Annotated in this window: 105 protein-coding genes and 4 tRNA genes (2 of these 109 cut by a window edge); 57 read left to right on the forward strand and 52 right to left on the reverse strand. The window is 34.4% G+C overall.

The window, feature by feature from the left end; genetic code table 11:
- The 4 genes from porK to MTP08_RS12320 form a co-directional block, all read right to left on the reverse strand.
- Positions 1-578 carry the 5' portion of a T9SS ring complex lipoprotein PorK/GldK gene (porK, locus tag MTP08_RS12305; protein WP_209388830.1) on the reverse strand. It extends 841 nt beyond the left edge of the window, so the window shows 578 of its 1,419 coding nt (coding positions 1-578); the start codon lies at positions 576-578; the stop codon falls past the left edge of the window.
- A 109-nt stretch (positions 579-687) separates the two neighbouring features.
- Positions 688-2,541, reverse strand: a complete 1,854-nt coding sequence (glmS, locus tag MTP08_RS12310; RefSeq protein ID WP_243576194.1) for a glutamine--fructose-6-phosphate transaminase (isomerizing) — start codon at positions 2,539-2,541, stop codon at positions 688-690.
- Positions 2,542-2,560: 19 nt separating this feature from the next.
- Positions 2,561-4,135, reverse strand: coding sequence for a DUF4270 family protein (locus MTP08_RS12315; protein ID WP_243576195.1), 1,575 nt, complete (start codon positions 4,133-4,135; stop codon positions 2,561-2,563).
- A gap of 23 nt (positions 4,136-4,158) precedes the next feature.
- On the reverse strand, positions 4,159-4,929 hold the full coding sequence (locus MTP08_RS12320; protein WP_209388827.1) for a glycogen/starch synthase: 771 nt from the start codon (positions 4,927-4,929) through the stop codon (positions 4,159-4,161).
- A gap of 167 nt (positions 4,930-5,096) precedes the next feature.
- Between MTP08_RS12320 and panC the strand changes: the two genes are divergently transcribed.
- Positions 5,097-5,945, forward strand: coding sequence for a pantoate--beta-alanine ligase (gene panC, locus MTP08_RS12325; protein WP_243576196.1), 849 nt, complete (start codon positions 5,097-5,099; stop codon positions 5,943-5,945).
- Positions 5,946-6,030: 85 nt separating this feature from the next.
- Here the strand turns inward: panC and MTP08_RS12330 are convergent.
- From MTP08_RS12330 to MTP08_RS12340, 3 genes are all read right to left on the reverse strand, one after another.
- A tRNA-Lys gene (locus MTP08_RS12330) sits at positions 6,031-6,103 on the reverse strand.
- 76 nt (positions 6,104-6,179) lie between these two features.
- Positions 6,180-6,262 (reverse strand) — tRNA-Leu (locus tag MTP08_RS12335).
- Positions 6,263-6,294: 32 nt separating this feature from the next.
- Positions 6,295-6,367 (reverse strand) — tRNA-Lys (locus MTP08_RS12340).
- A gap of 117 nt (positions 6,368-6,484) precedes the next feature.
- Between MTP08_RS12340 and MTP08_RS12345 the strand changes: the two genes are divergently transcribed.
- Entirely contained in the window at positions 6,485-7,000 is a 516-nt protein-coding gene (locus tag MTP08_RS12345) for a shikimate kinase (RefSeq protein WP_243576197.1), read from the forward strand.
- A 4-nt stretch (positions 7,001-7,004) separates the two neighbouring features.
- Here the strand turns inward: MTP08_RS12345 and MTP08_RS12350 are convergent, their stop codons facing one another.
- Complete coding sequence (locus MTP08_RS12350; protein ID WP_243576198.1) at positions 7,005-7,439, reverse strand: RNA-binding S4 domain-containing protein; 435 nt, start codon at positions 7,437-7,439, stop codon at positions 7,005-7,007.
- Positions 7,440-7,493: 54 nt separating this feature from the next.
- Here MTP08_RS12350 and MTP08_RS12355 point away from each other — a divergent pair, with 54 nt between their 5' ends.
- Positions 7,494-8,240 (forward strand): hypothetical protein, encoded by a 747-nt coding sequence (locus tag MTP08_RS12355; RefSeq protein WP_243576199.1) that lies wholly within the window; start codon positions 7,494-7,496, stop codon positions 8,238-8,240.
- 71 nt (positions 8,241-8,311) lie between these two features.
- On the opposite strand, the gene MTP08_RS12360 is transcribed toward MTP08_RS12355, so the two are convergent.
- Positions 8,312-9,814 carry an FMN-binding glutamate synthase family protein gene (locus MTP08_RS12360; RefSeq protein WP_243576200.1) on the reverse strand — a complete coding sequence of 501 codons (1,503 nt, stop codon included), beginning with the start codon at positions 9,812-9,814 and terminating at the stop codon, positions 8,312-8,314.
- 129 nt (positions 9,815-9,943) lie between these two features.
- Between MTP08_RS12360 and MTP08_RS12365 the strand changes: the two genes are divergently transcribed.
- On the forward strand, positions 9,944-11,077 hold the full coding sequence (locus MTP08_RS12365) for a transglutaminase-like domain-containing protein (protein ID WP_243576201.1): 1,134 nt from the start codon (positions 9,944-9,946) through the stop codon (positions 11,075-11,077).
- A gap of 25 nt (positions 11,078-11,102) precedes the next feature.
- Here MTP08_RS12365 and mtaB read toward each other — a convergent pair whose 3' ends face one another.
- Positions 11,103-12,449 carry a tRNA (N(6)-L-threonylcarbamoyladenosine(37)-C(2))-methylthiotransferase MtaB gene (gene mtaB / locus MTP08_RS12370; RefSeq protein ID WP_243576202.1) on the reverse strand — a complete coding sequence of 449 codons (1,347 nt, stop codon included), beginning with the start codon at positions 12,447-12,449 and terminating at the stop codon, positions 11,103-11,105.
- Positions 12,450-12,614: 165 nt separating this feature from the next.
- Complete coding sequence (locus MTP08_RS12375) at positions 12,615-14,744, reverse strand: S9 family peptidase (protein WP_243576203.1); 2,130 nt, start codon at positions 14,742-14,744, stop codon at positions 12,615-12,617.
- A 127-nt stretch (positions 14,745-14,871) separates the two neighbouring features.
- On the opposite strand from MTP08_RS12375, the gene MTP08_RS12380 reads away from it, so the two are divergent.
- Complete coding sequence (locus tag MTP08_RS12380) at positions 14,872-15,345, forward strand: hypothetical protein (RefSeq protein ID WP_243576204.1); 474 nt, start codon at positions 14,872-14,874, stop codon at positions 15,343-15,345.
- A gap of 62 nt (positions 15,346-15,407) precedes the next feature.
- Here the strand turns inward: MTP08_RS12380 and glgP are convergent, their stop codons facing one another.
- A complete protein-coding gene (glgP, locus tag MTP08_RS12385; protein WP_243576205.1) occupies positions 15,408-17,066 on the reverse strand; it encodes an alpha-glucan family phosphorylase in 1,659 nt (552 codons plus the stop codon).
- 197 nt (positions 17,067-17,263) lie between these two features.
- Here glgP and MTP08_RS12390 point away from each other — a divergent pair, with 197 nt between their 5' ends.
- The 3 genes from MTP08_RS12390 to deoD all read left to right on the forward strand — a co-directional run bounded on the left by MTP08_RS12390 (position 17,264) and on the right by deoD (position 21,321).
- Positions 17,264-18,061, forward strand: coding sequence for a hypothetical protein (locus tag MTP08_RS12390; RefSeq protein ID WP_243576206.1), 798 nt, complete (start codon positions 17,264-17,266; stop codon positions 18,059-18,061).
- A gap of 134 nt (positions 18,062-18,195) precedes the next feature.
- Positions 18,196-20,292, forward strand: a complete 2,097-nt coding sequence (locus MTP08_RS12395) for a T9SS type B sorting domain-containing protein (RefSeq protein WP_243576207.1) — start codon at positions 18,196-18,198, stop codon at positions 20,290-20,292.
- Positions 20,293-20,610: 318 nt separating this feature from the next.
- Complete coding sequence (deoD, locus tag MTP08_RS12400) at positions 20,611-21,321, forward strand: purine-nucleoside phosphorylase (RefSeq protein ID WP_243576208.1); 711 nt, start codon at positions 20,611-20,613, stop codon at positions 21,319-21,321.
- An 80-nt stretch (positions 21,322-21,401) separates the two neighbouring features.
- On the opposite strand, the gene MTP08_RS12405 is transcribed toward deoD, so the two are convergent.
- From MTP08_RS12405 to nusB, 5 genes are all read right to left on the reverse strand, one after another.
- A complete protein-coding gene (locus MTP08_RS12405; protein ID WP_243576209.1) occupies positions 21,402-22,904 on the reverse strand; it encodes a carbon-nitrogen hydrolase family protein in 1,503 nt (500 codons plus the stop codon).
- Between the two features lie 112 nt (positions 22,905-23,016).
- Positions 23,017-23,748 carry an SDR family NAD(P)-dependent oxidoreductase gene (locus MTP08_RS12410; protein ID WP_243576210.1) on the reverse strand — a complete coding sequence of 244 codons (732 nt, stop codon included), beginning with the start codon at positions 23,746-23,748 and terminating at the stop codon, positions 23,017-23,019.
- Positions 23,749-23,830: 82 nt separating this feature from the next.
- On the reverse strand, positions 23,831-24,208 hold the full coding sequence (gene yajC / locus MTP08_RS12415; RefSeq protein WP_209388810.1) for a preprotein translocase subunit YajC: 378 nt from the start codon (positions 24,206-24,208) through the stop codon (positions 23,831-23,833).
- Position 24,209: 1 nt separating this feature from the next.
- Positions 24,210-24,752, reverse strand: coding sequence for a DUF1573 domain-containing protein (locus tag MTP08_RS12420; RefSeq protein ID WP_243576211.1), 543 nt, complete (start codon positions 24,750-24,752; stop codon positions 24,210-24,212).
- 12 nt (positions 24,753-24,764) lie between these two features.
- On the reverse strand, positions 24,765-25,670 hold the full coding sequence (gene nusB / locus MTP08_RS12425) for a transcription antitermination factor NusB (RefSeq protein WP_209388808.1): 906 nt from the start codon (positions 25,668-25,670) through the stop codon (positions 24,765-24,767).
- Between the two features lie 91 nt (positions 25,671-25,761).
- Between nusB and MTP08_RS12430 the strand changes: the two genes are divergently transcribed.
- Positions 25,762-27,423, forward strand: coding sequence for an ABC transporter ATP-binding protein (locus MTP08_RS12430; protein WP_243576212.1), 1,662 nt, complete (start codon positions 25,762-25,764; stop codon positions 27,421-27,423).
- Between the two features lie 99 nt (positions 27,424-27,522).
- The gene (locus MTP08_RS12435) at positions 27,523-27,858 is read left to right on the forward strand and encodes a DUF3276 family protein (RefSeq protein ID WP_209388806.1); all 336 of its coding nucleotides are present in this window, start codon (positions 27,523-27,525) and stop codon (positions 27,856-27,858) included.
- A 64-nt stretch (positions 27,859-27,922) separates the two neighbouring features.
- Here MTP08_RS12435 and MTP08_RS12440 read toward each other — a convergent pair whose 3' ends face one another.
- The 3 genes from MTP08_RS12440 to folE all read right to left on the reverse strand — a co-directional run bounded on the left by MTP08_RS12440 (position 27,923) and on the right by folE (position 30,640).
- Positions 27,923-28,300, reverse strand: a complete 378-nt coding sequence (locus MTP08_RS12440; RefSeq protein ID WP_243576213.1) for a YchJ family protein — start codon at positions 28,298-28,300, stop codon at positions 27,923-27,925.
- A gap of 88 nt (positions 28,301-28,388) precedes the next feature.
- Positions 28,389-29,855, reverse strand: a complete 1,467-nt coding sequence (gene cysS, locus MTP08_RS12445) for a cysteine--tRNA ligase (RefSeq protein WP_243576214.1) — start codon at positions 29,853-29,855, stop codon at positions 28,389-28,391.
- A 116-nt stretch (positions 29,856-29,971) separates the two neighbouring features.
- Positions 29,972-30,640 carry a GTP cyclohydrolase I FolE gene (gene folE, locus MTP08_RS12450; RefSeq protein ID WP_243576215.1) on the reverse strand — a complete coding sequence of 223 codons (669 nt, stop codon included), beginning with the start codon at positions 30,638-30,640 and terminating at the stop codon, positions 29,972-29,974.
- Positions 30,641-30,738: 98 nt separating this feature from the next.
- On the opposite strand from folE, the gene MTP08_RS12455 reads away from it, so the two are divergent.
- Together MTP08_RS12455 and MTP08_RS12460 are read left to right on the forward strand one after the other, a co-directional pair.
- Positions 30,739-31,893 (forward strand): hypothetical protein, encoded by a 1,155-nt coding sequence (locus MTP08_RS12455; protein ID WP_243576216.1) that lies wholly within the window; start codon positions 30,739-30,741, stop codon positions 31,891-31,893.
- A 72-nt stretch (positions 31,894-31,965) separates the two neighbouring features.
- Positions 31,966-32,454 carry a hypothetical protein gene (locus MTP08_RS12460; RefSeq protein WP_243576217.1) on the forward strand — a complete coding sequence of 163 codons (489 nt, stop codon included), beginning with the start codon at positions 31,966-31,968 and terminating at the stop codon, positions 32,452-32,454.
- 92 nt (positions 32,455-32,546) lie between these two features.
- On the opposite strand, the gene MTP08_RS12465 is transcribed toward MTP08_RS12460, so the two are convergent.
- Complete coding sequence (locus tag MTP08_RS12465) at positions 32,547-35,690, reverse strand: UvrD-helicase domain-containing protein (RefSeq protein ID WP_243576218.1); 3,144 nt, start codon at positions 35,688-35,690, stop codon at positions 32,547-32,549.
- Positions 35,691-35,872: 182 nt separating this feature from the next.
- Between MTP08_RS12465 and MTP08_RS12470 the strand changes: the two genes are divergently transcribed.
- Complete coding sequence (locus MTP08_RS12470) at positions 35,873-36,619, forward strand: hypothetical protein (protein WP_243576219.1); 747 nt, start codon at positions 35,873-35,875, stop codon at positions 36,617-36,619.
- 3 nt (positions 36,620-36,622) lie between these two features.
- A complete protein-coding gene (locus MTP08_RS12475; protein WP_243576220.1) occupies positions 36,623-37,414 on the forward strand; it encodes a carboxypeptidase regulatory-like domain-containing protein in 792 nt (263 codons plus the stop codon).
- Here MTP08_RS12475 and MTP08_RS12480 read toward each other — a convergent pair whose 3' ends face one another.
- From MTP08_RS12480 to MTP08_RS12540, 13 genes are all read right to left on the reverse strand, one after another.
- Positions 37,415-37,927, reverse strand: coding sequence for a GNAT family N-acetyltransferase (locus MTP08_RS12480; RefSeq protein WP_243576221.1), 513 nt, complete (start codon positions 37,925-37,927; stop codon positions 37,415-37,417).
- Positions 37,928-37,930: 3 nt separating this feature from the next.
- Positions 37,931-38,152, reverse strand: a complete 222-nt coding sequence (locus tag MTP08_RS12485; protein WP_209388796.1) for a PspC family transcriptional regulator — start codon at positions 38,150-38,152, stop codon at positions 37,931-37,933.
- Positions 38,145-39,419 carry a DUF2851 family protein gene (locus tag MTP08_RS12490; protein ID WP_243576222.1) on the reverse strand — a complete coding sequence of 425 codons (1,275 nt, stop codon included), beginning with the start codon at positions 39,417-39,419 and terminating at the stop codon, positions 38,145-38,147. Before MTP08_RS12490 ends, MTP08_RS12485 begins: the two co-directional genes overlap by 8 nt.
- A gap of 163 nt (positions 39,420-39,582) precedes the next feature.
- Positions 39,583-39,658 (reverse strand) — tRNA-His (locus MTP08_RS12495).
- A 35-nt stretch (positions 39,659-39,693) separates the two neighbouring features.
- Positions 39,694-40,419: a bacillithiol biosynthesis deacetylase BshB1 gene (gene bshB1 / locus MTP08_RS12500; RefSeq protein WP_243576223.1), complete on the reverse strand. Its 726-nt coding sequence runs from the start codon at positions 40,417-40,419 to the stop codon at positions 39,694-39,696.
- Positions 40,420-40,487: 68 nt separating this feature from the next.
- Complete coding sequence (locus MTP08_RS12505) at positions 40,488-42,134, reverse strand: tetratricopeptide repeat protein (protein ID WP_243576224.1); 1,647 nt, start codon at positions 42,132-42,134, stop codon at positions 40,488-40,490.
- Positions 42,135-42,234: 100 nt separating this feature from the next.
- On the reverse strand, positions 42,235-43,101 hold the full coding sequence (locus tag MTP08_RS12510) for a PstS family phosphate ABC transporter substrate-binding protein (protein ID WP_243577758.1): 867 nt from the start codon (positions 43,099-43,101) through the stop codon (positions 42,235-42,237).
- Between the two features lie 260 nt (positions 43,102-43,361).
- Positions 43,362-44,204 carry an energy transducer TonB gene (locus MTP08_RS12515; RefSeq protein ID WP_243576225.1) on the reverse strand — a complete coding sequence of 281 codons (843 nt, stop codon included), beginning with the start codon at positions 44,202-44,204 and terminating at the stop codon, positions 43,362-43,364.
- A gap of 24 nt (positions 44,205-44,228) precedes the next feature.
- Positions 44,229-44,798 carry an ExbD/TolR family protein gene (locus MTP08_RS12520; RefSeq protein ID WP_209388790.1) on the reverse strand — a complete coding sequence of 190 codons (570 nt, stop codon included), beginning with the start codon at positions 44,796-44,798 and terminating at the stop codon, positions 44,229-44,231.
- Positions 44,799-44,808: 10 nt separating this feature from the next.
- The gene (locus MTP08_RS12525; protein WP_243576226.1) at positions 44,809-45,414 is read right to left on the reverse strand and encodes an ExbD/TolR family protein; all 606 of its coding nucleotides are present in this window, start codon (positions 45,412-45,414) and stop codon (positions 44,809-44,811) included.
- A 59-nt stretch (positions 45,415-45,473) separates the two neighbouring features.
- Positions 45,474-46,337 (reverse strand): MotA/TolQ/ExbB proton channel family protein, encoded by an 864-nt coding sequence (locus tag MTP08_RS12530; protein ID WP_209388788.1) that lies wholly within the window; start codon positions 46,335-46,337, stop codon positions 45,474-45,476.
- Between the two features lie 238 nt (positions 46,338-46,575).
- Positions 46,576-49,389, reverse strand: a complete 2,814-nt coding sequence (gene leuS, locus MTP08_RS12535) for a leucine--tRNA ligase (RefSeq protein WP_243576227.1) — start codon at positions 49,387-49,389, stop codon at positions 46,576-46,578.
- Between the two features lie 173 nt (positions 49,390-49,562).
- The gene (locus tag MTP08_RS12540; protein ID WP_243576228.1) at positions 49,563-50,033 is read right to left on the reverse strand and encodes a lipocalin-like domain-containing protein; all 471 of its coding nucleotides are present in this window, start codon (positions 50,031-50,033) and stop codon (positions 49,563-49,565) included.
- Positions 50,034-50,178: 145 nt separating this feature from the next.
- Between MTP08_RS12540 and MTP08_RS12545 the strand changes: the two genes are divergently transcribed.
- Positions 50,179-50,931: a glycosyltransferase family 2 protein gene (locus tag MTP08_RS12545; protein WP_243576229.1), complete on the forward strand. Its 753-nt coding sequence runs from the start codon at positions 50,179-50,181 to the stop codon at positions 50,929-50,931.
- On the forward strand, positions 50,931-51,557 hold the full coding sequence (locus MTP08_RS12550; RefSeq protein WP_243576230.1) for a deoxyuridine 5'-triphosphate nucleotidohydrolase: 627 nt from the start codon (positions 50,931-50,933) through the stop codon (positions 51,555-51,557). Before MTP08_RS12545 ends, MTP08_RS12550 begins: the two co-directional genes overlap by 1 nt.
- Here the strand turns inward: MTP08_RS12550 and MTP08_RS12555 are convergent.
- From MTP08_RS12555 to MTP08_RS12575, 5 genes are all read right to left on the reverse strand, one after another.
- A complete protein-coding gene (locus MTP08_RS12555; protein ID WP_243576231.1) occupies positions 51,549-52,787 on the reverse strand; it encodes a 3-deoxy-D-manno-octulosonic acid transferase in 1,239 nt (412 codons plus the stop codon). The two genes, MTP08_RS12550 and MTP08_RS12555, sit on opposite strands and share 9 nt — an antisense overlap.
- Positions 52,788-52,891: 104 nt before the next feature.
- On the reverse strand, positions 52,892-53,359 hold the full coding sequence (locus MTP08_RS12560) for a DUF1648 domain-containing protein (RefSeq protein WP_243576232.1): 468 nt from the start codon (positions 53,357-53,359) through the stop codon (positions 52,892-52,894).
- Positions 53,360-53,366: 7 nt separating this feature from the next.
- A complete protein-coding gene (locus MTP08_RS12565; RefSeq protein ID WP_209388781.1) occupies positions 53,367-54,083 on the reverse strand; it encodes a C40 family peptidase in 717 nt (238 codons plus the stop codon).
- A 72-nt stretch (positions 54,084-54,155) separates the two neighbouring features.
- Positions 54,156-54,803, reverse strand: coding sequence for an O-methyltransferase (locus MTP08_RS12570; RefSeq protein WP_243576233.1), 648 nt, complete (start codon positions 54,801-54,803; stop codon positions 54,156-54,158).
- Positions 54,804-55,109: 306 nt separating this feature from the next.
- Positions 55,110-55,943: an OmpA family protein gene (locus MTP08_RS12575; RefSeq protein ID WP_209388779.1), complete on the reverse strand. Its 834-nt coding sequence runs from the start codon at positions 55,941-55,943 to the stop codon at positions 55,110-55,112.
- Positions 55,944-56,029: 86 nt separating this feature from the next.
- Here MTP08_RS12575 and tilS point away from each other — a divergent pair, with 86 nt between their 5' ends.
- Positions 56,030-57,355 (forward strand): tRNA lysidine(34) synthetase TilS, encoded by a 1,326-nt coding sequence (gene tilS, locus MTP08_RS12580; RefSeq protein WP_243576234.1) that lies wholly within the window; start codon positions 56,030-56,032, stop codon positions 57,353-57,355.
- A gap of 1 nt (position 57,356) precedes the next feature.
- Positions 57,357-59,420, forward strand: coding sequence for a protein-disulfide reductase DsbD family protein (locus MTP08_RS12585; protein WP_243576235.1), 2,064 nt, complete (start codon positions 57,357-57,359; stop codon positions 59,418-59,420).
- Between the two features lie 294 nt (positions 59,421-59,714).
- Here MTP08_RS12585 and MTP08_RS12590 read toward each other — a convergent pair whose 3' ends face one another.
- Complete coding sequence (locus MTP08_RS12590; protein ID WP_243576236.1) at positions 59,715-62,627, reverse strand: M16 family metallopeptidase; 2,913 nt, start codon at positions 62,625-62,627, stop codon at positions 59,715-59,717.
- A gap of 297 nt (positions 62,628-62,924) precedes the next feature.
- Between MTP08_RS12590 and MTP08_RS12595 the strand changes: the two genes are divergently transcribed.
- From MTP08_RS12595 to MTP08_RS12670, 16 genes are all read left to right on the forward strand, one after another.
- A complete protein-coding gene (locus MTP08_RS12595; RefSeq protein ID WP_209389856.1) occupies positions 62,925-63,329 on the forward strand; it encodes a hypothetical protein in 405 nt (134 codons plus the stop codon).
- A gap of 2 nt (positions 63,330-63,331) precedes the next feature.
- Entirely contained in the window at positions 63,332-64,327 is a 996-nt protein-coding gene (locus MTP08_RS12600; RefSeq protein ID WP_243576237.1) for a BtrH N-terminal domain-containing protein, read from the forward strand.
- Positions 64,328-64,329: 2 nt separating this feature from the next.
- Entirely contained in the window at positions 64,330-65,082 is a 753-nt protein-coding gene (locus MTP08_RS12605; protein ID WP_243576238.1) for an ABC transporter ATP-binding protein, read from the forward strand.
- Positions 65,072-66,331: an ABC transporter permease gene (locus MTP08_RS12610; RefSeq protein WP_243576239.1), complete on the forward strand. Its 1,260-nt coding sequence runs from the start codon at positions 65,072-65,074 to the stop codon at positions 66,329-66,331. Before MTP08_RS12605 ends, MTP08_RS12610 begins: the two co-directional genes overlap by 11 nt.
- Before the next feature lie 188 nt (positions 66,332-66,519).
- Positions 66,520-66,900, forward strand: coding sequence for a GxxExxY protein (locus MTP08_RS12615; RefSeq protein WP_243576240.1), 381 nt, complete (start codon positions 66,520-66,522; stop codon positions 66,898-66,900).
- 77 nt (positions 66,901-66,977) lie between these two features.
- The gene (locus MTP08_RS12620; RefSeq protein WP_243576241.1) at positions 66,978-67,397 is read left to right on the forward strand and encodes an acyl-CoA thioesterase; all 420 of its coding nucleotides are present in this window, start codon (positions 66,978-66,980) and stop codon (positions 67,395-67,397) included.
- Entirely contained in the window at positions 67,397-68,530 is a 1,134-nt protein-coding gene (locus MTP08_RS12625; RefSeq protein ID WP_243576242.1) for a beta-ketoacyl synthase N-terminal-like domain-containing protein, read from the forward strand. The genes MTP08_RS12620 and MTP08_RS12625 overlap by 1 nt, the downstream gene beginning before the upstream one ends.
- A gap of 39 nt (positions 68,531-68,569) precedes the next feature.
- Positions 68,570-68,809, forward strand: a complete 240-nt coding sequence (locus tag MTP08_RS12630; RefSeq protein WP_209389864.1) for an addiction module protein — start codon at positions 68,570-68,572, stop codon at positions 68,807-68,809.
- A complete protein-coding gene (locus tag MTP08_RS12635; protein WP_243576243.1) occupies positions 68,806-69,090 on the forward strand; it encodes a type II toxin-antitoxin system RelE/ParE family toxin in 285 nt (94 codons plus the stop codon). The genes MTP08_RS12630 and MTP08_RS12635 overlap by 4 nt, the downstream gene beginning before the upstream one ends.
- A 19-nt stretch (positions 69,091-69,109) precedes the next feature.
- The gene (locus MTP08_RS12640) at positions 69,110-69,649 is read left to right on the forward strand and encodes a 3-oxoacyl-ACP synthase (protein WP_243576244.1); all 540 of its coding nucleotides are present in this window, start codon (positions 69,110-69,112) and stop codon (positions 69,647-69,649) included.
- Positions 69,650-69,759: 110 nt separating this feature from the next.
- Complete coding sequence (locus tag MTP08_RS12645; RefSeq protein ID WP_243576245.1) at positions 69,760-70,017, forward strand: phosphopantetheine-binding protein; 258 nt, start codon at positions 69,760-69,762, stop codon at positions 70,015-70,017.
- Positions 70,018-70,066: 49 nt separating this feature from the next.
- A complete protein-coding gene (locus tag MTP08_RS12650) occupies positions 70,067-71,014 on the forward strand; it encodes a 2-hydroxyacid dehydrogenase (RefSeq protein ID WP_243576246.1) in 948 nt (315 codons plus the stop codon).
- 148 nt (positions 71,015-71,162) lie between these two features.
- A complete protein-coding gene (locus MTP08_RS12655) occupies positions 71,163-72,422 on the forward strand; it encodes a serine hydrolase domain-containing protein (protein WP_243576247.1) in 1,260 nt (419 codons plus the stop codon).
- A gap of 25 nt (positions 72,423-72,447) precedes the next feature.
- Positions 72,448-74,229 carry an Ig-like domain-containing protein gene (locus MTP08_RS12660; RefSeq protein ID WP_243576248.1) on the forward strand — a complete coding sequence of 594 codons (1,782 nt, stop codon included), beginning with the start codon at positions 72,448-72,450 and terminating at the stop codon, positions 74,227-74,229.
- Positions 74,229-74,687, forward strand: coding sequence for a heme-binding domain-containing protein (locus tag MTP08_RS12665; RefSeq protein ID WP_243576249.1), 459 nt, complete (start codon positions 74,229-74,231; stop codon positions 74,685-74,687). The genes MTP08_RS12660 and MTP08_RS12665 overlap by 1 nt, the downstream gene beginning before the upstream one ends.
- 125 nt (positions 74,688-74,812) lie before the next feature.
- Positions 74,813-75,739, forward strand: a complete 927-nt coding sequence (locus MTP08_RS12670) for an IS256 family transposase, variant Zn-binding type (RefSeq protein ID WP_449508588.1) — start codon at positions 74,813-74,815, stop codon at positions 75,737-75,739.
- Positions 75,740-75,969: 230 nt separating this feature from the next.
- Here the strand turns inward: MTP08_RS12670 and MTP08_RS12675 are convergent, their stop codons facing one another.
- The 5 genes from MTP08_RS12675 to MTP08_RS12695 all read right to left on the reverse strand — a co-directional run bounded on the left by MTP08_RS12675 (position 75,970) and on the right by MTP08_RS12695 (position 80,225).
- A complete protein-coding gene (locus MTP08_RS12675) occupies positions 75,970-76,488 on the reverse strand; it encodes an NUDIX hydrolase (RefSeq protein ID WP_243576250.1) in 519 nt (172 codons plus the stop codon).
- Positions 76,485-77,399 (reverse strand): site-specific tyrosine recombinase XerD, encoded by a 915-nt coding sequence (gene xerD, locus MTP08_RS12680; protein ID WP_209389873.1) that lies wholly within the window; start codon positions 77,397-77,399, stop codon positions 76,485-76,487. The genes MTP08_RS12675 and xerD overlap by 4 nt, the downstream gene beginning before the upstream one ends.
- A gap of 20 nt (positions 77,400-77,419) precedes the next feature.
- A complete protein-coding gene (locus MTP08_RS12685; protein WP_243576251.1) occupies positions 77,420-77,845 on the reverse strand; it encodes a deoxycytidylate deaminase in 426 nt (141 codons plus the stop codon).
- 28 nt (positions 77,846-77,873) lie between these two features.
- Entirely contained in the window at positions 77,874-78,641 is a 768-nt protein-coding gene (locus MTP08_RS12690) for an enoyl-CoA hydratase-related protein (protein ID WP_243576252.1), read from the reverse strand.
- Positions 78,642-78,737: 96 nt separating this feature from the next.
- Entirely contained in the window at positions 78,738-80,225 is a 1,488-nt protein-coding gene (locus tag MTP08_RS12695; RefSeq protein WP_243576253.1) for a catalase, read from the reverse strand.
- A gap of 105 nt (positions 80,226-80,330) precedes the next feature.
- Between MTP08_RS12695 and MTP08_RS12700 the strand changes: the two genes are divergently transcribed.
- The 21 genes from MTP08_RS12700 (at position 80,331) to MTP08_RS12795 (ending at position 106,147) form a co-directional block, all read left to right on the forward strand.
- Positions 80,331-81,281, forward strand: coding sequence for a LysR substrate-binding domain-containing protein (locus tag MTP08_RS12700; protein WP_243576254.1), 951 nt, complete (start codon positions 80,331-80,333; stop codon positions 81,279-81,281).
- 224 nt (positions 81,282-81,505) lie between these two features.
- Positions 81,506-82,786, forward strand: a complete 1,281-nt coding sequence (metK, locus tag MTP08_RS12705) for a methionine adenosyltransferase (RefSeq protein WP_209389878.1) — start codon at positions 81,506-81,508, stop codon at positions 82,784-82,786.
- Positions 82,787-82,881: 95 nt separating this feature from the next.
- On the forward strand, positions 82,882-83,364 hold the full coding sequence (locus MTP08_RS12710; RefSeq protein WP_243576255.1) for a hypothetical protein: 483 nt from the start codon (positions 82,882-82,884) through the stop codon (positions 83,362-83,364).
- A gap of 192 nt (positions 83,365-83,556) precedes the next feature.
- The gene (locus tag MTP08_RS12715) at positions 83,557-84,144 is read left to right on the forward strand and encodes an RNA polymerase sigma factor (RefSeq protein ID WP_243576256.1); all 588 of its coding nucleotides are present in this window, start codon (positions 83,557-83,559) and stop codon (positions 84,142-84,144) included.
- 45 nt (positions 84,145-84,189) lie between these two features.
- Complete coding sequence (locus MTP08_RS14730; RefSeq protein WP_262897330.1) at positions 84,190-84,324, forward strand: hypothetical protein; 135 nt, start codon at positions 84,190-84,192, stop codon at positions 84,322-84,324.
- Between the two features lie 21 nt (positions 84,325-84,345).
- Entirely contained in the window at positions 84,346-85,041 is a 696-nt protein-coding gene (locus MTP08_RS12720; protein ID WP_243576257.1) for a YjjG family noncanonical pyrimidine nucleotidase, read from the forward strand.
- 101 nt (positions 85,042-85,142) lie between these two features.
- The gene (locus MTP08_RS12725; protein ID WP_243576258.1) at positions 85,143-86,642 is read left to right on the forward strand and encodes a GH3 auxin-responsive promoter family protein; all 1,500 of its coding nucleotides are present in this window, start codon (positions 85,143-85,145) and stop codon (positions 86,640-86,642) included.
- A gap of 69 nt (positions 86,643-86,711) precedes the next feature.
- Positions 86,712-87,074: a hypothetical protein gene (locus tag MTP08_RS12730; protein ID WP_209389883.1), complete on the forward strand. Its 363-nt coding sequence runs from the start codon at positions 86,712-86,714 to the stop codon at positions 87,072-87,074.
- A gap of 103 nt (positions 87,075-87,177) precedes the next feature.
- The gene (locus MTP08_RS12735; protein ID WP_209389884.1) at positions 87,178-88,413 is read left to right on the forward strand and encodes an MFS transporter; all 1,236 of its coding nucleotides are present in this window, start codon (positions 87,178-87,180) and stop codon (positions 88,411-88,413) included.
- Between the two features lie 90 nt (positions 88,414-88,503).
- A complete protein-coding gene (locus tag MTP08_RS12740; protein ID WP_243576259.1) occupies positions 88,504-90,570 on the forward strand; it encodes a T9SS type B sorting domain-containing protein in 2,067 nt (688 codons plus the stop codon).
- A gap of 114 nt (positions 90,571-90,684) precedes the next feature.
- Positions 90,685-92,745: a T9SS type B sorting domain-containing protein gene (locus tag MTP08_RS12745; RefSeq protein WP_243576260.1), complete on the forward strand. Its 2,061-nt coding sequence runs from the start codon at positions 90,685-90,687 to the stop codon at positions 92,743-92,745.
- Between the two features lie 148 nt (positions 92,746-92,893).
- Positions 92,894-94,492 (forward strand): replicative DNA helicase, encoded by a 1,599-nt coding sequence (dnaB, locus tag MTP08_RS12750; RefSeq protein ID WP_243576261.1) that lies wholly within the window; start codon positions 92,894-92,896, stop codon positions 94,490-94,492.
- 72 nt (positions 94,493-94,564) lie between these two features.
- Positions 94,565-95,041 (forward strand): ribonuclease HI, encoded by a 477-nt coding sequence (gene rnhA, locus MTP08_RS12755; RefSeq protein WP_243576262.1) that lies wholly within the window; start codon positions 94,565-94,567, stop codon positions 95,039-95,041.
- Positions 95,042-95,198: 157 nt separating this feature from the next.
- The gene (locus tag MTP08_RS12760; protein WP_243576263.1) at positions 95,199-97,451 is read left to right on the forward strand and encodes a T9SS type B sorting domain-containing protein; all 2,253 of its coding nucleotides are present in this window, start codon (positions 95,199-95,201) and stop codon (positions 97,449-97,451) included.
- A 126-nt stretch (positions 97,452-97,577) separates the two neighbouring features.
- On the forward strand, positions 97,578-98,207 hold the full coding sequence (locus MTP08_RS12765; RefSeq protein ID WP_243576264.1) for an NAD(P)H-dependent oxidoreductase: 630 nt from the start codon (positions 97,578-97,580) through the stop codon (positions 98,205-98,207).
- A 30-nt stretch (positions 98,208-98,237) separates the two neighbouring features.
- On the forward strand, positions 98,238-99,809 hold the full coding sequence (gene nadB, locus MTP08_RS12770) for an L-aspartate oxidase (RefSeq protein ID WP_243576265.1): 1,572 nt from the start codon (positions 98,238-98,240) through the stop codon (positions 99,807-99,809).
- A 24-nt stretch (positions 99,810-99,833) separates the two neighbouring features.
- Positions 99,834-100,694, forward strand: coding sequence for a carboxylating nicotinate-nucleotide diphosphorylase (gene nadC, locus MTP08_RS12775; RefSeq protein WP_243576266.1), 861 nt, complete (start codon positions 99,834-99,836; stop codon positions 100,692-100,694).
- A gap of 212 nt (positions 100,695-100,906) precedes the next feature.
- Entirely contained in the window at positions 100,907-103,471 is a 2,565-nt protein-coding gene (locus MTP08_RS12780; RefSeq protein ID WP_243576267.1) for a TonB-dependent receptor, read from the forward strand.
- Positions 103,472-103,558: 87 nt separating this feature from the next.
- Complete coding sequence (locus MTP08_RS12785; RefSeq protein WP_243576268.1) at positions 103,559-103,993, forward strand: hypothetical protein; 435 nt, start codon at positions 103,559-103,561, stop codon at positions 103,991-103,993.
- A 68-nt stretch (positions 103,994-104,061) separates the two neighbouring features.
- The gene (locus MTP08_RS12790; RefSeq protein ID WP_243576269.1) at positions 104,062-105,054 is read left to right on the forward strand and encodes an aspartate-semialdehyde dehydrogenase; all 993 of its coding nucleotides are present in this window, start codon (positions 104,062-104,064) and stop codon (positions 105,052-105,054) included.
- A gap of 97 nt (positions 105,055-105,151) precedes the next feature.
- Positions 105,152-106,147 (forward strand): cation diffusion facilitator family transporter, encoded by a 996-nt coding sequence (locus tag MTP08_RS12795; RefSeq protein WP_243576270.1) that lies wholly within the window; start codon positions 105,152-105,154, stop codon positions 106,145-106,147.
- 158 nt (positions 106,148-106,305) lie between these two features.
- Here MTP08_RS12795 and MTP08_RS12800 read toward each other — a convergent pair whose 3' ends face one another.
- From MTP08_RS12800 to ileS, 6 genes are all read right to left on the reverse strand, one after another.
- A complete protein-coding gene (locus tag MTP08_RS12800) occupies positions 106,306-106,950 on the reverse strand; it encodes a SanA/YdcF family protein (RefSeq protein WP_243576271.1) in 645 nt (214 codons plus the stop codon).
- Positions 106,951-106,966: 16 nt separating this feature from the next.
- Positions 106,967-107,608, reverse strand: a complete 642-nt coding sequence (locus MTP08_RS12805; RefSeq protein WP_209391074.1) for a lipoprotein signal peptidase — start codon at positions 107,606-107,608, stop codon at positions 106,967-106,969.
- Positions 107,608-107,799 (reverse strand): hypothetical protein, encoded by a 192-nt coding sequence (locus tag MTP08_RS12810; protein WP_160812678.1) that lies wholly within the window; start codon positions 107,797-107,799, stop codon positions 107,608-107,610. Before MTP08_RS12810 ends, MTP08_RS12805 begins: the two co-directional genes overlap by 1 nt.
- A gap of 16 nt (positions 107,800-107,815) precedes the next feature.
- Positions 107,816-108,061, reverse strand: a complete 246-nt coding sequence (locus MTP08_RS12815) for a DUF6576 domain-containing protein (protein WP_243576272.1) — start codon at positions 108,059-108,061, stop codon at positions 107,816-107,818.
- An 85-nt stretch (positions 108,062-108,146) separates the two neighbouring features.
- Positions 108,147-108,527 carry a TraR/DksA family transcriptional regulator gene (locus tag MTP08_RS12820; protein WP_243576273.1) on the reverse strand — a complete coding sequence of 127 codons (381 nt, stop codon included), beginning with the start codon at positions 108,525-108,527 and terminating at the stop codon, positions 108,147-108,149.
- 58 nt (positions 108,528-108,585) lie between these two features.
- The gene (ileS, locus tag MTP08_RS12825; protein ID WP_243576274.1) at positions 108,586-111,975 is read right to left on the reverse strand and encodes an isoleucine--tRNA ligase; all 3,390 of its coding nucleotides are present in this window, start codon (positions 111,973-111,975) and stop codon (positions 108,586-108,588) included.
- A gap of 205 nt (positions 111,976-112,180) precedes the next feature.
- Between ileS and MTP08_RS12830 the strand changes: the two genes are divergently transcribed.
- On the forward strand, positions 112,181-113,476 hold the full coding sequence (locus tag MTP08_RS12830; protein WP_243577759.1) for a phenylacetate--CoA ligase family protein: 1,296 nt from the start codon (positions 112,181-112,183) through the stop codon (positions 113,474-113,476).
- 49 nt (positions 113,477-113,525) lie between these two features.
- Here MTP08_RS12830 and MTP08_RS12835 read toward each other — a convergent pair whose 3' ends face one another.
- Positions 113,526-114,770, reverse strand: a complete 1,245-nt coding sequence (locus MTP08_RS12835; protein ID WP_243576275.1) for an NAD(P)/FAD-dependent oxidoreductase — start codon at positions 114,768-114,770, stop codon at positions 113,526-113,528.
- Positions 114,771-114,868: 98 nt separating this feature from the next.
- On the opposite strand from MTP08_RS12835, the gene MTP08_RS12840 reads away from it, so the two are divergent.
- Positions 114,869-115,343, forward strand: partial view of an HAL/PAL/TAL family ammonia-lyase gene (locus tag MTP08_RS12840; RefSeq protein ID WP_243576276.1) — the beginning only. The gene runs 1,043 nt beyond the window's last position; 475 of the gene's 1,518 nt are visible here — the first part of the coding sequence; the start codon lies at positions 114,869-114,871; the stop codon falls past the right edge of the window.

Consider the following 115,343-nt stretch of genomic DNA (forward strand, 5'->3'; position numbering starts at 1 on the left):
ATAGATTCTAGAACTTCTGCGTATTCAACATCAGGATATTTTGATGTATTCCAATGCAAAGGAATTTTCCAGTCTAATCTTTTTGAATCGTCATAGCCATCTTTTCCTCCAGAACCTTCTAAATATTCCTGATAAGGTGTTAAATTATCTTCTTTCTTTGCAAGGTAAGCGTAATCACCAATACTGGCACCTCTCCTACCTCCGCTACCATCACCTCCTTCACCTGCAGCTTCTGCAAGCATAGTACGTGCGATAGAATCTCTTACGTAATTAATAAAAACCCTGTATTCTGCGTTGGTAGTTTCTGCCTCATCCATAAAGAAAGGCGCTACCGTTACAGTTTTCAAAGGTGCTTTTTCACCATTGTTGGTAAAGTCCTGATCGGCCATACCCGCAATAAAAGAACCTCCAGGAATTGCTACCATACCATAAGGTCTTTCCGCAACAAATGATTTCGTTTTTTCTCTAGGTATCAATTCTCCCTTTGTTCCTGGTTTTCCTACCGAAGAAGTTCCACCACCTGAACAAGATACCGATGCTACCGACGCAGACACTAATAAAAGAAATATCCTTTTCATGTTAATTTTTATAATTAAGCCGTAAATATATAATTTTTTTAAGAAACTTTTAAGATTTTTTTCAGAATAACGAAAAAAATCTAAACTTATTTTATTTGCAAGTATTTTTTTATTCTACTGTAACCGATTTTGCAAGATTTCTTGGCTGGTCTACATTAGCACCTCTGTACACTGCTATATAATAAGCCAGTAACTGTAAAGGAACTGAAGCAACGATTGGCGAGAAGCATTCTGATGTCTCTGGAATTTCAATAACATAGTCTGCCATTGCACTTACCTGCTGGTCTCCTTTATTTACTACAGCGATTACTTTACCCTTTCTCGCTTTAATCTCCTGAACATTACTTACTATCTTATCATAATGTCCTTTCTTAGGAGCGATGATTACGATAGGCATATTTTCATCAATTAAAGCAATAGGACCGTGCTTCATTTCTGCCGCAGGATAACCTTCTGCATGAATGTAAGAAATCTCTTTCAGCTTAAGTGCACCCTCTAATGCTGCCGGATAATTGTATCCTCTTCCTAAGTATAAGAAATTGGTTGCATTAATAAAATCTTTTGCAATATCCTGAGTAAGCTCATGAGTTAATTCTAAAACTTCTTCTACTCTTTTAGGAATAGCCTCAAGTTCAGATATTAGACTCATAAATTCTGCATTACCTAGATTTCCGTTATGTTTACCTAGTTTTAAAGCTATTAAAGAAAGTATCGTTAGCTGTGCTGTAAACGCTTTTGTAGAAGCCACACCGATTTCGGGACCTGCGTGAGTATAAGAACCTGCATCTGTAATTCTAGCAATTGAAGAATCTACTACATTACAAATACCATAAATAAATGCACCTTTTTCTTTAGCCAGTTTTAAAGCCGCCATAGTATCTGCGGTTTCTCCTGATTGTGAAATCGCAATAACTACATCTTTATCTGTAATAATTGGATTTCTATATCTGAATTCGGAAGCATACTCTACTTCTACAGGAATTCTTGCATATTCTTCGATAAGATATTCTCCAATAAGACCGGCATGCCAAGAAGTTCCGCAAGCAATAATGATAATTCTGTTGGCATTTTTAAATTTCTCTACATGATCCCAGATTCCTGCCATTTTAATTATACCTTCATTTACAATAAGTCTTCCTCTCATTGTATCTTGAATTGATTTTGGCTGCTCAAAAATTTCTTTCAGCATAAAATGCTCATATCCTCCTTTTTCAATCTGTTCTAAATTCAGCTTCAGCTGCTGAATTTCTGGACTAATTTTAGAATTTCCTGCAATTGTTCTGATATCCACACCATCCTGAAGTGAAATCGTAGCCATGTGCCCTTCTTCTAGATAAATAGCTTCTTTTGTAAATTCAACAAAAGGCGAAGCATCTGAAGCGATGAAAAATTCATTTTCTCCAATTCCTATTGCTAATGGAGAACCTAATCTTGCCACAACCAACAAACCAGGATAATCTTCGTGCATTACTGTGATTGCATATGCTCCATACACTTCATTTAAAGCAGATCTCACCGCAGTAGGAAAATCCATACTTTGGTTTACATCCATAAAATACTGAATTAAGTTAACAAGAACCTCAGTATCTGTTTCAGACTTAAATGAAAATCCTTTATCGATAAGCATCGTTTTAATAGTATCATAATTCTCTATGATTCCGTTATGAACAATTGCGAGTTTACCATTATTTGATATATGAGGATGAGAATTTCTGTCACTAGGAACTCCGTGAGTAGCCCAACGAGTGTGTCCCATTCCTACTTTGGAAGTCCCTTTCAGTTGACTTGAAATGCTAACCAAATCATCAACCTTTCCTTTTGTTTTTTCGACTGCAAAAATGCTTTCTGTATTTTCTAAGACAATCCCTGCACTGTCGTAACCTCTATATTCTAATCTTCTAAGACCGTTGATAACAATATCATAAGCATCCTGAAAACCTGTATATCCAACTATTCCACACATAATTTTAGTATCCGTATTATTATTTTGTTCCGTATGTAACTCTTAACTTAATTTTATTTTTATTTGAAGGATCAGAACCTACAAAAACTGCTCTTGGCATTGAAAAAGCTCTGGAAGTATATTTGTACCCCGCTAAACTTCCCGCACTTGTATTTAAGAATTGAGCCAAATCTATTTTGAAATACTTATTTGAATAATCTTTTCCTGATTCTACAATATCTTTAAGAGATTGAGTCACCGTAAAATCGTAATAAGCAGGATTCTTATCTAAATCATACACTCTAAGAGGAACAAAAGTTGGAGCTCCGCTAAGAATTGTATAATCTGTAGTAAAACCAGTAGTTACTTGTCCGCTTGTATCTTTATCTCTCTGTAAAATCGTTAGGATGGTTGGCTTCTGATATTTATTATTCCAAACAGAATCATCTGTATATATTCTGATTTTTGCAGTAATAATAGCTGCTTTGTTCTTTTGATACATATTCTTAAGCGAATCAATTGTAGCTGTTGGGAATTTAACCCCTATAGAGTTTCCTCCCATACCTTGAGCATACAACTTAAGATCACCAGTTGTAGAATTTCCTAAAGCATAAGTATTAATTGCCGCTCCACTTCTATTATATTGATAATAACCTGTATGAACATTAGCACTTCCTAAAGCAAAATTATATTTCGATTGCGGTGTTGTTGTAACACCGTTATCTACTTTCTCATTTTTATAGTACATGATTAGTTCAATATCGTTTGGAGTAAATTGGAATAAATACCCATCATTTTCAACAACAGAAACTCTCAAACCTCTAAAATGTCTGGTAAAGTTTGCAGCATCTCTCAATTCCATCTGACCTTTTTTATCAATAATTTTCTGCTTAAAAAAATCTGCATCAAGACGAATTCTTATTCCTACAGGAGTTCTGAAAATATCTCCATTGTCTGAATCTTTTGTAATTGCAACAGCACTTACATTTCCTGAAATCTCTTTAGAACCTAAAACATTAGACTCGTCTACTGCAAAATTCTTATTAGAATAAACAATATCATTAAATCCATTCATAAACTCCAAAACTTCGTTTACTTTAAGAGTTAATTTCCCCCCGTTCAGTTTGGATTTTCCAAATTTTATCATAGGATAAGTGCTAACTACTTTTTTTGCAGGAATATTTCCGTCCGGATAAACATAGTCGTCATTGGTTGTTGTAGACACAGAATCTATCGCATATGTTGGCTTCACTACCATTACTACAGAATCTACAGTGGGATTAACTCCAAAATCAGGATCATAAGATGGCAATCTAAGCTGAGTAAAGTAAGTAGCTTTCTGCATCCCAAACTGGCTTTCATTAAACGCTCCTAAAACCGCTGTAGAGGATGTCGCAGCATTGGTACCGAAAAGATTTACAAAAGTATTTGCATCTGCTCTTATGGTATCGTTATTACTAATATTATATCCCACGACATCAAACAAAGCTTCCTTTCCATTTGCAGCTCCATCCAAAAAAAGTTGTTCACCTAAAGAATCTGCTTCTGGCTCACAGTTGTAAAGTAATATACTCCCTAAAACCATCATCGAAAGGATGGCGAAAGTTTTTCTCATATTATAAATCATCAAAATGTATATTAATATAGTTTACTGATAGAATCTACGTCAAGATATTCAGATTTAGATGTTGACGTTTCATTGAACGCTTTATCTAATTCACCATTCAAAAACTCATCACCTTTTACGACTTCATCTACATACTCCATACTTTCGATAACAAAACTTTCAAAGCTTGCATTGTCTAACGCTTTTAAACCAGAAATATTATCAAACTGTAATTTTTCAGCCACATTTGAAGCCAATGGAGCATTGTTTTCATTATATAATGAAAGAATTATTTTTGCATCTTTAAAATAAGAATCAGACTGATAATAAGTTTTAAGATAAATAGGGACAAAAGAAGCCATCCAACCATTCAAATGAATAACATCGGGAACCCAGTTTAGCTTTTTAATTGTTTCTATAACGCCGCGTGCAAAGAAAATAGCTCTCTCGTCGTTATCCTCGAAAGCTGCTCCTTCATCATCAAAATAATATTGCTTTCTTTTAAAATATTCTTCATTATCTATAAAGTAAACCTGAAGTCTCTCACCGGGAAGAGAGGCAACCTTTATAATAAGGGGCTGATCGAGATCATTAATAATAATATTCATCCCAGAAAGACGAATAACTTCGTGTAGCTGAAATTTCCTTTCACTAATCTGTCCAAATCTTGGCATAAAAACTCTTACATCATTGCCTTCTTGGTGCATTTTAAGTGCCATTTTGTTTACCACCGCTGCTAAATTTGTATCTTCCTGATAAGGGTACATCTCTGTGGTAATGTACAGTATTTTCTGATTGGGCATATAATTTTTATATAATTTTAAAATATCGCATTAATTTGCAAAATTACGAAAAAACATTCAACATTAGAGTAATTAACATTTTTTTACGACAGTTGTAAACAATAATGTAACAAAGTAAAAATGAATCTCACAATATTTAGTATTTTTGAAATGTTATTATTACAAATATGGAAATTCTAAAAACTAAAAAAACACTTCAGGATTTTATAGAACGACAAAAAGAGATGGGCAAAAGAATTGGTTTCGCTCCAACAATGGGTGCCCTACACAATGGGCATCTTTCCTTGTATAAAGCCGCGAGAGAAGAAAACGACCTGGTTATTTCATCTATCTTCGTAAATCCTACACAATTCAACAACCTCGAAGATCTTGAAAAATATCCCCGTGATACCCAAAAAGACATTTCTATTCTTGAAAAATCCGGATTGGTAGATGCAGTTTACCTTCCGCAAGTAGAAGATATTTATCCTGAAAAAACAGAAAGCAAAAAGTACGATTACGACGGTCTTGAGAACGAAATGGAAGGAAAATCCAGACCGGGTCATTTCGACGGCGTAGGAACTGTGGTTGAAGAGCTTTTCAGACAAGTACAACCTAACAACGCTTATTTTGGCGAAAAGGATTTTCAGCAACTGGCTATCATAAAAAAAATGACAGAAAAAAAGCATCTTCCTGTTACGATAAAAGGCATACCTATTTATAGGGCTGAAAACGGACTTGCTTTGAGCTCCCGCAACCAACGCCTCACGGAGGAAAGAAGAAATGAATCTAAAATTATTTTCGAAACTCTTGAAAAAACAAAAGAATGGTTTAAAAACCTTTCCGTTTCTGAAATTAAGAAAAAGGTAAAAGATGTTTTCGAACACCAAAACAATATGGAATTAGAATATTTCCTTATTGCAGATGAACATACTTTAAAGGAAATCAGCCAGAAAGAAGAAGGGAAATCTTATCGTGCTTTTATCGTAGTAAATGTTGACGATGTAAGACTTATTGATAATATGCATTTAGAATAAAAAAATCAAAGGCTTCCGATGGAAGCCTTTGAACACCAAATCACAAAATATTAATATGAAAAAAATTTACTTTTCAGTAAACTTGTGACCCGGCTGGGATTCGAACCCAGGACCCATACATTAAAAGTGTATTGCTCTACCAGCTGAGCTACCGAGTCGGCCATCAAATTAATTGAGATAAATATAAAAATTTATTTTAATACCACACTCAACCTCTTCAATATTTTTTTGCAGTGCCTGCGACTGGACTCGAACCAGCACATCCTTAGGAAACCACCCCCTCAAGATGGCGTGTCTACCAATTTCACCACGCAGGCAAAAAATCGCAACATATGCGAAATTTCACTTGTGACCCGGCTGGGATTCGAACCCAGGACCCATACATTAAAAGTGTATTGCTCTACCAGCTGAGCTACCGAGTCGGCCACTTTATTATCAAGTTTTTCGTTATAAATAACGTCCCTTGTTTTTAGTGGTGCAAAGATAGGACTTTTTTCATTATCTCAAAACTTTTTCGCAAATTTGTTTAAAATAAATTCATGATAATTTCACTACTCGGATACATGGGGAGCGGCAAATCTCACATTTCCAAAATATTAAGCGATAAAATAAATTTTCAATTAATTGATCTTGATAAGGAGATTTCTCGTCGCTTAAAGCTTACAATTCCTGAAATTTTTGAAAAAAAGGGCGAAATTTACTTTAGAAAGCAAGAGCGGGAGATTTTGGAAGAAATTTTGGCAACACAAGCAAACACTGTACTGAGTCTGGGTGGAGGTACTCCAGCGTATTATAATAATATGGAAATTATTAATAATAGTTCTAAAAGCATTTTTCTGAGAACTTCAATTCCCGTTTTATCAGAAAGATTATTAAAGCAAAAAGAAAAAAGACCTTTAATTGCCAGAATTGCAGACAGCGAACTTCCGGAATTTATTGCCAAACATCTTTTTGAAAGAAATGCTTTTTACAGTAAAGCACAATTCAGTATCACAACAGATGATAAAACACCGGAAAATATCATTTCAGAAATAACAGAAAAGCTCTATCTCTAGAGCTTTAGTTTTCATTATTATCATTATCTGCCTCACCAAAAAAATCGTCCCAATCTGTAAATTCGGAAGAAAGATCATTTCCAACATAATCGTCCATATCCCTTCTGTCTTTCTTGGTAGGTCTGCCTTCGCCACGGATACGGTAATAATCCTGACTGAGCTTTCTCATTTTTAACAGTTCCAGCTGTTCTCTATCTGTTACATCTTTTATATGAAGGGAAACCAGCTTCGCTCCTATTCTGCTTTTAGGAATCTGAATCACCTTAATTTGATAATCAATCTGATTTTTACGGATTTTAATTACATCTCCTTCTTTAACCTCTTTAGAAGATTTCACAACAGATGTTCCTACAGAAACCCGGTTCTTTTTAATTTCTTCTGCAGCGACTGATCTGGTTTTGTAAAAACGAATGCTCCATAAAAATTTATCTATTCTCATATTTTTTTATACTTTTGTCGTTATATTATTTGTAAAGTAATTAAAGTTTTTGAAATGAAAAAAATATTTTTATATATCCTTGCTGGATCTTTGTGTTTTACAGCTTGTAAAAAGGATGATGAAGTGGAAAGATTTGTAGAACCAGATGATATTGCGGTAAGAAATTCTTATGACGAGCAGGCTATTCAGAAATTTATGGATGCCAATTATCTCGACAGTCAGGGAAATGTAAAAGCATTTAGCGCGAGTGATCCTGCTGATGATAATTTCAAAAAACTGTCGGAGCTGAATCCTGTAAAACTTCCTTCCGGAGTTATCTATATAAAAAAAGTTGACGCCCAGCCAAATCCCGGAGTTGCTATTAACACTGATTCTAATTCAAACACAGCAAGTTTAGTTAAGATGATGATAAGAGCAAATTATTATGTTGCCACAGATTTGGACGGAGACGTATCGCTTACTTCTTACGGAGCGTTGGTGAACACCATAGATTCAAACCCAAGTCCTGTTACAGATCCTAAGTTTTATTATGTAAAAAAATCTGTTTTGGATGCTGCTACTACAGATATTGCAAAACAAAGAAGCTATTATGAAATTGAAGGCTTTCAGGAAGGCTTATCTTACTTCACAGGTTTTCAGGGAATGCCAAATGAAGCCAACTACAATCTTCAGGGTGTAATTATTGTTCCATCTAAAGCAGCATTTGCAAGAAATGAAAATTATTACGGACTTAAAAATACTACTTTTGTATTTAATTTCCAAGTTTACAATACACAGGTAAGACCTGCGGATCAACAATAAACAAGCAGTAAATAAATTAAAAAAGTGCATCAATTAATATTGGTGCACTTTTTTTTAGATTTGAATTAAAGTTATTTCACATTCCCTAAGATATCTGGGAAATATTTATCAGAAAGATGTTCAAACTCATCACCTCTCATAAACATGGACGCATCTATTTCTTCATAGCTGTCTCTTCCTGCAGCAGCAATGAGTTCATTACAAGTATGCAGTGTATTCTTATGGAAATGATAAACCCTTTCGGCTTTATCGGTAACATCAAGTCCTTTTATCAGCATTTTATCTTGTGTTGCCACTCCAGTCGGGCATTTGTTATTATTACACCTCAACGCCTGAATACATCCCAATGCAAACATAAATCCTCTCGCATTATTACACGCATCAGCTCCCATAGCTACCGCTCTTAAAATATCTAAACTTGTAAGCACTTTTCCGCTTGCTATAATTTTTACTCGTTCTCGGATGCTGTAATTTTTCAAAGTTCGGTTTACAAATATTAAAGCAGGTTCTAAAGGCATTCCTACTCCGTCTGAAAATTCTGGTGGTGCAGCTCCTGTTCCGCCTTCGGCTCCGTCTACGGTTATGAAATCAGGATAAATTTTCAAAACATTCATCTGAACACAAATGTCTTCAAATTCTTTGGTATCGCCAATACACAATTTGAAACCTACTGGTTTTCCTTCGGATAATACTCTTAATTCCTGTACAAAATGCAATAAACCTACTGCATTAGAAAAAGCAGAATGAGATGGAGGTGACAAAATAGTTTCTCCCGGTTTTACGTGGCGTATTTTTGCAATTTCCGGGGTATTTTTAACTCCCGGCAAAACCCCTCCATGCCCAGGTTTAGCTCCTTGAGATAATTTAATTTCAATCATCTTAACATTCGGAAGCGATGCATATTTAGCAAATAATTCTGGATTAAATTTCCCTTCTTCATCCCTACATCCAAAATATCCCGTACCAATTTGCCAGCAAAGATCTCCCCCTTCCAAATGATATGGAGAAATACCCCCTTCACCGGTATTATGATAAAAATTACCTTTTTTAGCTCCTCTGTTCAAAGAAATCTGAGCACGATCACTCAATGCACCAAAACTCATTGCAGAAATATTAAACAATGAGGCATGATAAGGCTTACTGCACTGTTCTCCGCCAATCCAAACTCTAGGCAATTCTTCTTTCGGACTTTTAGCATAAATAGAATGTTTTATACCCTCATATTTTCTATGATTAACTTCCAGCTGAGTTCCGAAAGGTACTGTATCGCTAAGATTTTTGGAGCGTCTGTATGCTGCAGATCTTTGATTTCGAGGAAAAGGCTTACCATCTGTTTCTCTTTCGATAAAATACTGCTGCATTTCCGGAGAAATATTTTCGAAAAAATATCTAAAATATCCTAATACTGGAAAATTTCTTAAAATGGCATGTTTACTCTGAGTGATATTATAAACTCCCAGAAAGTAAATCGCTGTAAGAAGTATAGGAATCCAGTAATGGGCTTTTATTAATAAAGCAGTCACCCATGTACACAGGAGCAAAACAACTCCCCACAACAAAAATTTATTTCTCATTCTTTCATTATTTTAACCTCAAATATAAAGAATGAAAACGAGAAGAAAAATTAAATAAAAAAACAAGAAGAAATGAAACATTTTAGCCTACTTTGTTGTCTTAAAAATAAACCCTAAAATAATACTGCTATGAAAAAGAAAATATTTACGTTCTTAGGAATCTGCATTTTGGGACAGGGCATTTTGTTTTCACAGAAAAAACTACCTGTAATTAAAGCAAATTCTATAAGTGTAGACATAAAAGACGGAAACACACTCAAAAAAAATGCATGGAATATTGTTCCGGAAGAAAAGTTGGATGTGTACACAACTTCCTCCAAAAAAGTAACTTTCTACACAGATATAGATTCTATATCCTTTAAAATTGATCCGAAAAAGGAATATAATTTTATTATTTTGCTGAAAGGTAAAGATTCTGCAAGAACACAAATAAAATACGTCCCTTCCCGATTGGAAATTTTAAAAGGTGGCGAGAAATATAATTTTTCAGACCAAAGATTGGTTCCAAAATTCACTTATCAGTCTAAAGAGAATGAAGACTTAAAAAAAATAAGAAAAGAACTACGATTAGATTCTATTGCCGGAAAAGGAAATGAATTGTCTCAAATTTTCAATTTAATGCATTGGGTACACAACTTAGTTCGGCACGATGGAAGCAGCAATAATCCTACATTAAAAAATGCGGTGGATTTAATAAAAGTCTGTAAAGCCGAAAATCGTGGCGTAAACTGTAGAATGCTCGCTACAATTCTAAACGAATGCTATCTTTCTATGGGCATAAAATCCCGCTACATAACCTGTATGCCTAAAGAAACCAATTTTGATGACTGTCACGTTATTAATATGGTGTACAGCAAAGATTTGAAAAAATGGATTTGGATTGACCCTACTTTCGATGCCTATGTTATGAACGAGCACGGAGATCTTTTAAGCATTCAGGAAGTAAGAGAAAGACTTACGAAAGGACTTCCGTTAGTTTTGAATGCGGATGCTAACTGGAACCGAGAATATTTACAAACAAAACAAGACTATCTGGAAAACTATATGGCAAAAAATCTATACAGAATGCAAACTCCATTGGAAAGCGAATACAATACAGAAACCTGGAAAGAAGGAAAAAAAGTAACGTATGTTGAACTGCTTCCGTTAGATGGAATTGAACAAACTCCACAAAAGAAACAAGAAACTAATACCGAAACCGGAGTTAGTTTTACATATTACAAAACCAATAATCCAGATTTATTTTGGACGATTCCCGAATAAATACAAATAAGAAACAGTAATTTCACTAAACTTTCTCCAGGAAGTTTTCATAAGAATTCAGCACAGAAACAGTACCATCGGATTCAATCTTATCAAGTTTTAAGAATTCGATGGTATTAACCGATTTGGCATCAAAATCTTTCTGTACTCTCACATAATTTTCTGTAAAGCCAAACATTTTCCCCTCTTTATTTTCATGTTCCCAAAGGACAGGAAGCGTATTTCCGAGTTGCGTTTGGTAAAACGCCATTTTTTTCTTTTCAGATAAAATTCTCAGCATTTTGTTCCGCTTTTTTCTTTCAGAAATAGGTACAATATCTCCCATATCTGCAGCTTCTGTATTTTCTCTTTCGGAGTAGGTAAAAACATGCAGATAAGTAATTGGCAACTCATTCAGGAAATTATATGTTTCTAAAAATTTCTCTTCTGTTTCTCCCGGAAAACCTACAATTACATCTACCCCAATTGCTGCATGAGGCATTACTTCACGAATTTTTGCCACTCTGTCGCTGTACAGTTTTGTGAGATAACGTCGTTTCATTTTTTTAAGCAAATCATCACTTCCCGACTGCAAAGGAATATGAAAATGCGGAACGAAACTTTTACTTTTAGAAACCAGTTCGATACTTTCGTCTTTCAGAAGATTAGGTTCAATAGAAGAAATACGGATTCTCTCGATTCCTTCCACCTGATCCAGTTCTGAAATTAAATCTAAGAAAGTATGTTCATGTCTTTTATTGCCAAATTCACCTTTTCCGTAATCTCCGATATTTACACCGGTTAAAACAATTTCTTTTATTCCTTTTCCGGCAATTTCTCTGGCATTTTGAAGTACATTTTCAATGGTATCAGAACGAGAAATCCCTCTGGCTAAAGGAATAGTACAATAAGTACATTTGTAATCGCAACCGTCCTGAACTTTAAGAAACGCCCGGGTTCTATCTCCTATAGAATAGCTTCCGATAAAGAAATCTGTTTCTTCAATCTCGCAAGAATGTACAATACCTTCATTTCGAGATTTCTGAAGATCATCAAGATAACTTAAAATATTGAATTTTTCTTTGGCTCCCAAAACCAAATCTACCCCTTCAATTTGCGATATTTCTTCTGGTTTCAGCTGTGCATAGCATCCAACAATCACCACCAAACCTTCAGAATTGGCTTTCATGGCTCTTTTCACATGAAGTTTGCACTCTCGGTCTGCATTTTCTGTAACCGAACAGGTGTTGATTACATACACATCAGCTTTATCATCAAAACTTACCTTACTGTACCCTGCATCTGTTAATTGACGGGCAATCGTAGAGGTTTCTGCAAAATTGAGTTTGCAGCCAAGGGTATGATATGCGGCAGTTTTTTGAATTGTTGACATTTTTTTGAAGCTGAATTTTATGGGTGCAAAGATAATCAATTTAAGATGAATATGTACAGACCCCAATTTCAGTATATTGTAAAGGCATTTGAAGATGCTTAAAAAAACAAATAAGCCGCTTCGGAAGAATGAAGCAGCTTATTGCTGATATATTTTAAATTTGTTTTAAAGATTATTCAAGATAAAATCTGTCATTTTCTGGTAAAGTTGCGGTCTGGTCTGTCCTCCGTAAATCCCGTGGTTTTTATCCGGATACGCCATGAAATCGAACTGTTTTTTATTTTGAATTAAAGCTTCCGAAAACTCCATAGAATTTTGAAAATGCACATTATCATCCGCAGTTCCATGAATGAGCAGAAACTTACCTTTCAGTAATTTGGCGTGCGTTGTCGGAGAATTATCATCGTATCCTGCAGGATTTTCTTGCGGAGTGAGCAAAAACCTTTCGGTATATACAGAATCGTAATACCTCCAGTTCGTTACAGGTGCAACTGCTATTCCCATTTTAAACACATCTGCTCCTTTCGTCATTGCAAGACTTGCCATATATCCGCCAAAACTCCATCCGAAAATTCCTATTCTGCTTTTATCAATATAACTTTGATTTCCTAACCATTTAGCTGCTGTTATCTGATCTTCAATCTCATATTTTCCAAGGTTTTTATAGGTAACTTTTTTAAATTTAGCGCCTTTATAGCCAGTTCCTCTTCCATCGACACACGCAATTACATAACCTTTCTGAGCCAACATTTCAAACCAAATTGCGTTGCCGTTATCCCAAGAATTAGCCACTTGCTGCGATCCCGGTCCGGAATATTGATACATGAAGAGCGGATATTTTTTCTTAGGATCAAAATTTTTAGGTTTTATAATCCATGCATTCATCTGATCTCCCGCAGCATTGGGAATTGTGATAAATTCTTTTTCAGAAAAATTATCAGAATGAAGTTTTTTAAGCTGTTCATCATTATTCTGAAGCTCCTTCATTACCTTTCCATTTCCGTCTTTCAATACAAAAGTATAGGGTTTTGAAGCGGTAGAAGAAGTTTCGATAAAGTAATTGTAATTTTTACTGAAATTCGCAGAATTATTTCCTTCCGCATTAGAAACCAACTGAGATTTTCCGTTTTCTATATTGATTTTTGAAACCACTTTATTAATACTCCCTTTTTCTGTCGTCTGAACGTAAATTTCTTTAGATTTTGGATTAAATCCGTAGTAATCGGTAACTTCCCAATTTCCTTTTGTTACCTGTTTTTTCAGTTTCCCGTCTTTATCATACCAATACAGATGGCGGAAACCGTCTCTCTCTGAAGCCCAAAGAAAAGAATTATCCTCCAAAAACTCTAAGGTTACATTATCTGTATCAATCCATTGGTTGTCGGTTTCTGTAAAAAGTTTTGTTACGGCTCCGGTTTTGGTATTTACTTTTAAAACATCCGAAGCATTTTGTGTTCTCTGCGAAGTGATGAGAACCATTTCGTCTGAAGCGGAAGTCTGAATAACATTCGGAATGTAATAATTCTTAAAATTATCAAGATTAATCTTACCTATACTGCCTTTTCCTAAACTGAAAATATATGCAGAAACCAACGAATTTTTTTCACCAGCTTTAGGATATTTATACCTCATCTCGGATGGATAAAGCGACTTTCCGTAGATGGGAATGTAAATTTCGGGTACTTCTTTTTCATTAGATTTCACAAAAACAATAGCATCCGAATTTTTTGTCCATTCGTATAATCTTGCATGCCCAAACTCTTCTTCATACACCCAGTCTGCCAAACCGTTCAGAATTTCATTCTTTTTTCCATCCTTTGTAATTGGAGTGATATTGCCTGATGATAAATCCTGATAAAACAAATTATTGTCTGTAATGAAAGCTACTTTTGTCGCGTCTGGAGAAAATCTAGGTTCCTGAATTGGTTTTCCTTCATTCAGAGTGATGGTTTTTCCTGTTTTAAGGTCTTTCACATCGAATATTCCTAAAAAAGAGTGTCTGTAAATAGGCTGACTGTCTTTTAGTAAAAGAATTTTAGATTCATCATCAGAAAACTCATAACTTTCAAAATTCCCATCAACAAGATTACCTTCCTTTTGAGAAGTTTTATAAGAATACTTGGCAATTCCGCCCTGTTCTATTACCAGATAGCTTTCGCCGTTTTTCATAGAGGTAATTCCGGCAATTCCTTTTCCTCGGTAATATCCCGAATATATTTTATCCAAAGTAATTTCCTGGGCATTAAAATTCTGAAATAAAGCCACAAGACTAAGTGTAAGAATAAGTTTTTTCATTGTAATAAATCCTGAATTTCAAAGATAAACATTTTATTTTCTCAAGGTGAACTAGGAACTTACCGTTTTGGCAAAAAAATTGAATAGTTATTCTATATTAATGCTTACATCCTTAAAACCAATAATTATGGAAACAAAAGACAATGAAAGAAAATTAAACCGCTACGATCTTGAAGACAAAACTGTTTTTACCGGTTTTTCTGATTTTAATGATGCTGAAAATTATGCCCAAACTGAAGGTGGAAAATTAGTAGAAGTAGCCTTTAAAGACGGTAATGATAACCCCGTAATTAGCAATGAAGCCGGACTGATAGAAAAAAGACTACATTATTTTGTAGATGCAGGTCCTGAATACAAATTCATTCACTCGTCTGACGAAGGATTTAGACAATATGCCGATGAATTACAGAAAATAAAGGCAAAACTTGAACAGTCTCCTCCAGATGAAAGATACATCGCAAGTTTTGAAATTGAAAATGCTGAAGATCCTATTATCGTACTGAAAAACGATGCTTTCGAATCGGTAACTTCCCGAGAAAGATCTAAATATCTAAAAAGTGCAAACGTTTATGAAATTGGTGTTACGGTGCCAAAATCTTAATCATAAAAAAATCGGTTTGACATTCCTCAAACCGATTTTTATTAATTAATTCCTGCTTTATTTTAATGATTATAAAGCACAGCATAATATTCTTCTGCCATTCTATCGCTGTTGAAGTATTCTTTTACATCTTTCATAGAATTATGCTGAATTTTTCTCCACTGGTCTGGCTGATCATAGTAAATAGGAAGAATTTCATTTTCCAGAATATCGTATAATGTATTCAGGTCATAATTATCCTGTTCATAAATACTCATATTCAGATAATCTGCTTTAGGAACAACAAAAGCATTTTCGCCATGTTTTGCAAATTCAGGAATCCAGCCATCGTCGGTAGATAAGTTCACCGATCCATTCATTGCAGCCGTCATTCCCGAAGTTCCCGAAGCCTCTCGCGGAACCCTCGGATTATTTAACCAAACATCTGAACCCTGTTTTAAAGATTTGCTTAAAGCAAGTTCGTAGCCGGTAAGAACAGCCATATTTTTATGATTATTACTTTCTTCAACTAAAGTATTAAATGTAGAAATTGAAGAATAATCCATCGGATATGGTTTTCCTGCCCAAATAATCTGCACCGGATATTTAGGGTTATTCAGCAATTTTCTGAATCTTTCTTTATCTTGCAACAGCAAATTTGCTCTTTTATAGCCTGCAAATCTTCTTGCCCAAACTATGGTAAAAATATTAGGGTTGAATAAATTCCCTGTCTGATCTGCCACAATCTTAAACAATCTTTTTTTGAGCAGTTTTTTACGATAATCAAAAATGGTATCGTTATTTTCATCTTTAGCAATGTAAAGCTCTTTATCTGCCCAATATTTAAATTCCTGAGCATTGGTAATAGACTTTATTTCGCAAATACCTTTATACTTGCTCCACATCGCTCTGGATACTTCTCCATGCAACTGAGAAACTCCGTTTGCAATTCTTGCCATTTTTAAAGCACAAAGAGAATGGTTGAACATTTCTCCATCCGATCCTTCAAGATTTTTAACTTCCTCCATACTGAATCCTGAGAAATAAGACATATCGTAACACAGTTTCAGATTATGTTTTTCATTTCCAGCTTCTTCTGGAGTATGTGTGGTAAAAACGAGCTTCTGCTTTACTTTTCTAAGATCACCTTCGTATTTTTTCAGGAGATAAAATGCTGCAGGAAGCCCATGAGCTTCATTAAGATGATAAACATCTCTTTCTATATTCATCTCGTCCAAAAGCTTTGCACCTCCTTTTCCCAGCAAAATATACTGTGCAAGCTTAGTAGATTCATTGGCATCATATAACCTGTGACAGATTGTTTTCGAAACATGGTCATTCTCCGGAACATCTGTAGAAAGAAAGAACATTGGTGCTGTATTGAAAATTTCAGGATCCAGATACCAAACCTTCACCCAAACCGGAGCACTGTGAATTTCTATCTGAAACTTTATCCCCGTATCTTCCAGAAAGCTGTACATTTTTTTTGTCCAGACCGGTTGCAAAGTCTGATCGTGGTTTCTTGCCTGATCGTAATATCCAAACTTCCACAAAATACCGATTCCTATAAGATCTTGGTTAAGATTATAAGCACTTCTCATGTGAGAACCTGCAAGAAAGCCCAATCCGCCAGAATAGATTTTCAGAACCTGCTCCAAAGCAAATTCCATAGAAAAATAAGCAACTTTTGTAGAAAATTTTGGGTTGATATGATAAGGTATTGTATAGTTTTTAAAATCCATAAATCATTTGTTTGTGCTAAAAAGAAACAAAGGTATTGAATAAGAAAATAAACTAAGTATTAATTATTTGATAAATTATTTTTAAAAAAATTAATGAATAATAATTTTTACTACCTTTAAATGTAAATTTTTGATAATCAAAAACTTCAAAACAATTTCAACATCGGGTAAGTATTCATTTCTTTAAATACAATATCATGAAAAGAGCATTTTCGGAGGAAGATTTGGTAAAAAATCTCAGTTTGTATTATCTCAACAGACATTTAAAAAAGAAACCTATAGAAAAATATCACCGTACGATAGACGAATCTCCTCTTCACCAACGCGAAAAGTATAAAAAGAAAACAGAAATTCTTCTGCTTAATTCTTTCATGCATCATTTCCCGGAAATCACTTTTGAAAATCTCACTTGCGAAAGTCCCGATTTTATCGCCAAATGCAATGGTAAAAAGATAGGAATAGAACTTACTGAAGTGATTAATCATCTTGAAATGAAAAAAATGGAAAGTAATCTGAATAAGATTTTCCGCCAGGCGGAAATATTACTGGAACAAGAAAACGCTGCGAAATATCGTGGCGTTTATTTTTTGGAATTTCACGAGCATATTGCTATTGATAATCTAGAAAAACAGCAGGAAATTATTCTTAACATCTATAAAAGCATTAAAAAAGAAAAACCTGTTGGAGTTGTGAAAAATTTGAGAAAATCTTCTCACCGCAGAAATGTTTTTATCACCCACGAATACAATATGAATCTTTTTGATGAGCTATGTTCCGAAAAAATTGTAGAACTTATTAAAAAGAAGAATGAAAAATTTCCTTTTTACGATAATTCTGTGGACGAATGTTGGCTAGTAATTGTTTCGGATATGAACTCTATTGCATCCAGATACACGTTTATCCAAGATCAGCAACATCTTGAATCGGTTAAAAGTCCGTTTCATAAAATTCTTCACCTCGAAAATCTTTATGGAAATATTACAAGTATTAAATAAAATCTAGATTATTATATAGAATAAGCAAATAATAGAATTATTCCTTATCATATTTGGATTATTATTTTAAATATAGTAATTTTTAAATAAATTTATTTAAATTTGATACACTTTAACCTTAATACCAATAAGATATGAGAAAAATTCTATTAGCTACTCTTTTCTGCATTTCATCTTTATTGTACTCTCAGGCAGACTGCTCTACCGCTTTGTCGGTATGTGGTAACTCCACCATTACATATAGCCCCACAGGTATAGGCAATGTGAACGAATCTTTGGGAGGATGTCTTAGCAGCGGAGAACACAATTCTATCTGGTATAAAATTACAATTGCAACCAGTGGAACTTTAACTTTTGATTTGGTACCTACCAACTCTGATGCGGATTATGATTGGGCAATCTACGGACCCAATTCAACATGCGGATCTCTTGGAACTCCCATTCGCTGTAATGCAGCAACTGTTGTGGGCGTGGGTGCTTCAACAGGTCTGAATATGACAAGCACCATAACGAGTGCTGCCGGAGGTTCATTAACTCCGTACTGTCAATACCTGAATGTAACGGCTGGCGAAACTTATTATTTATATATTGATAACTGGGTGGGAGCCGGTAGTTCTACCACAGCACCTTTTTCGCTTACTTGGGGCGGAACAGCTACTTTATCTTCACCATTTACCAATTCTAGCATTCAACCAAATCCTTTTGTTCCTCCAGGATCTCCGGCTGCGAACCCGAATGATCCTAGAGAAATTCTTATCTGTGTGAGCCCGGCAACATTTGATTTCAGCACACTTTCTGCGGGAATTCTGAATTCAAATCCTAATTTCACAGTATCTTATCACAATTCTCAAAATGATGCATTAACAGGATCAAACCCTCTTACAGGAAATCAAACCGTAAATACAACTACTACTTATTATTACAGTATTCATTATCAGGATCCTGCGAACCCAAATAATCCTTTGAATTCATGCCGACAAATTGGAGCTTTCAAGTTTAAGCAAGGAAATATTGTTGCCAATGATGTCACTATGTATGCATGTAACAATAATTACAGCGGACAGGGATTATACAACCTCACCACTGCAGGTGTATTTTCGGGAAGTAATGTGGTGATAAAATATTTTCCTACTATGAATGATCTGAATGCAGGTACTTCTCAGATTAGCAATCCTACACAGTATGTCTCTGGTCCCGGAACTGTGTATGCATTGGTTACCACTTCAGAAGGCTGTTCAGATTCTGCGGCAATAACTTTAAGTTTTTATTCTGGTTTTTCCGTTAAGGACGCTACATTAAAGGTATGTACTTTTAATTCTGTTATAAAAACTGGAGTATTTGATCTTTCTACAGCGAATGTTTCCTCGCAATCAGGATTAACAAAAGAATATTACCCTTCTGTAACCGATGCTATTAACGAAACCAATAAAATTACTGCTTATCAGAATTATGTATCTCCCAACGGATATGTTTTTGTAAAAGTAACAGATGCAAATGCTTGTTATAAAATTGCTAAAATAAATTTGGAAGTAATTCCTCCAGTTTATTCTACTGTCTTGAAAGATAAAACAATTTGTTTTGAAGACAAAACAACTCTGGATGCCGGATCTGGATTCAGCGAGTACGAATGGAGCACCGGAGCCACTACACAAACCATTTCTAATGTAGGAGTAGGTACTTATTGGGTAAAACTTAAAACCGGAGACTGTATTGCTATTCAGAATGTAAGAGTTTATGCAGCCAAAAGCCCTGTAATTACCAGTGTGAACATCTCTAACACAACTGTTACCATCAATGTAAACGGAGGAACTGCACCATACAAATATTCTATGGACAATGTTTCTTGGCAAGATTCTAATGTTTTCTCTAATCTGAAAAGAGGAGATCATAAAATCTTTGTAAAAGACCAATACAATTGTAATCCTATTGAAATTTCGATTGTTGTTCCTAATATCATTAATGTAATTACTCCCAATGGTGACGGATATAATGATGCTATAGATTATTCTGCATTAGCCAATAAACAGAATCTTGTTTTTGATGTGTATGACAGATATGGAAATATGATCTTCCATGCCGACAAGTTCAATAATTACAAATGGGAAGGAACTTCCGGAAACAAAAAAGTTCCTACCGGAAATTACTGGTATTCTATTACTTGGAATGAAAATGACAAAAAAAATACCCAAATGAAATATTCCGGATGGGTAATGGTAAAAAACAGAGAATAATTGGAATATAAGATTATGAAAAACCGCCTGTGGGCGGTTTTTCTGTTTTAGAATGCTTTTTCGAGAAAAAAACACTATCCATTCAGCTCTGTTCCGCAAAACTACTTTACTAATGTCTTTAGCCCTGATTGCAGCGGCATCCTTTTTTGTGGCAGGCGAAGCGAAGTGGAGTCTGCCACAAAAAAGATACAGCGGAAAGCAGGAAACAGCTCCAAATAAAAACCATTAATAGAATATTTTTTCAATCTCTCAGAAAATAGAACAACTTCATCATTCAGTTAATTGTTATCTTTGTCAAAATTTAAAAAAACAAAAAATATGAGCATTCACATTAGTGCCAAAAAGGGTGAAATCTCCAAAGTAGTTTTGCAGCCCGGTGATCCTTTGAGAGCAAAATATATCGCTGAAAATTTTCTTGAAAACGCAAAATTGGTGAGCCAGACAAGAGGTATTTTTTATTACACAGGAACGTATAAAGGAAAAGAAATTACTGTTGGAGCAAGCGGAATGGGTTTCCCAAGCATCGGAATTTATTCGTTTGAACTGTTTACAGAATATGAAGTGGACACCATTATAAGAATCGGAACTTGCGGCGGATATTCTAATGACGTAAAACTTTTTGACCTTCTGAATGTGGAAAATGCGGCAAGTGAAAGCACGTACGCAAAATTTGCATGGGGATTTGAAGATGACATTCTCCCTCACCAAGGAAATATCTACCATGTTATTAACGAAACGGCTGAACAACTGGGTCTGAAAACAAGAGCGACCAACATCCACAGCAGTGATATTTTTTATAGAAAAGATCCTTCAATCCCGGAGATTGCAACAAAATACAGCTGTCCTGCCGTAGAAATGGAAGCGTTTGGATTATTTGCCAATGCAAAACAATTAGGAAAAAACGCGGCAACAATTCTTACCGTTTCCGATATTATTCCTACTCAGGAGCAAATTTCTTCTGATGAAAGAGAAAGAGCTTTAAAACCTATGATTGAACTGGCTTTAGAATCTGCTTTAAAGGTTATTTAATCTAAAAAAAAACATACAAAAAGCTCATTTTCAGTGAAAATGAGCTTTTTTTTAATTTATCGCAGAAATATTTCGGGATTTTATTTCAAATAAGTATCATAAAGATCTTTTCTACGGTCATTTAAAACCTGTACAGAACCGTTGTAATGAAGATCTTTCAGTAAATTTAAATCTACATCTACAATTAAAGTCATTTCTGTATTAGGTGTAGCTTCACCTTTAATCGCATTGGATGGAAAAGCAAAATCTGAAGGGGTAAAAACCGCAGCCTGACCAAACTGAATATCCATATTATTTACACCCGGCAAATTTCCCACACAACCAGCAATCGCTACATAACATTCGTTTTCGATAGCTCTTGCAGCGGCACAATGACGAACTCTGGTATATGCATTCTGCGTATCGGTAAGATAAGGTACAAAAAGTATTTTCATGCCCTGATCTGCAAGAATTCTTGGTAATTCGGGGAATTCAACATCATAGCAAATTACCAGTCCTATTTTTCCGCAATCGGTATCAAAAACTTTAATCTCGCTACCTCCTTTCATTCCGTAATATTTTCTTTCATTCGGGGTAATGTGTACTTTTCTGTATTCATCTATTCTTCCATCGCGATGCAAGAGATAACTGATGTTGTACAGATCATTATTTTCAAAAATCGGCATACTCCCCGAAATGATATTGACATTATAACTGATTGCCAGTTCGGAAATTTTATTTTTAATCTGTTCGGTGAGTTTTGCCAATTCAATCATACTGTCACGTTCCGAAAGCTTATTAAACGGTGCAAGCAAAGGAGTATTGAAAAGTTCAGGAAACAGTACAAAATCTGACTTGTAATCACCCATTACATTCACAAAAAATTCTACCTGCTCGTAAAATGCATTAATGTCTTTAAAATGCCTCATCTGCCATTGAACTAAACCCAGCCTAACCACACTGTCCTGCATTGTATTTGGTTTTTTGCTGTAATAGATATTATTCCATTGAAGCAAAACTGCATTTTCTCGGGAAGCTTCATCTTCAGGAAGATACTTTTTGAGCACTTTTATTGGCAAAAAATTGTTGGATAGCTGAAAAGAAAGTACAGGATCGTACATTTCCTTATCTCTTACTTTTCGGATGTATTCTCTGGGTGAAAGTTCGTGACTGTATTTATGGTAGTGAGGAATTCTGCCGCCAAGAATTATAGATTTAAGATTGAGCTGTTCGCAGAGCTCTTTTCTCGCGTCATACAATCTTCTTCCCAACCTCAACTCACGATATTGCGGATCTACAAATATTTCGATACCATACAGTACATTTCCGGTAGAAATATGGGTGTTGAATGTATAATTCCCAGTTATATCGCTGTAAGTGTGGTCATCCCCAAACTCATCATAATTTACAATAATTGAAAGTGCAACTGCTGCTATTTTATCGTCTACGGTAATACAGATTTGCCCTGCTTCAAAAATCTTATTTAGTTTTGCGATACTTTTTTTAGACCATACATATTCTGACATTTGGGGATAAGCCCTTCTCATTGTTTCTACCAATTCATCATAATCCTCAACCTTTAAGGTACGCGTTTCTATCTGCATATTTTATTTTTTCCTAAAGTTAAATAAAAACTTAGAAAATATCAAGTTTAAGAAGGCTGTAAGAAAGAATAGCAAGCTTGAAAAAATGAAAATTTCAAATATTTTATCTGAATCACGGTAATTTTGCGACCAAACTTTCCGGAAGGATTTTTAGAATAAAATAAATGATTTTCCACTTAAAATTGGGGACGATAGTAAACGTATTTCCGGCATTTACAATAAAATCTGCAACATAATCCGGCTGCATGATGAGGTTTTTATTCAACTCTAAACCAGCATTAATTTTGGTATCAATATATCCGATTACTAAAGCATTAACTTTAATTCTTCTGTGCGACAATTCTTGTCTTAAACCTGCTAAATAGGTTGTAAATGCGGCTTTAGTACTTCCATAGACGAAATTACTTTTTCTTCCACGTACTCCCGAAAGTGAAGACAACCCAATGATTCGTTCTAAATTTTTATTGCTTTCATCAGTGGCAATAATATTCAGAATTGAGACGGCTCCCATGTAATTAACCTGCATCATTTGTTGAGTTCCGCTAAAATCCTTTAAGGCTATTTCATTTTCCACCAAAAATCCTGCTGCATAAACAGCTATATGAGGTTTTACGGAAAGTGCGTCGTAAAATTTCTGGTGAGAACCAAAATCGGATGAGTCAAAATGTAAAATTGCAACTTTTGAATTTAGATTATTGGCATGAACGAATTCTTCTAAAGATTGTAAATTTCTAGATGCCGCAATTACAGAAAATCCTTTGGCAACATATTTTTTGATACATTCTTTTGCCACATCCGAATTAGCTCCTAAAATAAGTACTATTTTGTTTATATTTTGACTCATGAAAGAATATTTTTTATGTAAAAAAGTTTCGGCGGGGCGGCTTCGCCGCCCCGCCGAAACGAAGTATTTTAAAATTCCGAATTTATTTTTTTTCGGTTTCAATCTCTTTTTTATCTGCAGGTTTTTCAGCCGCAGCTTTTGTAGCTTTTTCACCAAAACGGTTTTCGGTGAACTCTCTTGAAATAGCCGCTTTTTCGAATTTCAGTTTACCAGAAAGAGTTTCAATAATTACTCCGTCTTCCAGAACCTGTGCAATTCTCCCATGAAGACCAGAAGTAAGAACTACTCTGCTTCCCACTTTTAGTTCTTCCTGAAATTTTTTCTCCATTTTCTGCTTTTTCATCTGAGGTCTAATCATTAGGAAATAAAACCCAACAAACATTACCCCCATCATAATAAGCATCATAGGAGAATTTCCTCCTGGTGCAGCCTGCAAAAATATTGTTTCTAAATTAATCATATTACTTTTCGATATTAGCTGTAAATGTTAATCTAATCGGCGACTTATCTACGTTAGCAAAAACATCTGCATATTTACTAACAGCACCATCGAAGTTAGTAGAATCGAAGCTTAAAGTAATTTTTCCTTTTTTACCCGGCATAATCGGATCTTTTGTAAAATCTGGAGCAGTACATCCACACCCAGGTTTAACTTCAGAAATAATTAAAGGATTTTTACCTGTATTAGTGATTTCGTACACATGGTCTACTTTTTTACCTTTTTTAATGTTTCCAAAATCAAAACTGTTTTCAGAAAGTGCAACAGTAGTAATAGGTTGGTTAGATTTAGCAGGTGCAGCTGCTTCTCCTGTTACAGCTGTATTAGCAGGAACCGGCACATTTTCTGGCACTACTTGTCCTGCAGAATTGCTATCTTTAGGTGCATTAGTAGAGTCTACATTAGTAATTTCTGTATTGGAAGTTTCTTTTTTCTCCTCTTTTTTACAAGAAACCAATCCGAATCCGATAACGGATAAAGCTATTATTGATAATGTCTTTTTCATTTTTTATTTTGTTTAAATTCTGTTTAAATCTTTACAATATTTGTCTAAAATACCATTGATGAAAATATTCGATCTGTCGGTTGCAAATACTTTAGCAATCTCGATATATTCATTAATAATTACTCTTGAAGGCGTAAAACTAAAATTATCCAACTCTGTAAAAGCAGTCGTTAAGATAACTTTATCCATAAGAGAAACTCTCTCCAAATCCCAGTTTTCCAGACGTTCTGAGAGTTTCTTTTCATTAGCTTCCCAATTATTGAGAGTATCTCTCAAAAGTTTGCTGGCGAAATTCTTATCCTCTTCGTCTTTCATCATTTTAATGAGCGTTCTGCTTTCTTCGTTTTCCTTCATAAAACCGATGGTTTTCTGTATCATCGAATTGGCAATGTGAATATCATCTGCCCAAGTAAGCTCTCTATCGCTGATGTAATCGTGGAAATCGTCGTTTTCTGCAATATACCTCAAGAAAAGCTTCCCGATAAACTTCTGATCTTCTTCAAAAGAATACCCTTCTTCTTTCATAAAATCCTGATACCTTTTTCCGGCAGTTATTCTCTGGAAAGTTTTCACCAGCATATCATCATGAAGATCCCATTTAAGATCTTTGTGCTGTCCGGTAAAAAAAAGTCTTTCAGGGTTTTCTTCAAGCTTTTTTAAAACCTGATTGTTGATGAATTTTTGGTTGGGATTTATATCAGAATCTGTTTTGAAGTATTTGTTTTTACCAATTTCCATCTGATTTTCTGCCAGCTCTTTCAAACCTACCAAAAAATTCAACTGAAAAATATAGAGATTATAGATTTTCTCTATTCCTGTAAACATATTTTTTTCTAATACATCTGTTTTAACAGGGTTTTGGTAGTACGAATAAACAGTTTCTACCACTTTCTCACGGATTTGTCTTCTTCCTAACATTCAAAGAGCTTTTTTATGCGGGCAAAGATATGAAATTTAAAATTTACTCGATTCTCGTTCTGCTCCAATTTTTGTAATTTTGTGAAAGTTTATGAAAGCACTGAAAACACTCAACCCTTATTTCTGGAAGCACAAAATACTATTGTTTTGGGGGTTATTATTCATCATCGCCAGTAATTTTTTCAATATATATAAAGTACAGTTTGTAGGTAAATCGGTAGATGAGCTTGCTAAAAACGGTAATTTGGGATTCAACCGGCAAGTTTTAATTTACGTTGCCATTATTGTAGGATGCTCTCTTCTTACCGGATTTTTCACCTTTATGATGAGGCAAACCATTATTGTTGCTTCAAGAAGAATAGAATACGAGCTGAAAAATAAAATCTACAGACATTATCAGGATTTATCGCTTACGGATTACAAACAAACCACCATCGGAGATTTAATGAACCGCCTGAGTGAAGATGTTGTAGCGGTAAGAATGTATCTCGGCCCTGGTGTAATGTATGTAATAAATTTATTGATTTTATTGCTGATTACCAGCGTTTACATGATTAAAACAGATGTTTCTATGACTTTATGGACATTGCTTCCACTTCCTGTTTTATCGTACATTATTTTCAAAGTAAGTTCCGTTATCAATAAAAAGTCTAAAATAATGCAGAAAAGCCAGTCTGCGATTTCAACATTTGTTCAGGACAGTTTTTCGGGAATACGGGTTGTGAAATATTTCGCCAAAGAAAAATACATCGAAAAAAATTATGGCATTAAAGTAAACGATTATCAAAACAAAGCTTTAGACTTAGCCAAAACAGAAGCATATTTTTTCACCATCATCCTTTTTGTAATCGGATTACTGAATGTAGCTGTAATATTTATTGGAGGTCAGAAATACATTTTAGGAGAATTATCTGTCGGAAAAATTGCAGATTTTTTCATGTATATTAATATTTTAATCTGGCCTTTTTCTATGGTTGGATGGGTAACTTCGATTAATCAAAGAGCAGAAGCTTCTATGCAGAGAATTAATGAATTTATGGATAAGCAATCTGAAATTTACAACAAAAATTTCGATGATTATCAAATAAAAGGTGATATAGAATTCCGCAATGTTTCTTACGTTTATCCCAATACAGGAATTAAAGCGCTTGATAATTTAAATTTCAAAATTGAAGCCGGAAAATCTTTAGCAATTATGGGCAAAACCGGAAGTGGCAAATCTACCATCGCCCTTTTGCTCTGTCGACTTATTGATCCTACAGAAGGTGAAATTTTAATAGACGGCAAAAATTTAAAAGATCACAACTTAACCAATTACCGAAAATTCATAGGATACATTCCACAGGAAAGCTACCTTTTTTCTGATACTATTGAACAGAATATTGGCTTCGCAATAGACAACCCAACCCACGAAAGAGTTATAGAATATGCGAAAATTGCAGATGTACATAAAAATATTATAGATTTTAAGGAACAGTATAAAACAATGGTAGGAGAACGAGGCGTAATGCTTTCCGGCGGACAAAAACAAAGAATCTGTATCGCGAGAGCTTTAATAAAAGACCCCCATATCATTATTTTTGATGATTCTCTATCCGCTTTAGATACTGAAACCGAACAGAATATTTTAGAAAACATCGACACCAAAATAAAATCTGCCACTTCAATAATCATCACACACAGAGAATCGAGCGCACAAAGAGCAGACAAAATACTTAATTTAAGCGATATTGTCGATTCTGCAACTGCTTAGGATTTTTTTTCTGAATTGTTAAATAAATCATAAAAAAAATTTTGTGATTAAAAGAAATATTTTATATTTGTTCTTAACAAGATTAAAAATTATCTAATAATGAGTGATTACAAGGAACGCCATGAAAATGAAATTTTCACGAAGGTGCTAAAAGCGGGAAGAAGAACTTATTTCTTTGATGTGCGCGAGACGAAAGCAGGAGATTATTATCTTACAATTACCGAAAGTAAAAAGAACTTCGGAGACAACGGAGAGGCAACATTCGAAAAGCACAAAATTTATCTTTATAAAGAAGATTTCAAGAGCTTTCAGGAGATGTTTAATGAATCTACAGATTTCATCATCAACGAAAAAGGTGAAGATGTAATATCCGAAAGACACGATAAAGATTTCAAAAGCAGATCTTACACCATAGATTCTGACGACGAAGTTTAAGACATAATATTAAAAAGCATCCAAATGGATGCTTTTTTTGTATTTAATTTTCGTAAATATCTCGTTAATCTAAAAATTTACCGCTTACGTAATACCAACGATTCTGAATCATTTTAAAAGTAGATAATTCGTGATGAATTTGTTCATTTCCCTCTTCATCTATAAAATAAGCCCTGAACTCCACTTTACTCATTGAAGGTTTTTCTAGAATTTCCAGTTTAATCCATTCATTAATTTCTCCCCATTCCTGCAAATCCTCTTTATTATGATATTTCCTTTTCTCGGGAAGTGTAGTATCCATTAAATATTCTCCATTAGGAATTGCAAATGCACAAAACCTAGATCTCATTAAAGCTTCAGCAGTGGGAGCAAATTTTTCCTTTAAATGATAGGGCTTACAGCATTCTCCGTAGCTTTTACCAGAACAGCATGGACAGTTCATATTTGAATTATTAAATTTTAAATGATTTACTTTTCACTTTTTAAATAAAAAAATTCCTCAAAATTATTTGAGGAATATATTTAAAGTTCTAGTTCAAAACGTAGGAAGTTCCATCTCTTCCATCTTTCAGTTCGATGCCTTCTGCAAGAAGTTTATCTCTAATTTGATCCGAAAGTTCAAAGTTTTTAGATTTTCTTGCCTGATTTCTTAATTCAATTAAAACCTTCAAAGTCTGATCCAGCTTTTCATTGTTATTTTCCTCAATAGTCTGAAGCCCCAAAACATCAAATACAAAAGCATTCAAGACCGATTTCAATTCCTCTAAATCTTTAGTTGAAACAGTTTCTTTACCATCTTTTAGAGCAAAAATGTATTTTACAGCTTCAAAAAGATGTGCAATTAAAACCGGAGAGTTAAAATCATCCGTTAAAGCATCGTAAGCTTTATTTTTCCATTCATCAAGACGGAAAGGAGATTGCTTTTCATCATTCGGAGTAATGTCATTCAAAACTTTAATGGCTTCCATTAATCGGATAAAGCCTTTTTCACTCGCAAGCATCGCATCATTGGAAATATCCAATACGCTACGGTAATGTGCCTGCAGAAAGCAAAAACGTACAATAGACGGATGGAAAGGTTTTTCAAAAAAGTCGTTTTCCCCCGTTACCAACTGCATCGGCAGAATATAATTTCCTGTAGATTTACTCATACGCTGAGAATTCATCGTCAACATATTGGCATGCATCCAATAATGTACAGGTTCAGCTCCGTTGCATGCTTTACCTTGTGCAATTTCGCATTCGTGATGAGGAAATTTAAGATCCATTCCTCCTCCGTGAATGTCAAAAGTTTCACCTAAATATTTAGTGCTCATTGCAGTACATTCAAGATGCCATCCTGGGAAACCTTCTCCCCAAGGCGAATTCCAACGCATAATATGTGCCGGAGAAGCTTTTTTCCAAAGTGCAAAATCCTGCGGATTTTTCTTTTCACCCTGTCCGTCTAAATCGCGGGTATTGGCAAAAAGTTCTTCGATGTTTCTTTTAGATAATTCCCCGTAATTAAGACCTCTTTTATTGTACTCCAAAACATCGAAATACACAGAACCATTACTTTCGTAAGCAAATCCTTTTTGAATTAACTTCTGAGTAAGTTCTATCTGCTCCACAATATGACCAGTCGCAGTAGGTTCAATATTAGGCGGTAAAAGATTGAAGAGTTGCAACACTTTATGAAAATCTACCGTATATTTCTGAACAATTTCCATTGGCTCCAGCTTTTCGAGACGGGTTTGCTTTACAAAACGGTCATTATTTACATCGCCATCATCAGTAAGATGCCCTGCATCGGTAATATTTCTTACATACCTTACCTTGTAGCCCAAATGCATTAAACTTCTGTAAATAAAATCGAAAGAAAGGAACGTTCTAACATTTCCCAAATGAACGTTGCTGTAAACGGTTGGTCCACAAACATACATTCCTACATTTCCTTCTAAAATAGGTTTAAAAATTTCTTTTTCGCCCGTAAGCGAGTTGTATATTTTTAGTTGCATTAATTATAATTGATGATTGATAAATGATTTTTTAAATTAAATTCAAAACAAATTAAGCACAACAGATAATTGTTGCAATAAAAATTCGGTTTGAAATTGTTTTAAATTTTATCATTTTAATACTCCAGTTTAGTATGGCTTCCTACATAATGAAGAAACTCTTGTCTTGTAATAGGATTGGTTCTGAAGATGCCACTTAATTCTGCTGTTGTAGTAGAACTTGCTGTATCTTTAATGCCTCTGCAGTTTACACAAAGGTGTTTTGCATCTATTATACAGGCGACATCTTTTGTTCCTAATGCTTCCTTTAAGGCATCTACAATCTGCATTGTTAATCTTTCCTGAACCTGCGGTCTTTTCGCATAATAATCTACAATTCTGTTGATTTTTGAAAGCCCAATTACTTCTCCATTCGAAATATAAGCAACATGTGCTCTTCCGATTATTGGTAAAAAGTGATGTTCGCAGAAAGAATATACGGTAATATCTTTTTCCACCAACATTTGGCGGTACTTATACTTGTTAGAAAATGTAGAAATGCCTGGTTTATTCTGAGGTAAAAGTCCTCCGAAAATTTCATTTACATACATTTTAGCAACTCTTTTGGGAGAATCTTTAAGAGAATCGTCTGTCATGTCGAGCCCCAACGTTTCCATAATTTCCCCAAAAAGTGAGGTAATTTTTTCTATCTTTTCTTCCGGTGATTTTTCAAAAGCATCTTCCCTGATAGGCGTATGTTCTTTTCCTGTGAAAATATCATCGTCGTTATCCGTAAAATCAACCATTTTTATTTAATTTGCAACAAAAATACGGATAAAATCTGTTCATCATATTTAATTTAGCCGAAAAACATTATCTTTAGGCTACACCATCATTTTATACCATGATTATTGCTGAAGAAGTACTGAACTACTCCCAGAAAAAAGAATTTTTAGAGTTTCCTGCAAGACTTTACCAAAGCGACAAAAATTACATAAGACCACGCAATATCGACATTGAGGACATCTTCAATCCGCAAAAAAATAAATTCTTTAAGGAAGGCGAATGTACACGCTTTCTATTCATCAATAAAAATAACGAAACAGTTGGCAAAGTTGCCGTTTTTATTAACAAAACTTATCTACAACAACAACCTACAGGCGGAATCGGATTCTTCGACTGCATCAACGATCAGGAGACAGCCGATTTTATCTTTGATTATTGTAAAAACTGGCTTCAGGAAAGAGGAATGGAAGCGATGGACGGACCTATTAATTTCGGTGAACGTGATAAATTCTGGGGATTGGTAATCGAAGGATTCGTTGAACCTCTTTATGGCATGAACTACAATTTCCCTTATTATAAAGATCTTTTCGAAAATTACGGATTCAAAATTTATTTTGAACAGCTTTGCTTTTCAAGACCTATCTTCGGGGATGTTTCCAGAGTTTTTACGGTAATGCATGCAAAACACAGTAAAAATCCAGATATTTCTGCAAAACCAATGACAAATAATAATCTGGAAAAATTTGCCGCGGATTTTACCGAAATCTACAATAAAGCCTGGGCTGCACACGGAGAAGGAAAACGCATGGAAACATCCAAAGTCCTGAAAATGTTTAAGACGATGAAACCCATCATCAACGAGCATATTTCTTGGTTTGTTTACGAAAATGAAAAACCTGTTGCCATGTGGATGAATCTTCCGGATACCAACCAATGGTTTAAATATCTTAACGGAAAATTTGGGATTTGGGAAAAGCTTAAATTCCTTTGGATAAAAAAATTCAGGAAAAACGAAAAAATGGTTGGTCTTGTTTTTGGTGTAATTCCGGAATGGCAGAAACGTGGTCTTGAGGGATATATGATTTGGGAGGGAACTCAGCATCTTAGAAAACATACCGATTTTAAAGTTACCGAAATGCAGTGGATTGGCGATTTTAATCCCAAAATGATAAAAATTGCTGAAAATCTCGATACGAAAGTAACTCGGAAGCTTGCAACCTATCGATATCTATTCAACAGAACCCAAGCCTTTGAAAGACATCCTGAATTATAATAACATGAGTTTGTGATAAGGATTAATAAAATGGAAAGCTAAACTTAGGTTACAATACTAAAATACAGTTTTATGGATCCAATAATTATTTTCATTATTTTTTTTGTTGTATTGCTGTTTTCTATTCCGGCAATTATTTTCTTAATTGCTTATTTGGCAGCAAAAAGTCGGAGAAAAAAGCAAAATCTCTTACTGAATGAAATTGGAAAGCCTGAGTTTTATGCATTTGTACGCTATAATCTTGGGAATGCTCAAAATGAGTTTTTTAAAATTAAAGCTTTTCAGGGAAGCGGAATGATTTTCATTAAAGACCAAAATATTTATTTCGTTGATACTCTACACCAACATCCTCATACTTTTTTATTGAAAGAAACCATCATAAAGTGGGAGGATATTAATATTGTTAACGGACTTCTGAAATGGTTTTCTATCTCTGATCAGGACAAAAAATATTATTTTAACATCGACAGCGGAATGCTTATTTTTAATTTAAATTCTTCCAAACCGACCACAAGAAGTGTTTTTGAAAGATTACTGAAATACCAAAATGAGATTTTGTAGCCTATAAATTAGATAGAATTTCGGCGGAGCCTTTGGCTCCGCCGAAATTCTTCGTTGACAATTAAAACATTATATTTTTCAAACGAAATTATTTAGGAAATATAAATCAGTTTTGTTTTTAAAACCTTTTTACCCAATTTTTCCAAAACACTTTTGTAGGTTTCAATTTGTTTTTCATTCTTTTCGTTTTCGGAACCTGTCTTAAAATCTAAAATAATATATCCTTCATTGTTTTTTAAAATCCGGTCGGGTCGGTAGATTTTAGCCATGCCATTTTCAGAAATCATAATATCTTTTTCGTTGATAACCTGCCATTTTTCGTCGAAAAACTCTGTATGAGCATCAATAATTTTCATTAAAACAGATTTTATTTCGGTTTTTTCTTCGAGAGTAATCTGCCCATCCAAAACATACGTTTCTAAAACTCTGTCGACATCTTTTGGTGTATTTATTCTTGAAAGCAGTTCGTGTACAAAAAGACCAACTCTTACTTTCTCGTTTCTTACCTGATAATTCTTAGAAGGAGTAGCAATTTGTATAGAACTTTTAGAATCGCTCTTATTTTTTAAATGTTCAATATTCTGGGTTTTGAATTCAGAATTTTGATGCAAAATCTGCTTTTTGAGCATTTCAGGATTGGTTTCATACAAATCAAACTCGTCAAGATTTTGAAGATTTTTAGATTCAACAAATTCGAGAATTTCCAGATTATTAGAAGTTTTATTTGCCTTTTGAAGATAAAAAAACAGCTGTTCTACCGGTCTTGTAGTTGCAACATATTGCAGACAAAGCCGATCTACAAGATTTTTATAAGAATTTTCCTGATTAAATTTTTCTATACCTTCATCATACGCTTCAAGATTTTTACTGAATTGATTGATATTGACCGATTTTAAAACATCTTCAGCCTCCGTTTCGAACCAATTACTGAATTCTGAATCTCTGTTTTTATTCATCATCGGAATAAAAACTACAGGAAATTCTAATCCTTTTGCCTTATGAATCGTCATAATCTGAATGGCATCAATATTCTCCGAAGCCTGAATGGTGTGTTTAGACGCTTCTTCGTCCCAATATTTCAGGAATTCTTTGGTACTTGCCCCTGCATTTTGAGTAAAATTAAACAGCATTTCGAGGAAATTCAACAGAAAATCTATTTCTTTATTTCCGGAAGAAAATTCGTTAATATAATATTCAATATAATTATACAGATTAAATTTCGGAAACTGATTTTGCTTGAGTTTTAAAGAATATTTTTCTTCTAAAAAACCGATAATATTTTCATACTCCTGTAGTTCGAGAATTTCCTTCATCTGTAAAGTGAAATCCTGCATTTCAATTTTCCCGAGACGGTTGAGATAAAACATCATCATGATAAGATGAGGTTTGTTTTTCGGATTGGTTTCCCATTTCAGAAACTCCACCACAGCTTTTATGGTATCGGATAATTCCAGCGTTAACCCTTTATCTGAAATGGTTCTAATATTGGTTTCCAAGCCTTTATAATTTACCTTTAGACTTCCTAGCTTTTGAGAATAAGAGAAAATATCGAAATTTCCACGACACAGAATAGTAATATCCGAAAATTTAAACCCATTATCGAGGCATTCCTGAATATCTTTCTGCATTTTTACCGATACATCGTCATAAAATTCTTCATTGGTGAGATTTTCGATAAGATTCACTTTCACACGACCTTCTATGGAAGATTTTGGATTTTGTTCGCCATCTGAACCAAAAATCTGGCGGTGCTCCTCTTGCAATTGATGAGAATGAAACTGATAAAGCTCATTATTAAACTGAACAATATTTTTTGCACTTCTCCAGTTATCTTTCAAAACCAACAAACTTGCCTGTTTGGGAGAAATTTCTTTATTGTTGATGATGTCGAGCATAAGTTTGCTTTCGCCTCCACGGAATCTGTAAATACTCTGTTTTGGATCTCCCACAAGCGTAAATGAAGTATTCTCTGTGGAAATACTGTGATCTCTCAACGGAACAAAATTCTGCCACTGCAAAGAGGAAGTATCCTGAAATTCGTCGAAGAAATAATGCTGGAACTGCGACCCAACTTTTTCGTAGATAAAAGCGGAAGGCTCATTTTTCAGGTTTTCGTTAATGAGAATATTAAATTTAGAAAGCAGAACCAAATCATTTTCTTCCTCAATTTTTTTCAGTTCATCCTGGATATCTTTATTTACTTTTAACGGCAGCAACGCAGAAAGAATTTTCTCTTTTTTCTGAGTTTCTATGTACAGCAAAATGAGTTTCATTCTGTTTTCTAAAAGAATTTCCAGAATATCAAAAACATCGGTTTCTTTATGTTTAGCTTTTGCAGAAGTACCTTTTCGGTATTTATCTACAACAGATTCTTCAGACGAACTCGGGAAAGGAAATCCAGGTCTTTTTTTCTCGTAAAATTCTATAACTTTTGGAAAAAACCCTCCAAGACCATTTTTTCCCTGAGCAAAATCTTCAATCTCAATATTTCTGGATTTAAATAATTCGATTGACTGTAAAGCTAATTCTAATGACTGCTTTTTGTTCGCTGTAATATCTTTTCTTAACGTATTTTTGATGTTGTCATAATTCTCATCATTAAATTCTTTATTAACTTTAAGATGTTCATAATGAATGTCTTTTACAAATTCTTTGGCAGAATCGTATAGATTTTTATTGAGATTAATTCTTTCATTATTATCAAGACTATAATCTACATAATCCATAAAAGAGTTGGAAATGTTATCGTTTTCCCCGATTTGATCCAACATTTTATCTACCGCTTCAATAAGAAAAGGCTCTGCATCTATTTCGAGATTAAAATTCTTCGCAAGACCAAGCTCATAAGAAAAACTACGTACCAAACGAGAATTGAAGCGATCTATGGTTCCAATATTTAAGGTAGAATAATTGTGAAGAATATAATCTAGCAGTTTTTTTGATCGGATATGAAGTTCATCAAGAGTTATTTTAAGTCCTTCCTCTTCAAAAGCTTTCTGAATATTCTTAAGATCATTATTATCTGCATAATTATCTTCTTTAAATTTCCCAAGCCATGAAAGAATTCTTTCCTTCATTTCATTAGCTGCTTTATTGGTAAATGTTAGGGCGAGAATATTCCGTATTACCTGTTGTTGATTAGGATAACGCAAACAGATCATTAAAAGCTTCTGCACCAAAGCATAAGTCTTTCCAGATCCCGCAGATGCATTGATGACAGTATAAGAATTTGACATTTTTTGATAAAAGATTTGATGCAATTTAATCAAAAAAAATCTGAAATTTTAACAATTCTAAACCAATACTTTAACAGTTTTACCCTCTGAAATCAAAAAATATCCTAAAAGCCGTTAAGTCTGGTTAAACTTCATTTCGGAACAGAAAATAATTTTAGTTTTGCTTAATAAAACAATATTCTGTGAAAATTAAACTACTTATTCTTTTTTCATTCATTGCGTTCATCAACATCCATGCTCAGGAATATATTTTCGGTAAGATTACTGATGAAGAAAAACATGAATTGGCAGACGTGAATGTTATTAACATCCGTACAGACGAAAGAGTTCTCAGCAACAGAGACGGGCATTTTATGATTTCCGGACGGGCTGGAGATATACTCCGGTTTGTAAAAACAGGTTTCGACAGATTTCAATGGAAAGTTGCTCCCGAAGACACTAAATCTTCTCTTAACATCAACATGGTACAATCTGCTATTCTGATAGAAGAAGTTGAAATTAAAAAAGGATTGACAGGAGATTTAAAACTCGATTCTAAAGCATTGGCACAATCGAAAAAAGTGGAGAAACTTAAGAGTGATCTTTCTCGTTACATCTCGCAAAAGTCTGATCCTAGAATTTTAGCTGCAAAACCCGGAGAATTTGTTCAGCCAAAAGGACAAGGCTTTTCTATCGGAAAAGTAAAAAACAAATGGGACGATTTGGATCTCGCCAATTATATTGTTTCAGCATTGGGAACTCAGTATTTCACAGATCTTCAGATTGAGCAGCCATTCATCAATCATTTTGTAAATTATATTCTGCAGACAGGTTTTGAGCGAAAAAACATCCTGAAATATGGTTATATGAGCGATGCTGATTTAATGAGATTTCAAAGAACTGTTTTAAATAGAATTACTACCTATAAAGCTCCACCAAAGCAAAAATAAAAGATGGTGAAGACAAAAGGATTTTCGCTTTTAATATGTTTTATCGCAAGCTGTTTATACGGACAAAAAATTTTGTCTGGCAGAACAATGAGCGAGAATAACAGGATTGTAACTTCTGTTCTGGTTATCAACATCAATAATAATGAGAAAACATCCAGTAATTCTAGCGGTGAATTTTCCATAAAAGCTTCATTGCAGGACGAAATCAGGTTTATAAAAAAAGGCTACGAAAGAACGATTAAAAAAATTGACAATCTAGACAACATTCCCGATATCATCATGACCCAGCTTCCTGTGGAAATAGAAGAAGTTAAAATAATTCCGCTTTCCGGAAATCTAGCCAAAGATTCTAAAATGCTTACAAAAGTAGATAAAAAAGAAGAACTTCGCAAAGCAATTGGTCTTCCGCGAGGTCCTGAAAAGCCCAGAGAAGTTCCTGCGGACACAAGAAATCTTCTAATGGCAATTCCATTAGGACTTTTGGATGTACAGGGTTTATACGATATTGTTAGCGGAAAAGCAAGAAGACAGAGAAGATGGTATCAGTACGAGGATATGCAGGACGACATTGCATGGGTAAAAACCCGTACAGGTGAAGAATATTTTGTAAAAGAAAGCATTCCCGCGGAGAGAATTCCGGAATTTTTGGAATTCAGCTTTATCTTAAAACCTGATATTCGGAGATATATTAAAGCCAAAAACATCTACAAAGTAATGTTTGAACTGGAAGAAACTCTTCCTGTTTATGTAGAAAGAATTAAAGAATCACAAAAAAAAGAAAAAGAGAAACGGTAGTTAATGATAAACAATATCGTAAATTTCATCTTTAACCTGAATTAAATTTTCTGGTGTATAATTTGCCAAAAGCCAAAGATTAAGACTGTTTTTTCCTTCTCCGTAGCTTGGCTGAACATAGAGTTCATCAATAAGACTGAAACCATTTCTTTGGTAAAACAAAAATCTGCGTTTAGCGTATTCGTTTAAAGTTTCAGGCTCTATTTCCAGAATAATTCTTGGGAAATTTTTAAACAGCCAATCGGTTATTTTAGAACCAAGATTTTGATTTCTGTATTCTGCAAAAACCTCAAAATGCTCTACAAAAAGAAAACTCGATAATTCCCATACAATAAGATACCCTACATTTTCAGACTGATTCAAAACCGAAATAACCTTTACATTAGGATGTTCAAATAATTTAACAAACTGAAACCACTCTCTTCTTTCATCCTCAGGAAAAGAAGAACAGTAAGATTTGAAAATTTTTTCCGTGCGGTAATCTTCTGCCGAAATAATTTGTAAAAACTCCATAATTTAAAGATCAAAGACACTAGGTCTTCTAGTAATAAAAATATCTTTTATCCAAAGTGTAAACGCAAGACCAAGATAAATTAAAAAGAAAAAACCTGCGGTAGCAAAAGTGGAATAAATAAAGAAAATTCTTAGTTTAGAAACAGGAATTCCCAGTTTGGCACCCATTCTGGTGAGTACACCAAACCATTCACATTCCATTTTATGACGGAGATTATCAAACATGACGAGGTTCTTTTAAAATTTTGAATCCGATACCGCAATTTAAGCATTTTTTTGTTTCGCAAAAATTTTTGTAATGGTAAATTAGGCTTTGGCTTTCTAAAGAATTTTCGCTTTTTACTCCAAGATTTTTCCAGCCATCAACCACTGTATTTTTCTCTGCGGCTAAAATCCTGTAATATTCCAGAATTTCATCTGTGATATATTCATTAGTATGTTTTTCGTATGCAAATTTAATGGGAAGCACTGCATTGAGGAGGATAATTTCAATAAAATTACTGCTAAGAGTTTTCTGAGTGTTAACAGACGAAATTTTACCAAAATTATAATGATCATTCCAATATTCAGAAGCTTTAATACTGGCAAAAACAGTCTTTAAAACCTCAGAATTCTTTGCCGAAATAACTTCTGAAAACAAGTGAGAATGCTGAAAATACAAATCTGCTAGTTGCGAAAGTCGTATCGTTGGAAAATTAGCTGGTCGAAGCCTCAGAAATTTTGGAGAAATAACAACATTGGGAAGCTGGTATTTAGCTTTTAAAAATTCAAATTTTCTTTTCCAGATTTTAGATTGATGATCTTCTGTATTTTCGAGCCATCCGGCAAGCCCAAAAAACAAAGCTTCCAACTGGGTTTTATCTTGTCTAATTTTGTTAATTACTGAAAAATCTACAGTTTCTGCCAACTGTTTAAAAACTGCCGCATTTATTTTTAATCCAAAAGCATAAGCAAGATAATGAAAGAGTATCGCTTCAAAATTATTTTTCTGAATTTTTAAATCTTTTTCTATTACCAAAGATTTTTCCTCCAGTTTTTTGATGAGATTTTCTTCATGAAAGCCTATTGGTATTTTATCTGGGCTAAAAACTTTTTCGCAGGGAATAAATCTGCTTTCATTCACAAAATGATGGTAATTACTGTAAATTTTCTCATCAATATAAATTCTAAGTTCCAGTGTAGGAATATTTTTATTTTTGAACTCCAAAATATCTGCATCATTTTGAAAAACCACATGTAAAATTACATTTTGATAATCTGAATTTTGTGAATGCTGGTGAAAAATCCAGTCCGAAGCTTTCACATGAATTTCTATATTTCCTGCTAAAATGAGATTACTAATTTTAATTTTTGCAAATAAAAAATCAGGACCAGAATCTGAGTTCCATTTTCCAAAATCTAAAATTTCAATTGAATTTCCTTCAGAATCTTTAAAATCAAAATGGGTAAACAATTTATAATTCCAGATATATTGCAATAATTTCTCGTTCATTTCAGTGTTTTTAATACTTAAAATTAGCAAAAAAATAATTACAACTTACAGAAACATCCTTTGCATAAAAAAAAGACACAGTAAACAAATAGAGATGTGAAGTTATGAAATCTGAATAGACAGTATAAAAATAAAAAAAGTACACTTTATAGTGTACTTTTTTGGGTGAATGATGGGTCTCGAACCCACGACCTTCGGAACCACAATCCGACGCTCTAACCAACTGAGCTACAATCACCGTTTTGTGAGTGCAAATATAGGCATATTTTTTAATCTACAAAACAATTCCGTCAAAATTTTTCATTGCTACTAATTTTTCTGAAGTAAAACCTTCTGCATAAGCCACTCCCGACAATCTTCCTAGATCCTGAGCACGATACGTTAAACTCTCAAAAAAATCTTTCGTTGCAATTGGAGTAACCGGTTCTTTTGAATCTGGATCGTAAAACTGGGTTTTATACGCCGCACACGCTTTAAGTTTTACATCCAAATATTCAGAAATATCTATCACAAATTCTGGAACTATATTTTTCCACTGAATGTAATGAAAAATCTGTTTAGGTCTCCAAACTTCCTGATTGATTCCGTCCATACTCGTTTCAATCTTTCTTAACCCTGCTAAAAAACAAGAATCTGACACCAGTTTTGCTGCTTTGGCGTGATCCGGGTGCCGATCATCAATTGCATTGGCCAAAACAATCTCTGGTCGGTATTTACGGATCATTCTCACAATTTCTAACTGATATTCTTCTGAGTTAACCAAAAAACCATCCTTAAGACCTAAATTCTCTCTTTCGGCTATACCTAAGATTTTGGCAGCATCTGTTGCCTCTTCCTTTCTAGTTTGATCTGTCCCACGAGTCCCCAATTCTCCTCTAGTAAGGTCTAGAATAGCACATGTTTTTCCTTCAGAAATTAATTTGGCTAAAGTTCCTCCACAACCTAGCTCTACATCATCCGGATGAGCTCCTATGGCAAGTATATCAAATTTCTTATTCATCTATCAAATTTAAAAAAACTTCCCATACAAAAATGAATGGGAAGTTAGTATATAATTATTATTTAAAATTATTTATTAAGCTCTGCGTTAAGATTAATAGCATCCTGATAACTAGGATCTAATTTAAGAGATTTTGCTACATAATCTTTTGCTTTTGCAACATCTTTGTCTTTTTCCAGAAAAGCAATTGCGAAGTAGGAATATGCTAAAGCTTGTTTGTTAGCCTCAATATCAGCTGGTTTTACAGTTGCAATAAATTTCTCATAAGAAATCATAGCAGCTTCATTATTTCCAGCTTGTTGATAAGAATATCCCTGACTGTAGTAAGCTGGTGCCCAATCTGGAAGTAAATTACTCATTTTCTGCCATGTTAAAACTGCCCCATTCCAGTTTTTAGCATCCTGATAAGCATTTGCCAATTTATAGATCGCATCAGAGTCTTTTGGATTTGCGGCAACTAATTTTTTAGCTGCTTCAATTTCTGGAGTAGAAGGACCTGCGTCCGCTGAAGCCTGAGATGCTCCGCCTCCATTAATTTTAGCTAATTCCATATCCCATTTTAAGGTTTCATCTTTAGCTACTTTTGCCAAAGCAATTTTTTGCTGAGCTTCAGCTTTCAAAGCAGTTTTCTTAGCTTCGTCTGTTTCAGTTTTTGCTAAACCGGCAGCAATTAATCCCATTAAACCTTGGTCTGCAGGTTGAACTCTCGATTTCTCTGCTTTAGAAACGAAATTATCAATATTTTGTTTCGCTTCAGCGTATTGTCCGTCTGCATAATTTACATACGCTCTTAATTTAAATTTGATAGGATCATCAATCTTATCAAAGATTTTATCTAAGACAACTTTAGAATTAGCATAATCTTCATTAGTAAAATAAAGTTTTGCAATTTCTAATTGTGTATATGGATCCTCATCCGCATACTTTGTATAGTTAAGAAGATCCTGTGTAGCTTTAGCATTTTCCTGATATTTTATATCATAAGCAGCTAAAGCTTTGTACGCAGGTGCATACGTTTGATCTGTAGCAATAGCTTTATCAATATTTTGTTTTGCCTGTTGCCATTGTTGAGCAGCCATCCATAAAGTACCCATTCTTGTATACACAGATGCTTTATTTTTAGCTAAAGGAAGTGCTTTATCATAAGCAGTCATTGCCTCACCAGGAATTCTTTTGAGTCTATACGCATCACCTAACGTATAATAGTAATACGCAGGAATGTCTTTTTTGGTTTTTTCAATAGCCTTATTTAAGTATTGAATTGCCAAATCTGGTGAATTATTTTTTTCGAATATCGTTAAAGCTTCTGCTGCTCTGAATAGTACTTCAGGATCTTTTTCTCTAGAATCTGTTACTATTTTCTGAATTTCTGCAATTGCAGATTTATCACCTTTTCCTAGTTTAACAGAAGCTAAACCTATTTTATTAAGATAGCTTTTAGAATCTGCCGTTAATCCTTTATTGAAATTTTCAGATGCTTTTGCATAATCGGGTTCACCTTGTTTCAGAAATGTATTTCCTAAGTAAAAATAATTTTCTGCTGAAGGCTCTTTAGCAATCATTTGCGTAAAATTATTTTTAGCAGCAGCATACTTATCACTGTCTAAACTGTTGATACCGTCCTGCAATGTCTGTGCAAAAGCAAAGTTGGTAAAAAATACTACTGATGCCCCAAAAGCAACCTTTCTTACATTCATAATCATTATATCTTTCATTTATATTTTAAACACTAATTTTAATTGGATGAAATAAATCACACAATTTTCAGACCAAAATAAGGGTTTTATTTTGGTTATAAAATAATATTAAGAATTTTTAACGCATCTGCACTTCACGTCTGTAAATATTATACGGCTGAAGCCCTTCTTTTTCCACTACCATTTGCCCAAGTTGTGTGCAGGAATATCTTATAAATCCGTTAGCAATATTAAAATTACCTTCATTTGTTAAGAAATATAGAACTCGGGTAAAAGGATATCTCATCTGTCTTAAGCCATCAACATCTGGCAAAAATGATTTATTATCTTTAACAATAGGCAGAATTTTCATCATTCCTCTTAGCTTCTCAGCTTCTTTATCATAAGGTCTACTTATGGTATTGAGACCGACAACACCAATTTTATCTGGGTATTTATTAAGTTCTTCAATTAAATTCACATTTCCGGAAATAATAGAAAATTTAAGGTCTCTAGGTTTTTTACCCACTTTTTGAGCCACAAAATTCAAATTACTAGAATTGGTTCCGTCAAAAATAAAATTTTTATCATCAGATTGAAGTCCTTTTTCAATTTCCTCAAATGTCAGACTATTTCTTTTTGAATTTTTAGGAACAAAGAAAACAACTGCATCTGCGGCAAACCTCGCAGGTGTAAATTTTAAATCTACTTGATTTTCATAAAGTTTAATTTCCTTTGGCGTTAAATCTCTAGACATTACCGCTATTCTAGCTTTATCATTGAGCATATCAACAAACCCTAAATCTTCTTTTTTTGCAATAACCTTAATTTTTGTATCTGGATAACTAATCATGTATCCTTCTGCCAATGCTTCTACAACACTTTTAAAAGATTCGTCTGTAAGAATGGTCATATCTCCTTTATGATAAGAAGGTGATGATTTTTCTTTTTTTGAGCAATTTAGAAAAGAAATACATATTAAAATATATATAAAAAATTTATTCATCATTTTTATTTTTTAATCTCATCACTGCTCTGGCGATTCTAAAAATACCGTAAATAATTAATACCGCTCCAAGTGGATAAGCCACTGTAGGTTCTAATGTAACCAAAAAAAATTTGAAAATTATAACTACAATTCCCAAAATTATATAGAAAAATCCCGTAACTAGAGACAACCAATTGAACATCATATAACAAAAATACAAAAAAAATAAAAAGAGAAGCATTTGCCTCTCTTTTTATTATAATTATTAAAAATTAATATTATTCGAAATTCATAGAAACAGGGAATCTGAATCTTGAACGTACTGGTTCACCATTTACTTTCCCTGGAGACCATTTAATTTTAATACTTTTTACTGCTCTTTCAGCTTCTCTGTTAAAATCAGCGTTAGAACCAGTAGCTTTTACCTGCGATAAAGTTCCGTCTCTCTCTACAACAAATGTAATCTGAGTTTTAAGAGAACCTTCACCTTCTACAGAAGTAGGATCGAAACTATTTTCAAATTTCTTTCTGAATCCTGCTAGACCTCCTCCTGTAAAGTCTGCAGACTGGTCTACAGATTCGTAAACATCATTAGTAACCTGTGGCTTCACTTCAGCAGTAGAAGCTTTTGTGCCTGTTGATGGAGGCGTTGGTGGTGGAGCATAAGCTGTCGGAACTTTTACACCTGCTTGATTCTCCAAGCCTGTTGTTGTTTCTAACTGTTTAGAAATTGGTGGCGGTGGTGTTTCAATTTTTGGTGCTTTTACCGGTTCAGGAACAACATTCTGAATAATCTCGATTTTCTCTTCCTCTTTAGGAGGTGGAGGTGGTGGAGGTGGTTCTTCTTCTTTAGGTTGTTCAATAATAGGATCGTCTTGCAATACATCTTTCAAATCTAGCTGAACCTCCTGCTTTTCTTCAGCATTCATTTTCTTAATAGTTAGATATATGAAAGGTGTAAGAGCTGCAATTAAGAATAAAGATGTTCCGATGATAAAAGATTTTGTCAATAATCTAGGATATTGATGTCTTATATCATATGCTCCGTATTCTTTATTTCTATTTTCAAATACAATCTCATCTAAAGTAGCATTTTGACTGTAAATATTTTCATCTGCCATTTTCTTTCGAATTTAATGGTTAAACTACTTTGTTGCAGAAGCGGCTCCTGCCGGATTTCCTACTCTCTTGTCGTAAATAGCTTTTTCCCAAGGCTTAAGGTCTGTAACCCCATATTGCTCACTTTTGGTAATAGCCATTTCATCAAGAATATCTACAAAGTTTTTATATACTGCATCGTCTGTCGGTTTGATAATTACTGTAAATTTAGTTTTATCTGCCGCTCTTGCTTTTGCTTGCTCAATTACTTTTCTAATTCCCTCTCTATCGTAGTTGGTTTCGTTCAGGTTTTGGTCATTAAGCGAACCACTGTCTTGCTGATGCCAAAAAATACGATTGTCTTTTCCTAACAATAAAGATATAGAGTTTGAAAGTTTAATTTCTGTTGGAGGTGGTTTTTTTGTTTCATCTTTCGGTTTTGCCGGAAGACCCAAATCCATAACATTCGGTTTAGAGAATGTAGTCGTGAACATAAAGAAGGTAATCAATAGAAAACCCAAGTCCACCATTGGAGTCATATCGACTCTGGTATTCTGTTTCTTGGAACGTACTTTGCCGCCTTTGCCGCCTTTTTCCTGTACTTGTACTTCTGCCATTTCTAAATGATTAAGGTTTACCTTCTTGAGATGTTATCAACCAAAATTTAAGAAAATCTATATCTCTTAAACCCTCAAATAAACTTTTAACTTTAGGATACTGCGTTGTAACATCACCCTTAATTGCTAATTTGTAATTAGGATTAACACTTAAGCTCTGTTCTACCCAATCTACCAATTGTTTATTTGTACTATCCATAGGAATTCCTGTTGGACTCTTATAATTCTTCTGCTCATCTTCAGGTAAGTCTAAATAACTCTTCAGCTGTGTCATTGGGACACCAATCGCCTGCACTCTTTGGAATGAAGCAATCTCTTTTGTTGAGAAATCTGGAAGATTATATTTCTTACCCATTTTTTTAAGAAGTTCTACTCTTTCTGAAGCATTATCTACAGGCTGGAAATAAAATTTTCCGTCTGCTGTAGCATTAATGGTCATTAAACTTGCATCAGGGAGTAATGTTTCTGATATTGAAGATGGCGGTTTAATCTGCTCCACATCAGGTTTCTTAAACTGAGTGGTCAAGATAAAGAACGTAAGTAATAGGAACGCAACGTCGCACATTGCCGTCATGTCCGTAATTACTCCGTGTCTTTTTGGTTTGACTCTCGCCATTATTATTGTATTTTATTAATTAAACTTCTCTCTAAATTATGCAAATATTTTGCTAATTCTTAGTTGAATTCTGCAAAAGACTGCTGGATGCTCATTGCGATTTCATCAATCTTATAAGTTAACCCATCAATTTTAGATGTAAAGAAGTTATAAAGGATAATTGCAATTGCAGATGTACCAATACCTAAAGCTGTATTAATTAGTGCTTCAGAAATACCTGTAGAAAGTGCAGCAGCATCTGGAGTACCACCACCAGAACCTAGTGCGAAGAATGCTTTAATCATCCCGATTACTGTTCCTAATAATGCAATTAAAGTTGCAACTGTTCCCAAAGTAGATAAAATCATCATGTTTTTCTCTAACATTGGCATTTCTAAAGTTGTAGCCTCTTCAATCGCTTTGTTTAGAGCAACCATTTTTTGTTCTTTGTTCAAAGTTGTATCATGAGATAAAGCTTTGTAAGTCGTAAGACCTTCTTTAACAACGTTACCTACAGAACCTTCTTGTCTGTCACACTCTTCTAATGCTTCGTCGATTTTGTTTTGGTTAAGTAAACCTCTTACTTTTACCACGAAGTTATCTAAGTTACCTTTACCTGCTGCTTTGCTCAAGATAAAATATCTTTCAAAAGAGAAAACGATAACAGTAATCATAAAAGTAATTAGAATAGGTACAATAACACCTCCTTTGTAGATAATTCCTAAAAACGATTCTGGATGAATGTCTTTACCTTCCACACTAGAAAAAGCTACCGAACCAGAACCCAATTTTTCAGCATCTTTAAAGTTACCTGGGTTACCTAATACGAATAAATAAATACAAATCCCTATAACTAATAGAATAGGAATAATTACAGCTGGATTAAGACCTCCTGCTTTTTTAGCAACTACTTGCTCATCATTTTTTGAAACATTCATTTCCATATTTAACTAAATTATATTGTTTTAAATTTTTAAGGTTGTAAAATAAAGGCAAAATTAATTAAAATCCAATACCATGGAATAAGATTTTCCCATTTTTCAATAAGAATAATTTACTCCGATTTCGATATTGTAATTATATTTAAAAATATTATTAATAATTTTCATTTTCAAAAATTACATTAGAAACTCAAAAAAAAATAGTATCTATTTTTTTCAAATTTGCAATGTTAATTTTTTTTTAAATTACGATATTAACAATTTTTTTAGGGACAATAATGACTTTCTTAGGTAAATTTCCTGCTAAAACTTCTATTGTTTTCTCATTAACCATCACCAAATCTTCAATTTCTTGAGCCGACAATGTTGCAGGAAGTGCTAATTTGAACTTCATTTTACCATTAAAACTTACCGGATATTCAATCTCATCTTCTACCAAGTATTCCTCGTTCAAGACAGGGAACTTTTCAAACTCGATGGAAGACTGATATCCCAACAAATTCCATACCTCTTCACATATATGCGGAGCATACGGAGAAATTACAACGGCTAAAGGCTCTAAAATATTACGTTTATTACATTTAATTTTTTGCAATTCGTTTACGGCTATCATAAAAGAAGAAACCGATGTATTGAAAGAGAAGTTTTCGATATCGTAAACTACTTTCTTTATTAAAGTATGCAAAACTTTATATTCAGCTTTTGTAGGTTCTTCATCGGAAACAGAGAATGTATCGCCATCGAAATAAAGATTCCAAAACTTTTTAAGGAAACCATAAACTCCGCTTAGACCTTGCGTGTTCCAAGGTTTGGATTGTTCTAACGGCCCAAGGAACATTTCATATAATCTCAAACCATCTGCTCCATATTCTTCACAAATATCATCCGGGTTTACCACATTGTATTTGGATTTGGACATTTTTTCTACTTCACGACCTGTGATGTATTTTTCGTCTTCCAAAATAAATTCAGCATCGGCATAGTCTGGTCTCCATTTTTTGAAAGCTTCGGTATCTAATTCGTCCGATGCACCTTTTAATAAAGATACATCAACATGTATTGCTTGAGTATTATAATCTTTAGCTAAATTTTTAGATACATACTGGTTCGTTCCATCTATTCTATAAACAAACGCACTCATCCCCAAAATCATCCCTTGGTTAATCAACTTTTGAAAAGGTTCATTTTGTTCAATATAACCTCTGTCTTTCAGGAACATATTCCAAAAACGGGAATATAATAAGTGGCCTGTCGCGTGCTCGCTTCCACCGATATACAAATCTACTTGTCCCCAATAATCTGAAAGGTTCTTTTTACAGAAAACCTCATCATCATGCGGATCCATATATCTTAAGAAATACCACGAACTTCCTGCCCAACCTGGCATTGTAGATAATTCTAACGGGAAAACAGTTTTGTCATCAATTAAATCTGTATCAACCACTTTTTGATTTGCTTCATCCCAAGCGAATGTTTTTGCATTCCCAAGTGGCGGATCTCCGTCTTCGGTTGGCAAATACTTTTCAACTTCGGGAAGCTCCAAAGGCAATGCAGAAACTGGCAAAGTATATGGCATTCCATCCTTATAGTATACGGGAACCGGTTCTCCCCAATACCTCTGTCTTGAGAAAATTGCATCGCGCTGTCTGTAATTGGTAGTTCCGTGACCGATTCCTTTATTTTCTATTTCGTAAATAATTTTGATTTTGGCTTCGTTATAATTCAAACCATTTAAAAAATCAGAATTTACACAAACAGAATCTTTAGAATCATAAGATGCTTCCTGAATATCTTCGTCCGTTTCTACAACTTTTTTAATTTCAAGATTAAATTTCTTTGCAAACCTATGGTCTCGTTCATCATGTGCAGGAACTGCCATTACCGCTCCCGTTCCGTATCCCATCAAAACATAATCTGAAATATAGATAGGCATTTTTTCTCCGCTAAAAGGATTTACAGCATAACTACCCGTAAAAGCCCCGGAAACATTTTTCACGTCTGCCATTCTGTCCCTTTCGGTCTTCTTCGAAGTTTCTTCAATATAAGAATCTACTTCAGATTTCTGTTCGGGCGTTGTAATATTTTCCACCAAAGGATTCTCTGGTGCTAAAACCATAAAAGTTGCCCCAAAAATGGTATCTGGTCTGGTAGTAAATACGGTAACCGCTTCATCATAACCTTCAACAGCAAATTCTACCTGTGCACCCTGAGATTTTCCGATCCAGTATTCCTGAGAATCTTTCAGCGGCTGTGGCCAGTCTAAAGTTTTCAAACCCTGCAATAATCTTTCAGAGTATGCAGAAATTCTCATGCTCCACTGCATCATTTTCTTTTGATAAACCGGAAAACCACCTCTTTCGGATTTCCCGTCTTTTACCTCATCATTGGCTAAAACGGTTCCTAAAGCCGGACACCAGTTTACAGTTGTTTCTGCTCTGAAAGCAAGTCGGTAATTAAGCAAAATATCTTCTTTATCTATCTCAGAAGCTTCTTTCCATTCTTCCGCAGTAAAATTTAGCTCATCATTTTGATTGGCATGAAGTCCTTCTGTACCTTTTTCTTCAAAATGCTGAATTAAAGTTTTAATGGATTCTGCTTTATCTGAGTCTTTATTATACCATGAATGAAATAACTCAATAAATATCCATTGCGTCCACTTATAATAAGAAGGATCGGAAGTTCTTACTTCTCTGCTCCAGTCGAAAGAAAAACCAATTTTCCGTAATTGCTCTTCATATCTTGTGATATTCTGTTCTGTAGTAATTGCAGGGTGAGTTCCTGTCTGAATTGCGTATTGTTCCGCAGGAAGACCAAAACTATCGTAGCCCACCGGGTGAAGAACATTAAATCCTTGATGCCTTTTGTATCTTGCATAAATATCCGAAGCAATATATCCTAGCGGATGTCCCACATGCAACCCCGCTCCAGACGGGTACGGAAACATATCGAGAACATAAAATTTAGGTTTATCTGTATTATCGGAAGTTTTATAGGTTTGATTGTCTTCCCAGTACTTCTGCCACTTTTTTTCTATCTGCTGATGATCGTAAAACACGCTTCGTAATTATTTTAAGTTAAATGATGGACGCAAAACAGATCTTTTTTACATCCTGAAACACAAAAATAATGAATTTAAAAGAAATTGATATGAATTTCAAATGAAATTAGCACAAAAAAATCCCGCCACACAAATGACAGGATTATTATAAAGGTAATTCAATACAGTACTTATTGAGTAACTCTTTTGAATGTATATGTTGTAGATTTATATACTGTTGGATCTGTTGTATCTTCAAATTTAAGATTCATCGTTTTATCATCCAGCAAAATGACTTTGCCTTTTTCTACCACTACTGTTCCCTGATATTTTATTTCTAAATTTTTCTCAGACGGGTTATAAACATAAGAAAAATTACGTTGAGAAATTGTGCTGCATGTAGGAGTAGAACCTGCTAAATCTCGGTTGGTTCTTTGCCCTGTAGAGTTTTCATTAAAAACCCATCTGGATTCTTTCTGGCAATCTGTGTATACTATTTCATCCGAAAACCCTGCACCGGTAGCAGAAACCTGAGTTTTCACTTCTTTAGTAGGGGACCATTTTCCTACGAGGGGAAATACCTGCTCCGGAGTTTCGTCATCTTTACAACCTGTAAACGCTAATAATGATAATCCTGCAAATATTAAGGCTAATTTCTTCATAGATCTAATTTTTCAAGGCTTAAAATTATGACTTTTTTTAAAAATCACACTATTTTTTTTAAATTTTGGAAGTATAATTTGCAATATCTGCAAATTTGTTATCTGAGAGTGCCGTTTCAAAGCCTTATATTTGTAAAAAAAACACATGCCGGAAGTTTCTATTATTACCCCGTGCTACAATTCGTCACCTTTTTTGGAAGAAACCATACAGTCTGTTATGAACCAAACATTCACCGATTGGGAATGGCTCATTACCGACGATCAGTCTACTGACAATTCTGTAAAAATCATCCAAAAAGTATCTGATGCGAGAATTGTTCTCACTATTTCTAAAAAAAACGGAGGCGCCGGACATGCAAGAAACATTTCACTGCAGAAAGCGAAAGGAAGATACATCACATTTTTAGATGCAGATGATTTTTGGGAACCTCGTTTTCTTGAAGAAATGGTATCTTTTATGAAAAAAGAAAAAGCAGAAATCGCTTATTCTAATTATGCAAGATGCGATGAAAATTTAGTTCCTAAAATTGAAGATTTTAAGGCCGATACAGAAGTTACTTTTAATAATTTACTGAAAACCTGCCGACTTTCTCTTTTATCTTCTATGTACGATTCTAAAAGGGTAGGAAAAGAATTTTTTCCTGAAGGCAGCAAACGCGAAGATCATGTTATGTGGCTGAATCTTCTCAAAAAAATCCCAAAAGGAAAACCATTGCCTAAAACCATGGCAAAATACAGAATGCACCCTACAAGTATATCGAGAAAAAAACAGAACATTGTAAAAGACCAATATTTGGTGTATAAAGATTTTATGAAATTTTCCACTTTAAAATCCCTGTACTACACAGCGAATTGGGCAATGAACGGTTTTCTGAAATATTCAAAAATATTTAACTGATGGAATATTCTAAAGAATTTAAAAACGCATTAAGCGAGCTTTCTTCTATAGAAAAAGACAGGCTCATTTTCAGATTGCTTAAAAAGGATAAAATTTTATCTAAAAAACTTTATTTCGAACTGATTGAGGAAGAAACCACAGACCAGAAACGAAATGAAATAGAAGAAATTATCCGTAAAAAAGTAGATGATGCAGCAAAATACATCAGTAACCAAAAATATTTTGTTGTGCTGATAAGAAGCATCAGCGCGGAAATTACAGAGCATGTAAAGGTTACATCGGATAAATTCGGAGAGGTATCTCTCAATCTTATTTTAGTTACCCAAATCTTAGAATATAATGATAAATTGAGTCGGTTAAGATTTAATGATGTTTACAAACTCTATCTTTACCTCATCAATAAAGTCGTGAAAGCCTTAATCTCGACTAAAAAACTAGACGAAGATTATTGGTTTGAAATTAATGAATATTTGGATGAAGTTTACCAAAAAGTAACTTCAAACATTTATTTGGAAAAGCTTTTCATTAATAACGGAATAGAATTCGGATGGCTAAATGCGGAAAAAATACCGGATCATTTCGAACTCATTATAAAAGACATCAAAAACCAAGGGTTTTTAAAGTGAAAGAATTTTTTTGATAATTAATGCCGTAGAATTGGGTTGTTGTATTACAAAGTTCTCTGCATTCAAAGACATTTCAGCCAAAAGCTTTTCATCTTTTAACAGTTTTAAAACAAAATTTGCAGCAGATTTTTCTTCATCAAAAGATTTTGCCCCTTTTGCAGCAATTAAACCATCTGCTTCTGGATTTTTCTTATACTGATTTCCGAAAATTACAGGAACTCCGAATGTTGCCGCTTCTAAAATATTATGAAGTCCTGCATCATGAAAACCTCCGCCAACAACCGCAACATCAGCATAAGAATAAAGTTTTGAAAGAAGCCCAATGCAGTCGATGACAAGAATTTCAGCTTCATACAGATTGACATTCTCCGAGTTCTTTAATTCACTATACAATAGAGCTTCAGGAAAAATATTTTTAAGAAATTCGACTCTTTTTAAATCGTGTGGAGCAATAATTATTTTGGTTTTTGAATTATTTTCATGCACCATTTTAGCGATTTTCTCTTCCGCACTCCAAGAACTTCCAAAAACGACTGTTTTTTTGTCTCCAATAAATTCTTCAATATATTCTACATAATTATCTCTTTCTCTTAATTGTTTCACTCTATCGAAGCGAGTATCACCGCTCACCGAAGAATTTAGTAAACCGATGCTTTTCGCTAAAACATACGATGTATGGGTTTGATGAAAAAACCATGTAATATTTTTTTTCAACTGATTTACAAACCATTTGCCATACGTTTTAAAAAAAGCCTGATTTTCATAAAACAGTGCAGAAATCACAAAAACATTTACATTATTCGATCTAAGCTCAGCTAAAAGATGATACCAATAATCGTATTTTACAGTAAAAAAAATCTGACAGTTAAATTGGGAAGCAAACTCTTTTACTGTTTTTTTTCGATCGAATGGAAGATAACATATTGCATCTGCTGCATGTTTTTTCTTAATTACATTTTCGTATCCTGATGGAGAAAAAAAAGTAACCAAAACTTTATGTGACGGAAAATTTTCTTTTAATTTCTCTAAAACAGGAAGCCCCTGTTCGTATTCTCCCAAACTCGCTGCATGCATCCACAAAACTTTATCCGAAGGAGAAAATGCAGACTTTACAATATCTAAAGACTGTTTTCGCCCTTCAACTCCTTTTTTAGTTTTATCATGAAATAACGATAAAACCTTCATTCCGAAAGTGAGCAAATAGACAAATATGGTATATAAAAAAGACATTATAAATTCGTTAAAGCTTTAAAAAATGGATTGTATCTAGATTTTCAAACAAAATATTGCTGTTTTACTATTAGATTAATGCTCATTTCCAACAATTAAATAAATTATTTGTAAATATAAGAAAAGATGATTGCAGACATTATACTTACAAATATAAACGGTAAAAATAACAGAATATGAACTTTTGCTTTTGCTTGAGAATTTAAACTATATCTCAGCATATAATCCTGAATATTCAAAAACATCAATACAACCAAAAACAAAAGCCATTTCAACATAAGAATCATAATGAAAAACTGAATTTCATGATTCGCTTCCGTTAATTGAATCGGGAAATTACCATTCTCAGGATTTTGAGTAATGACAATAAAGGTAATGTAAAAAACTACTGATAAAACCGGCAAAAAGAACGCAAATCCTTTTTTACCAAAATGATCGGGCTTTCCTTCAAAATCGAAATGAGTAGGGATTTTCTCAGGAAGTTTTTTATACATTCTGATGGTGTAAACCCACAAAAGCAATACTATAAGCAGATTCAAAAAATCAAAAAGATAAAAAAAAATGACTCCCATAAAAGTTTTAAAGAACGTTTTTAATAACCCGAAGCTTGTGTGTATGTTTGTTCATTTCCTGATTAAAAATACCGCTGGAATCAAGCGTATCAATCCTTACTTTTCCGGATGCGTGAATAATTTTTTGATTTTCCAGCATAATTCCGACATGAATAATTTTCCCATCTGAATTTTCGAAAAATGCTAAATCTCCCGGCTGACTTTCTTCCACAAAACTCAACACCTCCCCTACTTCAGCCTGTTGATACGTATCTCTTGGCAATTTAATGTTATGAATTTTATACACCAACTGAACAAAACCAGAGCAGTCCACCGCAAAAAAACTTTTGCCTCCCCATAAATAAGGAATATTAAGAAATTCTTTGGCTGTTAAACTTATGCTTTGTCTCAAATCATGGCTTCTGCGAGAAGCTACGGCAGGATATTCTACTTCCGAACCCATGGAGAGAAGTGTTTTCCCGTCGTTCGTCATAATAGACGCAAAATCTTCTGTAATAATGGTAGTTTTTCTATTGATGAGATATTCATCAGAAACTGGTTTAATCTGTTTGGTATCCATCCAACCTTCATAACCGTCGTAATGCATTTTTATTTTAGTCCAGTTTTTATTCACTTCTAAAATATCTGCACTTTCACCATACAAAATTTCGGTAACAATTTCTGCTTTGTCCGAATTTTCTGCACGCACAGGTGCAACGGTAACAATACAAACTCCTTTATTCATTAGTATTTTATTAAAAGATTGAATGGTTTTGAAGATTAAAAAACTAGAAATACGTTAATTTTTTCATTGTTTTTACTTTCTTCTGAGGAAATTTACTCCATCTCGCAAAGGTAAAATAAGATTTTCAAAATCGTCGTCTTTTGCAATTAAATCATTAAGCTCTTTAATTACCTGAGTCGATTTTTGTTTAGGGTTTTCTTCCAGCACTTTTCCGTACCACAGAACATTATCAAAAAGTATGACTGAACCCGACTGCGTTTTAGGTTTTATCAATCTAAAATACTCTGCATAATTCTCTTTATCGGCGTCAATAAAAACAAGATCAAAAATCTCATCTGTATTTCTTAGAAATTCTTTCGCATCCTGAATTTTGAAATCTATCTGAGCAGAAAATTTACTTTCTCCGAAATATTTTCTTGGAAGATAGGCGAGATCTTCATTAACATCTAAAGTGGTAATTTTACCGTTATCCTTTAAACCTTCAGCAAGACACAGCGTTGCATATCCTGTAAAAGTGCCTATTTCCAACACATTTTTAGGATTCAGCATCTTAGAAATAATGGTTAATAGTCTTCCCTGTTGATACCCGGAAATCATGTGTGGCTGTGTAGTTTTCTGAAAAGTTTCTCTTCTCAGTTTTTTTAGAATTTCCGGTTCGGAAGAAGCGTGGTTCTCCAGATAGCGATCCATTTCTGGATTTTTTTCTTCAAAAAAGCTCATTATTTTATTTTCTTTTTCAAATTTACATTAATTATGAATATTTCTACTACGTAAAAATGCAATTAAATTCCGTAAAAATACGGATTGCCCCGATATATAAAAACCATCTACATTTGTTACGCTGCATTCATGGAAAATTGAAACACACCTGCGATGATGAAAAGAAATTTTTATCAAATCTAAAGCCCTCAATACATTCATACACAAATATCCAGAAAAGCAGTTACCTCTTTTTAATTTATTTTAATTGAGAAAAGAGAAAATCCCGGAAAAAATTCCGGGATTTTTATTGATATGTAAATGAAATTATTTCTTAGGAGTAATATCCATAAGTTTCATAAACTCATCTAATTTAGGCATGATAATAATTTCTGTTCTTCTGTTTTCCGCTCTTCCTGTAACGCTCATGTTCGTTGCTTTAGGATTGTATTCTGAACGACCACCAGCAGTAATTCTTGCCGGATCTACTCCAAACTGAGTCTGAAGCACTTTTGCAACAGCGGTACCTCTCAAAGCAGAAAGATCCCAATTATCTCTAGGAAGATTTGCAGAACTTAATGGCGAATTATCTGTATTTCCTTCAATTAATACCGAGTATTTATCGTAATCATTAATTACTTTTGCCACTTTACCCAAAACTTCCTGAGCTGCAGGCAAAACGTTGTAATCTCCTACTTTGTAAAGCATTTTGTCTGATAATGAAATCATCACCACTCCTTTAAGAACTTTTACCTGAACATCCTGATCTGTAACATTATCCAAAGATCTTTTCAGTTTGTTAGAAAGCGCCAGATTCAAGCTGTCATTCTTAGCATTTGCAGAGATAAGCTGCTTAATATATGAGTTTGAAGCATTAATTTCTCCAACCAACTTATCAATATTAGCCGAACTTTTCCCTGTATTAGAAAGACAAGCATCCAAAGATGATTTTAATGCATCATGCTGACTTTTCAATAGATTATTTTCACTTGCCAAAGCCGAATTCTGAGATTTCAAATCCTGAATTTCTCTTTGCCTTTCGCCGATATTTTCAATACACTGTTTGTAATTTCCGCTAAGTGCGTCATACTGTTTTTTACTTACACAAGATGTCATTCCCAACACCACTGCCGAAGCCGCTAAAATTTTAAAAATCTTCATAAATAAACTTTTTTAAACGATTCAAAGGTAACAAAATTCATTTTAATAATAAGGATTATCTTTGCTTAAAAGAAATCTTAAGCACTATGCTTACACAATTATCATTCCGAAATCATCTAAAAAATTCTTTAAAATCATCTGAAAAGAAAAAATATCTTTTGGCTGTAAGCGGAGGTGCAGATTCTATGGTTTTAGCATATCTTTTTGAGGGTATAAAAGATTTAGGATACCTCTTTCAGATTGCACATATTAATTATAAACTGAGAGGAGAAGATTCTGAGGCAGACCAAAAAGTAGTGGAAGATTTCTGTAAAATTCATAGTATTAAATTTCATTCATACAGTGTTTCCGAAAAAGATGAAAAACCGGAAGGTTCTATTCAACTTTGGGCGAGAATGCTTCGTTATCGCTTTTTTGATGAAATCTGCCAAAAAGAAAATTTAGATTATCTTGTTACAGCCCATCATCTCAACGATCAGTTGGAGACTTTCATCATTAATCTTTCCCGCGGTTCAGGAATTTCGGGATTAACAGGAATTCCTTCCAACGAAAACAATATTCTGAGACCGTTACTCAATTTTTCTAAAGAAGAAATTTATGAATTTGCCCGAGAAAACAGTATTGAATTTCGGGAAGATCTTTCCAACAAAAAAAATGATTACCTGAGAAATAAAATCCGCAACACTATTGTCCCCAATTTATGTACAATAGATGCCGATTTTCTCAATAGTTTTAAAAAATCGCTTACTTATCTTAACCAAACCAAAGAATTTGTACAGCAACAGATTAAAGAAATCGAAGAAAAGATAACCATTTCAGACAAGGAAAATATCATTTTAAATAAAGAAAAACTTAATCTTGAAAATGATTTTGTACAGTTTGAAATTTTAAAAAAATACGGTTTTACGAAAGTTGAAGAAATTAAAAAAATATTTACCGCCGAAACAGGAAGTACATTTTTCTCGAAAAACTATCAGCTCAACATTAACAGAAACGAAATTGTCCTGATTAAAATAGAAGAAAAGCAGAAAAACATCTCTGAAATCATTTTAACAATTCCCGAAAATGAAGATCAAAACAATCTAACAGTTAATATTTCAGATCAAATTTCTATTATTGACACATTCAATAAAGATTTTTATTGGGAGTTTAATGCCGATAAATTAACGTATCCGCTTAAACTGAGAAATAAAAAAGAGGGGGATTTTTTCTATCCTGTGCATTTTTCAGGGAAAAAGAAAGTTTCTAAGTTTTTTAAAGATGAAAAAATACCTAATTTAGCCAAGCAAAAAATTTGGCTTCTTACGGACGGAAATGATGAAATTCTTGGAGTAATACCGTTCAGACAAGATAGAAAATACGCAAAAGATGAGAAAACTAATACAATTCTCACCATTTTATATGAAAAGTAATATGAAATTCAAAAATTGGTTTTTATTAATCGTTCTGTTTTTTACAACAGCAATTAATGCCCAAATCAAGAACCCCGTAAAATTTAAATTTACCGTTAACGAACTTGGCAACAACGAGTACGAAGCTGTTCTGAATGCAACTTTAGAAAGTGGGTGGCATATTTATTCCAGAGATATTCCTGAAGATACAGGTATTCCTACAGAATATAAAGTATCCGGAAAAAACATCGAACTGATTGGCAAATTTCAAGAAGTAGGAAAAAAACACGAAGAATTTTCGGAAGCTTTCAATGGGAAAATCATTTATTATTCTAATTCGGCAGCTTTCAAGCAGAAATTCAAATTGAAAGATGTTTCAAAACCTGGAAATGTAGTTGCGGAAATTACATATCAAACCTGCGATGATCGAGTTTGTTTGGCACCGAATACTTTAGAATTCAACCAAAAAATTATTTCAAAAGAATCCAAAGAAGATGCTGCTCTACCCAATGAAGAAGCTAAAGATTCTGTAACCACTACTGAAACTGTTGCCGAGAACCCTTCGAAAGGTGAAATTACCGTTACCGAAACATCAAAACTAGACCCTAAACAGTTAAAAATAGCTTCTATAGATATTGCAAAGCCTTTAACGGATTGCGGAACCGGCTCATCCAAAATTACAGAAAATTACTGGACTTATCTCTTACTAGGTTTCATCGGTGGACTAATTGCACTGCTTACTCCATGCGTATTCCCAATGATTCCGCTTACGGTTTCTTTTTTTACGAAAGGAAATAAAAATCCGGCGAAAGGAAAAAGAGACGCTTTAATCTACGGGTTCTTTATTCTTTTAATTTTTGTTTTACTGAGTTTACCTTTCCATTTAATTGACGGAATTGCAGGAAATGTTTTCAATGAAATTTCTACCAATGTATGGCTGAATATTGCATTCTTCATCATCTTTATATTTTTTGCTGGAAGCTTTTTCGGATATTATGATATTACTCTTCCAAGTTCTATCGCCAACAAATCTTCTAAAGCTGAAGAAGCGGGCGGAATGATCGGGATTTTCTTCATGGCATTAACTTTAGTTATTGTATCCTTCTCTTGTACAGGACCAATCCTTGGAAGTTTATTAGGAAGTGCCATTACAGGTTCTGCAAATGTACCGATGCTGCTTACTTTTGCTTTGGCCGGTTTCGGACTGGCATGGGCAATTGTTTTCGGATTGTTGGCTTTATTTCCGCAAGCTTTGCAGAGTCTTCCAAAATCTGGAGGCTGGATGAATACTGTAAAAGTTGTTTTAGGTTTTGTTGAATTGGCTTTAGCTTTAAAATTCTTATCCAAAGCCGATCTTGTTTCTAAAACATTTCTCATTAAACGCGAACTGTTTATTGCAATCTGGATTATTGTTGCGATTGGTTTGGTTGTTTATCTTTTCGGACTTATCAGATTTCCTCACGATGATAAGAAGCCAAAAATATCTGTAACAAGAAAAATTATAGGGGTTTTAGGACTAGGCTTTATTGTTTATTTAGTTCAGGGACTTATCCCTTCCGAAAGACCTAAATTACAATTACTGAGCGGTATTTTACCTCCAATTAATGTTAGTTATTTTCATGATGAAAAAGACGGAATTCTTGGCATGAAACCTGAACATGATTTCTTTAATGCTATTGAACTGGCAAAAAAAGAAAACAAACCTGTTCTTATTGATTTCACAGGTTATGGTTGTGAAAACTGCCGTAAAATGGAAGAATTCGTATGGTCCGAACCTGACATCCTTCCCATTCTTCAAAACGATGTTGTTTTAGCTTCATTGTATGTGGATGACAAGGAAGAACTTCCGGAAGATCAGAAAACTAAAATTGATTTGGGTGATGGACAGGTAAAAAAAGTAAAAACAATTGGCGACCGATGGAGTTTGTTTCAAACGGCAAATTTCAATAATAATTCTCAGCCACACTACGTTCTGATTACTCCGGATGGAAAAGTAATTAATGATCCTGTTTCCGGTTATATGGAAAAGGAAAAATTTAAGAAATTTTTGGAATGTGGAGTTAATTACTTCAAGAAGAATAAATAGTTTCAGTATAAGAATATATTCTAATATTTTATTATTTTACAGAAGAAAGAATTTATATAAACGTATTTAAGTGATATGGCATGAAGCTTCTCAAAGCAATACAAAGTTTTGTATTGCTTTGAGAAGCTTCATGTTTTAGTTTATTTTAAATTAATTTATAAATCTTTTGTTTAGCTTTTTTAAATAAAATAGACTTATTTAACACAGTTTGTTACTTCATAGAATATGTAACTCACAACAATAAAAAAAGTGGGACATTACTGCCCCACTTCAAACAATTTATATCAATGAAAATTAATATCCGAAGATCTCTTCAAGAGTCACTTCTTTAAATTCTCCCATTTTATTAATTGATTCCATATTCAGGTTTTCTTTTTTCCCGATAATGGCTGTATTATATTTTAACGGTTTAATATCAGAATTGTAAAAATTAGTCAACTGAGGCAACGTTAAAGTTTGAATTTCCGCATAAACATCTTTTCGGATATCGTAATCTACACCCAGTTTTTTAAGTGCTAATTGATTGAAGAAAATATTGGTTCTGTTGATTCTGTTAGAAGCAATTTGCTTTAAGGCTGAGCCTTTAGAATTTTCGAACTGAGCAGGAATCTGTGGAAAATCTGCCATCAAATCATTCATCGCATTTACTGCTAAAGGTAATTTATTTGCCTGTGTTCCGATGTAATTGGTAACATAGTTGGGATGACCTTTTTCTGACGCATTTGCAAAAGAAACATACGCTGAATAAGCTAAAGATTTACTTTCTCTAATTTCCTGAAACACAATAGACGAAAGTCCTCTTCCAAAATACTCATTGAAAACATTTGCCTTACCAAAATCTGCAAGGTTAACATCTCCACCTCTAGCTACTTTAGACATTTCCATTTGTACCATATCGTAGTTGGTAAAATAAACTTTTCCTTGTGTTGCCGGCTCCGGATATACTTTGGCTACTGCAGGTTTTAATGATGCATTGCTGATAAAAGGCTTAACCGATTTTTCTAAATCTGACTGACTGTCTCCATATAAAAATACTTCATAAGGATAGTTATTCAGCGTTTTAATTTTAGACATTAAATCGTTTACATTAATGCTTTGTAAACGTTGTTTAGAAATAATATCTGTCATTCTAGACTCTTTTCCATATTTAGCATAATTGGAAAGAGCAGCCATAATTCTGTTTTTATCCTTTTTCGCAGCTTCTCTGGACTCCAGAATCGTTTTAACGGTTTGATCGTAGATGGCTTTATCTGCTTTCACATTCGTCATCCAATGATTTAAAAGCTGAACTCCTTTTTTCATATTGGCTTCAAGACCTGTTAAAGTAATAAAAGTTTGGTCATTTGAAGTTCTGAAACTATTTGAAATTCCAAGCTTGTAAAATTCTTCTTTCAATTGTTCCGGAGTATATTTATCTGTCCCAAGATACTGAAGAACACTTACGCCTAACGACAATTCTTTATCATTATCTGTTCCGAAAGGGAAAATATAAGTTACCTGAGCAACTTTATTATATTTATTTTTTACAAAACTTACTTTTTTATCTTTAATTTGACTTGTAGCGATAGCGGTTTTGTAATCTATAAACTGAGGCTTAATTTCTGCAGGTTTATTGGATAAAATATCTTTCAGGAAAGGCGACTGAGCATCTCTGTTAATTTTAATGGGTGTAATTCCAGGGTTTTCTACTCTAACCAATTTATCATTCACTCCTTTCTCCTTATAAACAACAACATAATTATCTTTAAAGAAATCGTTGGCAAACTTTACTATATCCGCTTTAGTAATTTTCTCGTATTGGTTAATTTCATCCAGTTCTTGTTCCCAGGTTCTTTCCCCAATGTAATTTCCGTACAGTTCTGTTGCTAATCCATCGGCAGTTTCCCAAGATTTCATACGCTGAACTTTCATATCATTTACAATCGCTTTCAAAATCCAGTCTGGGAATTCTCCTTTTTTCACAAGATTTATCTGTTCCAAAAGAAGTTTTTTAGCTTCATCAAAGCTTTGTCCGTCTTTAGGAGTTACCGATAAATTAATAGATCCATAGGTTTTCAGAGGATTTGCATACGCTCCTGCTCCAAGTGTTTTTTGTTTTTGGTTTACATTCAAATCAATTAAACCAGCATCTCCATTATTACTAAGAATTTCTGCAACCATATTGGCAAGTCTTGCCTGTTGAGTTCCGTAAGAATCTGTTCTCCACGCCATTGTCATTCTTGGTGTAGAAGGACTTTTTACTGTTCTCTCCACAACTTTAGTCATAGGTTCTTCAGAAACCATTTTCTTCATCGGCAATTCTTTGTACTTGAACGAGCCAAAATACTCATCCACCAGTTTTATGGTTTTGTCGAAGTCTAAATCTCCTACCAAAACTACCGCCATATTATTAGGCACATAATACGTATCAAAATACTTATGAATAGCCTTCATAGAAGGGCTTTTCAAATGTTCGGATGTTCCGATTGTTGTTTGCTGACCGTTGGGATGTTTTGGGAAAAGCGCATCCATCAAAGCATAATTAACCAATCTTCCGTCGTTATCCTGTGCTCTGTTATATTCTTCATAAACGGCTTCCAATTCTGTATGGAAAAGTCTTAGAACCAATTCAGAAAAACGTTCTTTTTCAACTTTAAGCCATTTTTCAAGCTCATTAGAAGGAATATTATTCTTGTAAACTGTTTCGTCTAACCAAGTATGAGCATTGGTTCCGGTTGCTCCCAAAGACGAAATAGCCTTATCGTATTCGTTGGCAATAGCATATTTTGAAGCTTCCTGAGATACTTCATCTATTTTTTTGTATAACGCTTTCTTTTTTTCAGGATCTTTTTCTGCCTTATGTTGCTCATAAAGATCTGAAATCTGTGCCAAAAGAGCATTTTCTTTTACCCAGTCTGAAGTACCAAGATGAGAAGTTCCCTTGAAAACCATGTGCTCCAAATAATGGGCAAGACCGGTATTATCACTCGGATCGTTATTAGAACCTGTTCTAACCGGAATATACGTCTGAATTCTTGGCGCATCGTCATTTTTTGCAAGATAGACTTTCAGACCGTTTTTCAAAGTGTAGATTCTTACTCCAGCCAAATCGTTTTTTACAGTTTCGTAAGAGTAGCCTTGTGCATCGGTCTGTTTTTGGGTTTCAAACTTTTGAGCCATTGCCATAATGGTGCAGAAAAGAGAAACGGATATAAAAAATTTCTTCATATAAAATAAGAATTAAAAAATATTGGTAGTAAAAATAAGCATAAAGTTACATTTAGAATAATTATTTCTCAAACCTATTTTTTTTGAAACATGCCTCTCCTCGTAATTAAATGATTATAAAAACCTTCCTGAAATTGATAAAATTAAACACTTTGTTAACATAATAAATGATTTACGATTCACAATAAACGAGCATTCCGGAAAACCCATTTAGAAGATGCTTAGAAAAAACCATGAATTTATGTCCTGCAATTTTACTACTTTAGCCATTTAATTGACCTTATTATCGAAATAGTTGTGAAAAAACAAGACATCCCACAGGACAAGGGCAGTTTAACCTCTGCTAATATGACGGAGGTTCTGTACGTTACAGACGAAAACAATAATTACGGCACCGCCAAAAGCAGTGGTTGGGATATCAAGAATGCGGTTTTGGACGAATCTATGGAGCTCATCTCAGAACGTGTGGATGAAGCCAAACGCAACGTTGCCAATAATATCGTTAGTCCGATTATCTATTTTATGGAACTCAACAAAATGGATTTCCAGGTTCTTGCAGCCTATGTTGATAAATGGCAATGGACCGTTAAAAGACACGCAAAACCATCAGTATTCAAAAAACTTAGCGATTCTACCCTGAAAAAATATGCCGACGCATTCGGAATTTCGGTGGATGAATTAAAAAACTTCGACGGTAAATAACAATGAAAATCAACTTTGAACACCATCAGACCGCTCACTGCGAAAACGGTGTTGCCTCCAACCTGTTACTCAACAAAGGCTTAAAACTCAGCGAACCAATGATTTTCGGAATCGGTTCCGGATTATTTTTTGTGTATTTACCTTTTTTAAAAGTAAATTTTGCACCTGGATTCAGTTATCGGCCAATGCCCGGCTCAATTTTCAGCAAAGCGGCAAAAAGACTGGGAATTAAAATCAAAAGACAAAAATTTTCCAATCCAAAAGAGGCACAAGCTGCCTTAGAAAAAAATTTAGAACAAAATATTCCGACCGGACTTCAGGTTGGGGTTTTCAACCTCACTTATTTCCCGGAAGAATATAAATTCCATTTCAATGCACATAATTTGGTGGTTTATGGCAAAGAAAACGGAAGATTTCTCATTAGCGACCCGGTTATGGATTTCGCAACATCTCTATCCGAAGCGGAGTTAGAAAAAGTACGTTACGCCAAAGGTGCACTTCCGCCAAAAGGCCACATGTATTTCCCAACCTATATTCCCGAAACCGTAAATCTTGAAGAAGCCATCAAAAAAGGAATTAAAGATACCTGCAAAAACATGTTGGCTCCCGTTCCTTTGATTGGCGTAAAAGCAATGCGTTGGGTGGCGAAAAGCATCCCCAAATGGGCAGAGAAAAAAGGAACGAAAGTGACCAATCATTATCTCGGGCAACTCATCAGAATGCAGGAAGAAATCGGAACCGGTGGCGGCGGATTTCGGTTTATTTATGGTGCGTTTTTACAGGAAGCCGCTGTGATTCTTAAAAATGACGAGCTAAAAGAATTATCCAAAGAAATTACGGCCATTGGAGACCTTTGGAGAGATTTTGCCGTGGATATTGCAAGAGTTTACAAAAACAGAAATTCGAAAAGTGATATTTACAATCAGCTTTCAAAATCGATGTTACATATCGCTGATTTGGAGGAAGCTTTTTATAAGAAACTGAGAAAAGCTATTTAGTTTTGGAACATACCATCGAAATAAAAAATCTTTACAAGAAATATAAAAATGCAGAAGACTTTTCTGTAAATGATATTTCTTTGAACATCAATAAAGACGAAATTTACGGCATTCTCGGCCCCAACGGAGCGGGAAAAACCACTTTGATTTCTATGCTTTCCGGCTTAATCAAACCGACCTCGGGAAGTTTTACCATCAACGGACTTTCGCCTCAGAAAAACAGCACGAAACTCAAACAGATTATTGGCGTTGTCCCCCAGGAATATGCACTTTATCCGACTTTAACTGCCAAAGAAAACCTGATGTTTTTCGGAAGTCTGTATGGTTTAAGCCACAAAAAGCTGAGAAATACCATTGATGAAGCATTGGAATTGATGGGTTTAACGAAATTTGCAGATAAAAAAGTAGAACAGTTTTCCGGAGGAATGAAACGCCGTTGCAACTTGATTGCGGGAACGCTTCACAACCCGAAAGTATTGTTTCTGGACGAACCGACTGTCGGAGTGGATGTTCAGTCTAAAAAAGCGATTATTGATTATCTTTTAGATTTGAATAAAAAAGGAACGTGCATTATTTACACTTCGCATCACCTTTCTGAAGCGGAAGAATTCTGTACAAAAATTGCCATTATCGACCACGGAAAAATCCACGCTACAGGAACGCCTCAAGAACTGGTGCAAAGAGTTACCAACGCAGAAAACCTGGAAGACGTTTTCATATCATTAACCGGAAAAGAACTGAGAGATGTTGTATAAACTGTGGAGAAGTTTTTTTAAGGAAATCCTTTTACTGAAGCGGGATATCGGAGGAATTGTCATTATATTCCTAATGCCTTTGCTGCTTATTATTACCATAACGTTGATTCAGGATTCTACGTTTAAAAATCTGGAAGGTTCAAAAATCCCGATTATTTTTATTGATAATGACCATTCTGAAATTTCAAAAAGAATAGAATCTGAACTAAAAGCCAGCAAAAGTTTTCAGCTTTTAAATAATTACAACGAAAATTCGGCTAAAGCTGCCGTATTTTCGGGTGAATATCAGATGGCAATTGTAATTCCACAGAATTTAACGAAAGATATCAATTCAAATATTGATTCCAAAGTTCAGACGATTGTGAGTTCTTTTGGTCTGGAAACCGATTCAGCTTCCGCAAAAGTTGTAGCCACAAAAGCGAAAGATATTCACCTGTATTTTGACCCTGCAACCAATGTAGGATTCAAGAATTCTGTGATGAATGCCATCAACAAAATGGTCTTCGAAATCGAGAACAAAAAAATCTACAAAGCATTCCAGGACCAGTTGGGAACCACGGAAAATTTGGATAACAAAAGCCTGATTACTTTCAAAGAAATCGTTCCAAAATCTGCTTTGGAAGCCAAACCCAACTCGGTACAGCATAACGTTCCGGCTTGGGCGCTGTTTGCCATTTTCTTTATTGTTGTGCCTTTGTCTATCAATTTGGTCAAAGAAAAAAGTCAGGGAACGAGCGTGAGAGTTCGCGTGAGCCCGACTCCCTATTACATTCATATTTTAGGAAAAACATTTACATATTTAATTATTTGTGTTATTCAGTTTTTGCTGATGGTTGCAGTGGGAATCTGGCTTTTCCCTTTAATGGATTTACCACAGTTCGATGTGACCGGAAAAATGTTTGACCTCATCATCGTCACTTTATTTGCAGGTTTGGCAGCCATAGGATTTGGCGTTTTACTGGGAACAGTGGCGAAAACTCAGGAACAATCTGCACCATTTGGAGCAACATCAGTGGTAGTATTGGCTGCCATTGGTGGCATCTGGGTTCCGGTTTTTCTGATGCCTGATTTTATGCAGAAAATCGCGGCATTTTCTCCAATGAACTGGGGTCTGAATGCCTATTACGACATCATTTTAAGAAACAGCGACATTGGTGATATTGCGAAAGAATTGATTTTCTTATTTTTATTTTATGTAGCGATGGTTGGTATTGCTTTATTTTATGAGAGGAGGCAGAATGCGGTTTAGTTTAATCACTAAGAACACAAACATTATTTTGTGAACCTTGTGGTTTATTAACCACGAGGAACACAAGGTTTTGCACAAAGAACACTATGATAAACTTATCGCTTGATTAATAAATGTATTTTATCTTAATTGCGTCCCTTGTGAAACCTTTGTGAACCTTATCAAAAAAATTATAAAACACAAATAATATGAATGAAAATGATATTTCAAAGATTATCTTTGATGCAGGATTAAGAGTTCATCGCCAACTTGGAGCAGGACTTTTAGAAAGTGCATATGAAGAATGTTTGTTCTATGAGTTAAATAAATCCGGATTATTGATAGAGAAACAGAAACCAATGCCATTAATTTATGATGACATAAAACTTGACATTGGCTATAGGATTGACTTATTAGTTGAAAGAAAAGTTGTTGTTGAAATAAAATCGGTAGAATCATTGAATGATATTCATATCGCTCAAGTTTTAACTTATTTAAAATTAAGCAATTGCAAATTGGGTTTACTGATTAATTTTAACTCAGTTTTATTTAAAAATGGTGTTAAAAGATTAATCAACGGAACGATATAATATTCAGAATAATCATTGTGAACCTTGTGAAAACCTTTGTGCCCTTTGTGCCCTTTGTGGTAAAAAAAGAAAACAGAATGCAGTCTAAAGATTTAACTTGTACAGAAGAAGTACGTGTACGCTTCAATGAAACAGACCCGCTAGGAATTGTGTGGCATGGGCATTACATCGTGTATTTTGAGGACGGAAGAGAAGCTTTCGGAAGACAGCACGGATTGACTTATCTTGATATTCAAAAAGCGGGATATGTAACGCCGATTGTAAAAACAACTACGGAGCATTTTCTGCCTTTGAAATATGGAGAAACATTCAAGATTGTAACGACCTTTGTTAATTCAAATTCAGCGAAACTGATTTACCAATACGAGCTTTTCAACGAAGACAATCAATTGGTCTGTTCTGGGGAAACGATTCAGGTTTTTCTGGATTCAGACAATAATTTATGTTTATATAATCCTGAATTTTTTCAGGCCTGGAAAGATAAAATGGGATTATAATGACCACAGAAATTTATATTACAGATTACAACTGCGTCACGCCTTTGGGTTTTGACGTTCCTTCTAATTGGAAAGCTCTCTTGGACGGGAAATCCGGCGTAGCTTTACATCAAATCATCAAAAATCAGGAGCCGTTTTACGCTTCAAAGATTGATTCTGAAAAATTGAAAGAAGAGTTTGAGAAAAACTTTGATAATCAGAATTTCACGAGATTAGAGAAAATGTTGCTGTTGAGCTTAAAACCTTTGGTAGAAAGACATAACATCACAGAAGAAACCGCATTTATTTTATCAACCACGAAAGGAAATATCTGCCTATTAAAAAATCAAGAAACTTTGCCGGAAGACGTTTTTCTTTCAAAAATGGCTCAGAAAATGGCTGATTTTTTCGGTTTTAAAACCAAACCAATTGTGGTTTCCAATGCCTGTGTTTCGGGAGTAATGGCGATTGCTGTGGCGAAAAATATGATTCAGTCGGGAAGATATAAAAATGCTTTTGTAGCAGCGGGAGATGAGATTTCTGAATTTGTGATTTCAGGATTCAATTCTTTTCAGGCAATCGGAACAGAAATCTGCAAACCATACGACAAAAACCGAAACGGAATCAACATTGGTGAAGCGGCGGCTGCGGTTTATATCACTTCAGAATTAAATAAAACCGAAAAACTTAGTTTTAAAATTTCAGGAGATTCAGCCATTAATGACGCCAATCATATTTCGGGACCTTCAAGAACTGGTGACGGATTGTTTGCAAGTATTCAAAATGCAATGAAAGAAGCGAGAGTTTCCGCCGAGCAAATCGATTTTATTTCTGCACACGGAACAGCGACTATTTACAACGACGAGATGGAAGCCATCGCTTTCAACAGAATGGATTTGCAAAACATCCCTTTGAACAGTATGAAAGCGTATTATGGTCATTGTCTGGGAGCTTCAGGATTATTGGAAAGTATTATTTCAATGGAAAGTGCTTTGAATAATACTTTAATCCCATCCAAAAATTTTGAGGAAACGGGAACGTCCCAACCACTAAATATTATTAAAGAAAACCAAACGGCAGAAATCAAATATATTTTGAAAACAGCTTCTGGTTTTGGAGGATGTAATGCGGCAATTGTTTTGGAGAAATCATAAAATAATTTTGTAATTTTATAATCACAAAAGTTTTGCCCAATGGAATCTACTGTAGACATCAGAAAAAGAATTCACGAATTCATCGACATTGCAGATGACAGAATTTTGCGCATCATCAACGGAATCATCGATGTGGAGGAACAGGAAGATAACTATCCTGCTGTTCCGGATTGGTTTTATGAAGAGTTAGATAAAAGAAAAGAGAAACATCTGAATGGGCAAAGCAAATCTTATACTTGGGAGGAAGTAAAAGAGAATGTAAAATCTGCTCTGAAATGATTTATGAATTAATCGTACAGGAAGAAGCAAATCTCGAAATTCTGGAGGCATATCTTTATTATGAAAATGCACAAAAAGGTTTGGGAGAAAAATTTATGAAGCAGCTGGATAAATACTTCAAGAGAATTAAAACCCACCCAAAAGATTTCCAAATTAAGAAAAAATACAGAGAAGCTTTCCTGCAAAAATTTCCCTATCTTATCATTTTTGATATTATTGATGATAAAATCATTGTTCTATCTGTTTTCAACACCCATCAAAATCCACAAAAGAAGCCCTAAACTTTTTTCGAAACCATCCATGAAGAAAACAGACATTTGCCTTATAGAAAACTCAAAAATCATTCTCAACAACGAGATTATTTTTGAATCTGAGACCCAGAATTTCTCAGATTTTGCGAAAGAAGCTTATAAAAGTTTAGCATTAAATTATCCAAAATTCCACAAAATGGATAATCTCAGCAAACTCGCATTTCTCGCCTCTGAAATGGTTTTAAAAAACGAAGACCACAGCAGAACAGCATTGGTTTTTGCCAACAAATCATCAAGTTTGGATACCGATTTTAAATATCAGGAAAGCATCAATTCTGAGGAAAATTACTTCCCCAGTCCAGCTGTTTTCGTCTATACTTTACCCAACATTTGCGTGGGAGAAATCAGCATCCGTCACAAAATGCAGACAGAAAATGCGTTTTTCGTATTGGATGATTTTGATGAAGAATTTTTAAACAATTACTCAGAACAGATTCTAAAATCCGGAAAAGCTGAAAAAGTGCTTTGCGGCTGGATAGAACTGTATAAGGAAAGTTACAAAGCTTTTGTATATTTGCTAACTGTGTAAAAATATAACAATGTAAAAATGTACCGGTTTACCAATTTTTAAATAATGCTAATAACTCATTGTTATATTGTTAAACTTATACATTGGTACATTATAAATGAAATTTATTTATGGAAAACTTAAAAGAAGAATTAAAACACAAAATCATCGAAGTCCTTAACCTTGAAGACGTTGCAGTAGATGAAATCAAAGATACAGACCCATTATTCGGAGGTGGACTTGGGTTGGATTCTATTGACGCTCTTGAGCTGATTGTCCTTTTGGATAAAGAATACGGCATAAAATTAGCCGACCCGAAAAAAGGAAAAGAAATCTTCTCATCAATAGATTCTATGGCAAAATACATAGAAGAAAACAGAACGAAATAGTTCATTTATTTTTTTAACTTTTTATAAAAGTCTTTTTTGAGATCAGAATATGCGCATTTTACTATTAGATAAAAATCACCCACTTATTACCGAACAGCTTTCGGCTAAAAATTTCTCTCTCGAAGAAGACTTTTATTCCAGTTACGAAGAAGTTCTGAAGAAAATTGAGCATTACGATGGCATTATCATCCGAAGCAGAATTCCTTTAGACCAAAATTTTTTAGAAAATGCAAAAAATCTAAAATTTATTGCAAGAGTAGGTGCAGGAATGGAAAATATCGACATTCCGACAGCCCAAAAACTCGGCATTCAACTCATCAATTCACCAGAAGGAAATCGAGATTCTGTTGCCGAACATGTTTTGGGAATGTTATTACTCATCATGAACCGTTTAATTATTGCTTCTAATGAAGTAAAAAACGGAATTTGGCTTCGCGAAGAAAATCGTGGTGATGAACTTTTAGGAAAAACAGTGGGTTTAATTGGTTATGGAAACATGGGAAAAGCCACAGCAAAAAGACTTTCCGGTTTTGGCTGCAATGTGATTTTTCATGATATTTTGCCTGATCTTTCGGATGAATTCGCTCAACAGGTCAGTTTAGAAGAGTTAAAAGAAAAAGCGGAAGTTCTCAGTCTTCATATTCCTCTCACTAAAGAAACTCAATATCTTATCAATCATCATTTTATTAACGATATGAAAAATGATTTTTATTTCGTTAATACCGCAAGAGGAAAAAATGTTGAAACTAAAAGTTTGGTTGAAGCCCTCAAAACAGGAAAAGTAAAAGGTGCCTGTCTTGATGTTTTAGAATACGAAAAATCTTCATTTGAAAATCTTGATACTTCTTCAGAAAAAAATAAAGAAAACGCAGATTTACAATACCTTTTGCACTCCGAAAAAGCAATTGTAACTCCACATATTGCAGGATGGACTCATCAAAGTAAAGAAAAATTGGCACAATATATTGTAGATAAAATCTGCAATTCTTTTTCTTAAATTTCTATAAGTGGATATTAAAAACATTCAACCTTATCTGTTCGGCAGTTAAGCGGAAATCTATTATGTTAAATTAATCTTAATTTACCGCCATTTTAAATCTTTTGTTTTGAGTTTTATTAAATTGCCAATCATTTTTTTGAAATTCATGAAGAAGTTTACTACTCTATTACTCTCAGGTATTTTTATTTTATTTATTTCTTGTAAAAAAAACAAAACAGAATCGGCTTCTGAAGAGCCTAAAACCAATCTTCCAAACTACGGAAATGTAGATTTGAACAAGGTTTTTGAAAATGAAAATATTCATATTTCCAATAAAAATTATTTAACAGGATATATAGATCAGTATTATAAAAAAATTTGGGAGCAAGGCAATCTGAGCGGCGGTATTTTGGTAGCCCAAGGAAACGAAATTCTTTATGAAAACTACAGAGGTTTTGCCAGAGAAAACGAGCAAAACCCTATTGATAAAAATACACCACTTCATGTAGCATCGGTTTCTAAAACGCTTACTGCAATGGCAACAATGAAACTTGTAGAAGCAGGAAAAATTAAACTTTCCGATCATATTACCCAGTTTTTTCCACAGTTTCCTTATCCTAATGTAACCGTACAAACTCTTCTCGACCAAAGAAGTGGTCTTCCGAAATACGAGTATTTTATTACTAAAATTCAGCCCGCTCCTGCTGAACTATCAAAAAGTTTTTTAACGAATCAGGATATCCTGAATATGATTATCAAATACAAACCCGATTTGGCAAGAGAAACAGATACCGGGTTTATGTACTGCAATACCAATTATGCTCTTTTAGCTTTAATTATTGAAAAAATTACATCGAAACCTTTCCCACAAGCAATGAAAGAAATGGTTTTCACTCCGCTTAAAATGAAAAACACGTATATTTTTCAGGAAAAAGACATTCCTACAGCGTCTCAGTCATTTTATTTTGGCGGAAATAAAATGTATCCTTTAGATCGTCTTGATTTAATTTACGGTGATAAAAATGTGTACACAACACCAAGAGATTTATTCAATTTTTCTAAAGCTATGTTTTCTAAGGATTTTCTGAAACCCGAACTCATGAATATGGTATTTACGCCTTACAGCAATGAGAAAGCCGGGCAAAATAATTACGGGCTTGGATTCAGAATGAAAATCTACGACAATGGCGAGAAACTCACCTATCATAACGGTTGGTGGCACGGAACCAACTCTGTTTTTGCCCATCTTCTGAAATCCAAAGTTACTATTGTAGCTATCGGCAACAAATATTCAGGAAAAGTTTATTCAGCATTGGCGCTCTCGGCTCTGTTTGAAGACTTTCCGGTTCAGAAAGATAAGCTTCACAGCATTATAAAAGATAATCAGGATACTTTAAAAACCGGAAATGAAGTTTTTGGAGAATAATGTTTATTTTTGCTCAAATATTTTCATGAAAAGATTTCTTCTTTTATTGCTGATTGGGCTGCTTCTACAGTCTTGTGCCAGAGTAGGTTCGCCAATTGGAGGTTCTAAAGATACACTGGCTCCTCAGGTTATTGGTTCGAATATAGATACTACGAGAGTAAATGTAAGAAGAGACATTAGAGAACTCAGAATCGATTTTAATGAGTATATCACACTGAAAGACATCAATAAAAATCTGAATATTTCTCCTACGATAGCCAATATCAAAAGAATACTTCCATCTAATATTGCCAATAAATTTTTGGTAATCCAGTGGACAGATACTCTAAAGGCGAATACCACATATAATTTCAACTTCGGAAATGCTATTGTAGATAATAGCGAAGGAAACCCGCTCAGATATTATAATTTCGCTTTTTCAACAGGTGAAAAATTAGATGATCTTTACATTAGCGGTGAAGTAAAAGATGCAATGGCAATTAAAAAACAGACCAATTCTCAAAACAAAATGGTTGTTGGTCTTTATCCGCTAAAAGATACGATAGATTATAAGAAAAAGCCGTATTACATTACAAAAGTAGATGATGACGGATATTATGAGCTGAATTATCTTGCACCCGGCAAATACAAAATCATTGCATTTGATGATGAAAATGAAAACTCAATCTTCAATCCAGGAAAGGAAAAAATTGCTTTCAGAAAAGATACTATTACGGTTGAAAAATCTATCTCAGGATTAAATCTTAAACTTTATCCTTCTAAAAAGCCTTTTAAAAAGCCCGAACTGAAAGAAATGCCCGGCGGAATACAAATGTTGTTTGAAGGAAATCCCGAAAATGTAAAAGTTTCTTCCCTAAACGAAAAACTGAAAGATATAAAAGTAACTCAGAATGCTAAGTCTGATACGGTAAAAATCTGGTTCGATGCTGTGAAAGCTGATGTTGGACAAGCAGCAAATGAAAAACTGCAGTTTGCTTACGAAATATCATCAAAAAAAGATACGGCTACCATTTTTTATCGATATAATAAAAAGAACGCAATGTCTTTAGACAGTGGTGGTGGAATTTTGGCTCCGAAATCAGATTTTACACTAAATTCTAACTACATCATCGACAAAATTAACACCGATAAATGGACTTTAAAAATTGACAGCTTAACAGTTCAGCCATTTACGGCAAAAATATCAGAAACCAATCCTTATCAGTTACTTATTCATTCGGATTTTGTTCAAGGAAAAAAATATCAGCTTACCGTTCCAAAAACAACAGTATCTTCTTTTTATGATAAAAATTCTGAGTCTAAACGATTCGATTTTGAAGCAGATAAAGTAGAAAACTATGGTGAACTTACATTTATTCTAACCAATCCGCCGAAAACGAAATATTGGATACAGCTGTTAGATTCATCCGAGAAACCTGTTTATCAGAAATATACCAGCGGCAACACTGTTGTTTTCGACATTGTAAAACCCGCAGAATATATCGCCAGAATTCTTGTAGACAATAACGAAAACAAGTTCTGGGACGAAGCAGATTTTGAACACGGAATCTTTGCCGAAGATTCTTATGTTTACTATAAAACGGTAATAGTACGACCGCTTTGGCAATCTAAAGAAGAATGGGATTTGAAAGACACCAGAGTTTTAGATGCCAGCAAACTGATCAACAGCAGCAATACCAGCAAACCAAATCAGGATAAAAACAATAAAAATCTGCAAAACAATACGCTACAGAATAATAACAGTTCTTTCCAAAATATGGGTACGGGAAATACAAACAGAGGACGGGATTTTCAAATAAACAGATAATGAAAAAATTTGCTAAAATAATTTTCTGGATTGCTATAGGTATAATTGTAATTCAGTTTATCCCTGTAAACAGAGACAATCTCCCGGTAAAAAAGAGTGAAAATTTTATTGATGTGCAGAAAACTCCGGAAAAGGTTTCTGCAATTCTTAAAAATGCTTGTTACGATTGTCATTCTAATGAAACAAAATACCCTTCTTATGCTTATATAGCTCCATTTTCCTGGTCTTTAAAAAGCCATGTAAACGAAGGAAGAGAGCACCTTAACTTTTCTGTATGGAATGCTTATAATAAGGATTTAAAAAAAGGAATGCTTGAGAAATCTATTCAAACAGTGGAAAATAAGGTCATGCCAATGCCTGCTTACATTATTTATCATAAAGAAGCCAATCTATCGGATGCTGAAAGAACGTTACTGAATAATTATTTTAAAGATTTATTAGTCAAAAATAGTTGGTAAAATTGTTTGTAACAATGATTATTACTGACGTTATAGAAAGTTTATTGAACTTTGTTTCAATAAACTTTTTTTATGGCTGAAAATTCAAAAAAAATCGTTGTTGGAGTTGTAAAAGTCTGGATGTAATTTCATGGGGGAAGCAAAATGGTAAGCGTCGTTTTAAATGTAAAAACTGTGGTCTTTATTTTACTTTAGGGAATAAATCGGTTAGCCTAAAAAACAAAGAAATTTGGTTTAAAAAATGGATAGTCGGGAAACAGACTTATGAGCAGATTTCAGCAGAATCGGGATATTCCGTAAGTACACTTCAGCGGTATTTTAACGTGATGCTTGGTAAAGCTCCAAAACTCAGTTACAGCCAGAACAAAGAAGTTTATTTACTCATCGACGGTACTTATTTTTCCAATGAGATATGCCTGATAGTTTACAGAGACAATGTTTTTAAGCAAACCCAACTTTACAGAATTACTGACGGAGAGCATTATGAAGAACTCAAAGAGGATTTGGAAAATATTCTGAATTTGGGAATAAAAATCGGTGGGATAACCTGCGATGGTGATAAATCTCTACTGAAAGCCATCCGGAAAGTTTGTCCTAAAGTTCCTGTTCAGAGATGTTTGGTTCATATTCAGAGGATGTGCAAAATATGGCTTTCCGCCTATCCAAAATCTGTAGCTGGTTTTGAGCTGCGTGAAATTGTCTGTAAAATTCATTTTATTGATAATGAAGTTAAAAAGCAGTATTGGATTAAAGAATTTTTGGATTGGTCTGAAAAGCATAAAGAATTTTTGAATGAAAAATCATACAGCCAGGAAACCGGAAGATACTGGTACACGCATAAAATGATGAGAAGATGTTTTTCGGTTATCAGAAAGGCTTTGCCAAATATGTTTTCGTTCCTGCAAAATCCTAAAATCCCGAAAACAACCAACGCCATAGAGTCTTTTTTCGGTCATCTGAAAGGTAATCTCAATATTCATCGGGGACTTACAAAAAGTCGGAGAAAAAGGTTTATCCAGTGGTATCTTTTTTATAAAAATCTAAAGTCGTAAAGGTTTTTTCAGCCATAGAGCTGTTCCAATAATTTGTAAAAAAAGGATGGCTTTTGCCATCCTTTAAACTATTGTTTACAGCATTGATTGTATTGCTGGTAAGTTGCTCCTCAGCATTGCTCACTTCCTCTTCCAATCAACCGCAAAATATTACGAATTATTTTTGACAAAAACACCAACTATTTTTGACCACATTACCATTTTAAAAGCCTTTTAAAAGAAGGAAATTATTAGGAAAAATTCTTTAAGTAATCTTGAAAAAAGTTTTTTTGAGAATCGAAAGCAATTTCATCCAGCTTAAGATCTTTTAAAGGAATCCAAACTACTTCTGAAATTTCAGAAAGCTCTAAATTAACCTCAAATTTACTGGAAACTTCATATTCGTAGAAAAGATCTATGGTATTATAATCAATTTCTTTATACTGATAAACATTGGGAAGACTGGTAAGATATTTTAGGTTGTGAGTATCAATCTGCAGTTTAAGCTCTTCAAAAAGTTCTCTTTTACAAGTATTTTCTGCACTTTCCTTAGGATCTACAAAACCTCCTGCTAAATCCAGCTTTCCTTTTTTTGGCTCTTGATTTCTTCGTGTAAGATAAATTTCATCTTTATATCGAATGACAACAGCAACTGCTCCTGCAACATTATTATATAGTGTGAAGCTACATTCTGGGCAGCTCCACTTTTTTTCCTGATCCCACAATAGGGTTTCATTTCCACAGTTTGGGCAATATTTTAAAACTTTCATTCTACAAAGTTATTATTTCGCGGATGAAAATTCAATATCACATCACGAAGTTCTTCGGTTTTTAAATGAGTATAAATTCCGGTAGTTGTAATACTAGAATGCCCCAACATTTCCTGAATAAAACGTAAATCTGCTCCATTTTGAAGTAAATGTGTAGCAAAAGAATGCCTGAAAGTGTGGGGTGATATTTTTTTGCTGATGCCTGCTTTATCGGTAATTTCTTTAATGATAATAAATACAATTACTCTGGACATAGAAGTCCCTCTGCTGTTGAGGAAAAGCGTATCTTCGTGTTTTTTATTGACTTTTACTTTTGATCTTACTTCATTAATATATTCCTTCAAAAGTTTAGCCGTGTACTGAGCAAGGGGAACAAACCTAGATTTATTACCTTTCCCGTTAATTTTTATATAACTTTCTTTGAAATTAATATTGGATATTTTTATATCTATAAGCTCGGAAACGCGTAAACCACATCCGTAAAGCACTTCAATAATACAATGATTACGCTTACCCAAATCTGTATTTTTGTCTACTGCAACAATTATCTTTTCGATATCAGCAAGGGTTAGAGTGTCGGGTAAGTAAAGCCCCAATTTAGGACCTTCGAGTAATGCTGAAGGATTATCTTCTCTTACTTCTTCCTCCAAAAGAAATTTAAAAAATGCTTTAATAGAAGAAATCCATCTTGCCTGAGACCTTTCGCTAAATTTTTGTTTTGAAAGTTGGAAAATATACTCCTGAATATTATCGTAAGTAATGGTTTGCGGAGAAACACCTTCAAGATCATTTAAAGCATAATCTCTGAGTTTTCTGATATCCCGAATATAAGCGTCTAGCGTATTTTCGGAAAAATCTCTCTCGAATCTCAAAAAAATTTCGAAATCTTTTATTTTTTCATCCCAAGTCATTGTGTTTTTGTTTTTAAAATTTATAATTCTTTTTCAGATACCTGTATTATTTCGATTTGATGGTTTTTTAAAAAATCTATGCCTTCATTATCCGAATAAGCATTAATGTAAACTACTTTCGATATTCCCGACTGTAGAATCAGTTTGCTACATTCTTTACACGGAGACAATGTTAAATACAGAGTAGCTCCCACTGCCGACTGTGTAGAACCGGCAAGTTTCAGTATCGCATTTGCTTCAGCATGAAGCACATACCAATGGGTTTTCCCATTTTCATCTTCGCAGCAGTTTTCGGATCCCGATGGTGTTCCGTTATACCCATCAGAAATAATCATCCTATCCTTTACGATTAATGCACCTACCTGTTTTCTTTTACAGTAGGAAAGTTTTGCCCATTCCTGAGCCATTTTTAGATAAGCTTTATCAAACTTACTATACATCAGCATTTATTTTTTCGAAATAATTTATAATTTACTAAAAATTAGGCTTTCTTTTCTCCAGGAAAGCAGAAACGCCCTCTTTTTTGTCGTCCATATCAAAAAGCTCCCCGAAAGAAACAATTTCTGTTTCGAAGCCTCTTTCTGTATCAGACAAATTGGTTGCTTTAATGGCTTTAGAAACTGCCATAGGCGAATTTCTTGCTATCGTTGAAGCCAATTCTTTGGTTTTTGCAAGAAGTTCTTCAATAGGAAAAACCTCATTTACCAAACCTATTTCTTTTGCTTTTTGTGCAGAAATCATTTTTGCAGAAAAAATCATTTCATTGGCAATACCTTTTCCAACAAGTTTAGGCAATCTTTGTGTTCCACCATATCCAGGAATAAGTCCTAAAGTAACTTCTGGCAAACCTAATTTAGCATTATCTGAAGCATATCTTATATGACAGGACATTGCCAGTTCCAGACCACCGCCTAGAGCAAATCCGTTTACGGCAGCAATAACGGGCTTATTCAGATTCTCAATTTTATTAAAAAGGTTATTCTGACCGGTTCTTGCCAATTCTTCTGCTTTTTCCTGATTAAAATCGCTAAATTCTTTAATATCTGCTCCGGCAACAAAAGATTTTTCTCCACTACCTGTTATAATAATGACTCTCGTTTCAGCATCATTCTGTAACTCATCAAGAGCTGAGCTTATTTCACTTATAGTTAAAGCATTAAGCGCATTAAGACTGTGAGGTCTATTGATGGTAATTACAGCTGTTTTTTCTTCGTTGCTGATAAGAATATTTTCGTATGCCATAATTTTTTTAATCTGTTATATCCTGCAAATTAAAAAAAAATAATAAAAAAAAGGAAAAAATATTTTTTCCTTTTTTTATCTGCATTAATAATGTATTTATTTTGAATGATTCATCATATTTGAATCTATGTTGACACTTAATCCTGAAGCCACTTTCATTCCCAGTTCAATATTGGCTCTAAAGAAGTGACACAGTTGTCGGTTGATGATTTCATCTTTCTTAGGACCATCTATCCCACTCATACTTCCAATAATATTATGAATTAGATTTTCTCTGTCTTCTTGGTTCATTGCCTTTGTGTAAAGCAATCCGGGTTGAGTATAATGATCATCATCATTTTCATTTCTGTTGAAATTAGCAACCTGATTACTATCTAATTCATACTCAAAATTTTTGTAAGCCGGATCCGGTTTAACCTCATCAAAACTGTTTGGATGATAATTCGGTTTATCCTGATAATGACTGGAATCTGCCATAAAACCATCTCTTTGATAATTATTTACCTGAAACGGACATCTATTTACTTCTAATTGATGAGCGTTGACTCCCACTCTGTAACGGTGAGCATCTGGATAAGAAAATAATCTTCCCTGAAGCATTTTATCCGGCGAAAAACTAATCCCGTTGATTAAATTACTTGGAGAGAAAGTAGACTGCTCTACATGTGCAAAATAGTTAACAGGAACTTCGTTCAGTTCCATTTCTCCTACCTCAATTAAAGGAAAATCGCTCTGAAACCACACTTTGGTAATATCAAAAGGATTCCATCTGAATTCTTTAGCCTGCTCCTCGGTCATTACCTGTATATACATTGTCCATTTTGGAAAATCTCCATTTTCTATTGCATTACACATATCTTCCTGTGCAAAATCTGGATTTTCTCCTGCCATTTTCAATGCTTCAGAATCTGTGAAATTTTTAATTCCCTGCTTGGTTTTAAAATGAAACTTCACCCAAACTCTTTCATTCTTATCATTTATCATGGAGAAAGTATGAGATCCGAAACCATGCATGTGTCTGTACCCATGAGGCGTTCCTCTATCAGACATTAAAATAAGAACCTGATGGAGAGATTCAGGATTCAGGCTCCAGAAATCCCACATCATAGTAGCACTTTTAAGATTGGTTTTCGGAACCCGCTTCTGAGTATGTATAAAGTCTGGAAATTTCTTAGCATCTTTAATAAAGAAAACTGGTGTATTATTACCCACGAGATCCCAGTTTCCGTCTTCTGTGTAGAATTTTAAAGCAAAACCTCTAGGATCTCTAGCTGTATCTGCACTTCCTTTTTCTCCACCCACAGTAGAGAAACGTGCAAACATACGGCACGAATTGCCAACTTTAGAAAAAAGCTTCGCCTTGGTATATTGTGAAATATCGTGCGTAACAGTAAAAGTACCATACGCTCCGGTTCCTTTAGCGTGAACTATTCTTTCAGGAATTCTCTCTCTCACAAAGTGAGCCAGATTTTCCTGCAAAATAAAATCCTGCAGCAAAACAGGTCCTCTTGCTCCAACGGTTTGTGAATCCTGATGCTCATAATATGGAGCACCACTACTGCTCGTAAGTTTTTTATTATCCATAAGTATAATAGGGTTTTGTTTCTATAATTATTGTTCAAATTTAGATGAATTTTTGATTGATTTTACCAAAAACATTATATCTTTGTAATAGATAATATTAATCAAATGAACATTCAGCAATTGGAATATCTTATCGCTGTAGATAAGTACAAACATTTCGGAAAAGCAGCTCAGGCTTGCTTCATCACTCAGCCCACCTTGAGCGCAATGATACAAAAGTTTGAAGATGAACTGGATGTTAAAGTTTTCGACAGAACCACCCACCCTATCAGAACGACGGATGTTGGAGTGCAAATAATAGACCAGGCTAAGGTTATTATAGAATCTGTAAACGAACTGAAAAATAAAGCCAATCTTCTAAATAATATTTTAGGAGGAACCATAAATTTGGGTATTATTCCTACAGTTTCTTCCTTTATTCTACCAACAGAAATTTTCCATTTTCTTCAGAATAATCCCAAAATTCAGATGAATGTAAAGGAAATGACGACAGACAACATCATAAAAGCACTTAAAAGCGGTGAATTAGATGCAGGAATTATTTCTACGCCTTATGATAATGCCAATGAGTTTTATCAGGATTTTCTTTTCAACGAAGAACTGATGATTTACAGCTCGGATACCGAAGCGAACAAAAAAAACACTTTTATTGTTCCGGATGAGCTCAATATGGAAAAAGTATGGCTTTTAGAGGAAGGAAACTGCTTACGAAATCAGTTTGAAAACATCTGTCATTTAAAAGAAAATACTCTAAAACCAAAAAACCTTGATTTCTTAGCATCGAATATTCAGACTTTGGTACACATGGTTGATAAAGTGGGAGGAATAAGCATTTTACCGGAACTGGCTCTTAACCAACTTTCAGAAGAGCAGAAAACGAAGGTTTTCAGATTCAAGAAACCTTTTCCTTATAGAGAAATAAGTATTATCTATTACAAACCTACTTTTAAGCAAAAAATCATTGATGAATTGGGAGCTTTCATTAAATCTTCTGTAGATTCCAAATTGAATTTCAACAAAAATCCGAAAGAATTTGTAAGCATCAAACCACAGTAGCTGAAATGATTTTCATCATCAATTTTGAATTAATTTAAATAATAAACTCTTAAAATTTTGAGTATTAGAAAATAGTCCCTAAATTTGCAGACGTTTATTAACGAGGAAAAATTTGACCTGATTGCAACCTCTCTAAAAAAATGCTAAAACAGTAATCCTTTTAGCTATTTACGGGCAGTTATTCACTTTTTTCTTCACATTTTCAATAAAATACAAAGAATAATATGTCTTATTTATTTACATCTGAATCTGTTTCAGAAGGGCATCCTGATAAAATTGCCGATCAGATTTCCGACGCATTAATTGATCATTTTTTAGCATACGACAAAAACTCCAAAGTTGCTTGTGAAACATTAGTTACTACAGGACAGGTTGTTTTGGCGGGTGAAGTAAAATCTGATGCATATCTTGACGTACAAACGATTGCCAGAGATGTCATCAACGGAATCGGTTACACAAAAGGAGAATATATGTTTAACGGAGACTCTTGTGGAGTTATTTCTGCTATTCATGAGCAATCTCCAGACATTAACCAAGGGGTAGACAGAACTGTAAACGATGAATCTTTCGAAGCAAAAGCTAACGCACAGGGAGCAGGAGACCAAGGAATGATGTTTGGTTATGCAACCAACGAAACAGCTAATTACATGCCTTTAGCTCTAGACTTGGCTCACACCATTCTTAAAGAACTTTCTGCAATCCGTAGAGAAAATTCAGATATTACTTATCTTCGTCCAGATGCGAAATCTCAGGTAACCATTGAGTATTCTGACGATCACAAACCCATTAGAATAGATTCTATTGTTGTTTCTACACAACATGACGATTTTGGGTCTGAAGAAGAAATGCTGAACAAAATTAGAGAGGATATTAAAAATATTTTAATACCAAGAGTTGTTGCACAACAATCTGAAGAGATTAAAGCTTTATTTAACGACCAAATTAAATACCACATTAACCCTACAGGTAAATTTGTAATCGGCGGACCTCACGGAGATACCGGTCTTACAGGAAGAAAAATTATCGTAGACACGTATGGTGGAAAAGGTGCTCACGGAGGAGGAGCATTCTCAGGAAAAGATCCGTCTAAAGTAGACAGAAGTGCAGCGTACGCAACACGTCACATTGCTAAAAATTTGGTTGCTGCGGGTGTTGCCGATGAAGTTTTGGTACAGGTTTCTTATGCAATTGGTGTTGCAGAACCTTGTGGATTGTATATTAATACTTTCGGAACCGCTAAAGTGGATATGCATGATGGTGAAATCGCTAAAAAAGTATCTACTATTTTCGATTTGAGACCTTATGCTATCGAACAAAATTTAAAATTGAGAAATCCTATTTATCAGGAAACAGCTTCTTACGGCCACATGGGTAGAGAACATTATGTTGCTGATAAAACTTTCAATAAAGGACAGAAAAACGAATTAACTCTGGAAGGTCTGGAATTCTTCACTTGGGAGAAATTAGACAAAGTAGAAGAAATTAAATCTTCTTTCGGAATTTAATCGAAATTTTCGGTACAGAAACTGCTTTATCATCTAAATGCTAAAGCAGTTTTTTTTATTTTTACATCCAAATTTAATACAGTAAACACCATTATATGAAACAGTTTCCATTATTACTACTGTTAATTTTGACAGGTTTAACAGCGAAAGCACAATATACTGTTCACAAAATGATAAATGTGGGATACGTTTATCAAAATCAGAGCTTTGGTGAGATTGGCGGAAAATTGCTTTTTCTAAAAAATGATGATGTAATATACAGACTTGGAGCATCTGCATTAATGGGATCTGCAAATTCAGATTTTGCAATTATGCCAAAAGTACAGGCGGATGTATTACTCAATTTTGAAAAAAATGTAGATTTTAATCATTCATACTATTTTTTGGCAGGTGTTGAAGGTACCAATAAATATGTGGCTCCAAAAATTGGCGTTACGCTTTTCGGACTTCTCGATCTTACAGGAGGCTATGCATTTCCAATTGGTGACAAAGGTTTAAATGGAAAACAAATGAAAGGACTGAATATTAATTTCACATTAAATATTCCTACCACATTCTTACATGACATGTTTAATTAACTTTTTTTATTAATTTTTTTAGAAAATTTAATATTTGTTTAATACTTATTAAAATTTTATTATATTTACAGCATAATTTGATGCTTATAGAATATACTCTACTCTAAAATCCGTCTTAAGACAAATTCTCTAATGAACTTGATATAAAAATCAGGAAAGAGTTTGTACTGTAATAAATTTTTGAGAAGAGTTATGAAACCAACAGACAGCCAACTGATATCCTTGTACCAAAAAGGAACCGAAGAAGCATTATCCTCTCTTATACACCGACACCAAAGAGAGCTTTTCACATTTATTTTCTATAAAATAAACGATCAGGATCTTGCCAATGATATCTTTCAGGATACGTTCATGAAAATTATCGTTATGCTGAAGGAAGGACGATATAATGAAGAAGGAAAATTTATCCTTTGGGCAAAAAGAATTGCGCAAAATTTAATCATCGATTATTTCCGTGCAAAATCTAAAAACACAAAAGTGTCCGAAACTACTTTTAATAATGAAGAGTTTTCTATTTTCGATCTTATTCGGGAACCATCAGAAAACATTGAAGATCAATTGGTAACCACTCAAATTCATGAAGATCTTTTAAAAATGCTTCATTTTCTTCCTCAAAACCAGCAGGAAGTAATAAAGCTGAGATATTATGATGGCTTAAGCTTCAAAGAAATTGCAGAACATACCGACATGAGCATTAATACCACTTTAGGAAGAGTGAGATATGCTCTTATCAATCTTCGAAAAATTATGGAGGAAAATAATATTATTCTTACAAGATAATAATTTGGTACAATTTTCGTTTTAAAGAAAATACAATTTTCGCCTATGAAAAATAACGATTCTTTAAAATTGAAAAATTTGAAACCCAAAAAGCAAACTGTAGATTTTCTCCTGAGCTTCTCCAAAAATCTGGAAGTTGTAAAAGTGAAAAACAAAAATTATCACTTTACAAAAAACTAAAAATATTTAAATTTGTGCTGTATGAAAATTCAGCACATTTTTTTTGACCTTGACAACACCCTTTGGGATCATCGCAAAAACGCCTATTTAACCATTAAAGATCTTTTCGAAAAAGAAGAAATTTCCCTAAAATTCAATATTGATTTTGAGGAGTTCCATTCTGCTTATCACGATATTAACGAAAGGCTTTGGGAACAGATTCGTGATGGAGAAATTGACAAGGAATATCTCAGAAAACACCGTTTTTATGACACATTTAATCGTTTCGGAGTAGACAACCTCCAATTATCCATGTATTTTGAGGAACATTTTTTAGATAAAATCCTCAATCACAATCATCTCGTAGAAGGAGCAGAATACATTTTGGAATATTTAAAGAATAAAAATTACAAACTTCATATTATTTCAAACGGATTTCAGGAAGTAACGGAAAGGAAATGCATACTTTCTGGAATAGATCATTATTTCCAAACCATTACCAGTGCAGATTCTGTTGGGGTAAGAAAACCTAATCCTGAAATTTTCGAATATTCATTTTCATTGGCAAATGCTTCTAAAAACGAAAGTATTTTAATTGGTGACGATTGGATTGCCGACATAACAGGAGCCCAAAACTTCGGAATAGACGTTATTTTTTTTGATGTTTTAAAGGAAAACAAATCTTCGGAAAATCTTAAGACAATACAACACCTTTTACAGATTAAAGAATACTTGTAAAATATTAAGTTGAGAAAACGGTAAATCTGTCAGCAAAAACAGAAATTATATATCGAAAGAAAATTTCAATTCATGTCTATACTTATTTATACATTTGAAGCATGTTAAATTTCATCAAGAAACAGGCAGCACTTCTCTGGGCGAAAAAAAGCGTCAGAAAAGCAGAAGAATTTAAAAATAATGCTGAAAAAAACCAAGAGCAACTTTTATTGTCGCTTATAAAACATGCTGAAAAAACATTGTTTGGAAGAACACATCAATTTGAGGAAATAAAATCTGTTGAGGATTTTCAGAATCGTGTTCCGGTTTCAGACTACGAAGATTTAAAACCATATATAGAAAAGGTAAAAAAAGGGCAACGCAATATATTGTGGACCGAAACTCCGGAATATTTTGCCAAAACTTCGGGAACTACTTCTGGAGCAAAATACATCCCAATTTCGAAAGAAGGAATGCCTTATCAGATTGCCGGTGCACAAAGTGCATTGTTTCATTATATCGCAAAAAAAGGCAATGCCGATTCTGTAAACGGAAAAATGATTTTCTTGCAGGGTAGTCCGGAACTTGAAGAGGTTTACGGCATCAAAACCGGAAGACTTTCAGGAATTGTAGCCCATCATATCCCTAATTACCTTCAGAAAAACCGTTTGCCAAGCTGGGAAACCAACATGATTGATGACTGGGAAACTAAAGTGGAAAAAATAGTTGAGGAAACCGAAAAAGAAAACATGACGCTCATTTCCGGAATTCCACCTTGGCTGATTATGTATTTTGAAAAATTAATTGAAAAGAACGGAAAAAAAATTAAGCAGATTTTCCCCAATCTTCAACTTATTGTAACCGGAGGCGTAAATTACGAACCTTACCGCGACAAAATGGAAGAACTTTTGGGCGGAAGCGTAGATATCATCCAGACATTTCCTGCTTCTGAAGGTTTTTTTGCATTTCAGGACGATTATACGAAGGAAGGCTTATTGCTTTTAACAAATCATGGAATTTTTTATGAATTTATCCCTTTAGAAGAGTACGGAAAACCCAACGCCAAAAGGCTAACTTTAAAAGATGTAGAACTCAATAAAGATTACGCCCTTATTTTAACCACCAATTCTGGTCTTTGGGCATATTCTATTGGCGATGTGGTAAGATTTATAGATAAAAATCCGCACCGAATTTTGGTGAGCGGAAGAACCAAACATTTTACGTCTGCATTTGGTGAACACGTTATTGCTTACGAGGTTGAAGAAGCCATGAAAGCAGCTTTAGAAAAATATCCTGCACAGATTACAGAATTTCATCTGGCTCCGCAAGTAAATCCTGAAGAAGGACTCCCTTATCATGAATGGTTTATAGAATTCGAAAAAGAACCAGAAAATATAGATTCGTTTAGAACAGAGCTCGATAATCAACTGAGAAAAAGAAATACGTATTATGATGATTTGATTTCGGGAAATATTCTTCAAAAACTCCATATTTCGAAACTCAAAAAAAATGCTTTTCAGGAATATGCAAAATCTGAAGGTAAACTGGGAGGTCAGAACAAAATACCTAGACTTGCAAATGACAGAAAAATTGCAGATTTATTGGAAATTTACAAATTTTAGCCATATTTTCTTCAATACAAAAAGATATATTCAAAAAAAATTATAAATTTGAAAAACTAAAATAATATAATGAAAGCATCTGTACTTTTAAAATCGTCTTTATTAACGTCTTTATTCGTAATTTCCTCATGTGCTACTACAAAGTATAGCGAAGATATTGCTCAGAATAATTACTCTAATCTCGAAGCGGGGAAAATCTACACGGTAACTCCAAGAGACGGATCTAAAAAGCAAACGATTTTATTCCGAAATGTTGCAGGTGATAATATTATCGGAACGAAAGGAAAAAAAGACAGCACACAAGTGGTAATCCCTAAATCTAATATTGCTTCGGTAAAAGACAGATCTAAAGCAAGAGTTACAACGGGTGCGGTAATAATTGGAGCCGCCGCAGCTGCAGCCATTGTAATTAGCTCATCTAAAGCAGATTAAAATTCCACATTTTAAAAAAATTACCATCCCGGTTTTTTAAAAAAATTTTGAAATTAAAAAAATCAATAGCCTTGAATGAAAATTTAAGGCTATTTTTGTAAGCATGATTCCTTCTTTACCGCTAAAAACATTGCAAAATGTTGAGTTCAGAAATCTTCTTACCGGAAGATTCGTTATTGTGATGGCATTTAGAATGTTGGCAACTTTATTGGGATGGTGGGTGTACCAACTTACCAAAGACCCATTTTCTATCGGATTAATCGGACTTTCTGAGGTAATACCCGCCGTAAGTTGTGCATTATATGCCGGCCACGTAATTGACATGAATGAGAAAAAGAAACTTCTTCTCATCTGCAATTATGCGTATGTATTTCTTATTGGTCTTTTGCTAATTCCTGCATTTCTGAATGTTGAACTTCATTTTTCGGGACATCAAATTACCTATTTTATTTATACTGTAATATTTTTTACAGGAATAGCGAGAGCATTTATCGGCCCGATTGTTCCTTCTATGATTCCTCAAATCGTGCAAAAAATTAATCTTCCTAATGCCATAACTTTAAATCAGGCAACATTTTTAATTTCTTCTGTATGCGGACATGCTGCGGGTGGTTTTTTAATTGAATTTTATGGAATTAAATGGACTTTAACCGTTATTATAGGATTAATTATTCTGGCATCATTTTTCTTCTGGAAACTTAAACCTCAGTTCTCAAGCCATAAAAAAGGCGAAGTAAAGGTTATGGAAAGTATTAAAGAAGGTGTTTCTTATATTTTCAAAACAAAAGAAATCTTGGGAGCTCTCTGTCTGGATATGTTTGCTGTACTTTTTGGAGGAGCTGTTGCTATGATTCCTGTTTTCGCAACCGATATTTTAAAATCCGGAGCAAATGGCTTAGGATTATTGAATGCAGCATCGGATATCGGCTCTATGATTATCATTACTACCCTTTCAATTGTACCATTACGAAAAAATCAGGGGAAAGTATTATTAGCTGTGGTTGCAGGGTTCGGGTTATGCATAATAGGTTTTGGATTATCTGAATATTATTGGCTTTCATTCATGTTTTTGGTTCTCAGCGGAATGCTGGATGGGATTTCGGTGGTCATCCGTGGAACAATTGTTCAGTTGAAAACACCAGATCATATTCGAGGCAGAGTTTTGAGTGCAAATTCTATCTTCATTATGTCGAGTAATGAAATGGGACAATTTGAAAGTGGTTTGGCTGCCAAACTTCTCGGCGTTGTAAAATCGGTAGTTGTCGGTGGTACATTAACAGTAATGATAGCCGCAAGCGTTGGAGTCTTTAATTCAAAATTACGCAAAATGCAATATTAAAGGTATTGCAGCGTTAACGTTATATATATACTAAAAATTACATCATTAAGTTATTATTTTTTTTATATTTGTATCAAAAATTTTTTTAAAATGAAAAAAACTTTACTCATTTTTTTACTAATTATATCTCAATTTTTTTCTGCACAGTCCGACTGTCCTACAGCGTTTACTGTTTGCGGAAATTCAGGTATATCCTACACACCATCTGGTCCGGGAGATATTCGTGAGATTTTGGGAGGATGTCTGAGCACTAATGAGCATTATTCTGTATGGTACACCTTTACAATTGCTACAGCGGGGACATTAACATTCACGATTAATCCTAATTATTTCCCAGATGATTATGATTTCGCAGTATATGGTCCCAACAAACAATGTGGCAGCTTGGGTGCACCATTACGTTGTAACTATTCTGGAGCAGACGGTCCTACCGGTTTAAATCTTGCTACCATACACCCTACTGTAAACGGACAATGGAGTGGCTTTATGAATGTTTTACCAGGAGAAGTATACTATTTAATTGTAGACAATTATTCTAAAAGTGCCAACGGATTCTCTTTATCATGGGGTGGTACTGCAACGTTAGCATCACCATTTAACGATCCTTCTCTAGCCAACAACCCATTTATTGCTCCTGGTCAGCCTAATGCAAACCCGGCTCTTCCCAACGAAGTTGTTATTTGTTCTAATCCTGCAACTTTTGATTTTAGTACATTGAATGCAGGAATTATCAACGGAAATGTTAACTTCTCTGTAAGTTATTATCTGAACAGTAATGATGTTCTTACTGGAAACGCTCCCATAACAACACCAATTTCTGTAAATACAAGTGATACATATTATTACAGCATTATGTACACTGATCCCACTAACCCAAATAGCCCTATTAATAAGTGTAAACAGACGGGTACTTTTAAATTTAAAAATGGAAGTTTTGTAGCAACAGATGCTACTCTCACCGAATGTAGCAATAACAACACAGGAGTAGGAGTTTTCAACCTCACAACTGCGAATATTTTCGGAGATCCTACATATACCAGAAAGTATTATGCTTCAATGTATGATCTTAATAATAATATCAATGAGATTACAAACCCTTATCAATACACATCTGCAGGAGGATCTGTTTTTGTTTTGGTAACTTCGCCTTTTGGATGTAAGGATGTGGCAGAAATAAAATTAAAATTCTACCCTGTCATTACCGTAACTGAGGCTACATTGAGAACTTGTTTTATCGAAGGAAATCCATCTACCGGTTCTTTTAATTTAACGACTGCTTTAATTAGCAACCCATCGGGAACTACAAAAAGATATTTCCCTTCGATGACTGATGCAGTGAACGCAACCAATGAAATTAATAACCCAACCAATTATATTGCTCCTACAGGAGTTGTGTATATTAGAGTAAGTGATGGAAACGGATGTTATACAGTTGCAAAAGTTAATCTTATTGTAATCCCACCTACGTACTCAACCGTACTTCAAGACAAAGTTATTTGCTTTGAAGACAAGACCACTTTGGATGCAGGACCAGGTTTCAGTGGTTATGTATGGAGCACGGGAGCAACTACTCAAACAATTACTAACGTTAGCGTAGGTACTTATTGGGTAAAACTGAAAACAGGAGACTGTACTGCTAAACAAATTGTAAAGGTATATGCTTCCGAACAGCCTGTAATTTCTAATGTTGATATCTCAACCAACAATATTACCGTGAATGTAATAGGAGGAAGCCCTGCTTATCAATACTCTATCGACAATGTAAACTGGCAAGAATCTAATGTATTTAAAGATATTACAAGAGGTGATCATACAGTATATGTTAAAGACTCTTATGACTGCGAACCAATCCAAGTGAGTGTAGTTGTTCCTAATCTTGTGAATGTTATAACTCCTAACGGAGATGGCGTAAACGATGTAATTGATTATTCTGCATTAGCCGGAAAAGAAAATTTAGTTCTTAGTATTTTCGACAGATACGGTGCTAAAGTCTTCCAGGCAGATAAGACCAATGGTTACAAGTGGAACGGTACAACCAATGGAAGCACCCGTGTTCCTACAGGTAATTACTGGTATTCTGTTACATGGAATGAAAATAACAAAACTAAAACGCCAATTAAATTTTCAGGTTGGCTAATGGTAAAGAACAGAGAATAAACAAGTTGAAAAACTTTTAAATAAAGCCGCTACATGCGGCTTTATTTATATTTAACTATAAATAATCTATTTTAAAATAAATTTTTAGCTAAATTTGTTACAAATATTTATAATATGAAAAAAATACTACTCTTTTTTGTGGTTATAATATCGCAGATATTTTATGCACAGTCAGACTGTATTTCAGCAATACCTGTCTGTGGAAATTCCGGAATTAGTTATAATCCAAACAGTAATGGAAATGTTATAGAACAAACTGCTGGAAGCTGCTTGGGACTAGAAAACTACTCTGTTTGGTACGTTTTTACCGCTGCAACAAGTGGTACGATCGAATTCACCATAACCCCTAATACGGTTCCTAACGTAAATCATTATGACTATGATTTTGCAGTTTATGGACCTAATATAGATTGCTCTACGTGGGATTTTGGAAATGCAATAAGATGTAATTACAGTGGACTTAGTGGTCCTACAGGATTAAGCTCTACAAATACAGGTGCTCAATGGGGACTTCCTCTTCCGGTTTTAGCTGGAGAAACCTATTATTTACTGATTGACAATTATATCCCGAGTAACCCGTACGGTTTTGCTTTAACTTGGGGTGGAACAGCAACTTTAACTTCCCCATTCACTAACCCTTCTTTAACACCTAACCCTTTTCTTCCACCAGGACCCGCCCATAACGGAATCTTATCAATATGTACAAACCCATCGCTTTTTAATTTTTCCACTCTTTCTACGGGAATCATCAATGGAAATCCAAATTTTTCGGTAACCTATCATACATCATCTAATGATGCATTAACTAATGCCAATCCTATTACCACTGCAATAAGTGTAAATACTACGGATACTTATTATTATGCTATTCATTATCTTGATCCTTCCAACCCTACCAATCCGTTAAATGACTGTACACAGACTGGTACTATAAAATTTGTTTTAGGTCCTATAGTAACCTCTAACGCAACCATAAAAGCATGTAACAATAACAACGCGGGTAGTGCAGTTTTCGATCTTTCATCGGGATCTGTATATGCTGATCCTGCTGCGGTTAAAAAATATTTTCCTTCATTAGCTGATTTAACTGCAGGTACTAATGAAATCACTACACCTTTATCCTATCAATCTACTGCACCTAAAAAAATATTTGTAAAAGTAACTACAACCGATGGATGTACAGGAAACGCAGAAATAGATTTAGAATATTATCCTTCTATTCCTGTAACACCCGCAACATTAGAATCTTGTTTTATTGAAAATGCAATTCTTACCGCTCAGTTTGATCTTACCCAAGCCGCTGTAACAACTGCGAATGGAACTACTAAAAAGTTTTACAGAACTAAAGCAGATGCACTTGCCGACATAAATGCGATTACCGACGCTACAAATTATATTTCTACCGCAGGAGAAGTTTATGTGAGAGTTATCAGCCCGAATGACTGCTATGAGATAACTAAAATTACTCTGAAAGTAACTGCACCAGTAAAATCTACCGTTCTGAAAGACAAAACAATCTGTATTGAAGACAGAACTACTTTAGATGCAGGTCCTGGTTTCTCTAGTTACGAATGGAGTACGGGAGCAACTACACAAACTATTCAAGGTGTTGCAGTAGGATCTTATTGGGTAAAACTACAGACCGGTAATTGCTTTACATTCCAACGAGTAACTGTTCATCCTGCTCCACAGCCAGTAATTGCAAGTGTGGATATTAACAATAATACTATTACAGTATATCCATCTGGAGGAACTGCTCCTTACGAATATTCTATAGATGGAATTACTTGGCAGAGCTCAAATGTATTTTCTAATCTTCCAAGAGGAGAAAACAAAATATTTTTAAGAGACAGCTACGATTGTACGCCTATTCAAATACAGCTTACAGTACCCAATCTTGTAAATGTAATTACACCGAATGGAGATAACGTAAACGATGAAATAGATTATTCTGATTTAGCTTATAAAAAGAACTTAGTATTCACCGTTTATAACAGATACGGAAACAAAGTTTACGAAGCAGACAAAGTAAGAAATTACAAATGGAACGGTACATCCGGAGGTAAAAAACTAAATACAGGAACTTATTGGTACACAATTACCTGGAATGAAAATGACAAGAACAGTACACCAACACAATACAAAGGTTGGGTTCTTCTCAAAAACAGACAATAATTTAAAATTGAAAAAATCACCTCGCGTTTGAGGTGATTTTTTTATCAACATTACCCAATCCTTGTATTTAAAGGATTTTTTAGACTTATCAACAAAGAATATTAATTACTCTTTTCAAATTATTTTTTAAATAAACTATCTTTGCAGTATGGCTCAGAAAGAAACACTCTCTTCACTTACTCAGGGTAATTTTGCTAGAGAATTGTCGATTGCAGACGGGAAAATGCCTCCCAATGCAGTAGATTTTGAAAGATTGGTTATAGGTACTTTTTTAATTGATAAAAAAGGACTCGATAATTCTATAGACCTTCTCACCTCCGAAGTTTTTTATGACCCAAGACATCAGGTTATATTTTCTGCATTGCTTAAGCTGTATGAAGGAAATCTTCCGGTGGATATAATGACAGTTATTCAGGAATTAAAAAAGACAGACAAGCTTAATACCGCAGGAGGAGATCATTACATTATCGAACTTACTATGGGAGTAAGTTCATCTGCACATATCGAATATCACGTAAGAGTTATTCTCGAAAAATACATTCTGAGAAGTTTAATTAATGTTTCTGCCAATGTGATAGATTCTTCTTACAAAGAATCTACAGATGTTTTTGAACTTTTAGATAAAGCGGAACAATCTTTCTTTGAAATTACAAACGGAACTATCAAAAAAGGATTCGATACCGCGAACTCTTTGGTTAAACAGGCAATTGACACCATAAAAGCTCTAAAAGACAAAGAGGGAATCTCCGGAGTTCCATCGGGCTTCAGAGATATAGATAAAGAAACCGGAGGATGGCAAAATTCCGACCTTATTATTATTGCTGCACGTCCCGCAATGGGAAAAACCGCCTTTCTTCTGTCTATGGCAAGAAATATTGCTGTTGGACACAAAATTCCAATGGCATTATTCTCGTTAGAGATGGCATCCGTACAGCTTATTACCAGAATGATTGCCTCAGAAACAAGAATTTCTTCAGAAAAGCTGAGAAAAGGAACTTTGGATGATGAAGAATGGCAAAGATTATTCTCCAATGTTTCGGAACTTGAAAATGCACCATTATATATTGATGAAACACCTTCACTATCCATTTTCGATTTCAGAGCAAAATGCAGAAGACTGGTGATGCAACACGGAGTTAGGTTGATAATGGTAGACTACCTTCAACTGATGACTGCCGGTGGTGGGGGTAAAGGAGCAGGTAACCGAGAGCAGGAAATATCCATGATTTCCCGTTCATTAAAAGCCATTGCAAAAGAACTGAATGTTCCGGTAATTGCACTGTCCCAGCTTTCCCGAAGTGTGGAAACACGCCCTGGTAAAAGACCACAGCTTTCAGACTTAAGAGAATCCGGAGCAATTGAGCAGGATGCGGATATTGTATCTTTTATCTTCAGACCAGAATATTATAAAATTGCCGTATGGGATAATGACGAAGAAGGTCAGGAAACTTCCACCGAAAATCAGGCAGAATTAATCATTGCAAAACACAGAAATGGAGCAACTGCAGATGTAAGACTTTCATTCTTAAAACATTTTGCCAAATTTGGAGATATTGAAGCCGCTTTTGATGGAGGAGCTGGTTCTATGGGATATAGTTCGAATTCTGGTTTAATGGGTGAACCAAGTGGGTTCGACAAAATAAAAACAACCATTCAGCCAGGAGCTGCCTTTGACTTGCCCGACAATTCAAAACTATCCGGATCATCCATGAATGATTTTGATGATGAAGATGATTTTCCATTTTAAATACTGAAAATATAGAGGTTACTTTAGAAGTAGTTTTTCAAAAATTAACTCTAAAATTACCTTAGATAATATATGAGAATTGAAATTTATACAGATGGAGCATGCAGCGGAAATCCCGGCAAAGGAGGATATGGAATTCTTATGCGTGTTCCTGAGAAGAATTACCAAAAAACTTTTTCAAAAGGCTTCAAAAAAACAACCAACAACAGAATGGAGCTTTTAGCAGTTATCACCGCATTAGAAAAATTGAAATCTGCAGAAAATGAAATTCATATATTCACCGACAGCAAATATGTTTCTGACGCCATCAACCAAAACTGGATTTCCGGATGGATAAAAAGAGGTTGGAAAAATGTGAAAAACCCAGATTTATGGAAAAGGTTTATCATACTTTACAATCTTTACCTCCCAAAAATACACTGGATAAAAGGCCACGCCGGACACTTCGAAAATGAACTTTGCGATAAACTTGCCGTAGCTGCAGCAGCTTCTGACCAACTTGAAACGGATGTTTATTTTGAAACCCAGAACGACAGTTCTTTATTTTGAAATTACAAATCAAAACCCAAAATAAATACCCTTTTCATTAGTTTGTCTTTATTTTATTATGAAATAAATATTAAATTCAATAAAATTAATACACAATATTCATTTGTTTTCGGATTATTTATATCTTTACATCTGTAAATCTAACGAAAGCTAATACATGAATAAAAAACTACACTTTTATTTACTTTTCCTATTTTTTTGTTTCGCCCAAAATTTTAAGTCCCAAACCTTTCAATTAACAGGAAATCCCGTTAATACAACCGGTTGGGATGTAGTGCCTTCAGCAACGGTGAACACAGATTTCATACAGCTTACAGCCGATCAGATCTCTCAGGTTGGGGGTATTAAGCTAAATGCTCCTATTAATCTGAAATATTGCGATAAATGGCGGGTAGAATTCGATTTCAGAATAGATGGAAACGGCACAACTTCTTACGGAAAAGGTGACGGGCTTGCATTTTGGTATCTTGCAAATCCACCCGCTTCCTATACTGTAGGTGGAGGTCTTGGAATTCCTGCCAACGCAACAGGACTTATGGTTGGGTTTGATATTTTTAATAATGCTACCGAAGCTCAAATGAGCAAGGTGCATGTTTTATACGGCACCAATAACGGAACTGGTTCTAATATTGAATACAACAATACTCCGGGAAGTACTTATCACACAGCCGATCTCATCAGTACACAACCTTTTGTAGGACCTAACTTTAAACACGTTGAAGTAACCGGCGAAGTAGACAGCAACAATCTTAGCAATTGGATTATTAAAATAAAGATTGATAATGTTTTAGTGGTCAATCAAACATTTGCTCCATCGGGTGCAGCTGTAGGAATGACACAGGGATATTTTGGATTTTCGGCTTCCACTGGAGCTGCAAGTGCAAGACATTCAATTAAAAACGTGAAAGTTTTCACAGATAAAGTAAGCATTTTAAATTCTTCAATTACACAATCGGTTTGCCCAAATCCTTCTACCGGTTTTGGAACTATTAATCTAACGGCTCTTAACTCTCAATTTGTCGCCAATCCTTCTGGTTATACATTTACTTATTCTGTAGGAGGAACAGTTATTTCGAACCCTACAAGCTATCAATTTAATAGCAATACAACTGTAAATGTTATCATTAAAGATAATTCGGCATTACTTTGCGACAACCCTGATGGAACCATTAAACTTACGCTAGGAAATTTCAGTGCAAATAATGTTACGATTGCAGAATGCAACAATAATGGAGCTACAACTGCGGTTTTTAATCTTACATCCGCCTATGTATCTGCTGTTCCAGGGATTACTAAAAAATACTTCCGCACTTTAGCCGATTTAAATGCAGGTACAAATGAAATTACAAATCCTTCAGCATTTATTTCTGCTCCGGGAAAAGTATATGTGAAAGTAACCACACCAGAAGGATGTACAGGAAATGCAGAGGTAACCTTAACATTCCATCCATTACCGGTTGCCCAAGATGCCATGTTAGAATCTTGCTTTATAGAAGGACAAACATCTTGGGGAATGTTTAATCTTACCGCAGCCAACATTACTACCGAAACAGGAATAACAAAGAAATTCTACACTTCTTTTGACAATGCGATGAATGGAATTAATGAAATCTCCACTCCTATCGCATATATTTCTCCTAATGCAGATGTATATGTAAAAGTTACTGCAGTGAGCAATTGTTTTGTCATCAAAAAAATAAAACTAACCGTAACACAACCTGTAAAATCTAGTGTATTAAAAGATAAAATTATCTGCATAGATGCAAGAACTTCATTAGATGCCGGACCAGGATTTTCAGAATATTTATGGAGTACAGGTGCCACAACTCAATCTATTCAGGGAATTTCTGCAGGCGCATATTGGGTAAGACTTAAAACCGGAAACTGCTACACGTATCAAACCGTTAATGTAAAAATTGCGGTAAATCCGGTAATTTCTAATATAGACATTAAGAATAATACGGCAACGGTAAATATTCTTGGTGGTACTGCTCCATATAAGTTCTCGCTTAACGGTATTAATTGGCAAGATTCTAATGTGTTTACAGATTTACCAAGAGGCGAAAATACATTCTATGTAAAGGATATTTATAATTGTGCCCCAATACACGTACAAATTACAATTCCTAATCTGGTAAATGTTATCACTCCGAATGGCGACAATGTAAACGATGTAATAGACTACACAGCATTAGCTTATAAAAAGAATTTAACATTTACTGTATTCGACAGATATGGAAATATGAAATATGAAGCTGATAAAATAAGAAATTACAAATGGGACGGAACCTCAGGTGGCAAAAAATTAACTACCGGAACTTATTGGTACACGATTTCCTGGAACGAAAACGACAAAAACAGCACTCCAACAGTATACAACGGATGGGTTCTGCTGAAAAACAGAGAATAATTTTTTTCACACTTCATATATTAAAATTAAGATGGAACCACTTCAAACGAAGTGGTTTTTTTTATAATATTTGCAAAGTAATTTTTAAATAAGCTTTTATTCATATTCTATTATTAAATTTGTTTTATGAATTATTTGGAAGCACTAAGCAGAAGATATTCTGTAAAAAAATTTAATCCGGATCTTAAAGTTCCGGAAAGCAACCTTTTGAATATTCTGGAATCTGGCAAACTTGCGGCAAGTTCGCTAGGTTTGCAACCTTACAGAATTTTAGTGGTACAAAGCGCAGATATTATTCAGAAACTTATTCCTGCATTTTACAACCCTTCCCAGATTTCCACCTGTTCTCACCTTATTGTTATTGTATCCAAAAAGACGATTGAAGACTCTTATATTGAAGGCTACTTTAGACATATTTCTGAGGTAAGAAATCTTGAAATCGAAAAACTGGATCTTTTTAAAAACAGCATCAATCAGCATATTACGCAGCAAACTGAAAATCAGCTTTTTGGGTGGGCAGAAAAACAATCTTACATCGTTTTGGCCAACCTTATGTATGCAGCAGCCATGGAAAATATCGACAGTTGCCCAATGGAAGGATTCCGACAAAATTTAATTGAAGAAATTCTAGAGATTGATACAGATAGAGAAAGGGTTACTGTAACGCTTGCTTTAGGCTACCGCTCAGCAGAAGACCACTTTCAACACATGAAAAAAGTGAGAAAACCAAACGAAAAATTGTTTAAATTTATTTAATACAAAAACAAAAGAGGTTTAAATTTAAATATGATAAAAGCAGATGTACTGGTAATCGGCTCCGGAATTTCCGGTTTGTCTTATGCCATAAAAATATCCGAACAGCTTCCTGATGCAAAAATTATTATTGTCACTAAATCTGATGAAGATGAAAGCAATACAAAATATGCACAGGGAGGTCTTGCGGTTGTTACAGATTTTAAAAATGATAACTTCGAAAAGCATATTGAAGATACCATGCGTGCAGGAGACGGCGAAAATAAACGGGATGTTGTAGAAATGGTCGTGAGAGAAGCCCCTGCAAGATTTAATGAAATCGTAGAATGGGGAGCAAATTTCGACAAAAAAAACGGAGAGTTTACGCTGGGAAGAGAAGGCGGACATACAGAAAACAGAATCGTTCATCACAAAGATATCACAGGTTTTGAAATTGAGAGAGCACTCCTACAAACTGCAAAAAATAATCCCAATCTTGAGATTTTAGACCATCATTACGTTATAGATATCATCACGCAGCATCATGTTCCCGGAAAAAAACTCAATGAAGATGAAATAAATTGTTATGGTGCTTATATTTTAGATGAAAAATCAAAATCTATAAAAAAAATCACATCCAAAATAACTTTGGTTGCAACAGGAGGAGCAGGACATGTTTACAAAAACACAACCAATCCTACCATTGCCACAGGAGACGGAATTGCTTTTGTTGCCCGTGCAAAAGGAAAAGTAACCAATATGCAGTACTATCAGTTTCACCCCACCGCTTTATACAGCAAGATAGACGGAATGCTGTTTTTAATTTCGGAAGCGGTAAGAGGTGATGGAGCCAAACTTCGCACCAAAAAAGGTGAAAAGTTTATGCATAAATATGATGAAAGAGAAGAACTTGCATCCAGAGATATTGTTGCAAGAGCTATTGATGCTGAAATGAAAACTACCGGAGACGAATATGTAGGATTAGACTGTCGAGAAATGAATCATGAAAAATTTCTTGAACATTTCCCCAACATTTATAAAAAATGCAAAGACGAAGGTATCGATCCATTTACACAACTCATTCCGGTTGTTCCTGCATGCCATTATCTTATGGGAGGAATTGAAATTGATAAAGACGGACAATCTTCCATTAAAAACTTATTTGCAGTGGGCGAATGCACCAATTCCGGATTACATGGAGCCAACAGACTGGCTTCCAATTCACTTTTAGAAGGTTTGGTTTTCGGACATAATGCTGCCATGAAAACCGTTGAACTTTTAAAAGAGAACAATTTCAATTTTGAAGACCTTAAAGCAGTTCCGGAATGGAACGAAGAAGGAATGAAAATAATTGATGAAATGGTGATTGTTTCATACCTTAGAAAACAACTTCAGGAGATGATGAGCGATCTGGTAGGAATTGTTCGCAGCAACAAAAGACTAAAAATGGCATCACAAAAACACGCTGAAATTGAAGCAGCGGTAGACGAAATTTACCACTACTCTATTCTTTCCCCTCAACTTTCTGAACTTAGAAATCTTACAACTGTTGCAAACCTCATCATAACCCAATCTATGGAAATGACAAAAAATAAAGGGGCATTCTACAACAAAGATTTAGTTTAACAGTAACTGATTATATCAACAAAAATGAAAAGACCAAGCTACGCAACCAATAAAGTTTTAAAACAATTCATCAACAATGCATTAAAGGAAGACATTCAGGATGGAGATCACTCTACCCTTTCTACCATTCCTAAAGATTTGCAACAACAGGCAAAACTTTTGGTAAAGCAAGACTGTATTTTGGCTGGAGTAGAATTGGCAGAAATTATTTTTAAAACTTTTGATAAAAGCTTAAAAGTAAAAACATTTATAAAAGATGGTGAAACTGCTAAAGTTGGCGATGTAGCATTTATAGTTTCCGGAAGTGCGAGATCTATATTATCTACGGAAAGACTCGTTCTGAACTGCATGCAGAGAATGAGCGGCATTGCAACACTTACACACGATTGGGATTCCAGATTAATAGGATCTAAAACTAAACTTTTAGATACCCGAAAAACCACTCCCAATTTCAGAGTTTGCGAAAAGTGGGCAGTAGCTATCGGTGGTGGGACAAATCACAGATACGGACTTTATGATATGATAATGCTGAAAGATAACCATATTGATTACAACGGGAGCATTACCAATGCTGTAAAAATGGCAAAAGACTATATCAAAAAAAACAAGAAAAAACTTAAGATTGAAGTTGAAACCCGAAATCTAGAAGAAGTAAAAGAAGCCATCAAAGCAAAAGTTGACCGAATTATGTTGGATAACATGAATATTGATACCATGACTGAAGCTGTAAAACTAATTAATGGTTCTTGCGAAAGTGAAGCATCGGGAGGAATTACAAGAGAGCAACTGAAAGAAATTGCAGCTACAGGAGTCACTTTTGTTTCTGCCGGAGCATTAACGCACTCAGCAGAAAATATAGATTTAAGCCTAAAAGCTGTTAAGTAAAAACATTATATTTTTAATAAAATCTTATCACTTTTGTTAAAAAATAGATAATATGATTTTTTTCATACGAAAAATCATAAAAATCACAACATACTGAAAAACAGCGGAATAACACTTATCAAGACTGATTAAAAATTAACATACAGTTAATAATAGTTAAAAATTATTTGTCGAATTTTGCAGAAAAATTAATTCTAACTATTATTAAGATTATGAAATTAATCAACAAATCGATGCTTACTGCGATAATTGCATTATCTACAGCAAGCGTTTATTACGCACAAGAAGTAAAAGATACTGCTTCAAAATCGAAAGATATTGAGGAAGTAATCCTAAAAGGAGTTACCGATATCGCTAAAGATAGAAAAACTCCTGTAGCAGTTTCTACTATTAAAGCAGCACAAATTCTAGAAAGACAAGGTAACCAAGAGCTTGTTGAATTATTAAATACAACACCATCAATATATGCTACAAAAGGAGGTGGGGGTTTTGGAGACTCTCAGCTTTCAATTCGTGGTTTCGAAAGTAAGAATGTTGCTGTAATGGTAAACGGTATGCCGGTAAACGATATGGAAACTGGTGCTGTTTATTATTCTAACTGGACAGGTTTATCTGATGTTACTAGTTTCTTACAAGTACAAAGAGGTCTTGGTTCTTCTAAATTGGCTATTGCATCTGTAGGGGGTACTATGAACTTCATTACAAAATCTGCAGACATGAAGAAGGGCGGAGTTGTAAGATTAGGTGTCGGAAACAATGATTTTCTTAAAACTTCATTTGCTTACAATACAGGTAAATCTGAGAACGGTTGGTCTTCATCTTTCTTGATGGCTAGACAATCTGGTGCTACATATATAGAAAATACAAATTATGAAGCATATACTTATTTCTTTGCATTAGGTTACCAACCAAGTGCTAAGCATAATTTGCAGTTTATGATCACTTCATCTCCGCAATGGCACGATCAAAGATCATACGCACCTTCAATCGCTAACTATATTAAGTATAATCCTGATCATGATAATACTCCATACAGAAGATACAATTCTGACTTCGGATATTATACTGACGCTAGCGGAAACAGAGTAGCTCTTGCAAATGCAATGAACTATTATGCAAAACCAGTAATGATGTTGAACTGGGATTGGACTATCAGTGATAAATCTACATTAAGTACTGTAGCTTACATGTCTAACGGACGTGGTGGTGGAGCAAGAAACCTTGGAGGTATTGCCGGAAAAGGAATGAGTACGTTTTATGATAATGATGGCCATTATAATTATGACCAAATTTTCGCAGCAAACGCAGCTATAAATCCTAATACTGCGGCAGCTACAAGTACACTTGTTCGTACTTCAAGTATCAACTCTCATAACTGGTACGGTGTCTTAATGAATTTCCAACATAAGATTAATGACAACTGGAATTTCTCAGTAGGTACTGATGACAGATATTACTATGGTTACCATTACCAAGTATTATCTGATCTTTATGGCGCTTCAGGTTATAAAGATAACACTAACAAAAATGCACCTAACAGAGTTGTTAACAATATTTATGATTATAAAAAATTAAGCTGGAATCCTTTTGGTGGATCATTAGCTCCAATGGATCAAAGACTAGCTTTCAGTAACGATGGAGAAGTTCTTTGGTATAGTGGTTTCGGACAGGTAGAATATTCTAATGATAAACTATCTGCATTTTTACAAGGTTCAGTTTCAAACCAATCATATCAAAGAATTGATGATTTTGTTCTTCCTGGATCACCTCAACAAGGGCAAATAATTGATAGAAAAACTGGATTTAAAGATCTTTTAGGTTATAATATTAAAGGGGGTGCAAACTATAACTTAAACGAAAACAATAACGTATTTGCCAATATCGGTTATTACAGCAAACAACCTTTAATGAGTGCTGTTTACCCAAGTAATCAGCAGGTTGTAAATCCTAATTTGACAAATGAGAAAATATTTTCTGCTGAATTAGGTTACGGTTTCAAAACAAACAATTTCAACACTAAATTAAATTTGTATAGAACCGAATGGAAAGATAGATTCTACAGAAGAGGTAATATACCTAATATCGACGGAAACGGAAATACAGGATATTCAGAAGTAAGTGGAATTACTCAGCTTCACCAAGGTGTAGAATTAGAAGCAAACTACAGATTAAACAAATTTATTGAGTTTAATGGTATGTTTTCTTGGGGAGATTACCAGTATAAAGGTAATGCAACAGGTGCAAACTTCTTAGACGATAATACACCAGTTGCGATTAATGGTAACAACGCTTCTACTCTATATTTAGATAAAGTAAAAGTAGGTGGTAGTAACAATAACAGTATCCCTCAAACAACAGCCTCTTTAGGTACAACAATTAGCCCCTTAAAAGGATTAAAAGTGTACGGTGGATGGCAATATACAGGTAAAATCTATTCTACACTTAATGTTGCAGAATTCCTTAAGCCTGGAAACGAATCGCTTAAGTTACCAGATTTTAATTTATTTAATGTAGGTGCATCTTATAAGATCTCTTTAAACAATCCTAATCAGTATTTTACTTTAGGAGCTAACGTTTACAACTTACTAGATACTACCTTTATTCAGGATGGTGCAACAAACATCAAAACAACGGATACAATTACAGCTAATAATGATCCTGACAAAGGTAAAACTTATGAGCAAGCAGGTAGAACATACAAAGGTATTGCAGACGGAAACAGAGTTTTCTTCGGGTTTGGTAGAACATGGTCTGCTACTTTATCTTTCAACTTCTAGTACAAATAAATTAACTTTTATTACATACCAAAATCCCGGCTTTATCGCTGGGATTTTTTATATTTGCATCTAACAAAAATAAACATTATGGATTTCAACATCATGCTTCAGGCACACCGTGGTTTTGCTTATTTAATCTTACTTGCAACTGCAGTTTTTGTCATAGCTCTTTTTGCAACCATGTTCGGATATTCCGGAAAAATTTCAAAACTTTTAAGAAAATCTACTTTATTTACATTAATTTTCTTTCACACTCAGGTTTTAATTGGTTTAATCATGTTATTCTTCTTTTCTCCGGGATTTAAAGCAGCAAAAGAATCAGGAATGTTGATGAAAGATGCTGTTCTAAGAAAAACTTATGTTGAACATCCAACTGCGATGATTATTGCAGCAATTTTATTAACGATTGTCAACAAAAAATTCAAAACCAACGATAAACTTAATATGAGTTGGGTAATCATGTCTTTAGTTGCTGTTGCACTAATGCTTTGGGCATTTCAGTGGGGCAGATTATTCGGATAAAATTTAAATGTCTGATTTCTAAAATCGAGACAAAACATATCATTTAATTTTTAAATTTCAATAACAAAATGAAAGTAGCTGTAGTAGGATCTACCGGAATGGTAGGTCAGGTTATGCTTAAAGTTCTCGAAGAGAGAAACTTCCCTATCACCGAATTAATTCCGGTAGCATCGGAAAAATCTATTGGTAAGAAGGTGAAGTATAAACAGGATGAACTTACCATCGTAAGCATGAACGACGCTATTGCTGCCCAACCAGATATTGCTATTTTCTCTGCAGGAGGTTCTACTTCCTTAGAATTTGCACCAAAATTTGCAGAAGCAGGAACCACAGTAATAGATAATTCTTCAGCTTGGAGAATGGATCCTTCAAAAAAACTGGTAGTTCCGGAAATTAATGCAGATATTTTAACGAAAGAAGACAAAATTATTGCAAATCCCAATTGCTCAACCATTCAGTTGGTGATGGTTTTGGGACCCTTGAATAAAAAATACGATCTTAAGAGAGTTATTGTTTCTACTTACCAATCGGTTACAGGCACCGGAAAAGCTGCTGTAGATCAGTTGAACGGAGAAATTTCAGGAGATGAATCTGTTGAGAAAGTATATCCTTATCAAATCTTCAAGAATGCACTTCCACACTGCGATGTTTTTGCAGATGATGATTACACCAAAGAAGAGATTAAATTAATGAAAGAGCCTAAGAAAATTTTAGGGGACGACACATTTAATTTAACAGCTACCGCAGTAAGAGTTCCCGTACAAGGAGGGCATTCTGAAAGCGTTAATATTGAATTTGAAAACGAATTCGACTTGGATGAAGTAAGAAAAATTTTATCTGAAACTCCCGGAGTAGTGGTAATGGATAACGTTAAAAACAACAAATACCCAATGCCTTTGTATTCGGAAGGAAAAGATGAAGTTTTTGTAGGAAGAATAAGAAGAGATCTTTCTCAGCCAAAAACACTTAACCTTTGGATTGTAGCAGATAATCTGCGGAAAGGTGCAGCAACCAACGCTGTACAGATTGCAGAATACTTGGTTGAAAAAAACTTAGTTTAAACTAACAAAAATAAAAAGAGTCTCCAACGAGATTCTTTTTTTTTCGGATAATTATTTTAGATAATTAACAGACTGATAAACAATCATTGACTGAAAAATGATAAAAAATAAAATAAATAAAGAAAAAATAGGATTTCAGAAAATTATTGCAGTTTTTGGAATCATTCTTTTTGTCGGAAAAATAATTGCCTGGAAACTTACAGATTCAGATGCTGTTTTTTCGGATGCTATGGAAAGTATCGTAAATGTTATCAGTGCATTTATGGGTTTATATTCTCTTTATCTTGCAGCTAAACCTAAAGATGAAGATCATCCGTACGGACACGGAAAAGTAGAATTTGTAACTTCCGGTATTGAAGGTGCTCTCATCTCAATCGCCGGATTAATGATTATTTATGAAGGCATCAACAGTTTAATCGTTGGTAAAGTTCTCAATAAATTAGACTGGGGAATCGCCATTATTGCCGCAACAGCCATCATCAACTATTTTCTGGGATATATTTCTATTAAAAAAGGCGAGAAAGAAAACTCTTTGGTGCTTATTTCTTCGGGAAAACACCTTCAGTCTGATACTGTTACCACATTGGGCGTAGTGATAAGCTTAATTATTGTTTATTTTACTAAAATTTATTGGATAGACTCTTTAGTAGCTTTGTTTTTCGGGTTTTATATTATTTTTGTTGGATACAAAATCGTTCGAAAGTCGCTTAGTGGTATTATGGATGAGCAGGATCCTGAATTGTTGAACAAGATTATAAATCTTTTGGAAAATAACAGAAGAACAGAATGGATAGACATTCATAACATGAAAATTCAGCAATTTGGTTCTTCACTTCATATTGATGCACACATTACACTTCCTTATTACTACAGTCTTCGTGAAGCACATCAGGAAATGGAAAAAGTAATTATTCTTCTGGCAAATAATACCAACAGAACGGTGGAATTCAACTTTCACATGGATGATTGTAAGCCTATTTCCTGTTCAATATGTCAAATTATGGAATGCCCGGTAAGACAACATCCATTCATCAAACGTATAGAATGGACTCCCGAAAACGTAACCAGTGTAGAAAAACACACCACTTTTTGAATTGATTGAAATAATAAAGATTTAGGATAATGCCTAAAATTATGTCTGTAAATTGAAAATCAAAAATATATCAACCTAAGTTCGTGATAAGCATTTACAAAACGCAAAGCTAAACAAAAGATTAAAATATTGCTTATCCCTAACCGAACTCATATTATTTAAGGAATAACAACCTTATCTCCGCCAAACTTAGGTTCAACAGCAAAAAGTAAATCCCAATATACTTTTGCTTTTGCGAAATATTCTCGGAGATTAGTCTTTAAACCAGCGTATTTATTAACATTTTCAGCGTTATACCCATAAGCTTCAATATTATTTTTTCTTGCCAGAAAAACAGCTCTTTCATTGTGGAATTTCTGTGAAATAATGATAAGCTTTTGCTGACCAAAAATTTCTTTGGCTCTTAAAACAGAATCTAAGGTTCTAAAACCCACAAAATCGAGATATATCTTATCTTGAGGAACTCCCTGTTGCATTAAAGCCAATTGCATATCTTCGGGTTCATTATAGTCTTTCCGGCTGTTATCCCCGCTCACGATGATGTACTTAATCTTTCCGCTTTTGTACAAATCTGCGGCAGCTTTTATCCTATTGGTAAAATAAGCATTTGGAAAACCACTGCTCAGCGTTTTACTAGTTCCGAGAAGCATGGCTACTTTAGTTGTCGGAATTTTAGAGGCATCATCATACAGAAAACTGTCGCTGCTTTTTTTAATGCTGTAATTGGCAAATACAATAAAAATAATTCCTGCTCCGAAAAGAAGCAGGAAAGTTTTACTTATTTTTAAAAGATTTTTTTTCATATTGTGTATGTGGTTTTTAGAATTCCAAACCGTTAGGGAAAGCTTTTTTCCTGAAAATTAATAATAATGCTGCTCCTACAGTAATTGCAGAATCGGCAATATTAAAAATATATTTAAAAAATTCTATATGCTTCCCTCCTATTAACGGCCAATTGGAAGGTACATTCCAGTCTACAATAGGAAAATGTAACATATCTACGACACACCCTTTCATAAATGAAGAATAACCATGTCCGAAAGAAACAAATTTAGAAACTCCGCCATAGCCTATCCATCTTCCGGTACTTTCGTCGAAAACAGTTCCACTGTCGAAGATTAAACCGTAAAACATCCCATCAATCAGGTTACCAATTGCTCCTGCAAAAATCATCGCCATAGGAATAAGAAGATAGTTGGATTCTCCTCTTTTCAGCCATTTATTAAAAAGGTAAATCATACCGCCAATAAGGAACAGGCGAACAATTACAAGAAAATATTTACCGATAATTCCTCCAAAATGAAAACCATACGCCATTCCCGGATTTTCTACAAATGTTTTATTAAAGAAACCTTCAACTACCGGAATACTTTCATTAAGTTCAAAATGCGTTTTCACATAAATTTTAGACGCCTGATCTATCAACAAGATAAGTAAGGTTACTAAAGCAATCTTCTTCATTACAGTCCTTTTGGTTTAGAGGGTTTATTTATTTTCTCGTTTTTCTTTTCGATTACTTTTTTAATCGTTTTTTGGTTATGAAAAGTATTTTTGGTGTGAAATTTTTCATATTTAATTCCCATTTCCTTCAATACACTTTTCAGTGCATTCAGTTCCATAGAGTTTTTGGTGTGTACGATAATAGATTCCATTGTAGAGTTTTAAAATTTATTTTCGGGAAAGTTCGTCCAGCCTTTTGCGTTCTTTTGGAGAAAGATCGCCGAGTCCGTTTTTACCCATTTTACCGAGAAGTCTATCTATTTCCTTCTCTCTTTCGCGCTTGTCCGAATTAAATTTATCATCTATCGTATAATTTTTTTCCTTTTCCGGGAAAAACTTTTGCTTCAGTTTTTCTTTATTGAAAAAAAACAAAATCCCAATAACAATAAGTGCTAAAATTACATATTCGACCATAGCTATAACTAAAAATTAGGTTTATAAAATGCTATAAAACATCATATAAACCCAATTATTAATTTACAAAAATAAGATAAAATAATTATCTCTGCATGTTTTTCGCTTCTATACTTAAAGTTGCATGAGGAACGGCCAAAAGTCTTTCTTTAGGAATAAGCTTCCCCGTAACTCTACAAATACCGTAAGTTTTATTTTCTATTCTAATTAAGGCGTTTTTAAGATCTCTAACAAACTTTTCCTGTCTTCCTGCAAGAATGGAGTTTTGCTCTTTGCTCAATGTTTCCGCACCTTCTTCAAATGCTTTGAAAGTTGGTGAAGTATCATCTGTACCATTATTCTGGTCATTAATAAAACTCTCTCTTATCAGCTGAAGATCTTTTTCTGCCTTATCTATTTTATCTTTAATTATCTTCTTAAATTCCTGTAAATCAGCATCGCTGTATCGTACTCTTTCGTCTTGCATGGCCTTTTTCTTTTTAATAAATTTATGAATTGGATTTTGAAAAAACAACAGTTAAATATTAATTTTTTTCAACATTTATTTTAAAAATTTGTTCATCTATGTCGATTTCATTAAAATTTGATAGTGAAGATACAATTTCTATTTTGTTTGACAAGACTTCGGAAGAAATATAATCTTCGTTTTGTCTAATCTGTGCTAAATAAGGATTGTTTTCCTCCAAAGTAATATTAATCTTATCGGTTAATTCAAAATCTTTTTCTTTTCTGATGTTTTGAACTCTGTTGATAAATTCTCTGGCAATACCTTCAGATTTCAATTCCTCAGTCAGTGTCAAATCTAATGCCACAGTTGTTTTTCCGTCTGAAGTTACCGTCCATCCAGGGATGTCTTTTGTAGAAATTTCCACATCATCAACCGTAATTTCATAACCCTGAATTTCTATTTTTCCTTCTTTTTCTAATGAAGCAATTTGTTCCGAAGAAAGATTATTAATCTCACCTCCAACCACTTTCATATCTTTTCCAAGTCTGGATCCTAAAGTTTTGAAGTTGGGCTTTATCTGTTTTACAATTAGATGTGACGCTTCTTCAGCGTTAATCAACTGCAGTTCTTTTACATTTACTTCCTGTTTAATTAAATCTGCAACTGCCAGAATTTGTTCTTCAGTTTTCTTGTCGAGAACAGGAATTAAAACTTTTTGCAGTGGCTGACGCACTTTTACGTTTTCTTTCTTTCTTAATGAGAAAACCATACTGGTAATATTTTGTGCCAAATGGGTTTTTTCTACCAAATCCTGATCAATTAAACTTTCGTCTGCAACCGGGAAATTGGTTAAATGCACAGATTCTGCACCGTCCTTACCTGTTACAGCGTTCAGATCCTGATACAATTGATCCATAAAGAATGGTGCAATAGGAGCAGATAATCTGGCAACGGTTTCCAAACAAGTGTATAAAGTCTGGTAAGCAGAAATCTTGTCTTCAGAATAATCTCCTTTCCAGAAACGTCTTCTGCATAATCTTACATACCAGTTACTCAAATTATCATTTACAAAAGTGCTGATGGCTCTGGCAACTCTTGTAGGTTCATAATCTTCATAAAAAGCTTTTACTTCTTTAATTAAAAGATTGAGTTCAGACAAAATCCAACGGTCTATTTCCGGACGGTTTTGAACGTCTTTTTCCGCATAATTAAATCCGTCTACATTGGCATATAAAGCGAAGAATGAATAAGTGTTGTAAAGCGTTCCGAAGAATTTTCTTCTCACCTCATCAATTCCTTCAATATCAAATTTCAGGTTTTCCCAAGGATTGGCGTTAGAAATCATGTACCAACGTGTAGCATCCGGACCGTAAACAGCAAGTGTTTCAAATGGATCTACGGCATTACCCAAACGTTTAGACATTTTTTGTCCGTTCTTATCCAAAACAAGACCGTTACTCATTACATTTTTATAAGCCACGGAGTCGAAAACTGCAGTTCCTATTGCATGAAGAGTGTAAAACCATCCCCGCGTCTGGTCTACTCCTTCAGCAATAAAATCTGCCGGGAAAGCTTTATGATGGTCTATTAAATCTTTATTTTCGAAAGGATAATGCAGCTGTGCATAAGGCATAGAGCCGGAGTCGAACCAAACATCAATAAGATCGCTCTCACGCTTCATTTCTTTGCCAGAATCTGATGCCAGAATTACTTTATCAACCACATTTTTGTGTAAATCAATCAAAGAGTAGTTCTCTTCAGACATATTTCCGATTTCAAAGCCTTTGAACGGATTTTCTTTCATAAATCCTACCGCAACAGATTTTTCGATCTCATTGTATAATTTTTCTACCGAACCGATGATTTTTTCTTCTTTCAAATCTTCTGTTCTCCATATTGGCAACGGAATTCCCCAATATCTTGATCGGGAAAGATTCCAGTCGTTTACATTTTCCAGCCAGTTGGCAAAACGGCCTTCTCCGGTTGCTTTGGGCTTCCAGTTGATTTCTTTATTCAAATCTACCAATCTGTCTTTCACGGCGGTCATTTTCACAAACCATGAATCGAGCGGGTAATACAAAACAGGTTTATCTGTTCTCCAGCAATGCGGATAGCTGTGAACATATTTTTCTACTTTAAAAGCTTTGTTCTCTGTTTTCAGTAAAATAGCGAGTTCTACATCCCATGATTTTTCAGGAGCAGTACCGTCATCATAATATTCATTTTTGATGTATTTTCCTGAGAAAAGCTTTGGCACATGAGTTCCTCTGATAAATTTTCCCTGCAAATCTACCAATGGTACCAAATTATCATTTTCATCTTTTACCAACATTGGCGGAATTCCGTTTTCTTTGGCAACTCTTGCATCATCTGCACCGAAAGTTGGTGCAATGTGAACTATACCGGTTCCGTCTTCCGTAGTCACAAAATCTCCGATGATAACCCTAAATGCTTTTTCAGGATTTTCATCTGGCATAAACCAAGGAATTAACTGTTCATATTGAGTTCCTGCTAATTGAGTTCCTGTAAATTCTTTTACAATTCTGAAGGGAATGGTTTTGCTTTCTGAAGTATAGTTTGCAAAATCTTCATCTGTTCCTTCAGTATATTTTTTACCAAAATTCTTTTCAAGTAAAACTCTTGCCAAAACAACTGTTACCGGCTCGAAAGTATATTGATTGAACGTTTTAACAACTACATATTCAATATCTCTACCTACAGCCAAAGCGGTGTTGGAAGGTAAAGTCCATGGAGTTGTAGTCCAGGCTAAAATGTTTACTTCTCCATCAACATCGTTAAATAATTCCGAAGTTTCCTTTTTTACTTTAAACTGAGCAACAATTGTGGTATCGGAAACATCTCTGTAGGTTCCTGGTTGGTTCAGCTCGTGAGAAGAAAGTCCGGTTCCTGCTTTTGGAGAATAGGGTTGAATGGTATATCCTTTATACAGCAATTCTTTGCTGTACAACTGCTTTAGCAACCACCAAACGGTTTCCATATATTTTGGTTTGTACGTGATGTAAGGGTCTTCAAGATCTACCCAATACCCGATTTTTTCGGTGAGCTGATTCCAGACATCTGTATATCGCATTACCGCTTCACGGCAAGCTTTATTATAATCTTCAATGGTGATTTTCTTGCCAATATCTTCTTTGGTAATTCCGAGTTCCTTTTCTACTCCTAATTCCACAGGAAGTCCGTGCGTATCCCAACCCGCTTTACGGAAAACCTGCTTTCCGTTTTGCGTCTGGTAACGACAGAAAATATCTTTCAACGCTCTTGCCATAACGTGGTGAATTCCCGGCATTCCGTTCGCAGAAGGCGGACCTTCATAAAACACAAACTCAGGATTTCCTTCTCGTGTTTCCACACTTTTTGCAAAAGTGTCGTTTATTTTCCAGAATTCCGAAACATTCTCGGCTACATCTATAAGGTTGAGGTTTTTATATTCTTTAAATTGGCTCATTGTAATATCTCAATTTCGAAGATTAATTAAGTTGGCAAATTTAGTGAATTTTAACGGTTTATAATATATGTTTTATTTTGATGTCATCAGCCGAAAATTTTGAAATTTAATTTTTGAAAAATTACAGTAATTTCTCATTGTAATGGCTTAAACTTTAGATCTGTTAATTTTAAATTAAATAAATTTGTCTTTAAAAAGTAAGCCTTTGGAACTCTATCCGTCAATCGAAAAATCCGACATTCAGGAAATAAAAGCTTTTCAGGAAAAAAAACTGAAAGAAGTTTTACAGTATCTTGAAGCAAATTCACCTTTCTATCAAAAATTATTTAGAGAAAATAATATCAATATTTCTGAAATTCAAAAGCTGGAAGATTTAAAGAAAATTCCCACAACTTCAAAAAATGATATTCAGCAGAATAATCAGGATTTTTTTTGTATTCCGCTTTCACAAATTGTAGATTACAGTACGACTTCAGGAACGTTGGGAGATCCGGTGACTTTCGGTCTTTCTGATAAAGATCTGGAGAGAATTGCCTATAATGAAGCGATCTCTTTGGCTTGTGCAGGTATTCAAAAAGGTGATGTCGTACAAATGGTTACTACTATAGACAAGCGTTTTATGGCAGGTTTAGCATATTTCTTAGGTTTGAGGAAAATGGGAGCCAGCGTTGTGCGTATGGGACCGGGAATTCCTGAACTGCAATGGGATTCTGTTTTCAGGTACAAGCCGAAATATCTAATCACCGTTCCTTCTTTCCTTTTGAAAATGATAGATTATGCGGAGAAAAATAATTTAGATTATAAAAAATCGAGCATTTACGGAGCAATATGTATTGGTGAAAGTATCAAAAATCAGGATTTTACGGATAATATTCTTGCTACAAAGATTAAAGAAAAATGGAATATTCAGTTATATTCCACGTATGCTTCTACGGAAATGAGCACGGCTTTCACAGAATGTGAATTTCAGAAAGGAGGTCATCATCACCCGGAATTAATTATTACAGAAATTCTTGATGACAATGAAAATCCAGTGAAAGAAGGAGAAAGCGGCGAATTAACGGTCACGACTTTAGGGGTAGAAGCACTTCCTCTGTTGAGATTTAAAACAGGAGATCTGGTAAAAGCCCATTATGAACCTTGCGATTGTGGCAGAAATACCATGCGTTTGGGACCGGTGGTTGGCAGAAAACAACAGATGATTAAATATAAAGGAACTACACTTTATCCGCCTGCAATGAATGATATTCTGAATGATTTCAACGGGATTTCTTGCTATCAGATCGTCATTCAATCCAACGAAATTGGTTTGGACGAAATTATTATAAAACTGAGTACAGAAACCAATTCGGAAAATTTTGAGAATGAAGTGAGAGATCATTTCCGGGCAAAATTAAGGGTAAGTCCGAAAATTGAAATCGTAGATTTTGATGTTTTGTCTAAAATAGTTTTTCATCCTAACAGCAGAAAACCAATTACGTTTGTAGATTTAAGAAGTTAAAAAAATTACAATGCATAGATTGCTGCTTCTCCGAAAGAAAAGCCAATGTTTATGCTTTTTCCTTTTCAGCCTTAATAAATTCAGCCAGATTTTTAATGGCAGAATCGTGTATTCTCACAAACGTATTTTTCTTGTCCCAGACATAGCCAGCGAGAACCGCACAGATTTTTCTCTTGACATCGGGGTTCTCTGGCTGGTGGAAAAATAATTCCTGAAGATTTCCGGTGTACCATTCTTTTACATAAGTGGTAAAAACATCCACGCCGTACAAAATGTAATCTGCGTAGTCTTTTTGCCAGTCGATTTTTTCACCGTTCAATTGTCTTAAGGCCAATTTTGCAGCAAGCATTCCGGATTCTGTGGCAAAAGCCATTCCTGAAGAGAAAACAGGATCCAGAAACTCAGAAGCATTCCCGGTTAGCGCAAAACCGTCTCCGTATAATTTTTTTACCGAACACGAGTAATCTTTTAGATGCTTAGGCTCAAACAAAAATTCTACATCACCAAAACGTTTCACGTAATAATCGGACAAAGAGATTGCCTTTCTCAAAGCTTCTGCAGGATCTCCGTTTTCGGAAAGTTTATCAATATACTCAGTTGGACCAACAATTCCTACACTGGTATTTCCGTTCGAAAATGGGATTACCCAAAGCCAGACTTCAGTTTCTATAATATCGAAAGAAATAAGTGTTCCCTCTGTTCCTTCTTCTCTGTTAATGTCTTTTATATGAGAAAAAATAGCAGAATGAGGGGATAATTTTGATGGCTTTTCCAAATCTAAAAGTTTGGGCAACACTCGTCCGTAACCACTGGAATCTATGACGAATTTGGCATGAATTTCTTTAGTGTCACCGTTTTTATCTCTAACAGTGGTGATAGAATCTGTTCCGCTGAACTCAATTCCTATAACTTCCGTCTCAAACTCAAGATCTATCCCTTTGTTAATGACTTCCTGTGCAAGTGTATTATCAAAATCTGCCCTCGGAACCTGCCAAGTCCAATCCCAGCCTTCTCCAAATTTATTACTGAAATCAAAAATGCAAACCTCTTTGCCACGCAGAAAACGGGCTCCGAGTTTTTTTTCGAAACCCATCTTATCCAATGCGGGGAAGAGCCCGGCTTCATCAAAATGATCCATCACACGAGGAATAAGGCTTTCACCTACTACAAGCCTTGGGAATTTTGTCTTTTCAACAACTTTTACATTGATGTTGTTCTTCTTTAGAAATGCAGAAGATACGCATCCCGAAGGACCGGCTCCAATCACAAGAACGTCAACAAATTCTTTGTTCATCTTCAATTTTTTATTTTGATAATTACTTATATCTTTGTCAAAATATAGAGTAGAGATTTTAAATTTCTACAAAATTAGCCATTATTAGTTTTTAATTAATGAAAATAAACGATTTTTTAAAGCTGAAAGATTTTCAGGAAGTTATATTCAACGATAAAGAAATTGATCTTGATGAATCTCTCATTGCAAGAGTAGAGGCAAGTTTTCAGTTTTTGAAAGAGTTTTCAAAAGATAAAATAATTTATGGAGTCAATACTGGTTTTGGTCCTATGGCACAGTTCAAGATCAGCGATGAAGACAAAAATCAGCTCCAGTACAATCTTATAAGAAGCCATTCTTCGGGTATAGGAAATCCACTGCCTGAAGATGAAGTGAAAGCTGCCATGTTAGCAAGACTAAACACACTTTCCAGAGGAAATTCGGGTGTTCATACGTCGGTTGTCTTTTTGCTTAAAGATTTGATAAACAGAGATATTACGCCACTTATTTTTGAGCATGGCGGTGTTGGGGCAAGCGGAGATTTGGTACAGCTTGCTCATTTGGCTCTGGTATTGATTGGGGAAGGTGAAGTAT

The organism is Chryseobacterium oryzae, from assembly GCF_022811665.1.
GTDB classification, from domain to species: domain Bacteria; phylum Bacteroidota; class Bacteroidia; order Flavobacteriales; family Weeksellaceae; genus Chryseobacterium; species Chryseobacterium oryzae.

What these genes read in the sequence shown, in the direction of transcription:
- glmS (WP_243576194.1), bottom strand. Translation starts at nt 2,541, where the DNA reads ATGTGTGGAATAGTTGGATATACAGGTTTTCAGGATGCTTATGATATT.
- MTP08_RS12315 (WP_243576195.1), bottom strand. Translation starts at nt 4,135, where the DNA reads ATGAGAAAAACTTTCGCCATCCTTTCGATGATGGTTTTAGGGAGTATA.
- MTP08_RS12320 (WP_209388827.1), bottom strand. Translation starts at nt 4,929, where the DNA reads ATGCCCAATCAGAAAATACTGTACATTACCACAGAGATGTACCCTTAT.
- panC (WP_243576196.1), top strand. Translation starts at nt 5,097, where the DNA reads ATGGAAATTCTAAAAACTAAAAAAACACTTCAGGATTTTATAGAACGA.
- MTP08_RS12345 (WP_243576197.1), top strand. Translation starts at nt 6,485, where the DNA reads ATGATAATTTCACTACTCGGATACATGGGGAGCGGCAAATCTCACATT.
- MTP08_RS12350 (WP_243576198.1), bottom strand. Translation starts at nt 7,439, where the DNA reads ATGAGAATAGATAAATTTTTATGGAGCATTCGTTTTTACAAAACCAGA.
- MTP08_RS12355 (WP_243576199.1), top strand. Translation starts at nt 7,494, where the DNA reads ATGAAAAAAATATTTTTATATATCCTTGCTGGATCTTTGTGTTTTACA.
- MTP08_RS12360 (WP_243576200.1), bottom strand. Translation starts at nt 9,814, where the DNA reads ATGAGAAATAAATTTTTGTTGTGGGGAGTTGTTTTGCTCCTGTGTACA.
- MTP08_RS12365 (WP_243576201.1), top strand. Translation starts at nt 9,944, where the DNA reads ATGAAAAAGAAAATATTTACGTTCTTAGGAATCTGCATTTTGGGACAG.
- mtaB (WP_243576202.1), bottom strand. Translation starts at nt 12,449, where the DNA reads ATGTCAACAATTCAAAAAACTGCCGCATATCATACCCTTGGCTGCAAA.
- MTP08_RS12375 (WP_243576203.1), bottom strand. Translation starts at nt 14,744, where the DNA reads ATGAAAAAACTTATTCTTACACTTAGTCTTGTGGCTTTATTTCAGAAT.
- MTP08_RS12380 (WP_243576204.1), top strand. Translation starts at nt 14,872, where the DNA reads ATGGAAACAAAAGACAATGAAAGAAAATTAAACCGCTACGATCTTGAA.
- glgP (WP_243576205.1), bottom strand. Translation starts at nt 17,066, where the DNA reads ATGGATTTTAAAAACTATACAATACCTTATCATATCAACCCAAAATTT.
- MTP08_RS12390 (WP_243576206.1), top strand. Translation starts at nt 17,264, where the DNA reads ATGAAAAGAGCATTTTCGGAGGAAGATTTGGTAAAAAATCTCAGTTTG.
- MTP08_RS12395 (WP_243576207.1), top strand. Translation starts at nt 18,196, where the DNA reads ATGAGAAAAATTCTATTAGCTACTCTTTTCTGCATTTCATCTTTATTG.
- deoD (WP_243576208.1), top strand. Translation starts at nt 20,611, where the DNA reads ATGAGCATTCACATTAGTGCCAAAAAGGGTGAAATCTCCAAAGTAGTT.
- MTP08_RS12405 (WP_243576209.1), bottom strand. Translation starts at nt 22,904, where the DNA reads ATGCAGATAGAAACGCGTACCTTAAAGGTTGAGGATTATGATGAATTG.
- MTP08_RS12410 (WP_243576210.1), bottom strand. Translation starts at nt 23,748, where the DNA reads ATGAGTCAAAATATAAACAAAATAGTACTTATTTTAGGAGCTAATTCG.
- yajC (WP_209388810.1), bottom strand. Translation starts at nt 24,208, where the DNA reads ATGATTAATTTAGAAACAATATTTTTGCAGGCTGCACCAGGAGGAAAT.
- MTP08_RS12420 (WP_243576211.1), bottom strand. Translation starts at nt 24,752, where the DNA reads ATGAAAAAGACATTATCAATAATAGCTTTATCCGTTATCGGATTCGGA.
- nusB (WP_209388808.1), bottom strand. Translation starts at nt 25,670, where the DNA reads ATGTTAGGAAGAAGACAAATCCGTGAGAAAGTGGTAGAAACTGTTTAT.
- MTP08_RS12430 (WP_243576212.1), top strand. Translation starts at nt 25,762, where the DNA reads ATGAAAGCACTGAAAACACTCAACCCTTATTTCTGGAAGCACAAAATA.
- MTP08_RS12435 (WP_209388806.1), top strand. Translation starts at nt 27,523, where the DNA reads ATGAGTGATTACAAGGAACGCCATGAAAATGAAATTTTCACGAAGGTG.
- MTP08_RS12440 (WP_243576213.1), bottom strand. Translation starts at nt 28,300, where the DNA reads ATGAACTGTCCATGCTGTTCTGGTAAAAGCTACGGAGAATGCTGTAAG.
- cysS (WP_243576214.1), bottom strand. Translation starts at nt 29,855, where the DNA reads ATGCAACTAAAAATATACAACTCGCTTACGGGCGAAAAAGAAATTTTT.
- folE (WP_243576215.1), bottom strand. Translation starts at nt 30,640, where the DNA reads ATGGTTGATTTTACGGATAACGACGATGATATTTTCACAGGAAAAGAA.
- MTP08_RS12455 (WP_243576216.1), top strand. Translation starts at nt 30,739, where the DNA reads ATGATTATTGCTGAAGAAGTACTGAACTACTCCCAGAAAAAAGAATTT.
- MTP08_RS12460 (WP_243576217.1), top strand. Translation starts at nt 31,966, where the DNA reads ATGGATCCAATAATTATTTTCATTATTTTTTTTGTTGTATTGCTGTTT.
- MTP08_RS12465 (WP_243576218.1), bottom strand. Translation starts at nt 35,690, where the DNA reads ATGTCAAATTCTTATACTGTCATCAATGCATCTGCGGGATCTGGAAAG.
- MTP08_RS12475 (WP_243576220.1), top strand. Translation starts at nt 36,623, where the DNA reads ATGGTGAAGACAAAAGGATTTTCGCTTTTAATATGTTTTATCGCAAGC.
- MTP08_RS12480 (WP_243576221.1), bottom strand. Translation starts at nt 37,927, where the DNA reads ATGGAGTTTTTACAAATTATTTCGGCAGAAGATTACCGCACGGAAAAA.
- MTP08_RS12485 (WP_209388796.1), bottom strand. Translation starts at nt 38,152, where the DNA reads ATGTTTGATAATCTCCGTCATAAAATGGAATGTGAATGGTTTGGTGTA.
- MTP08_RS12490 (WP_243576222.1), bottom strand. Translation starts at nt 39,419, where the DNA reads ATGAACGAGAAATTATTGCAATATATCTGGAATTATAAATTGTTTACC.
- bshB1 (WP_243576223.1), bottom strand. Translation starts at nt 40,419, where the DNA reads ATGAATAAGAAATTTGATATACTTGCCATAGGAGCTCATCCGGATGAT.
- MTP08_RS12505 (WP_243576224.1), bottom strand. Translation starts at nt 42,134, where the DNA reads ATGAAAGATATAATGATTATGAATGTAAGAAAGGTTGCTTTTGGGGCA.
- MTP08_RS12510 (WP_243577758.1), bottom strand. Translation starts at nt 43,101, where the DNA reads ATGAATAAATTTTTTATATATATTTTAATATGTATTTCTTTTCTAAAT.
- MTP08_RS12515 (WP_243576225.1), bottom strand. Translation starts at nt 44,204, where the DNA reads ATGGCAGATGAAAATATTTACAGTCAAAATGCTACTTTAGATGAGATT.
- MTP08_RS12520 (WP_209388790.1), bottom strand. Translation starts at nt 44,798, where the DNA reads ATGGCAGAAGTACAAGTACAGGAAAAAGGCGGCAAAGGCGGCAAAGTA.
- MTP08_RS12525 (WP_243576226.1), bottom strand. Translation starts at nt 45,414, where the DNA reads ATGGCGAGAGTCAAACCAAAAAGACACGGAGTAATTACGGACATGACG.
- MTP08_RS12530 (WP_209388788.1), bottom strand. Translation starts at nt 46,337, where the DNA reads ATGGAAATGAATGTTTCAAAAAATGATGAGCAAGTAGTTGCTAAAAAA.
- MTP08_RS12540 (WP_243576228.1), bottom strand. Translation starts at nt 50,033, where the DNA reads ATGAAGAAATTAGCCTTAATATTTGCAGGATTATCATTATTAGCGTTT.
- MTP08_RS12545 (WP_243576229.1), top strand. Translation starts at nt 50,179, where the DNA reads ATGCCGGAAGTTTCTATTATTACCCCGTGCTACAATTCGTCACCTTTT.
- MTP08_RS12550 (WP_243576230.1), top strand. Translation starts at nt 50,931, where the DNA reads ATGGAATATTCTAAAGAATTTAAAAACGCATTAAGCGAGCTTTCTTCT.
- MTP08_RS12555 (WP_243576231.1), bottom strand. Translation starts at nt 52,787, where the DNA reads ATGTCTTTTTTATATACCATATTTGTCTATTTGCTCACTTTCGGAATG.
- MTP08_RS12560 (WP_243576232.1), bottom strand. Translation starts at nt 53,359, where the DNA reads ATGGGAGTCATTTTTTTTTATCTTTTTGATTTTTTGAATCTGCTTATA.
- MTP08_RS12565 (WP_209388781.1), bottom strand. Translation starts at nt 54,083, where the DNA reads ATGAATAAAGGAGTTTGTATTGTTACCGTTGCACCTGTGCGTGCAGAA.
- MTP08_RS12570 (WP_243576233.1), bottom strand. Translation starts at nt 54,803, where the DNA reads ATGAGCTTTTTTGAAGAAAAAAATCCAGAAATGGATCGCTATCTGGAG.
- MTP08_RS12575 (WP_209388779.1), bottom strand. Translation starts at nt 55,943, where the DNA reads ATGAAGATTTTTAAAATTTTAGCGGCTTCGGCAGTGGTGTTGGGAATG.
- tilS (WP_243576234.1), top strand. Translation starts at nt 56,030, where the DNA reads ATGCTTACACAATTATCATTCCGAAATCATCTAAAAAATTCTTTAAAA.
- MTP08_RS12585 (WP_243576235.1), top strand. Translation starts at nt 57,357, where the DNA reads ATGAAATTCAAAAATTGGTTTTTATTAATCGTTCTGTTTTTTACAACA.
- MTP08_RS12590 (WP_243576236.1), bottom strand. Translation starts at nt 62,627, where the DNA reads ATGAAGAAATTTTTTATATCCGTTTCTCTTTTCTGCACCATTATGGCA.
- MTP08_RS12600 (WP_243576237.1), top strand. Translation starts at nt 63,332, where the DNA reads ATGAAAATCAACTTTGAACACCATCAGACCGCTCACTGCGAAAACGGT.
- MTP08_RS12610 (WP_243576239.1), top strand. Translation starts at nt 65,072, where the DNA reads ATGTTGTATAAACTGTGGAGAAGTTTTTTTAAGGAAATCCTTTTACTG.
- MTP08_RS12615 (WP_243576240.1), top strand. Translation starts at nt 66,520, where the DNA reads ATGAATGAAAATGATATTTCAAAGATTATCTTTGATGCAGGATTAAGA.
- MTP08_RS12620 (WP_243576241.1), top strand. Translation starts at nt 66,978, where the DNA reads ATGCAGTCTAAAGATTTAACTTGTACAGAAGAAGTACGTGTACGCTTC.
- MTP08_RS12625 (WP_243576242.1), top strand. Translation starts at nt 67,397, where the DNA reads ATGACCACAGAAATTTATATTACAGATTACAACTGCGTCACGCCTTTG.
- MTP08_RS12630 (WP_209389864.1), top strand. Translation starts at nt 68,570, where the DNA reads ATGGAATCTACTGTAGACATCAGAAAAAGAATTCACGAATTCATCGAC.
- MTP08_RS12635 (WP_243576243.1), top strand. Translation starts at nt 68,806, where the DNA reads ATGATTTATGAATTAATCGTACAGGAAGAAGCAAATCTCGAAATTCTG.
- MTP08_RS12640 (WP_243576244.1), top strand. Translation starts at nt 69,110, where the DNA reads ATGAAGAAAACAGACATTTGCCTTATAGAAAACTCAAAAATCATTCTC.
- MTP08_RS12645 (WP_243576245.1), top strand. Translation starts at nt 69,760, where the DNA reads ATGGAAAACTTAAAAGAAGAATTAAAACACAAAATCATCGAAGTCCTT.
- MTP08_RS12650 (WP_243576246.1), top strand. Translation starts at nt 70,067, where the DNA reads ATGCGCATTTTACTATTAGATAAAAATCACCCACTTATTACCGAACAG.
- MTP08_RS12655 (WP_243576247.1), top strand. Translation starts at nt 71,163, where the DNA reads ATGAAGAAGTTTACTACTCTATTACTCTCAGGTATTTTTATTTTATTT.
- MTP08_RS12660 (WP_243576248.1), top strand. Translation starts at nt 72,448, where the DNA reads ATGAAAAGATTTCTTCTTTTATTGCTGATTGGGCTGCTTCTACAGTCT.
- MTP08_RS12665 (WP_243576249.1), top strand. Translation starts at nt 74,229, where the DNA reads ATGAAAAAATTTGCTAAAATAATTTTCTGGATTGCTATAGGTATAATT.
- MTP08_RS12675 (WP_243576250.1), bottom strand. Translation starts at nt 76,488, where the DNA reads ATGAAAGTTTTAAAATATTGCCCAAACTGTGGAAATGAAACCCTATTG.
- xerD (WP_209389873.1), bottom strand. Translation starts at nt 77,399, where the DNA reads ATGACTTGGGATGAAAAAATAAAAGATTTCGAAATTTTTTTGAGATTC.
- MTP08_RS12685 (WP_243576251.1), bottom strand. Translation starts at nt 77,845, where the DNA reads ATGCTGATGTATAGTAAGTTTGATAAAGCTTATCTAAAAATGGCTCAG.
- MTP08_RS12690 (WP_243576252.1), bottom strand. Translation starts at nt 78,641, where the DNA reads ATGGCATACGAAAATATTCTTATCAGCAACGAAGAAAAAACAGCTGTA.
- MTP08_RS12695 (WP_243576253.1), bottom strand. Translation starts at nt 80,225, where the DNA reads ATGGATAATAAAAAACTTACGAGCAGTAGTGGTGCTCCATATTATGAG.
- MTP08_RS12700 (WP_243576254.1), top strand. Translation starts at nt 80,331, where the DNA reads ATGAACATTCAGCAATTGGAATATCTTATCGCTGTAGATAAGTACAAA.
- metK (WP_209389878.1), top strand. Translation starts at nt 81,506, where the DNA reads ATGTCTTATTTATTTACATCTGAATCTGTTTCAGAAGGGCATCCTGAT.
- MTP08_RS12710 (WP_243576255.1), top strand. Translation starts at nt 82,882, where the DNA reads ATGAAACAGTTTCCATTATTACTACTGTTAATTTTGACAGGTTTAACA.
- MTP08_RS12715 (WP_243576256.1), top strand. Translation starts at nt 83,557, where the DNA reads ATGAAACCAACAGACAGCCAACTGATATCCTTGTACCAAAAAGGAACC.
- MTP08_RS14730 (WP_262897330.1), top strand. Translation starts at nt 84,190, where the DNA reads ATGAAAAATAACGATTCTTTAAAATTGAAAAATTTGAAACCCAAAAAG.
- MTP08_RS12720 (WP_243576257.1), top strand. Translation starts at nt 84,346, where the DNA reads ATGAAAATTCAGCACATTTTTTTTGACCTTGACAACACCCTTTGGGAT.
- MTP08_RS12725 (WP_243576258.1), top strand. Translation starts at nt 85,143, where the DNA reads ATGTTAAATTTCATCAAGAAACAGGCAGCACTTCTCTGGGCGAAAAAA.
- MTP08_RS12730 (WP_209389883.1), top strand. Translation starts at nt 86,712, where the DNA reads ATGAAAGCATCTGTACTTTTAAAATCGTCTTTATTAACGTCTTTATTC.
- MTP08_RS12735 (WP_209389884.1), top strand. Translation starts at nt 87,178, where the DNA reads ATGATTCCTTCTTTACCGCTAAAAACATTGCAAAATGTTGAGTTCAGA.
- MTP08_RS12740 (WP_243576259.1), top strand. Translation starts at nt 88,504, where the DNA reads ATGAAAAAAACTTTACTCATTTTTTTACTAATTATATCTCAATTTTTT.
- MTP08_RS12745 (WP_243576260.1), top strand. Translation starts at nt 90,685, where the DNA reads ATGAAAAAAATACTACTCTTTTTTGTGGTTATAATATCGCAGATATTT.
- dnaB (WP_243576261.1), top strand. Translation starts at nt 92,894, where the DNA reads ATGGCTCAGAAAGAAACACTCTCTTCACTTACTCAGGGTAATTTTGCT.
- rnhA (WP_243576262.1), top strand. Translation starts at nt 94,565, where the DNA reads ATGAGAATTGAAATTTATACAGATGGAGCATGCAGCGGAAATCCCGGC.
- MTP08_RS12760 (WP_243576263.1), top strand. Translation starts at nt 95,199, where the DNA reads ATGAATAAAAAACTACACTTTTATTTACTTTTCCTATTTTTTTGTTTC.
- MTP08_RS12765 (WP_243576264.1), top strand. Translation starts at nt 97,578, where the DNA reads ATGAATTATTTGGAAGCACTAAGCAGAAGATATTCTGTAAAAAAATTT.
- nadB (WP_243576265.1), top strand. Translation starts at nt 98,238, where the DNA reads ATGATAAAAGCAGATGTACTGGTAATCGGCTCCGGAATTTCCGGTTTG.
- nadC (WP_243576266.1), top strand. Translation starts at nt 99,834, where the DNA reads ATGAAAAGACCAAGCTACGCAACCAATAAAGTTTTAAAACAATTCATC.
- MTP08_RS12780 (WP_243576267.1), top strand. Translation starts at nt 100,907, where the DNA reads ATGAAATTAATCAACAAATCGATGCTTACTGCGATAATTGCATTATCT.
- MTP08_RS12785 (WP_243576268.1), top strand. Translation starts at nt 103,559, where the DNA reads ATGGATTTCAACATCATGCTTCAGGCACACCGTGGTTTTGCTTATTTA.
- MTP08_RS12790 (WP_243576269.1), top strand. Translation starts at nt 104,062, where the DNA reads ATGAAAGTAGCTGTAGTAGGATCTACCGGAATGGTAGGTCAGGTTATG.
- MTP08_RS12795 (WP_243576270.1), top strand. Translation starts at nt 105,152, where the DNA reads ATGATAAAAAATAAAATAAATAAAGAAAAAATAGGATTTCAGAAAATT.
- MTP08_RS12800 (WP_243576271.1), bottom strand. Translation starts at nt 106,950, where the DNA reads ATGAAAAAAAATCTTTTAAAAATAAGTAAAACTTTCCTGCTTCTTTTC.
- MTP08_RS12805 (WP_209391074.1), bottom strand. Translation starts at nt 107,608, where the DNA reads ATGAAGAAGATTGCTTTAGTAACCTTACTTATCTTGTTGATAGATCAG.
- MTP08_RS12810 (WP_160812678.1), bottom strand. Translation starts at nt 107,799, where the DNA reads ATGGAATCTATTATCGTACACACCAAAAACTCTATGGAACTGAATGCA.
- MTP08_RS12815 (WP_243576272.1), bottom strand. Translation starts at nt 108,061, where the DNA reads ATGGTCGAATATGTAATTTTAGCACTTATTGTTATTGGGATTTTGTTT.
- MTP08_RS12820 (WP_243576273.1), bottom strand. Translation starts at nt 108,527, where the DNA reads ATGCAAGACGAAAGAGTACGATACAGCGATGCTGATTTACAGGAATTT.
- ileS (WP_243576274.1), bottom strand. Translation starts at nt 111,975, where the DNA reads ATGAGCCAATTTAAAGAATATAAAAACCTCAACCTTATAGATGTAGCC.
- MTP08_RS12835 (WP_243576275.1), bottom strand. Translation starts at nt 114,770, where the DNA reads ATGAACAAAGAATTTGTTGACGTTCTTGTGATTGGAGCCGGTCCTTCG.